Annotated in this window: 115 protein-coding genes and 2 pseudogenes (1 of these 117 cut by a window edge); 45 read left to right on the forward strand and 72 right to left on the reverse strand. The window is 64.7% G+C overall.

The features are described 5' to 3' along the window. The first annotated feature begins 471 nt into the window (after positions 1-471). The 3 genes from AC0L3S_RS20210 (at position 472) to AC0L3S_RS20220 (ending at position 3,696) form a co-directional block, all read left to right on the forward strand. Complete coding sequence (locus AC0L3S_RS20210) at positions 472-1,818, forward strand: caspase family protein (protein ID WP_473280841.1); 1,347 nt, start codon at positions 472-474, stop codon at positions 1,816-1,818. 30 nt (positions 1,819-1,848) lie between these two features. Beyond that, entirely contained in the window at positions 1,849-2,346 is a 498-nt protein-coding gene (locus AC0L3S_RS20215) for a hypothetical protein (protein ID WP_473280843.1), read from the forward strand. Positions 2,347-2,496: 150 nt separating this feature from the next. Continuing rightward, positions 2,497-3,696 carry a hypothetical protein gene (locus AC0L3S_RS20220; RefSeq protein WP_473257202.1) on the forward strand — a complete coding sequence of 400 codons (1,200 nt, stop codon included), beginning with the start codon at positions 2,497-2,499 and terminating at the stop codon, positions 3,694-3,696. Here the strand turns inward: AC0L3S_RS20220 and gmk are convergent. The 9 genes from gmk to AC0L3S_RS20265 form a co-directional block, all read right to left on the reverse strand. Further along, a complete protein-coding gene (gene gmk / locus AC0L3S_RS20225) occupies positions 3,629-4,288 on the reverse strand; it encodes a guanylate kinase (protein ID WP_473280845.1) in 660 nt (219 codons plus the stop codon). The two genes, AC0L3S_RS20220 and gmk, sit on opposite strands and share 68 nt — an antisense overlap. A 3-nt stretch (positions 4,289-4,291) precedes the next feature. Continuing rightward, entirely contained in the window at positions 4,292-5,179 is an 888-nt protein-coding gene (locus AC0L3S_RS20230; protein ID WP_473257206.1) for a YicC/YloC family endoribonuclease, read from the reverse strand. Between the two features lie 117 nt (positions 5,180-5,296). Next, on the reverse strand, positions 5,297-6,571 hold the full coding sequence (gene mltG / locus AC0L3S_RS20235; protein WP_473257208.1) for an endolytic transglycosylase MltG: 1,275 nt from the start codon (positions 6,569-6,571) through the stop codon (positions 5,297-5,299). Positions 6,572-6,696: 125 nt separating this feature from the next. Continuing rightward, on the reverse strand, positions 6,697-7,962 hold the full coding sequence (fabF, locus tag AC0L3S_RS20240; protein WP_473257213.1) for a beta-ketoacyl-ACP synthase II: 1,266 nt from the start codon (positions 7,960-7,962) through the stop codon (positions 6,697-6,699). A 108-nt stretch (positions 7,963-8,070) separates the two neighbouring features. Continuing rightward, on the reverse strand, positions 8,071-8,310 hold the full coding sequence (locus AC0L3S_RS20245) for an acyl carrier protein (RefSeq protein WP_006020277.1): 240 nt from the start codon (positions 8,308-8,310) through the stop codon (positions 8,071-8,073). Between the two features lie 308 nt (positions 8,311-8,618). Further along, positions 8,619-9,356, reverse strand: coding sequence for a 3-oxoacyl-[acyl-carrier-protein] reductase (fabG, locus tag AC0L3S_RS20250; protein WP_007592006.1), 738 nt, complete (start codon positions 9,354-9,356; stop codon positions 8,619-8,621). Positions 9,357-9,458: 102 nt separating this feature from the next. Continuing rightward, entirely contained in the window at positions 9,459-10,418 is a 960-nt protein-coding gene (gene fabD, locus AC0L3S_RS20255) for an ACP S-malonyltransferase (RefSeq protein WP_473280847.1), read from the reverse strand. Between the two features lie 187 nt (positions 10,419-10,605). After that, positions 10,606-11,631, reverse strand: a complete 1,026-nt coding sequence (locus AC0L3S_RS20260; protein WP_473280849.1) for a fatty acid desaturase family protein — start codon at positions 11,629-11,631, stop codon at positions 10,606-10,608. Positions 11,632-11,634: 3 nt separating this feature from the next. Further along, positions 11,635-12,339 (reverse strand): TetR/AcrR family transcriptional regulator C-terminal domain-containing protein, encoded by a 705-nt coding sequence (locus AC0L3S_RS20265; protein WP_473280851.1) that lies wholly within the window; start codon positions 12,337-12,339, stop codon positions 11,635-11,637. Positions 12,340-12,679: 340 nt separating this feature from the next. Between AC0L3S_RS20265 and rpsF the strand changes: the two genes are divergently transcribed. The 4 genes from rpsF to rplI all read left to right on the forward strand — a co-directional run bounded on the left by rpsF (position 12,680) and on the right by rplI (position 15,216). Beyond that, on the forward strand, positions 12,680-13,195 hold the full coding sequence (rpsF, locus tag AC0L3S_RS20270) for a 30S ribosomal protein S6 (RefSeq protein ID WP_473280853.1): 516 nt from the start codon (positions 12,680-12,682) through the stop codon (positions 13,193-13,195). Positions 13,196-13,200: 5 nt separating this feature from the next. Continuing rightward, on the forward strand, positions 13,201-13,440 hold the full coding sequence (gene rpsR, locus AC0L3S_RS20275) for a 30S ribosomal protein S18 (RefSeq protein ID WP_007592020.1): 240 nt from the start codon (positions 13,201-13,203) through the stop codon (positions 13,438-13,440). Positions 13,441-13,569: 129 nt separating this feature from the next. Beyond that, complete coding sequence (locus AC0L3S_RS20280; protein WP_007609317.1) at positions 13,570-14,547, forward strand: hypothetical protein; 978 nt, start codon at positions 13,570-13,572, stop codon at positions 14,545-14,547. Positions 14,548-14,610: 63 nt separating this feature from the next. Then, positions 14,611-15,216 carry a 50S ribosomal protein L9 gene (gene rplI / locus AC0L3S_RS20285; RefSeq protein WP_007592024.1) on the forward strand — a complete coding sequence of 202 codons (606 nt, stop codon included), beginning with the start codon at positions 14,611-14,613 and terminating at the stop codon, positions 15,214-15,216. 40 nt (positions 15,217-15,256) lie between these two features. Here rplI and AC0L3S_RS20290 read toward each other — a convergent pair. Then, positions 15,257-15,463: pseudogene (locus AC0L3S_RS20290) on the reverse strand (acyl-CoA thioesterase domain-containing protein); the annotation flags it as partial. A 61-nt stretch (positions 15,464-15,524) separates the two neighbouring features. Next, complete coding sequence (locus AC0L3S_RS20295) at positions 15,525-16,550, reverse strand: hypothetical protein (RefSeq protein ID WP_473257233.1); 1,026 nt, start codon at positions 16,548-16,550, stop codon at positions 15,525-15,527. A gap of 280 nt (positions 16,551-16,830) precedes the next feature. Between AC0L3S_RS20295 and AC0L3S_RS20300 the strand changes: the two genes are divergently transcribed. From AC0L3S_RS20300 to alr, 3 genes are all read left to right on the forward strand, one after another. Beyond that, positions 16,831-18,081, forward strand: a complete 1,251-nt coding sequence (locus tag AC0L3S_RS20300; RefSeq protein WP_473280855.1) for a class I SAM-dependent methyltransferase — start codon at positions 16,831-16,833, stop codon at positions 18,079-18,081. A 757-nt stretch (positions 18,082-18,838) separates the two neighbouring features. Continuing rightward, entirely contained in the window at positions 18,839-20,347 is a 1,509-nt protein-coding gene (locus AC0L3S_RS20305; RefSeq protein ID WP_473280857.1) for a replicative DNA helicase, read from the forward strand. A gap of 51 nt (positions 20,348-20,398) precedes the next feature. After that, positions 20,399-21,679, forward strand: a complete 1,281-nt coding sequence (gene alr, locus AC0L3S_RS20310) for an alanine racemase (protein ID WP_473280985.1) — start codon at positions 20,399-20,401, stop codon at positions 21,677-21,679. 12 nt (positions 21,680-21,691) lie between these two features. On the opposite strand, the gene AC0L3S_RS20315 is transcribed toward alr, so the two are convergent. Beyond that, positions 21,692-21,910: a hypothetical protein gene (locus AC0L3S_RS20315; RefSeq protein ID WP_473280859.1), complete on the reverse strand. Its 219-nt coding sequence runs from the start codon at positions 21,908-21,910 to the stop codon at positions 21,692-21,694. A 40-nt stretch (positions 21,911-21,950) separates the two neighbouring features. Between AC0L3S_RS20315 and AC0L3S_RS20320 the strand changes: the two genes are divergently transcribed. Then, positions 21,951-22,721, forward strand: a complete 771-nt coding sequence (locus AC0L3S_RS20320) for an exodeoxyribonuclease III (protein WP_473280861.1) — start codon at positions 21,951-21,953, stop codon at positions 22,719-22,721. 1 nt (position 22,722) lies between these two features. Here AC0L3S_RS20320 and AC0L3S_RS20325 read toward each other — a convergent pair whose 3' ends face one another. From AC0L3S_RS20325 to AC0L3S_RS20335, 3 genes are all read right to left on the reverse strand, one after another. Further along, positions 22,723-23,538, reverse strand: coding sequence for a hypothetical protein (locus tag AC0L3S_RS20325; protein ID WP_473280863.1), 816 nt, complete (start codon positions 23,536-23,538; stop codon positions 22,723-22,725). Positions 23,539-23,636: 98 nt separating this feature from the next. Beyond that, positions 23,637-24,005 (reverse strand): GFA family protein, encoded by a 369-nt coding sequence (locus AC0L3S_RS20330; RefSeq protein ID WP_473280865.1) that lies wholly within the window; start codon positions 24,003-24,005, stop codon positions 23,637-23,639. A gap of 311 nt (positions 24,006-24,316) precedes the next feature. Next, positions 24,317-25,189, reverse strand: coding sequence for a L,D-transpeptidase (locus AC0L3S_RS20335; protein ID WP_473280867.1), 873 nt, complete (start codon positions 25,187-25,189; stop codon positions 24,317-24,319). 195 nt (positions 25,190-25,384) lie between these two features. On the opposite strand from AC0L3S_RS20335, the gene AC0L3S_RS20340 reads away from it, so the two are divergent. Further along, entirely contained in the window at positions 25,385-26,110 is a 726-nt protein-coding gene (locus tag AC0L3S_RS20340) for a sulfite exporter TauE/SafE family protein (protein ID WP_473280869.1), read from the forward strand. Positions 26,111-26,121: 11 nt separating this feature from the next. Here AC0L3S_RS20340 and AC0L3S_RS20345 read toward each other — a convergent pair whose 3' ends face one another. Together AC0L3S_RS20345 and AC0L3S_RS20350 are read right to left on the reverse strand one after the other, a co-directional pair. Next, positions 26,122-28,191 carry a putative bifunctional diguanylate cyclase/phosphodiesterase gene (locus AC0L3S_RS20345; protein WP_473280871.1) on the reverse strand — a complete coding sequence of 690 codons (2,070 nt, stop codon included), beginning with the start codon at positions 28,189-28,191 and terminating at the stop codon, positions 26,122-26,124. After that, positions 28,191-29,345 (reverse strand): ABC transporter substrate-binding protein, encoded by a 1,155-nt coding sequence (locus tag AC0L3S_RS20350; protein WP_473280873.1) that lies wholly within the window; start codon positions 29,343-29,345, stop codon positions 28,191-28,193. Before AC0L3S_RS20350 ends, AC0L3S_RS20345 begins: the two co-directional genes overlap by 1 nt. A gap of 221 nt (positions 29,346-29,566) precedes the next feature. Here AC0L3S_RS20350 and radA point away from each other — a divergent pair, with 221 nt between their 5' ends. From radA to AC0L3S_RS20380, 6 genes are all read left to right on the forward strand, one after another. Beyond that, a complete protein-coding gene (gene radA, locus AC0L3S_RS20355; RefSeq protein WP_473257257.1) occupies positions 29,567-31,012 on the forward strand; it encodes a DNA repair protein RadA in 1,446 nt (481 codons plus the stop codon). 166 nt (positions 31,013-31,178) lie between these two features. Further along, on the forward strand, positions 31,179-31,808 hold the full coding sequence (locus tag AC0L3S_RS20360) for a CvpA family protein (RefSeq protein ID WP_007592055.1): 630 nt from the start codon (positions 31,179-31,181) through the stop codon (positions 31,806-31,808). 28 nt (positions 31,809-31,836) lie between these two features. After that, complete coding sequence (gene purF / locus AC0L3S_RS20365) at positions 31,837-33,342, forward strand: amidophosphoribosyltransferase (RefSeq protein ID WP_219683207.1); 1,506 nt, start codon at positions 31,837-31,839, stop codon at positions 33,340-33,342. Positions 33,343-33,505: 163 nt separating this feature from the next. Then, the gene (locus AC0L3S_RS20370; RefSeq protein WP_473253481.1) at positions 33,506-34,246 is read left to right on the forward strand and encodes an SDR family NAD(P)-dependent oxidoreductase; all 741 of its coding nucleotides are present in this window, start codon (positions 33,506-33,508) and stop codon (positions 34,244-34,246) included. 78 nt (positions 34,247-34,324) lie between these two features. Then, complete coding sequence (locus AC0L3S_RS20375; protein ID WP_473280875.1) at positions 34,325-35,473, forward strand: NHL repeat-containing protein; 1,149 nt, start codon at positions 34,325-34,327, stop codon at positions 35,471-35,473. Between the two features lie 169 nt (positions 35,474-35,642). Beyond that, positions 35,643-36,869, forward strand: coding sequence for an ABC transporter substrate-binding protein (locus tag AC0L3S_RS20380; RefSeq protein WP_007609280.1), 1,227 nt, complete (start codon positions 35,643-35,645; stop codon positions 36,867-36,869). 120 nt (positions 36,870-36,989) lie between these two features. Here the strand turns inward: AC0L3S_RS20380 and AC0L3S_RS20385 are convergent, their stop codons facing one another. The 8 genes from AC0L3S_RS20385 to AC0L3S_RS20420 all read right to left on the reverse strand — a co-directional run bounded on the left by AC0L3S_RS20385 (position 36,990) and on the right by AC0L3S_RS20420 (position 45,880). Next, positions 36,990-38,243 carry a TCR/Tet family MFS transporter gene (locus AC0L3S_RS20385; RefSeq protein WP_473280877.1) on the reverse strand — a complete coding sequence of 418 codons (1,254 nt, stop codon included), beginning with the start codon at positions 38,241-38,243 and terminating at the stop codon, positions 36,990-36,992. Beyond that, complete coding sequence (der, locus tag AC0L3S_RS20390; RefSeq protein WP_027569641.1) at positions 38,240-39,622, reverse strand: ribosome biogenesis GTPase Der; 1,383 nt, start codon at positions 39,620-39,622, stop codon at positions 38,240-38,242. The genes AC0L3S_RS20385 and der overlap by 4 nt, the downstream gene beginning before the upstream one ends. A 104-nt stretch (positions 39,623-39,726) precedes the next feature. Next, positions 39,727-40,278, reverse strand: coding sequence for a hypothetical protein (locus tag AC0L3S_RS20395; RefSeq protein WP_473280879.1), 552 nt, complete (start codon positions 40,276-40,278; stop codon positions 39,727-39,729). Between the two features lie 26 nt (positions 40,279-40,304). Further along, positions 40,305-40,958, reverse strand: a complete 654-nt coding sequence (locus AC0L3S_RS20400) for a tetratricopeptide repeat protein (RefSeq protein WP_247360562.1) — start codon at positions 40,956-40,958, stop codon at positions 40,305-40,307. 169 nt (positions 40,959-41,127) lie between these two features. Beyond that, complete coding sequence (locus AC0L3S_RS20405) at positions 41,128-42,720, reverse strand: class I adenylate-forming enzyme family protein (RefSeq protein ID WP_473280881.1); 1,593 nt, start codon at positions 42,718-42,720, stop codon at positions 41,128-41,130. A gap of 72 nt (positions 42,721-42,792) precedes the next feature. After that, positions 42,793-43,377 (reverse strand): NnrU family protein, encoded by a 585-nt coding sequence (locus AC0L3S_RS20410; protein ID WP_473280883.1) that lies wholly within the window; start codon positions 43,375-43,377, stop codon positions 42,793-42,795. Positions 43,378-43,447: 70 nt separating this feature from the next. Continuing rightward, positions 43,448-44,026 (reverse strand): hypothetical protein, encoded by a 579-nt coding sequence (locus AC0L3S_RS20415; RefSeq protein WP_473280987.1) that lies wholly within the window; start codon positions 44,024-44,026, stop codon positions 43,448-43,450. 234 nt (positions 44,027-44,260) lie between these two features. Beyond that, positions 44,261-45,880: a peptide chain release factor 3 gene (locus AC0L3S_RS20420; RefSeq protein WP_473280885.1), complete on the reverse strand. Its 1,620-nt coding sequence runs from the start codon at positions 45,878-45,880 to the stop codon at positions 44,261-44,263. A gap of 169 nt (positions 45,881-46,049) precedes the next feature. Here AC0L3S_RS20420 and sugE point away from each other — a divergent pair, with 169 nt between their 5' ends. Further along, positions 46,050-46,364, forward strand: coding sequence for a quaternary ammonium compound efflux SMR transporter SugE (gene sugE / locus AC0L3S_RS20425; RefSeq protein ID WP_204510973.1), 315 nt, complete (start codon positions 46,050-46,052; stop codon positions 46,362-46,364). Here sugE and AC0L3S_RS20430 read toward each other — a convergent pair. The 7 genes from AC0L3S_RS20430 to AC0L3S_RS20460 form a co-directional block, all read right to left on the reverse strand. Further along, on the reverse strand, positions 46,357-47,364 hold the full coding sequence (locus AC0L3S_RS20430; protein ID WP_473257276.1) for an anion permease: 1,008 nt from the start codon (positions 47,362-47,364) through the stop codon (positions 46,357-46,359). The two genes, sugE and AC0L3S_RS20430, sit on opposite strands and share 8 nt — an antisense overlap. Positions 47,365-47,379: 15 nt before the next feature. Beyond that, on the reverse strand, positions 47,380-48,024 hold the full coding sequence (locus AC0L3S_RS20435) for a DUF47 domain-containing protein (RefSeq protein ID WP_007609240.1): 645 nt from the start codon (positions 48,022-48,024) through the stop codon (positions 47,380-47,382). A gap of 158 nt (positions 48,025-48,182) precedes the next feature. Then, positions 48,183-49,151 carry a branched-chain amino acid ABC transporter permease gene (locus AC0L3S_RS20440; protein ID WP_007609238.1) on the reverse strand — a complete coding sequence of 323 codons (969 nt, stop codon included), beginning with the start codon at positions 49,149-49,151 and terminating at the stop codon, positions 48,183-48,185. 1 nt (position 49,152) lies between these two features. Beyond that, entirely contained in the window at positions 49,153-50,016 is an 864-nt protein-coding gene (locus AC0L3S_RS20445; protein ID WP_027517483.1) for a branched-chain amino acid ABC transporter permease, read from the reverse strand. Positions 50,017-50,088: 72 nt separating this feature from the next. Continuing rightward, the gene (locus tag AC0L3S_RS20450; protein ID WP_473257279.1) at positions 50,089-51,312 is read right to left on the reverse strand and encodes an ABC transporter substrate-binding protein; all 1,224 of its coding nucleotides are present in this window, start codon (positions 51,310-51,312) and stop codon (positions 50,089-50,091) included. 33 nt (positions 51,313-51,345) lie between these two features. Further along, positions 51,346-52,092, reverse strand: coding sequence for an ABC transporter ATP-binding protein (locus AC0L3S_RS20455; protein ID WP_007609233.1), 747 nt, complete (start codon positions 52,090-52,092; stop codon positions 51,346-51,348). After that, entirely contained in the window at positions 52,085-52,840 is a 756-nt protein-coding gene (locus AC0L3S_RS20460) for an ABC transporter ATP-binding protein (RefSeq protein WP_018459153.1), read from the reverse strand. The genes AC0L3S_RS20455 and AC0L3S_RS20460 overlap by 8 nt, the downstream gene beginning before the upstream one ends. Before the next feature lie 335 nt (positions 52,841-53,175). On the opposite strand from AC0L3S_RS20460, the gene AC0L3S_RS20465 reads away from it, so the two are divergent. Continuing rightward, the gene (locus AC0L3S_RS20465; protein ID WP_473280887.1) at positions 53,176-53,859 is read left to right on the forward strand and encodes a hypothetical protein; all 684 of its coding nucleotides are present in this window, start codon (positions 53,176-53,178) and stop codon (positions 53,857-53,859) included. Positions 53,860-53,899: 40 nt separating this feature from the next. On the opposite strand, the gene AC0L3S_RS20470 is transcribed toward AC0L3S_RS20465, so the two are convergent. After that, a complete protein-coding gene (locus tag AC0L3S_RS20470; protein ID WP_456764688.1) occupies positions 53,900-54,253 on the reverse strand; it encodes an ArsC family reductase in 354 nt (117 codons plus the stop codon). Positions 54,254-54,358: 105 nt separating this feature from the next. Here AC0L3S_RS20470 and AC0L3S_RS20475 point away from each other — a divergent pair, with 105 nt between their 5' ends. After that, positions 54,359-54,730 (forward strand): tRNA-binding protein, encoded by a 372-nt coding sequence (locus tag AC0L3S_RS20475; RefSeq protein WP_456764689.1) that lies wholly within the window; start codon positions 54,359-54,361, stop codon positions 54,728-54,730. An 18-nt stretch (positions 54,731-54,748) separates the two neighbouring features. On the opposite strand, the gene AC0L3S_RS20480 is transcribed toward AC0L3S_RS20475, so the two are convergent. The 9 genes from AC0L3S_RS20480 to AC0L3S_RS20520 form a co-directional block, all read right to left on the reverse strand. Further along, on the reverse strand, positions 54,749-55,453 hold the full coding sequence (locus tag AC0L3S_RS20480; protein WP_473280989.1) for a glutathione S-transferase family protein: 705 nt from the start codon (positions 55,451-55,453) through the stop codon (positions 54,749-54,751). Between the two features lie 93 nt (positions 55,454-55,546). Beyond that, the gene (locus tag AC0L3S_RS20485; RefSeq protein WP_007609210.1) at positions 55,547-55,690 is read right to left on the reverse strand and encodes a hypothetical protein; all 144 of its coding nucleotides are present in this window, start codon (positions 55,688-55,690) and stop codon (positions 55,547-55,549) included. Between the two features lie 114 nt (positions 55,691-55,804). Beyond that, a complete protein-coding gene (locus tag AC0L3S_RS20490) occupies positions 55,805-56,470 on the reverse strand; it encodes a DUF429 domain-containing protein (protein WP_473257288.1) in 666 nt (221 codons plus the stop codon). Between the two features lie 34 nt (positions 56,471-56,504). Continuing rightward, positions 56,505-56,852: a carboxymuconolactone decarboxylase family protein gene (locus tag AC0L3S_RS20495; protein ID WP_473257291.1), complete on the reverse strand. Its 348-nt coding sequence runs from the start codon at positions 56,850-56,852 to the stop codon at positions 56,505-56,507. A gap of 3 nt (positions 56,853-56,855) precedes the next feature. Beyond that, entirely contained in the window at positions 56,856-57,377 is a 522-nt protein-coding gene (locus tag AC0L3S_RS20500) for an RNA polymerase sigma factor (RefSeq protein ID WP_473280889.1), read from the reverse strand. Further along, a complete protein-coding gene (locus AC0L3S_RS20505) occupies positions 57,374-57,583 on the reverse strand; it encodes a YgaP family membrane protein (protein WP_027517471.1) in 210 nt (69 codons plus the stop codon). The genes AC0L3S_RS20500 and AC0L3S_RS20505 overlap by 4 nt, the downstream gene beginning before the upstream one ends. A gap of 99 nt (positions 57,584-57,682) precedes the next feature. Beyond that, entirely contained in the window at positions 57,683-58,867 is a 1,185-nt protein-coding gene (locus AC0L3S_RS20510) for a serine hydrolase domain-containing protein (RefSeq protein WP_473280891.1), read from the reverse strand. A gap of 75 nt (positions 58,868-58,942) precedes the next feature. Further along, the gene (locus AC0L3S_RS20515) at positions 58,943-59,635 is read right to left on the reverse strand and encodes a GNAT family N-acetyltransferase (protein WP_473280893.1); all 693 of its coding nucleotides are present in this window, start codon (positions 59,633-59,635) and stop codon (positions 58,943-58,945) included. A 4-nt stretch (positions 59,636-59,639) separates the two neighbouring features. Further along, positions 59,640-59,987 carry a Lin0512 family protein gene (locus AC0L3S_RS20520; RefSeq protein WP_106943230.1) on the reverse strand — a complete coding sequence of 116 codons (348 nt, stop codon included), beginning with the start codon at positions 59,985-59,987 and terminating at the stop codon, positions 59,640-59,642. Between the two features lie 161 nt (positions 59,988-60,148). On the opposite strand from AC0L3S_RS20520, the gene AC0L3S_RS20525 reads away from it, so the two are divergent. From AC0L3S_RS20525 to AC0L3S_RS20535, 3 genes are all read left to right on the forward strand, one after another. Next, positions 60,149-60,502, forward strand: a complete 354-nt coding sequence (locus AC0L3S_RS20525; RefSeq protein WP_473280895.1) for an MmcQ/YjbR family DNA-binding protein — start codon at positions 60,149-60,151, stop codon at positions 60,500-60,502. A 73-nt stretch (positions 60,503-60,575) separates the two neighbouring features. Beyond that, the gene (locus tag AC0L3S_RS20530) at positions 60,576-61,448 is read left to right on the forward strand and encodes a bifunctional helix-turn-helix transcriptional regulator/GNAT family N-acetyltransferase (protein WP_473257307.1); all 873 of its coding nucleotides are present in this window, start codon (positions 60,576-60,578) and stop codon (positions 61,446-61,448) included. Positions 61,449-61,505: 57 nt separating this feature from the next. Then, complete coding sequence (locus tag AC0L3S_RS20535) at positions 61,506-61,892, forward strand: ester cyclase (protein WP_473257310.1); 387 nt, start codon at positions 61,506-61,508, stop codon at positions 61,890-61,892. A gap of 22 nt (positions 61,893-61,914) precedes the next feature. On the opposite strand, the gene AC0L3S_RS20540 is transcribed toward AC0L3S_RS20535, so the two are convergent. Continuing rightward, positions 61,915-63,135: an MFS transporter gene (locus AC0L3S_RS20540; protein ID WP_473257312.1), complete on the reverse strand. Its 1,221-nt coding sequence runs from the start codon at positions 63,133-63,135 to the stop codon at positions 61,915-61,917. Positions 63,136-63,452: 317 nt separating this feature from the next. On the opposite strand from AC0L3S_RS20540, the gene AC0L3S_RS20545 reads away from it, so the two are divergent. From AC0L3S_RS20545 to AC0L3S_RS20555, 3 genes are all read left to right on the forward strand, one after another. Continuing rightward, the gene (locus AC0L3S_RS20545) at positions 63,453-63,950 is read left to right on the forward strand and encodes a peptide deformylase (protein ID WP_473280897.1); all 498 of its coding nucleotides are present in this window, start codon (positions 63,453-63,455) and stop codon (positions 63,948-63,950) included. A gap of 110 nt (positions 63,951-64,060) precedes the next feature. Then, positions 64,061-64,474 (forward strand): GFA family protein, encoded by a 414-nt coding sequence (locus tag AC0L3S_RS20550; protein WP_473280899.1) that lies wholly within the window; start codon positions 64,061-64,063, stop codon positions 64,472-64,474. Between the two features lie 25 nt (positions 64,475-64,499). Continuing rightward, entirely contained in the window at positions 64,500-64,904 is a 405-nt protein-coding gene (locus tag AC0L3S_RS20555; RefSeq protein ID WP_473280901.1) for an MAPEG family protein, read from the forward strand. Positions 64,905-64,935: 31 nt separating this feature from the next. Here AC0L3S_RS20555 and AC0L3S_RS20560 read toward each other — a convergent pair whose 3' ends face one another. Genes AC0L3S_RS20560 through AC0L3S_RS20570 form a run of 3 tightly spaced genes read right to left on the reverse strand, consistent with a single transcriptional unit; the run spans position 64,936 to position 66,815 of the window. After that, on the reverse strand, positions 64,936-65,298 hold the full coding sequence (locus tag AC0L3S_RS20560) for an ArsR/SmtB family transcription factor (protein ID WP_007609182.1): 363 nt from the start codon (positions 65,296-65,298) through the stop codon (positions 64,936-64,938). Continuing rightward, positions 65,298-65,960, reverse strand: a complete 663-nt coding sequence (locus tag AC0L3S_RS20565) for an SRPBCC family protein (protein WP_473257321.1) — start codon at positions 65,958-65,960, stop codon at positions 65,298-65,300. Before AC0L3S_RS20565 ends, AC0L3S_RS20560 begins: the two co-directional genes overlap by 1 nt. 57 nt (positions 65,961-66,017) lie before the next feature. Continuing rightward, positions 66,018-66,815, reverse strand: a complete 798-nt coding sequence (locus tag AC0L3S_RS20570; protein ID WP_473280903.1) for an AraC family transcriptional regulator — start codon at positions 66,813-66,815, stop codon at positions 66,018-66,020. 117 nt (positions 66,816-66,932) lie between these two features. Between AC0L3S_RS20570 and AC0L3S_RS20575 the strand changes: the two genes are divergently transcribed. Then, a complete protein-coding gene (locus AC0L3S_RS20575) occupies positions 66,933-68,483 on the forward strand; it encodes a carboxylesterase/lipase family protein (RefSeq protein WP_473280905.1) in 1,551 nt (516 codons plus the stop codon). 3 nt (positions 68,484-68,486) lie between these two features. Here AC0L3S_RS20575 and AC0L3S_RS20580 read toward each other — a convergent pair whose 3' ends face one another. The 8 genes from AC0L3S_RS20580 to AC0L3S_RS20615 all read right to left on the reverse strand — a co-directional run bounded on the left by AC0L3S_RS20580 (position 68,487) and on the right by AC0L3S_RS20615 (position 74,714). Continuing rightward, positions 68,487-68,933 (reverse strand): PIN domain-containing protein, encoded by a 447-nt coding sequence (locus AC0L3S_RS20580; protein WP_473280907.1) that lies wholly within the window; start codon positions 68,931-68,933, stop codon positions 68,487-68,489. Then, a complete protein-coding gene (locus AC0L3S_RS20585; protein WP_473257328.1) occupies positions 68,930-69,217 on the reverse strand; it encodes a hypothetical protein in 288 nt (95 codons plus the stop codon). The genes AC0L3S_RS20580 and AC0L3S_RS20585 overlap by 4 nt, the downstream gene beginning before the upstream one ends. Before the next feature lie 60 nt (positions 69,218-69,277). After that, entirely contained in the window at positions 69,278-70,537 is a 1,260-nt protein-coding gene (locus AC0L3S_RS20590) for a serine hydrolase domain-containing protein (RefSeq protein ID WP_473280909.1), read from the reverse strand. A 111-nt stretch (positions 70,538-70,648) separates the two neighbouring features. Beyond that, entirely contained in the window at positions 70,649-71,407 is a 759-nt protein-coding gene (locus AC0L3S_RS20595; protein ID WP_473280991.1) for an SDR family oxidoreductase, read from the reverse strand. Positions 71,408-71,574: 167 nt separating this feature from the next. Beyond that, positions 71,575-72,456: an AraC family transcriptional regulator gene (locus AC0L3S_RS20600; protein ID WP_473280911.1), complete on the reverse strand. Its 882-nt coding sequence runs from the start codon at positions 72,454-72,456 to the stop codon at positions 71,575-71,577. 238 nt (positions 72,457-72,694) lie between these two features. Next, a complete protein-coding gene (locus AC0L3S_RS20605) occupies positions 72,695-73,099 on the reverse strand; it encodes a nuclear transport factor 2 family protein (RefSeq protein ID WP_473280913.1) in 405 nt (134 codons plus the stop codon). Between the two features lies 1 nt (position 73,100). Next, positions 73,101-73,997 carry an MBL fold metallo-hydrolase gene (locus tag AC0L3S_RS20610; protein ID WP_473280915.1) on the reverse strand — a complete coding sequence of 299 codons (897 nt, stop codon included), beginning with the start codon at positions 73,995-73,997 and terminating at the stop codon, positions 73,101-73,103. 72 nt (positions 73,998-74,069) lie between these two features. Then, the gene (locus tag AC0L3S_RS20615) at positions 74,070-74,714 is read right to left on the reverse strand and encodes a DsbA family protein (RefSeq protein ID WP_473257344.1); all 645 of its coding nucleotides are present in this window, start codon (positions 74,712-74,714) and stop codon (positions 74,070-74,072) included. A 110-nt stretch (positions 74,715-74,824) separates the two neighbouring features. Between AC0L3S_RS20615 and AC0L3S_RS20620 the strand changes: the two genes are divergently transcribed. Beyond that, positions 74,825-75,724 carry a LysR family transcriptional regulator gene (locus AC0L3S_RS20620; protein WP_473280917.1) on the forward strand — a complete coding sequence of 300 codons (900 nt, stop codon included), beginning with the start codon at positions 74,825-74,827 and terminating at the stop codon, positions 75,722-75,724. 15 nt (positions 75,725-75,739) lie between these two features. On the opposite strand, the gene AC0L3S_RS20625 is transcribed toward AC0L3S_RS20620, so the two are convergent. Both AC0L3S_RS20625 and AC0L3S_RS20630 read right to left on the reverse strand, forming a co-directional pair. Beyond that, entirely contained in the window at positions 75,740-76,642 is a 903-nt protein-coding gene (locus tag AC0L3S_RS20625; protein ID WP_473257348.1) for an HNH endonuclease, read from the reverse strand. Between the two features lie 148 nt (positions 76,643-76,790). Next, the gene (locus AC0L3S_RS20630) at positions 76,791-77,687 is read right to left on the reverse strand and encodes a LysR family transcriptional regulator (protein ID WP_473280919.1); all 897 of its coding nucleotides are present in this window, start codon (positions 77,685-77,687) and stop codon (positions 76,791-76,793) included. A gap of 265 nt (positions 77,688-77,952) precedes the next feature. Between AC0L3S_RS20630 and AC0L3S_RS20635 the strand changes: the two genes are divergently transcribed. The 5 genes and pseudogenes from AC0L3S_RS20635 to AC0L3S_RS20655 all read left to right on the forward strand — a co-directional run. Next, positions 77,953-78,687, forward strand: coding sequence for an SDR family NAD(P)-dependent oxidoreductase (locus AC0L3S_RS20635; RefSeq protein ID WP_473280921.1), 735 nt, complete (start codon positions 77,953-77,955; stop codon positions 78,685-78,687). Positions 78,688-78,737: 50 nt separating this feature from the next. Continuing rightward, positions 78,738-79,490 (forward strand): SDR family NAD(P)-dependent oxidoreductase, encoded by a 753-nt coding sequence (locus tag AC0L3S_RS20640; RefSeq protein WP_473280923.1) that lies wholly within the window; start codon positions 78,738-78,740, stop codon positions 79,488-79,490. 32 nt (positions 79,491-79,522) lie between these two features. Continuing rightward, positions 79,523-80,122 carry an NADPH-dependent F420 reductase gene (locus AC0L3S_RS20645; RefSeq protein ID WP_473280925.1) on the forward strand — a complete coding sequence of 200 codons (600 nt, stop codon included), beginning with the start codon at positions 79,523-79,525 and terminating at the stop codon, positions 80,120-80,122. An 85-nt stretch (positions 80,123-80,207) separates the two neighbouring features. After that, positions 80,208-80,618, forward strand: a complete 411-nt coding sequence (locus tag AC0L3S_RS20650; RefSeq protein ID WP_473280927.1) for a nuclear transport factor 2 family protein — start codon at positions 80,208-80,210, stop codon at positions 80,616-80,618. Positions 80,619-80,701: 83 nt separating this feature from the next. Beyond that, a pseudogene (locus tag AC0L3S_RS20655) lies at positions 80,702-80,851 on the forward strand (class I SAM-dependent methyltransferase); the annotation flags it as partial. A gap of 146 nt (positions 80,852-80,997) precedes the next feature. On the opposite strand, the gene AC0L3S_RS20660 reads toward AC0L3S_RS20655, so the two are convergent. After that, positions 80,998-81,387 (reverse strand): hypothetical protein, encoded by a 390-nt coding sequence (locus AC0L3S_RS20660; protein WP_473280929.1) that lies wholly within the window; start codon positions 81,385-81,387, stop codon positions 80,998-81,000. A 17-nt stretch (positions 81,388-81,404) separates the two neighbouring features. Next, on the reverse strand, positions 81,405-83,003 hold the full coding sequence (gene guaA, locus AC0L3S_RS20665) for a glutamine-hydrolyzing GMP synthase (protein WP_473280993.1): 1,599 nt from the start codon (positions 83,001-83,003) through the stop codon (positions 81,405-81,407). 148 nt (positions 83,004-83,151) lie between these two features. On the opposite strand from guaA, the gene AC0L3S_RS20670 reads away from it, so the two are divergent. The 3 genes from AC0L3S_RS20670 to AC0L3S_RS20680 all read left to right on the forward strand — a co-directional run bounded on the left by AC0L3S_RS20670 (position 83,152) and on the right by AC0L3S_RS20680 (position 84,565). Next, positions 83,152-83,523 carry a nuclear transport factor 2 family protein gene (locus AC0L3S_RS20670; protein WP_473280931.1) on the forward strand — a complete coding sequence of 124 codons (372 nt, stop codon included), beginning with the start codon at positions 83,152-83,154 and terminating at the stop codon, positions 83,521-83,523. A 241-nt stretch (positions 83,524-83,764) separates the two neighbouring features. Then, entirely contained in the window at positions 83,765-84,097 is a 333-nt protein-coding gene (locus tag AC0L3S_RS20675) for a DHCW motif cupin fold protein (protein ID WP_219683300.1), read from the forward strand. Between the two features lie 258 nt (positions 84,098-84,355). Further along, a complete protein-coding gene (locus AC0L3S_RS20680) occupies positions 84,356-84,565 on the forward strand; it encodes a cold-shock protein (RefSeq protein ID WP_007592195.1) in 210 nt (69 codons plus the stop codon). A 207-nt stretch (positions 84,566-84,772) separates the two neighbouring features. Here AC0L3S_RS20680 and AC0L3S_RS20685 read toward each other — a convergent pair whose 3' ends face one another. Both AC0L3S_RS20685 and AC0L3S_RS20690 read right to left on the reverse strand, forming a co-directional pair. After that, positions 84,773-86,074, reverse strand: a complete 1,302-nt coding sequence (locus AC0L3S_RS20685; protein ID WP_473280933.1) for an RsmB/NOP family class I SAM-dependent RNA methyltransferase — start codon at positions 86,072-86,074, stop codon at positions 84,773-84,775. Between the two features lie 34 nt (positions 86,075-86,108). Next, positions 86,109-86,531 (reverse strand): MAPEG family protein, encoded by a 423-nt coding sequence (locus AC0L3S_RS20690; RefSeq protein ID WP_473257380.1) that lies wholly within the window; start codon positions 86,529-86,531, stop codon positions 86,109-86,111. 169 nt (positions 86,532-86,700) lie between these two features. Between AC0L3S_RS20690 and AC0L3S_RS20695 the strand changes: the two genes are divergently transcribed. Together AC0L3S_RS20695 and AC0L3S_RS20700 are read left to right on the forward strand one after the other, a co-directional pair. After that, the gene (locus AC0L3S_RS20695) at positions 86,701-87,384 is read left to right on the forward strand and encodes an acriflavin resistance protein (protein ID WP_473280935.1); all 684 of its coding nucleotides are present in this window, start codon (positions 86,701-86,703) and stop codon (positions 87,382-87,384) included. Between the two features lie 70 nt (positions 87,385-87,454). Next, a complete protein-coding gene (locus AC0L3S_RS20700; protein WP_473280938.1) occupies positions 87,455-88,330 on the forward strand; it encodes a metallophosphoesterase family protein in 876 nt (291 codons plus the stop codon). Here the strand turns inward: AC0L3S_RS20700 and AC0L3S_RS20705 are convergent. From AC0L3S_RS20705 to guaB, 3 genes are all read right to left on the reverse strand, one after another. Then, entirely contained in the window at positions 88,314-88,604 is a 291-nt protein-coding gene (locus AC0L3S_RS20705; RefSeq protein ID WP_473257384.1) for a hypothetical protein, read from the reverse strand. The genes AC0L3S_RS20700 and AC0L3S_RS20705 overlap by 17 nt on opposite strands. A 149-nt stretch (positions 88,605-88,753) precedes the next feature. Then, positions 88,754-89,776 carry an NADP-dependent oxidoreductase gene (locus AC0L3S_RS20710; protein ID WP_473280940.1) on the reverse strand — a complete coding sequence of 341 codons (1,023 nt, stop codon included), beginning with the start codon at positions 89,774-89,776 and terminating at the stop codon, positions 88,754-88,756. 192 nt (positions 89,777-89,968) lie between these two features. After that, positions 89,969-91,459: an IMP dehydrogenase gene (guaB, locus tag AC0L3S_RS20715; protein ID WP_007609139.1), complete on the reverse strand. Its 1,491-nt coding sequence runs from the start codon at positions 91,457-91,459 to the stop codon at positions 89,969-89,971. A 393-nt stretch (positions 91,460-91,852) separates the two neighbouring features. Here guaB and AC0L3S_RS20720 point away from each other — a divergent pair, with 393 nt between their 5' ends. Beyond that, positions 91,853-93,343, forward strand: coding sequence for an MFS transporter (locus AC0L3S_RS20720; RefSeq protein WP_473257388.1), 1,491 nt, complete (start codon positions 91,853-91,855; stop codon positions 93,341-93,343). Between the two features lie 21 nt (positions 93,344-93,364). On the opposite strand, the gene AC0L3S_RS20725 is transcribed toward AC0L3S_RS20720, so the two are convergent. Beyond that, complete coding sequence (locus AC0L3S_RS20725; RefSeq protein WP_473280942.1) at positions 93,365-94,051, reverse strand: RlmE family RNA methyltransferase; 687 nt, start codon at positions 94,049-94,051, stop codon at positions 93,365-93,367. Between the two features lies 1 nt (position 94,052). Continuing rightward, on the reverse strand, positions 94,053-95,120 hold the full coding sequence (locus AC0L3S_RS20730; protein WP_026233757.1) for a Ppx/GppA phosphatase family protein: 1,068 nt from the start codon (positions 95,118-95,120) through the stop codon (positions 94,053-94,055). 211 nt (positions 95,121-95,331) lie between these two features. Here AC0L3S_RS20730 and AC0L3S_RS20735 point away from each other — a divergent pair, with 211 nt between their 5' ends. After that, positions 95,332-97,701: a xanthine dehydrogenase family protein molybdopterin-binding subunit gene (locus tag AC0L3S_RS20735; protein WP_473280944.1), complete on the forward strand. Its 2,370-nt coding sequence runs from the start codon at positions 95,332-95,334 to the stop codon at positions 97,699-97,701. A 171-nt stretch (positions 97,702-97,872) separates the two neighbouring features. On the opposite strand, the gene AC0L3S_RS20740 is transcribed toward AC0L3S_RS20735, so the two are convergent. Next, a complete protein-coding gene (locus AC0L3S_RS20740) occupies positions 97,873-98,673 on the reverse strand; it encodes a hypothetical protein (RefSeq protein ID WP_473280946.1) in 801 nt (266 codons plus the stop codon). Positions 98,674-98,814: 141 nt separating this feature from the next. Between AC0L3S_RS20740 and AC0L3S_RS20745 the strand changes: the two genes are divergently transcribed. The 3 genes from AC0L3S_RS20745 to AC0L3S_RS20755 all read left to right on the forward strand — a co-directional run bounded on the left by AC0L3S_RS20745 (position 98,815) and on the right by AC0L3S_RS20755 (position 102,270). Then, positions 98,815-99,312, forward strand: coding sequence for a YaiI/YqxD family protein (locus tag AC0L3S_RS20745; RefSeq protein ID WP_007609125.1), 498 nt, complete (start codon positions 98,815-98,817; stop codon positions 99,310-99,312). 8 nt (positions 99,313-99,320) lie between these two features. Next, positions 99,321-101,126 carry an ABC-F family ATP-binding cassette domain-containing protein gene (locus AC0L3S_RS20750; protein ID WP_473257398.1) on the forward strand — a complete coding sequence of 602 codons (1,806 nt, stop codon included), beginning with the start codon at positions 99,321-99,323 and terminating at the stop codon, positions 101,124-101,126. Positions 101,127-101,190: 64 nt separating this feature from the next. Then, positions 101,191-102,270, forward strand: coding sequence for a D-TA family PLP-dependent enzyme (locus tag AC0L3S_RS20755; protein ID WP_473280948.1), 1,080 nt, complete (start codon positions 101,191-101,193; stop codon positions 102,268-102,270). On the opposite strand, the gene AC0L3S_RS20760 is transcribed toward AC0L3S_RS20755, so the two are convergent. Then, positions 102,271-103,173, reverse strand: a complete 903-nt coding sequence (locus AC0L3S_RS20760) for a LysR family transcriptional regulator (protein WP_473280950.1) — start codon at positions 103,171-103,173, stop codon at positions 102,271-102,273. A 91-nt stretch (positions 103,174-103,264) separates the two neighbouring features. Here AC0L3S_RS20760 and AC0L3S_RS20765 point away from each other — a divergent pair, with 91 nt between their 5' ends. Then, a complete protein-coding gene (locus tag AC0L3S_RS20765) occupies positions 103,265-104,482 on the forward strand; it encodes an MFS transporter (RefSeq protein WP_473280952.1) in 1,218 nt (405 codons plus the stop codon). Here AC0L3S_RS20765 and AC0L3S_RS20770 read toward each other — a convergent pair. The 5 genes from AC0L3S_RS20770 to mmsB all read right to left on the reverse strand — a co-directional run. Next, positions 104,448-105,716, reverse strand: coding sequence for a BaiN/RdsA family NAD(P)/FAD-dependent oxidoreductase (locus AC0L3S_RS20770; protein WP_473280995.1), 1,269 nt, complete (start codon positions 105,714-105,716; stop codon positions 104,448-104,450). The genes AC0L3S_RS20765 and AC0L3S_RS20770 overlap by 35 nt on opposite strands. Beyond that, complete coding sequence (locus AC0L3S_RS20775; RefSeq protein ID WP_473280954.1) at positions 105,713-106,630, reverse strand: SDR family NAD(P)-dependent oxidoreductase; 918 nt, start codon at positions 106,628-106,630, stop codon at positions 105,713-105,715. Before AC0L3S_RS20775 ends, AC0L3S_RS20770 begins: the two co-directional genes overlap by 4 nt. Positions 106,631-106,912: 282 nt before the next feature. After that, the gene (locus tag AC0L3S_RS20780) at positions 106,913-107,392 is read right to left on the reverse strand and encodes a MaoC family dehydratase (protein ID WP_473280956.1); all 480 of its coding nucleotides are present in this window, start codon (positions 107,390-107,392) and stop codon (positions 106,913-106,915) included. Continuing rightward, complete coding sequence (locus AC0L3S_RS20785) at positions 107,393-109,111, reverse strand: AMP-binding protein (protein ID WP_473280958.1); 1,719 nt, start codon at positions 109,109-109,111, stop codon at positions 107,393-107,395. Next, positions 109,111-109,585 carry the 3' portion of a 3-hydroxyisobutyrate dehydrogenase gene (mmsB, locus tag AC0L3S_RS20790; protein WP_473280960.1) on the reverse strand. Its footprint extends 416 nt past the window's final position, so only the last 475 of its 891 coding nucleotides appear in the window; its start codon lies beyond the right edge, outside the window — the gene reads right to left on this strand; the stop codon is at positions 109,111-109,113. Before mmsB ends, AC0L3S_RS20785 begins: the two co-directional genes overlap by 1 nt.

The following is a 109,585-nucleotide window of genomic DNA, read 5'->3' on the forward strand; positions in this document are numbered from 1 at the left end:
ACGAAGGACACCGTTAAAACCATCCGCGCAGGGAAGGCCGGGCGATCGGCCACCCTATCGGTCCACCCCGTGTGCACTCCCGTAGCGCACGGACCAACGGGTGCCGCCGGCGCCCGGCCTTCCCTGCGCCCTTTGGCCTCCATTGGGCGATGAACGGCAGCAAGGCTCGGGCAGAATCTGCCGCGGGAACGCGCGGCCGCGTTCGCAATCTGGATTGAGCGCCCCTTCTATTTCACCGTCGCTCTGAGGTGCCGGAGGGTAGCGGAGGCCTCGAAGGGCGACGGCGGCTGGCGGCTCAGCCGTTCATCCTTCGAGGCTCTCCACACGTCGCGTTGCGACGCATGGCTCGCGCCTCAGGATGACGGGATCGGCAGCAAGCGCTCGAGCGGCCTGCGCCGCTGCCCGCCGTCGCACCACTTTTCGCCGGCGCGCCGGACTGTTAGACTGACGCCATTATTTTGGGGAATTTTGATGCGCGCGAGAATTTTCAATCGCGTCCCGGGGCTGGCGACGCTGGTCGCAGCCCTGCTCGTCGTCGCCACGCACCCGGCATCGGCCGAGAAGCGCATCGCGCTCGTGGTCGGAAACTCCGCCTACAAGAACATTACGCCGCTCGACAATCCATCCAGGGACGCGAGCCTGATGGCGGACACGCTTGGCCTGCTCGGCTTCACCCTGGTCGGAGGCCGCGCCCAGCTCGATCTCGACAAGGGCGCGATGGACCTGGCGGTGCAGAGCTTTGGCCGGCAGGTGCAGGGCGCCGACGTCGCGCTGTTCTATTATGCCGGCCACGGCGTGCAGGTCTCGGGCGCCAACTATCTCGTGCCGGTCGGCGCCAATCCGACGCGCGAGGCCGACGTCGACTTCCAGATGACCGACGTCAACCTCGTGCTGCGCCAGATGCAGGGATCGGGCACGCGGCTCAACCTCGTAATCCTGGACGCCTGCCGCAACAACCCCTTCGGCTCGCGCGGCCTGCGCGCCTCAGATGGCGGCCTCGCGCAGATGCGCGCGCCTGAGGGCACGCTGATCTCCTACGCAACGCAACCCGGCAACGTCGCCCAGGACGGCAGCGACGGCCACAGCCCCTACACCAAGGCATTGGCCGCGACGGTCCGGACCGCGGGCCTCGACGTATTCCAGACTTTCAATCAGGTCGGCCTCGCCGTGAAGCGCGCCACCTCCGGCGCGCAGCAGCCCTGGGTGTCGTCCTCCCCGATCGACGGCACCTTCTATTTCGTAGCCCCGACGCAAACCGCGCCGCCGCAGGTCGCAGCGATGCAGCCCGATGTGCTTCCGGCGGATCGGTTGCGCGCCGATCCGGACCGCGTCCCCTTGCGCGATGCCGCCCTGCTGAGCGAACTCAGCGAGCGGCTCTACGAGCTCAATTTCGATCCTGACAGCCCCGATGGACTGACCCGCGCGATCACGAAGCTCCAGCAGCGGATTTCCATGGCGCCGACGGGCGAAGCCACCGAGGGCCTTCTGCTGCGGATGCGCAAGATGGAGGACCTGAAGCCATGGGGCTCGATCGTCTACGGGCCCGACGGCGGCAAATGGGGCATCTCCTGGAACCACGCCTCGCGGCGCGCGGCGGTAGCGGATGCGCGCGGCAATTGCGCCGGCGCCAAATGTCCCATCGAGCTGTCCTTCTATGGCAACCGCTGCGGCGCGTTCGCGATCTCCGACAAATCCTGGTCGCTGGTCCAGCGCGACAGCGTGCAGCGCGCGAAAGACGCCGCGCTTGACGAATGCGGCAAGGCTGGCAAAGCTTGCCGCATTATCGGTTCCGTCTGTGCCGACGGCTCCGGCCGCTGATACGATTTTTCATTTTTTGGATTTTTGCTCATGCGCAATGCCGTCATCCCTGCGATTGCCCTGGCCTTATTCCTGTCCGTCACCGTCGCTCCACCGTCCGCCGTTGCGCAGTCCGGCAGTGCCGGCGGCTCGATCGGCAATGACGAGAAATCGCTGTCCGGCTCGCGATCGGACCGTTCCGCCGAGCCGGCGTCCTCGGCGCGCCGCAGCAAGCCGGCCGAGGAGCCGCGCAGCTCCTCGCGACGCGGTGGTGGGGGTGGTGGCGGTGGCGGGAGTTTCGACGGCGCCTGGATGGTCGTCAGCGTCGGCTGCGGCGGCACCACGTCCGGCGCGGTCGTGGTCTCCTCAGGCAAGGTCATAGGCCAAGGCGTCACTGGTACCGTCAGCGCAAGCGGCGCGGTCAGCACGTTCGGTCAAGGCGACGGCGTGACCTTCACCGGTTCCGGCCGCCTCGCTGCCCGCAGTGGCTCCGGATCCTTCCGCCGCTCGGACGGCTGCGGCGGAACCTGGACTTCGACCAAGCAATAGCAGCGAAAAAGTCCGCTTCCGCCGCGGAACGAACGCCGCGCAGGCCCGATTCAGGCCACATCCTCTCCGGATTTGCGGCTCATTGCCACCCAAGTCTTTGACGACAAAGGGAAGGTAACGAGTTGCGTCATGCGTAATCGGGAGACCAGGATGGGCAACCGCACCGCAAAATTCTTATCCGCCCTTATGGGCAGCATCATTGTCGGCGCGCCACTTGCCGCCGTGTCGCAGAATGCAACGACGCCACCGAGCACGGCAAATGCCGCGAGCGACTGCCTCGGCTCGCCAAAGGGCGCCGCCCCGCAGGGCCAGCATTGGCATTATCGCCTCGAGCGCGCGACCAAGCGGCAGTGCTGGTATCTGCGCGCCGAAGGCGGCAAGGCCACCCAAACCGCACAGGCTGTGCCCGATACGCCTGCAGCGGATACACCCGTGCCGCAGCAGCACTCGGTCCAGGACGCGCGCGCCGAATATCTGACGCCGCAGAGCATCGCCACGGTGAAGACGCCTGCACAGGCGGGACCTGCGCCGACGCAACAAGCTGCGAGCCCCGCCGCCGACGCCAACGCGCAGCAGCCCGACGTCGCCGCGCGCTGGCCCGAGGCCTCCACGGCGTCCGCCGCGCCCACAGAGCAGCCCTCGCCTGCACCTGCCGCGGTCGCCGCGCAGCCGACCGCGAAGCCGGCGAAGTCCCCTGCTCCGATGGCTCTGGCCGCGGCAGACAGCACCGCCGACAAGCAGACCGGCTCGCTCCAGATGCTGCTGCTCGTGATCGGCGGCGCGCTGGCGCTTGCCGGCATCCTCGCCAGCGTCATCTACCGCTTCGCCGGTGGGCGCATCCGCGTTCAGGCCGCCGACCAGCGCCGCGTCAACTGGGACAATTTTGAGCCGCACGATCACGACGATGGCCGCGCGCCGTGGCTCAACGCAGCGCCCGCCGACGCGCCGGACGCTCGGCAGCCCCGCCCGGTGGATTTCGATGCCCTGCGTCCGCAGCCAGCCCAGCTCAAGACCGCGCAGCTTGCCGCGATCGATCGCGAGATTGATGTGATCGATGAGCGCGCACCGCAAGCGCACCACGATGCCGCAGAGCTCGACGATGCCGACATCTTCAACGGAGAATTCCAGATCGAGGCCGCGCCGCAGCTCGCGGCCAACGGCGTCAATGACGAAGAGCCGGCCGGTCGCGATGAAGATGCGGGAGCCGAGGACGCCATCGACATCGACGTGATCACGACGATGCTGGAACGGCTGGCGAAGGACGGGCCGCGGCTGACGGAGCCTAACCTTGAAGCTGGCCTTGCAGACCTCGCACGAACCCCACGAGGCCGGTCTGCCGCTCGCGCTTGAGGCGTTCGGCCTTCAGGATCGACTGTACCTCGGCGAAGGCCTCGTCGACGTCATGGTTGATGACGATGTAGTCGTACTCGGCCCAGTGGCTCATCTCGTGGCTGGCGCGGCTCATGCGCTTGCGGATCACCTCGTCGGAATCCTGCGCGCGCGAATGGAGCCGCTTCTCGAGATCGGCGGCCGAGGGCGGCAGGATGAACACGCTGACGACGTCGGCGCGTGCTTTCTCTCGGAGCTGCTGCGTGCCCTGCCAGTCGATGTCGAACAGCACGTCCTGCCCAGCTGACAGCGCCGCCTCAACCGGCGCACGCGGCGTGCCGTAGCTGTTGTCGAACACGGTCGCCCATTCCAGCAGCTGGTCGGCCTTCGCCATCGCCGCGAAGGTGGCCTTGTCGACGAACGAATAGTCCCTGCCGTCGACCTCGCCCGGCCGCATCGCCCGCGTGGTCGCCGACACCGACATTCGAAGGCCGGGCATGCGGTCGATCAACATGCGCGACAGCGTCGTCTTGCCCGCGCCCGACGGCGAGGACAGCACGAACATCAATCCGCGCCGCTCGACACCATCCGTTCCGTGACCGCCAATCGTCATCGATCACTCCAGATTCTGGACCTGCTCGCGGAACTGCTCGACCACGTTCTTCATGGCGAGCCCCGTATTGGTCAGCTCGATGTCGTTCGACTTCGAGCAACAGGTGTTGACCTCGCGGTGAAATTCCTGCGCCAGGAAGTCGAGCTTGCGCCCGACCGGGCCGCCCTTGCCGATCAGCTCGCGCGCCTGCGCGATGTGCGAGGCGATGCGGTCGAGCTCCTCGCGGATGTCGGCCCTGGTCGCAATCAGGATCGCTTCCTGCATCAGGCGGTCGGAATCGAAACGGTCGGAAGTGTCGAGCAGGCTCGCGATCTGTTCGGCGAGCCTGGCCTTGATCGCCTCGGGCTTGCGGCCGGGCGCGGCCTCCGCCTTCTTCGCCAACTGCTCGACCTCGTCCACGCGCTGGATCAATATCTGCCCGAGCGAGGTCCCCTCACGCTTGCGCATCTGGACGAGTTCGGCGAGCGCCTTGTCGAAGGCGTCCGCAGCGGCGGCGCGCGCGGCCTTGTCCTCTTCCTCGTCGCCCTCGGGCTCGGCGACCTCAATGACACCCTTGATGGCCAAAAGCCCGTCGACGCTCGGCGCGACCGCATCGACCTTGCCGGCGATCACAGCGGCGGCCTTGAGGACGGCGTTGAGCACGTCCTCGTTGACGCGGACGCTGGTGGCCGCATTGGCGCGCTTGACGGTCAGATTGGCGTAGACCGTGCCTCGCGAGAGCAGCTCGGCGGCGCGCTTCTTGGCATGAGCCTCGAGTTCGTCGAACCCCTGCGGCAGCCGCACCCTGAGATCAAAGCCCTTGGCATTGACCGACTTCAATTCCCATTCGAACGTATACGGCCCGCTCGCGCCGTGGCTTCGGGCAAAGCCGGTCATGGACGACAACGCCATCAGGTCAATTTCTCCAGAAGCTCGGGATTCGCGCGGCCATCAAGCCACGCGAATCTTAAGACTATTTTGCAGGAAAATGTAATCCGCAAAGTCCCGCGGGGCAGGTCTGCACCTGGCCTAGCGCTGGACCACCGGGGGCGAGGGCTGCACCGCGCCTTGCCGGGCCGGCGGCGGACCCGCGGGGCGAGCGGCCGGCGGCTTTTTCTGCTGGTTGGGGCGGGCCGGCGTGGTCGCCGTCGGCGTATCGGCGGTACCGGGCGCGGCGGCGGCGGGTGCCTGCGCGTCCTCGGCCGGCTCGACCGTGTCGTTCTGAATCTGCTTTTCCATCGCGCGCAGCTTGGCGACGTTCTTCTGGTGCGCGTCGTAGGTCTCGGTGAAGGAATGCCCGCCGGTGCCGTCGGCAACGAAATAGAGATCGCGGGTGCGGGCCGGGTTGGCGGCAGCCTCGAGCGAGGCCCGGCCGGGATTGGAGATCGGGCCCGGTGGCAGGCCCTCGATGACATAGGTGTTGTAGGGCGAGGGCTGCGTGATCTCGCTGCGCTTGATCGGACGACCGAGCGTGCCCTTGCCCCCGACGAGGCCATAGATGATCGTGGGATCGGACTGCAGCTTGATCCTCTGCTTCAGGCGATTGACGAACACCGCGGCGACGCGGCTGCGCTCGTCCGGCTTGCCGGTCTCCTTCTCCACGATCGAGGCCAGCGTCACCAATTGCTCCGGACTCTTGACCGGAATGTCCTGACTGCGGCGCTCCCAGATCTCGGTCAGCACGCGCTTGTGCGCCTGCTGCATGCGTTGGATCACCTGATCGCGCGGGGTGCCGCGCGGGAACTTGTAGGTCTCGGGCAGCAGCGTGCCTTCCCGCGGCAGCTCACGCACGCTGCCGGTGAAGATGTCGTTGTCGGAGAGCCGCGCCACGATCTGCTCGGAGGTCAGGCCCTCCGGGATCGTCACGGCATGCTGCACCACCTTGCCCTCGACGATGGTGGCAATCACGTCGCGCAAGGATGCGTTCTTCTGGAACGAGTATTCGCCGGGCTTGAGGTCCGAGCTCGCCTTCAACGCAGCGACGCTGGCAATGAACGCCCACGGATTGACGTCGGTCACGCCTTCGCGGTTCAGCGTCTCGGCGATGTCACGCTTGCCGGCGCGCTGCGGGATGTTGACGATCTTGTCTTCCTTCAGCGGTCCCGGCGCCTCGAGCACCTGTCGGCCGTAATAGTACGCGCCGCCCGCGCCGATCATCGCAATCAGCAGCAGGGTGATGATGGCGTTGCCGACGATCACGAAGGGATTGCGCGCGCGATCCGATCGCTTCGGCGGCGGCGGGACCTGCTCGGGCTCGAGCGCTGCCCGCGGGCTCCGGGGCGAAATGGGCGGCCTTTCACTCATCGAAGCAACCTGAATCCTGCCGGTTCAATCGCGACCTGACAATCGCTTGCCGAGCCAAATGCACGCGCCCGCTTCCATGACTATCGCCGAATACGGCAAAACGGTGGATTCGTCGCAACAACAAACTAGTGGACCAGACGCCGGAAGACGACCGATGCGTTGGTACCGCCAAAACCAAAAGAATTCGACAACGCGACGTTGACCTCGCGCTTCTTCGCCTGATGCGGCACCAGATCGATCGCAGTCTCGACCGACGGATTGTCCAGGTTGATGGTCGGCGGCACAACATTATCGCGAATCGCGAGAATGGCGAAGATCGCCTCGATCGCGCCGGCCGCACCCAGGAGGTGACCGGTCGACGACTTGGTCGAGGACATCGCGACCTTGGAAGCGGCATTGCCGAGCAGACGTTCAACGGCACCGAGCTCGATCTCGTCACCGAGCGGTGTCGAGGTGCCGTGCGCGTTGATGTAGTCGAGATCGGACGCGGTGAGGCCGGCGCGCTTGAGCGCCGCCGCCATGCTGCGGAAGCCGCCGTCGCCGTCGGGTGACGGCGAGGTGATGTGATAGGCATCGCCCGAAAGACCGTAGCCGATCACCTCGGCATAGATCTTCGCGCCGCGGCGCTTGGCGTGTTCGAGCTCTTCCAGGACCAGAACGCCGGCGCCCTCGCCCATGACGAAGCCGTCGCGGTCCTTGTCGTAGGGGCGCGAGGCCTTCTCGGGCGTTTCATTGAAGGCTGTCGAGAGCGCACGCGCGGCGTTGAAGCCGGCAATGCCGATGCGGCCGATCGGCGATTCCGCGCCGCCGGCAACCATGACGTCGGCATCGCCGAGCGCGATCAGGCGGGCGGCATCGCCGACCGCGTGAGCGCCGGTCGAGCAGGCCGTGACCACCGAATGGTTCGGCCCCTTCAGCCCATGCTTGATCGAGACATAGCCGGAGGCGAGATTGATCAGGCGGCCCGGAATGAAGAACGGCGAGACCCGGCGCGGCCCGCGCTCCTTCAACAGGACCGCGGTCTCGGCGATGCCGTTGAGGCCGCCGATGCCGGATCCGATCATGGTGCCGGTTGCACATTTGTCCTCTTCGGTCTCGGGGTGCCAGTTGGCATCATCGAGCGCCTGGCCGGCTGCGGCCATGCCGAAGATGATGAAGTCGTCGACCTTGCGCTGGTCCTTCGGCTCCATCCAGATATCGGGATTGAAAGTGTCGTTGGTGCCGTCGCCGCGCACGACCGTGCAGCCGATCTTGGTCTGAAGATCGGAGACATCGAAGCTCTCGATTTTGCGTGCGCCGCTTTGGCCGTCGAGGATGCGTTTCCAGGTCGGCTCGACACCGCAGCCGAGTGGCGAAACCATGCCAAGACCCGTGACGACAACCCGCCTCATATTCGAAAACTCCGCATCGAAAGATTCACGGCCAATAACAAGAAACCGGCTGACCGCTGTTGGGCGGTCCGTCCGGTTTCAATGTTGTCCCCGCGAAAATGAAGAGCCTTAGCTCTTCGCGTTCTTCTCGAGAAACTTGGTGGCGTCGCCGACGGTGAGAATCGTCTCCGCGGCGTCGTCCGGAATCTCGCAACCGAATTCCTCTTCGAACGCCATCACCAGCTCGACGGTGTCCAGACTGTCGGCGCCGAGGTCGTCGATGAAGCTCGCAGCGTCGACAACCTTCTCGGGTTCAACACCAAGGTGTTCGACCACGATCTTCTTAACCCGCTCGCCAATCTCACTCATTGCATAACCTCGTGTTGTTCCCTGTAGACCCGACCCCCCGGGACGATACGAGCCGTCGTGGTCGTTGACTGCCTTCGCTTACGAACTTTGATCTGGCCCCATCCTAACCGATGCAGGCCCGGCGAATGACGGCCAAGGCTCCGCATCGCCAATATACAGGGTTTCAAAAACCTGCAATGGCGTTCTTTGCCCATCCGTTGAAGGTCCGGTTATCATACTTCAATTGCGTTGACTACAAGCCTCATTTCGCTCCGGAAACGGCCGTTTGCCGCATTCCGCACCGCCAGGGGGCGGTGCGGAATGAAGCGTCAGATCATGGCCATGCCGCCGTTGACGTGGATGGTTTGGCCGGTGACATAGGCCGCTTCGTTCGAACTCAGGTAGACGGCGGCCGCCGCGATGTCCTCTGGCGTGCCCAGGCGATTGGCCGGAACCTTGGTCAGAATCGTTTCGCGCTGCTTGTCGTTGAGCGCATCGGTCATCGGCGTCTTGATGAAGCCGGGCGCGATGCAGTTCGCGGTGACGCCACGCTTGGCGTATTCGGCACCTAACGTCTTGATCATCCCGATCAGGCCCGCCTTCGACGCGGTATAATTGCCCTGCCCCGGGTTGCCGGTGACGCCGACAACCGAGGTGATGGCGATGATACGGCCGAAGCGCTTGCGCATCATCAATTTGGTGGCGGCGCGGGCAAGCCGGAAGGTCGAGGTCAAATTGATGTTGATGACCTCCTCCCAGTCCTCGTCACGGAGCTGCACGAAGAGATTGTCGCGGGTGATGCCGGCATTGGCGACGAGGATGTCGACCTGTCCCATCGCCGCTTCGGCGGCGGGCACCAGCGCCTCGACCTCGTCGGCCTTGGAGAGATTGCAGGGCAGCACATGGGTGCGCTCGCCGAGCTTGCCGGCAAGCTCATCCAGCACTTCCTTGCGCGTGCCTGATATCGCAACGGTGGCGCCCTGCGCGTGCAGCGCCTGCGCGATCGCGCCGCCGATGCCGCCGGTTGCGCCGGTGACGAGCGCCTTTTTGCCAGTCAAATCGAACATCGATAACTCCTCCAAGGCACGATCCGGAAAAGTGCGCAGCGGTTTTCCGAAAGGATCGTGCGTCAACTAAAGAACTCGCGCGCGACGACGAATTATCGCGCCTCAGGCCTGCTTGGCAGCGGCCAATGCATCCTTGGCGGCAGCAATGTCGTTGGGACCACCGACCGCAACGCCGACGGCACCGTCCGCAATACGCTTGACGAGGCCGGTCAGCACCTTGCCGGCACCGATCTCGAAGAAACGCGTGACGCCCTGCCCCGCCATATAGGCGACCGACTCGCGCCAGCGCACGGTACCGGTGACCTGCTCGACCAGGCGGCGGCGGATCTCGTCGGGATCGGTGATCGCGCTCGCCAGCACGTTCGACACCAACGGGGCCGCCGGCGCCTTGATCGTGACCTCGGCCAGCGCCTCCGCCATCGCGTCGGCAGCCGGCTGCATCAGCTTGCAATGGAACGGCGCGGACACCGGCAGCAACATCGCGCGCTTGGCGCCCCTGGTTTTGGCGATCTCGACGGCGCGATCGACCGCGGCCTTGTCGCCGGAGACGACCACTTGTCCGCCGCCATTGTCGTTGGCGGCCTGGCAGACCTGCCCCTGAGCGGCCTCGTCCGCCACCGCCACGGCGGCCTCGTAGTCGAGGCCGAGCAGAGCGGCCATCGCACCGACGCCGACCGGCACGGCTTTTTGCATTGCGAGACCGCGGATGCGAAGCAGCCGCGCGGTGTCGGAAATGGTCAGGCTGCCGGCCGCGGCCAGCGCCGAATATTCACCGAGCGAGTGGCCGGCGACGAAGGCCGCATCCCGCCCCACGGAAAACCCGGCTTCGGCCTCCAGCACCCGCAGGGTGGCGACGGACACGGCCATCAGGGCCGGCTGGGCGTTTTGGGTGAGCTGGAGGGTTTCAGCCGGACCATCCCAGATGGTCGCAGTCAGCTTCTCCCCTAGCGCGGCGTCGACCTCGTCGAACACGGCGCGCGCCACCGGAAAGGCATCGGCCAGGGCCTTGCCCATGCCGACCGCCTGGGAACCCTGCCCCGGAAATGTGAATGCTGCCGTCATCGGCGCTCCCTGCTTGTCGGGCGTGATCCCTGCGAGAACCGGCAGCCGATGACGCACGGCCTTAGGCCATGGTTCCGGATCATGCTCCAAAGGGGGCCGTAGACACTGTCCGGGGCCGGAATGTCAAGCCAAGATAGGAACTTCGACCAGCCTTCAACCGGCAGCCTTCAACTGGAGAGACGGGTCCCTAAAATCCGCCGGCCGTCTGGTTGGCGTCGACCTCGGACCCCGCCTGCGCGCGGCGCGCACTGTTGACCAATTGCCCCGGCCGGTCATCGCGGTTCGGCTTCGCGGTCGCAAGCCGCAGCACGGCCGCGTAACTCGGCTGCACCTCCATGCGACCCGCGTACCGGCTCTGGCTCAGCAGGCGGTGCACCTTCGGCAGATTGTAGCAGGGCACGTAGAACAGGAGATGATGTTCGAGGTGGTAGTTCACGTAATACGGCGCGATGAACAGACGCTCGAGGAAGTTGGCGTAGGTGGTGCGGGTGTTGCGCAAGGGATCGCTGCTGTCGGGCACGACCGCGTGCTCGGCGATGTTGCGGATGCGGGTGATGACCATCATCCAGGTCAGGAGCGGCACCAGCCATAGCAGCGGATAGGCCCACCATACGCCGGCCGCCGTGAGCGCTGCGAACATCGCGCCATTGACCAGAGATTGGGGCCCAAGCTTCTCCCAAAAATGCGCCGCGCGCTGTCGCAACGGCCAGTCCCTCGGCCCGAGCGTATTGAGCAACTGCGCCTTGCGCTGCTGGTAGCCGGTCTGCCCGGTGAGGTCGCGAATGAACTTGCGGCGATAGCTCAGCTTCGTGATGGGAAATGGCGCCGACAGCACGAGGTCGGGATCATCCTCCTGCTGCGTGCGCGCATGATGCTGAAGATGATAGCGCCGGTAGCTGCGCGTCTCCGCAAACAGAGGATAGGCGCAGAACCACTGGCTCAAGGTCAGATTGGTTTTCTCGTCGGCGGACAGGCAGCCATGCGCGCCGTCATGCATGAGGATCGCGAGCCCGAGCTGGCGCGAGCCGATGATAGCGACGGCGACAATATAGGTGATCGGATTGGGCCACCACGCGACCAAGGCGATTGCGGCGATGATGAGCGCCCAGGCGTGCGCGATCAGCGCGACGCCTTTCCAGGTCACGCGCCGGCGCACGTCGGCAAGCTGGTCGTCGGTCAGGAAATCGCGGGCACGCATGCGAAGCGCAGTCATGGCCTAACTCTCCTCATTCGAATGGCTTGAGGCGTCGCGCGCGTCGACGAGGCGCAGGCGCGCAGCGTCATGCTCGGATTTCGCCTGTTCGCCCAGCACGCGCAGCATCTCGGCGCATAGCGCCTCTGGCGACCGGCCCATGGCGTAACCCTCGAGGATGATTCCGATGGCGACGGCCCAGAACCGCCGCGAACTCTCATCGGGCGCGCGCAGGGAGCGCCAGCCGTGCCGCGCGACCTGGCTCGCATAGGCCCGCGCACCTTCACTGTGCAGGCGCTCGATGGTGCGCTCGACCAGCGGCGCGAGATCCTGGCGCCGCCGCGTCAGCGTCAGCGCCTCGGCGAAGAAGGTTACCGAATCGCTCGCCGTGACGGTCTCGGCCAGCGCGCGGGTATAATCCTGCGGCGTGCGCGCTTTCAGCGCCGACTGCTCGGTCGCTCGCGCCAGATACAGCAGCTCGCGGCAGGCGCATTCGACGAACAGCGCCTCCTTGGTGCGGAAGTAATAGGTGATCTGGCTCGGGAACGCGTTCGCAGCGGCTGCGATGTCGGCGATCGCTGTACCCGACAGCCCCCGCTCCCGAAACAGCGGGCTCGCGGCATCCAGCAGCAGCGAGCGCATTTTGCGACCGGCCGACCGCGTGGCGCGGGCGGCGTGCTTGGGATCGCCTGCCGCCTCGATCGGCTCGTGGGCCGGCTTTTCTGCCATTGGGTTTCGCTCCCGTTGACTTATTTGTATGATATACAAACAAACAAATCAAGCCGGTATTGTAGCCGGCGGGGGATCCACTCCGCATCGGGACCCCGCGCCGAAAACGGCGCCTGCAAGCTTGCCAAGTCGGCCGAAATCCGTATAACGCGCCCATCCGCAGACCCCGGCCGGGAGCTGAACGGACGGTCTCAGCAAATCATTCGTGATTTTGGTGTGGCAGGGCCAGTCGGCCCGTCGTCCCGTGTTTCCGCCTTCTGAGCTTAATCCCAGAGTCCTTTCCGAAGGCCTCTTAAGGGCTTGACGCCGGGCGATGCGCCAACATGAGGAAAGGACTTCCATGGCTCTCTATGAGCATGTTTTTCTCGCGCGCCAAGACGCGAGCACCCAGCAGGTCGAAGAGCTGACTGCGCAGATGACCGGCATCGTCGAGGGTCTCGGCGGCAAGGTCACCAAGACCGAGAATTGGGGCGTACGCTCCCTCACCTACCGCATGAACAAGAACCGCAAGGCGCATTTCGTGCTGCTCAACATCGACGCGCCGTCCTCGGCGATCGCCGAGATCGAGCGCCAGGAGCGCATCAGCGAAGACGTGATCCGCTATCTCAGCGTCCGCGTCGAGGAGCTCGAGGAAGGTCCGTCCGCGATGATGCGCAAGGCCGACCGTGACCGCGAGCGTGATGACCGTGGCGGCGGCTTCCGCGGCGATCGCGAAGGCGGTGGCTTCCGTGGCGACCGCGAGGGTGGTTTCCGTGGTGGCGATCGTGAAGGCGGCGGCTTCCGCGGTGACCGCGGTCCGCGCCGTCCGCGCGAAGACGTTGAAACCACCACCACCACCACGACGGATGGGGAGTAAGAACAATGGCTGAAGCTGGTGCACGCCGCCCGTTTTTCCGTCGCCGCAAGAGCTGCCCGTTCACGGGCGCGAATGCTCCGAAGATCGACTACAAGGACTCCAAGCTGCTGATGCGTTACGTCTCCGAGCGCGGCAAGATCGTGCCGAGCCGCATCACCGCGGTGTCCGCGAAGAAGCAGCGTGAGCTTGCCCGCGCCATCAAGCGCGCGCGGTTCCTGGGCCTGCTGCCCTACGTCATTCGCTAAGACGAATTCGGCCGGCGGCGACATCGCCGCCGGCCGAACGACCTAGTTTTTCATAAGGCTTCCGGGTCGTCCGGTCGCCGATGGTTGGGGCGAGATGCCTCTAACCGCTCGAAGGGAGCGGGACAGCTGATGATGGCCTTTGGACTGATAGCCCTGATCGCCGGCGCTGCGTCGGCCTTGATGTTCGCCTCGATCATTTCGGGCGCGCTGATCTCGCTCGTCCTGTTCTATCTCGCACCGCTGCCGCTGATGGTCGCTTCGATCGGCTGGGGACCGCTTTGCGCGAGCCTCGGCGGCATCGCCGCCGCGGTTGGCCTCGGCGCGCTGTTCGGCCTGCCCTACTGCATCGCCTTCGCCGTCACCGTCGCATTGCCGGCCTGGTGGCTCGGCCATCTCGTCCTGCTGAGCCGGCAGGTCGGCCCCACCGCGCCGCAGGCCGCCGCCGAGCCGCCCACCGAGCCTGCGCTCGAATGGTATCCGGTCGGCCGCATCCTGCTGTGGATCGCGGGCTTCGCCACACTGACCACGATCGCCGCGCTGCTCACGATCGGCACCGACGCCGAGACCATCACCGGCACGCTGCGCCGTGGCTTGATGCGCCTCCTCCGCGCCGCCGACCCGCAGAGCTCCGGCGAGACCGACCAATTCGTCGGCGCACTGGTGCGGATCTTGCCGGCCGGTGCCACCATCGTTGCGATGATGACGCTGACCCTCAACCTCTGGCTCAGCACCAAGGTCACGGCGACGTCGGGCCGGCTGCGGCGCCCCTGGCCGGACCTGATGACGGCGGAGCTGCCGCCGATGACGCTCGTGGCGCTCTGCATCGCGCTGGCGTTCTGCTTCACCGGCGGACTGCTTGCGATCGCGGCGCAAATTGCGACGGCTGCGCTGATGATGGGATATGCGCTGACCGGCTTTGCCGTGCTGCATACGCTGACGCTGGCGCTGAAGAGCCGCACCTTCTGGCTCGGCTCGACCTACGCCGTCGTGGTCGTGTTCGGATGGCCCGTCATCGCGATGGTGATCCTCGGCCTCGCCGATGCCGTGTTCGGCCTCCGCGAACGCTTCCTTCGTACGCGCCAGCCGCCGCCACTGCCGACCTCTTGAGTTCAAGTCCGAAAGTTCAAGTTCGAAATTCCACCTCACTCAGCACATCAAAGGAGAACGAATATGGAAGTCATTTTGCTGGAACGCGTCAACAAGCTCGGTCACATGGGCGAAGTCGTGAAGGTTCGCGACGGCTATGCCCGCAATTTCCTGCTCAAGCGCGGCAAGGCGCTGCGCGCCACCGCCGACAATCGTGCCAAGTACGACGGCATGAAGGCCGAGCTCGAGGCTCGCAACCTTGAGTCCAAGGGCGAGGCGTCCAAGGTCGCCGAGAAGATCCAGGGCAAGAACATCATCGTGATCCGTCAGGCTTCGGAAGCCGGCCAACTGTTCGGCTCGGTCAACGTGCGCGACATCGTCGTGGCGTTCGAAGCCGACGGCGTTTCACTGTCCCGCCCGCAGGTTCAGCTCGACGCGCCGATCAAGACCATCGGCAAGCACACCATCACGGTCGCCATCCATCCCGAGGTCGAGATCGAGATCAGCGTCACCGTGGCGCGCAGCCAGGACGAGGCCGAGCGCATCAACCGCGGCGAGGACATCTCGAGCCGGAACGAAGACCGGGATGCTGCGGCCGAAGCGATCGCAGCCGCCGGCGAGTTCTTCGACCCCGAAGCCCAGCAGGACGACGCCGAGCCGGCGCCGGCTGCGGAAGAGACCGAGAAGTAAGCCTCGCGCTCGTTTGCGCAGGCTGCGAAGCCCGGTCGCCTCAGGCGGCCGGGCTTTTCGTTGTGGCGGCAACGTCCTCGCCCAGCATCGCGGTCGACGCGAGCGCCGTTGCCGTATGCTTCTCGACGCCGTCGGTGACGCAGAAAACGTCGGCTGCGACCACGGAGACCTGACGCCCCGGCTTGATCACCCTCGCCCGGCAGATCAGCTTCTCGCCGGCCGCGGGCGACAACAGATTGAGCTTGTACCCAAGACATGCGAAGGCCGCGCCAGAGCGCGGCCTTCGCATGTCTATAAAATATGGTCGCTTATCGCGAAATCGGCGGCGCCGGCGGACCGGACGATTCGGCCGGCGCTGGCGGGGCCGCGGCAGTCGCGGGCGGCGCCGGCTCCTGCGACTTGGCTGGCGGTTCGGACCTCGCGGCGGGCTTGGGAGCAGCTTCTTCCGCGGCTTTGGGCGCAGTTGGCTCGGCGGGCTTCGCGGCGGATGGTGCCGCCGGCGTCACCTGCGGCACCGGATCGGGCCGCACCGCCGGAGCTTCGCTGCTGCCGCGCGGCTCCACCTTGGCGCTTTCCGGCTTGGCCTCGGCGGGCTTCTCGGACGGCTTGCTGCCTTCGGATTTGCTGCCTTCGGATTTGGCCTCGCCGGAATCCACCTTCGCAGTCTCGGGCTTTGTGTCGGGCTTGGACTCGACCTTCGGCTCGCTCTTCTTGTCGTCTGCTGTCGGCGCCGCGGCATCAACCTTCGGCGCCTCATCACTTCCCGGCTGGCCGCGCTTGCCGAGACGCTTGGCCTTGCGCCCTTCGGGTGCAGCCTGGCCCTCGGGCTTCACGCCTTCCTTCGTTCCTTCTTCGGCCGGCCGCGCGGCGCGCTTCTGACGCGCGCCCTCGGCCACGGGAGCGGCACCCTCGCCTTCCGGCTTGGCGGATTCCTGGGAACGCTGCCGGCGGCCCTGATGCTCAGGGGCCTGCACGGGATTGGTATTGGCTTCCTTGTCCTTGGCGCCGTCCTTCTTGTCCTTACCGTCCTTATGGCCGTCCTTGGCCTGGTAGCGGGTGTCGGTGGCTCCGTTGGAGACGAGATAGGAGGCAAGCACGCCGGCCATGTCGGGGCTGGTCGTGTAATGCTGACGCAGGAAGCCCGGAAGCGAGCCCGGCGCCACCGTCTTCAACAGGCCGCGCGGGCTCTTATGACATGCATTGCAGGTCTGCGCGAAAAGCTGGGATGGGGCCTTGCCGGCCTCGAGGTTCGTCGCCTGCGCGAGAACGGTATCGGTCGCGCCGAAGCCGATCAGAAGCAAGATCGTCGCGAGGCTGAGCGCTCGGCTCGACATTCCCATCATCTCCATTGAATTCCGAGAGGTGCAGCCGGCAGGCGGCGCCGCGGCGGGTCACCTTTTATCCGATTGAGCCGCGAATGGAAGCAGGCTCGGCGCGCAAGGATGTGATTAAGCGGTTTTGGAATATCCGCTTTGAACACAGCGCAATAGCAGGCCCGGAACACCTCCCTAGATTTGGATGCAAACGCATAGGAACCGCTGAGATGCCCGGACGTAGGGTGTGAAGGCCGGGTTAGTCGCATCTCTTCGGGTTCGCTCGAGAGGATGGGTGCCGATGGATCGATTGTTGCGTCAATTCCTGTCTCAATTCATCCGCCGCGGGTCGATGACGGTGACCACGGCGAAGGGCTCGAAGTTCACCGTCGGCGACGGCTCGGGCGAACCGGTCGCAGTCCGCTTCGTCACCGCGGACGCGGAGCGGAAGATCCTCGTCAATCCCGAGCTCGGGCTTGGCGAGGCCTACATGGACGGCGAGTTCGTCGTCGAGCGCGGCACCATAGCTGATGCCCTCGCGATCCTGCTCGATCAACCCGACCTATTGCCGCACTGGGCAAAACCCTGGTGGCACCTGCGCTATCTGGTGCGGCACCTGAAGCAGTTCAATCCGCGCCCGCGCTCCCGCAGCAACGTCGCACACCATTACGATCTCGACGCGAGGCTCTATTCGCTCTTCCTCGACGCCGACAAGCAATACAGCTGCGCCTATTTCGAGACGCCGGAGAGCACGCTCGACGATGCGCAGCTTGCCAAGAAACGGCACGTGGCCGCAAAGCTGCTCGTCAAGGGCGGCCAGCGCGTGCTCGACATCGGCTCGGGCTGGGGCGGACTTGGGCTCTATCTCGCCGAGATCGCAGGTGCTGACGTCACCGGCATAACGTTGTCGACCGAGCAGTTGCAGATCGCCAATGCGCGCGCAGCCGAAAAGGGCCTGACCAGATCGGCCAAATTCCTGCTTCAGGACTATCGCGACGTCGCCGGCCCGTTCGACCGCATCGTCTCGGTCGGCATGTTGGAGCATGTCGGAGCCCGCTTCTACGACATCTACTTCCAGCGTTGCGCCGAGCTGTTGGATAAGGACGGCGTCATGTTGCTGCACTCGATCGGCCGTTCGCAGGGCCCGGACTCCACCAATCCCTGGATCGCCAAATACATCTTTCCCGGCGGCTACATCCCCGCCCTCTCGGAGGTGCTGCCGGCGATCGAGCGCGCAGGCCTGCTGGTCTGCGACATCGAGATACTGCGCCTGCATTACGCCGAAACGCTGAAGGCATGGCGCGAGCGCTTCATGGCGCGACGCGAAGAAGCCGTACAGCTGTATGACGAGCGCTTCGCGCTGATGTGGGAATTTTATCTGGCAGCCAGCGAGATGACATTCCGCAAGCAGGATATGATGAACTTCCAGATCCAACTCACCCGGCGTCAGGGCGTCGTGCCGATGACGCGCAACTACATCGCCCGTGAAGAGGCCCGGCTGCGGGCTGTCGAAGCCGGCGCCACGCCGAGACTGAAGCTGGCTGGTGAATAGGTCCTAGTGGCGCAGGGTCGAAACCGGAGCGGACCGGTAAGAAGCCGTTAAGGCCAATTGTATCCGCAGTGCCTTCAGGATTTCGGGGGCGACCGGTTCCCGACGCACTTCCGGCCGCGCAGCGTGCTCCATGGCCGCGATCAGCCCCGACAGCCAAAGTCGGCTGCCTGCTTCGCTTCGCCAATTCCGGGGCTGCCGTTCTGGCCGCATCGCTTGCCTCGTTCCCTGGTGGCAGATCGGGAGACAACCCCCCGCCCGCTAACCTGTTCCGGCTGTACCCCCGAAAGAATCCGGGGAGATGTGATCTGCTTCACATAAGTCTCGTCGGCCCTGGCTTAGACCGTCGCCATGAGCAACGAGACCAAAACCTCATTCGACGTGCAGGACGACCTCCGCACCGATTACGCCCTGATCGCTACCGGCGTCGGGGCGGCTCTGGTTGCGCTGGTCTACCTCCTGCTGGTCTGAACCAAGCCGAAAGCGCCCAGCGTGCGTCATTCGCGCGCGTCTCGATATGTCGGCCCGCCGACCCCTCAGGTTCACTTCATCCGGCGTTTTCCGCGGCGACGGTAGCGGCCGCTTCCAGGCGGCGACCTGGTTCCACGAAAATCCGTCAAGCGCGGCGCGTGCTGCGGCGGGCAATCATCCACCATTTTAATGATCGGTTGATAGCGGCGAGCTTTCGCTTCCGCTTTGGTCTGAGGCGGCGCTTTATCCCGGCCCCGCATCCGCCCCAGAAAATTGCTATCGCTCGACCATGGCCCTGACTGATTCGAACGTTCTCAAACTCGCGCCCGAAGCCGGAACCCCCGCCTATCGAAGCGCGCCGCATAATATTGAAGCGGAACAGAGCCTTCTGGGCGCGATCCTGGTCAACAACGACGCGTTTTACCGCATCTCCGACTTCCTGGAGCCGAAGCATTACTTCGAGCCGCTGCACCAGACCATCTTCGAGACCGCCTCGAGCCTGATCCGGATGGGCAAGATCGCGACGCCCGTCACGCTGAAGACCTTCCTGCCCGCCGACACCGATATCGGCGGCATGACCATCGGACAATATCTGGCGCGCCTCGCCGCCGAAGCGACCACCATCATCAATGCGCAGGATTATGGGCGCACCATCTACGATCTGGCATTGCGACGCGACCTGATCGGCATCGGCGAGGACATGGTCAATGTCGCCTATGACGCCCCGGTCGACTTCGCGCCGCGGGCGCAGATCGAGGACGCCGAGCGCCGCCTGTACGAACTCGCCGAATCCGGTCGCTATGACGGTGGCTTCCAGAAATTCTCGCAGGCGCTGACGCTTGCGGTCGATCTGGCCGCGAAGGCGTTCCAGCGCGACGGAAAGCTGTCGGGCATCTCGACCGGCCTGCGCGACCTCGACAACAAGATGGGCGGGTTGCAGCACTCCGACCTCATCATCGTCGCCGGTCGCCCCGGCATGGGCAAGACGTCGCTCGCAACCAACATCGCCTACAACGTCGCCCGGGCCTACGTTCCAGAGCTCCAGGCCGACGGCACCATGAAGGCCGCCCATGGCGGCGTCATCGGCTTCTTCTCCTGCGAAATGTCGGCCGACCAGCTCGCCACGCGTATCGTGGCCGAGCGCACCGGCATCCCCTCCTCGTCGATCCGCCGCGGCGGCATCTCGGAGGCCGATTTCGAGAAGATCCGCGAGGTCTCGATCGAGCTGCAGTCGCTGCCCTTCTATGTCGACGAGACCGGCGGTCTCTCGATTGCCCAGCTTATGGCGCGCGCCCGCCGGCTGAAGCGGCAGAAGGGCCTCGACCTCATCGTCATCGACTACATCCAGCTGTTGTCGGGCTCGGGCAAGCGCAGCGAAAACCGCGTGCAGGAAATCACCGAGATCACGACCAGTCTGAAAGCGCTCGCCAAGGAACTCAGCGTGCCCGTGATTGCGCTCTCGCAGCTCTCGCGCCAGGTCGAGTCGCGCGACGACAAGCGGCCGCAGCTCTCGGACCTGCGCGAATCCGGCTCGATCGAGCAGGACGCCGACGTCGTGCTGTTCGTCTACCGCGAGGAATACTACCTCGGAAACAAGGAGCCGCGCCCGGGCACGCCCGAGCACGAAAAATGGCGACTGGACATGGATCTCGCGCATGGCAAGGCCGAAGTCATCATCGGCAAGCAGCGCCACGGCCCGACCGGCACCGTCGATCTGGCCTTCGAAGCGTCGGTCACACGGTTCGGCGACCTTGCGCCGGACAGCCAGGTGCCGGACCGCGGCGGCGGCGACTACTGAGTTCCCTGGGTTGAACCTGACCGGCCTCTTGCGTAAAACGGCGCCATGACAATGGCGTCCGACCCGAAAATGATCCCGCAATCCGGCCTTCTCTCCGCGGAGGCCAATCAGGCTGCCGCACTCGCGACCTTCGGCGGCGTGCTCACCGTCGATCTCGACGCCATCATCGCCAATTGGCGCAAGCTCGAGAAGACGGCGGTACCGGCCGAATGCTCGGCTGTGATCAAGGCGGACGCCTATGGCTGCGGCGCCGAGCAGGTCGCGCGTGCCCTGAACAAGGCCGGCTGCAAGACCTTTTTCGTCGCCACCATCGAGGAAGCGCGCAAGGTGCGCGCGGCGGTGCCGGAGCCCTCGATCTACGTGCTCGGCGGCTACTTCCAGAACACCGGCGAGCACTACGCCCAGATCAACTGCCGCCCCGTGATCGGCGATCTCAACGAACTCGCCGAATGGGACGTGTTCTGTCGCCGCACCGGCTGGACCGGTGGCGCCGCCATCCACATCGACACCGGCATGAACCGGCTCGGCCTGACGCTCGCGGAAGCGCAAGCCATCATCCCCCGCATCAACGCCGGCGATCACGGCATCACGCTGGTGATGAGCCATCTGGTTTCGGCCGAGCAGCTCAACAGCCCGGTGAACGCCAAGCAACTCGCGGCCTTTCGCGGCATCGCCAGCGAATTCTCCGGCGTGCCGGCGGCACTCGCCAATTCGTCCGGCGTCTTCCTCGGCGCGCCCTTCCAGTTCGACATGGTGCGGCCGGGCGCCGCGCTCTACGGCGTCAACCCGACGCCGGAGGCCGACAATCCGATGCAGCCGGTGGTCGATCTCAAGGCCCGCATCGTGCAGATCCGCAGTATCGAGCGCGGCGAGAGCGTCGGCTATGGCGGCACCTGGACCGCACGGCGGCCGACGAAACTCGCGATCATCGCGGTCGGTTATGCCGACGGCTATTTCCGCGCCGCAAGTTCCAACGACGGCACCCGCGGTGCCGAGGTCATCGTCGCCGGCAAGCGCTGCCCGGTCGCCGGCCGCGTTTCGATGGACCTGATCGCGATCGACATCACCGATCTGCCGCCGAACGCGGCGCGGCGCGGCCACATGGTGACGCTGCTCGGCGAGGGCATCACCGTCGACGAGCTCGCGCATCATTTCGGAACGATCGGCTACGAGGTGCTGACCAGCCTCGGCCGCCGCTACGCCCGTATTTACAAGGGCGGGAATGTGGTGGAGCCGCTGGCCAAGCCAGCTCTCGGGCAGGCAGCCGAGCAGCAGACGCCCGCTCCGCCACCGATCGAGCAGCCCGAAAGCCCGCCGCCTCTGCCGGGCTGAGCAGCTTGCCGCTTACTTCTTTTTCCTGCTGTCCAGCGCCGTCTTGCAGGTTGCGCTGAGCTTGTCGCGCTTGGCGTTGAGGCAGGCGACGATGCCGCCGCCCGGCGCAAGGCCGGCGCAGAATTTGTCATAGTCCGCCTTGCACGCGCCGCGCGGATCGGATGATTGTGCCGAGGCGACCCCGGAGAACGCAACGGCGACGGCAATAACGGCAAAGCTCAACTTGGACATTGTTTCTCCGGTAAGGGAAGGCAGGAGCCGGTAGCTCTACATGAAGATCGCGACGTTCAACATCAACAACATCAATCGCCGCCTGCCCAATCTGTTGGCATGGATGCGAACGGCGAAGCCCGATGTCGTCGCACTTCAGGAGTTGAAGGCAAGTGATGGCGAATTTCCGGCGGCCGCGATCGAAAAGGCCGGTTACGGCGCAGTGTGGTGTGGGCAGAAGACCTGGAACGGCGTCGCCATCCTGGCCCGCAATGCCGAGCCCGTTCCCACCCGCGATCGCTTGCCGGGAAAACCTGCCGATCACGAAGCCCGCTACATTGAGGCCGCGGTACGCGGTGTCATCGTCACCAGCATCTACCTGCCGAACGGCAATCCGCAGCCGGGACCGAAATTCGACTACAAGCTCGACTGGTTCGCGCGGCTCAAGCGCCACGCCAGAACCTTGATTAAGCAGGACCTGCCCGTGGTGCTCGCCGGCGACTACAACGTTGCGCCTGATGAGATCGACATCTATCCGACGCGCTCGTGGGACAAGGATGCCTTGATCCAGCCGAAGAGCCGTGCGGCCTTTGCCTCGCTGGTGGCACAAGGCTGGTGTGACGCGATCCGCGAACTGCACCCGGAAAAGCGCATCTACACCTTCTGGGATTACAAGCGAAACCGCTGGCCGCGCGATGCGGGCCTGCGGCTCGACCATCTCCTGCTCAGCCCTGCCCTCGCCTCACGCCTGGCAAAAGCCGGTGTGGACAAGAAGGTTCGCGGCGAGGAAGGCGCGAGCGATCACGCACCGGCATGGATCGTGCTGCGCTAGGTCAACGCCCGTAATAATCCTGCACCGTGTCCCACGCTGCTTTTTGCAGCAGCTCCACCGTCGGTGCGTCCAGTCCCATCGTGTAGGAATTGCCGACCGGCGATCGGCCCGTCAGCGCGGCGAACGTCACGCAGGTCGCCAGATATGTGCCCGCGGGGCTCGGGTGCCGCTTGTCCGGCGCATACAGATTGAGCTCGGGCTGCAGCTTGCGCACGCGCGCGAAGGCGAGACCTGCGGGGATGACCAGCGCATCATTGGCATTGCCTGCGATCGTGTAGGCCTCGGCCAGCGCTTCCGTCATCTCAGGCTTGTCGGCATAGGCCCATGACATGAACAGGACCGGGCGCATGCCGTGGGCGCGGACGATCTCGCTGTCCTTCTTCACGAAGGTCGCGAACGCGTCCTTCAATTGCGGATGGATCGGGCACTGGCTGCAATCCATCATCACGACGGCGTCGTACTGCCTGCCCGGCTTGTTGAAGACGACGTTGTTCTGCTCGTCGAACGAATAGGCGCCGAGGCCGCCCGGCCGCAGCAGATTGTCCATATCGTGCCAATCGAGGCCGGAGCCGCCGATCGTTGCCATGGTGTTGCGATAGGCCGCCTTGTTTTCGGGATCGGCAGCCCGCTCCATGAAGGAGAGATGCCCGGGCATGCCGTTGTTGTAGTAGAAGAAGCTGTTGCCGACGAACAGCGCGGCCTTGGGGAAATCCGGTCCTGATGTCGTGACCTTGGGCCTGGTCTGCGCCTGCGCATTGAAGCCGGCTACAACGGCCAGACACATCGCGAGCATCACTCGCGCGAAAAGACGCATCATCGGCTTCCTCCCTTGTTCTATCGGGCCGGAAACAGATCAGCTTTTCAGGAGTGCCTCAAGGGGACTGACGAGCAGCAGACATGCGCGAGAGCGCATGCTCACCACAGATTCTTGCCATCGATCATGGTCACCGGCACGGCCTCCAGATCGAATTCGTCGAACAGGCGCGCGTTGACGGCGACTCTCGGATTGTCGAAATCGGGCTTGCCGGTCGACCAGTCCGGCGACTCCGAATAGGTACCGCAGCCGCAGCTTGCGCAGAAATGGTGCTTGACCGTGCGGCTGCCCCAGAGGTAGGTCGCGACGTTCTCGGCGGGCGACAGCAGCCGAAACTGCGCCGGCGTGTAATAGGCCCACAACGCGCCGCGCTTGGCGCAGAGCGAGCAGGTGCAACGGGTCACGCTCGAGGGCACCTCCGTCACCTCGAACACCGTCTCACCGCAATGACAGCTCGCCTCGATCGGCATGACCCGCTCTCCGTTTTGTCAGGAGATGGTCGTAGCCGGACCCTGCTGCCAACATGCTGTCAGCAGCGCGCAGCCGGCCTTGGTCCACGTGCTGCGAGCACCGACTTGCCGCGCCAACTCGACAAAAAGATGAAAAACAACCCCATGCACAGTAGCCGATCGTTGGCGAATCAATGGGTTACGCATACTCCGAAACGCGGGTTTCACCGGTCGAGAGGCCTCGCCCGACACGCAATGGTGCGATGGGCCAGCAGCTGACCTCGTAGGCGACTTGCATTGCCTCCTTGTCCTCTGTGCAGGATGAGGACGCGTTACTGGGCCTCGGCGATCCTCGGTCCGGATGACGGGATCTGCGCGTGAGTTGCCGAGGACCGGTTCGACGGCGATGCCGGGTCCGGTAACCGGAAAGCGGCGTCGGCCGGCGCTCCCTGGGGTGGTCGGCGGGCAACGGTTGTCGGAAGCACGATCACTTTCGCGCCGACTTTCACGCGATCATAGAGGTCAACGACGTCCTCATTGGTCAGTCGGATACAGCCGGACGAGACCCGCTTCCCGATCGTATCGGGCTTGTTGGTGCCGTGAATTCGATATTCGGTGTCGCCCAGATACATCGCCCGAGCGCCAAGGGGGTTGCCGGGACCGCCTGCCATGAACCGCGGCAGATAAGGCTGACGCGAGACCATCTCAACAGGCGGATGCCAATCCGGCCATTCTGCCTTGCGAGCCACAGTCTGCTCACCGGACCATGTGAAACCTTCACGGCCAACACCGATGCCGTAGCGCAGTGCTTGCGCGTCGTTCAGGACGAAATAGAGGAATGTGTTCTTGGTATCGATGATCACGGTGCCGGGGGTCTGGCGGCTGGCGTAGTCAACCACCTGCCGAACGAATGCTCCGGGAACGTCGGCCGCTTTTGGCGGTTCGACCAGAGGCGCCGGGGTCGGAAGCGGAGCCGAAGCCGGCGTCGCTGCCGGAGCCGATGCATGAACCGGCGTTGCGACGTAAACCGGAGTTGACGACGCTTGAGCCTCGTGCGCGGACGACTTTCGTGCCGGTTGCAGCTTCGCCGGTCGGGACAGCAAACCGTACCCCAACGCAGCGACGGCCACGGCGCCAACCGCAACTCTCGCGGCCATCGGGATTGCGAATGTCTCCGCCTTTCCGCGTTTGGCCCGCTTCCCCATACTCGTCCCCCAAGATCACTATGCTCAAGAGAGGTACCCAGTAAGATTTAAGAAACTTCGAAGCGATTTCGCTCAGACTGGAACCGTCGGCGCCGGTTAACGCCGGCTCTCGTTCGGCAAAATAGGGTTCCCTCGCCTCGCTGATCGCCCCCGCCGCTGGCCACGTCTAAACTCTCCCGATTCGTGGAGACCGTTTTGGCTTTCCTCTTCGTCCTCATCGTCGGCCTCGTCGCAGGCACCATTTCCGGCATCGTCGGCACGGGCTCGTCGATCATGCTGATGCCGGTGCTGGTCTATGCCTACGGGCCAAAGGAGGCGGTGCCGATCATGGCGCTGGCCGCCGTCATGGCCAATCTCTCACGGATCCTGGCCTGGTGGCGCGAGGTCGATTGGCGGGCCTGCGCGGCTTATTCGGTGACAGGCATTCCGGCTGCCGTGCTCGGCGCGCGGACGCTGCTGGCGCTGCCCTCGCACGCCGTCGATCTCGCCATCGGCGTCTTCCTGATCGCGATGGTGCCGGTGCGGCACTCGCTGGCGCGGCACGATCTCAAGGCCAATCTCTGGCATCTGGCGATCGGCGGGGCCGTCATTGGTTACCTCACCGGCATCGTCGTCTCAACCGGCCCGCTCAGCGTCCCGCTGTTCCTGTTCTACGGCTTGTCCCGGGGCGCTTTCCTCGCCACCGAAGCGGCTTCTTCGCTCGGGCTCTATGCCGCGAAATCCGTGACCTTCGAACGGTTCGGCGCGCTGACTGGCGATGTGTTCGTCAAAGGCCTGATCGCTGGATCTTCGTTGATGGCGGGCGCCTTCATCGCCAAAGGCTTCGTGCTGCGTCTGAAGCCGGAGATGTTCCGCGTGGTGATGGACGCGATCATGATCGCCGCCGGCCTCTCCATGCTGTGGAATGCGGCGCAGCCGTAGCGGCGCTGCGCTCAGACCGCAAACTCGGGCGCGATCGACGGGCTATCCTCGATGACGCGGCTCTGGTGAGCCCGCCGTCCCTCGAGCCATAGCAACACGGCCTCGAGTGGCTGCGGCCGATGATAGAGAAAGCCCTGCCCGAACCTCACGCCCATCTCGCGCATGGCCTGGGCCTGCTCGGCGCGCTCGATGCCTTCCGCCACCAAAGTGAGGCCCAGCGTACCGGCGAGCGATGCAATGACGCCAACAATCGCCTTGTCTTCCGCACTATCGGGGATCTCGCTGATGAAGGCCTTGTCGATCTTGACCTTGTCCAGCGGAAACCGCCTGAGATGGGCGAGCGAGCTGTAGCCAGTGCCGAAATCGTCGAGCGCGATGGTGGCACCCAGGCGCCGCAGGCGGTGCAGCGTCTCGGATGCGCTGGCCATGTTGTTGATCAGCGATCCCTCGGTGATCTCGAGTTCCAGCAATGATGCTGCGACGTCGAAGCGCGCGCAGGTCGCCCGCAGCTCGGCGGCGAACGAATGGTCGGCGAGCTCGGACGGCGGCAGATTGATCGCGATCCGGATATGCGGCCTGCCGGCCGCAGCCAGATGTTGCAGCGCGCGGCAGGCGTCGGTGAGCACATAGCGCGTCAGCCGCGCATTGTTGCCGCTGCGCTCGATCAGCGGCAAGAATTCGCCCGGGCCGATCACGCCATGCTCCGGATGGCGCCAGCGGATCAGCGCTTCCAGGCCGACGATGTCGTGGCTTTCGAGATCGACCTGGCTTTGATACCAGACCTCGAATTGCCTCTCGTCGAAGCCTGTGGGAATGGCAAGTTCGAGCTCCCGGCGGCGGCGATAGTCGCGTTGAAGCGCTTCGTCGAGCACCGCGACCGTGCCGGGCGCCTTGCTCTTGGCATGGTAGAGCGCGATGTCGGCGAGCGCCGGCAGGTGCGAAAGCTCGGGATCTCCGGCACGGCGCACGGCAAGGCCGATACTGGCACGCGGCACCACCTGCTTGTCGTGAAGCCGGATCGGCTCGGAAATCGCATCCAGCAAGTGGCGCGAAAACTTCTGCGCGGTCTCCTCGTTGCTGACCTCGGGGCGAATGACGACGAATTCATCGCCGCCGAGCCGGGCCACCCAATCTTGCGGTTCGACCGCACCACGGAGGCGCTCGGAAATGTGCACCAGGAACTTGTCGCCGGAATCATGGCCAAAAGTGTCGTTGATGCCCTTGAAGTCGTCGAGATCGATGAAGCAGAGCGCGATCAGCGCGTCCGGCGAGCCGGCATCGTGACTCAGGGTCACGAGGTGCTCGGAGAGCGAGCGGCGATTGGGCAGCCCCGTGAGCGGATCGTGCGCGGCCATGTGCCCGAGTCGGTCGAGCGCACCCGACGTCGTGTGCTGCATGGCATTGAATGCATGGGCGAGCTGACCGAACTCGTTCGAGGATTTGACTTCCGCCGGATAGGCGCGGCCGTCCTGCTTGCTGCGCTGGATCGCGGACATCATCGCCGCCAGCGGCCTGCCGATGAAGAGGTTGGCGGAGATCCGCATGGCGATCAGGGTCGCAAACGTTGCCAACAGGCCGACGACCAGCAGCAGCACCAGCCGGCTGCCCGTGTCTGCGTAGAGCGCCGCTTGCGAATATACGATCGCGATGCGGCCGGCCTGGACTGCCATGTTGCCGTTGCTGTAGTTGATCGGACGCGAGATCTCCGCGACCGCCTGTCCCGCCGGGCGCGCCACCACGCGGGCAATCGCGATTCCGGTATCGTCGTAAACGGCCGCCGCGGCGATGCTCTCGTCGTGCATGATCTCGTTGAGCACGCTCGTGACCTGGTCGTAACGCATCTTCCAGAGCGGTTCGGCGATCAGTTCGGCGCGGCTCTCGGCGACGCGGGCAATGCGGGCGTCGAGCTGCCTGATCTGCGACCAGAAGCTCGAGGCCTCGACGCCGGCGGAGGCGAGCAATTGTACCAGCAGCAGAACAGGTACGGTGGCCCAGATCATTGCGCGGACGACCGAGCGCAAGCGCGGCGGCGCCACCTGCTGCCTGCGATCCGGACCGGTCATATCGTCACCGTTTCGCATCAGTCGGCAGCGCCTTCCACAGGGGTCAGCGACGAGATGAGCGCATCGACGGAGAAGTCGTACTGGCCGCAGTGCCCTGTTTTGGCCTTGAACCGCGCGAAATCGATCCGGTCGAAGGCGCGCGTCGTGATGAGGTCGCCGACCGCAGCGAGGTTGTCGCGCGTGATCGCGGAGGTCTTGACCTCGACGCGGGGTGATACGGCCGCGAAATCGCAGCCGTCGGCGTAATCGCGCAAGAGAACGATCGACCAGCCGCCGAGCAGGAAATGCCCGCCGTCGGTCAGGAGCAGGCGGCCCGCCTTGATCTCGCGCAGCGCATCCTCCGACCAGTTGAGGCCGACCAGCTGGATGTTCCGCCCGGGCGTGAGGCCGGCAGCGCTCACCGCGCGAAGCGCTCCCAGCGCCATCGGATCGTTTCCGGCCCATATGCCCGCAGGCCGGATCTCCTTGCGCGCGGCCCAGCTCAGATAATTCGTGGTGACATGCTCGGCCTCCGACTGCGTCCAGTTGGCGAACAGCATCCGATCCACCACGACGTCGGGCGCGGCGTCCACCGCGAGCTTGAGACCCGCGTTGCGCGCGATCGAGGCCGGCGTGATCTCGTCGCCACCGATGCCGAGAATGTGGATCTTGCCGTCCGGGCTCTGCCATTTCTCGGCACGCGCCGCGTCGATAAGGGCATTGGCCATCCGCGCGCCCGCGGTCTGAAGATCCGTCGTGATGTCGCCAAGCCAGGTCTTGAGTTTTTGGCGCGGCGGTCCAAGACGCGCCGCATCGTCGCCGATCAGCGTGTTCGAGAGCAGCAGCGTCCTGACCCCGGCGGCCTCGGCCGCCTCCATGATCGGGACGGCTGCGGATTCCTCATTCGAGAGAATTAGGAAGTCGGGCTTGTCGCTGCGTGCCACCACGCCGAACCCGAGCTCCTGCATGGTGCGGTAATTGCGCTTGCTGGTCAGCACCTCGACATGCGCGCCGAGCTTGCGGCCGGCGGCCTGCATGGTCAGCGAAACCATGTCCCAATAGACCTCGCCGGTCTTGCCCGGGTTGACGAAGACGACGTTGAGACGCTTCGCGTCGGCCGCACTAGCGCCAGGCGGCATGAGAAAGCCGCAGACGACCCCCACAGCAAGCAATATCCGCAAAAGTCCCGTCATTCGTTTCGCCATCCCGTATTGGTTCCGAAGCTGGACCCGCGTCCGCTAACATTTGGCAAAGTCCGGCCCGTTGCGGCGGCATACAGCTAACAAAGGGTGTATCCGGCGTACCGAATTGCGATATTCGAGGTGCGCCCGGACTCACTCTCTTGACCCGTCATTCCGTGCTATCAGCAAACCTGAAACCCTCGACTCGCTGTCCCCGGGCGCTCGCTGTCCTCATGGCCAAGAACACACTTTCCTTCGTCTGCCAGAACTGCGGCGCGGCCTATAACCGCTGGCAGGGCAAGTGCGAGTCCTGCGGCGAGTGGAATACGCTCGCGGAGGAGGACACGACCGGCAGCGTGCCGGTGTCGATCCGCTCCAAGCGCAAGGGGCGGACGTTCGCGCTGGAGAGCCTGTCCGGAAAAACCCAGGACGCCCCGCGCCTGTCCTCGGGCATGACCGAGCTCGACCGCGTGACCGGCGGCGGCTTTGTCCGCGGCTCGGTGCTTCTGGTCGGCGGCGATCCCGGCATCGGCAAGTCGACGCTGCTGACGCAGGCCACAAGCCTGCTCGCGCGCGCCGGGCACCGCGTCGTCTATATCTCCGGCGAAGAGGCGGTCGCGCAGGTGCGGTTGCGCGCCGAGCGGCTCGGGCTGTCGGACGCGCCGGTGCAGCTCGCAGCCGAAACGTCGGTCGAGGACATCGTCTCGACGCTGTCCGAGGGCGCGGTGCCCCGGCTGATCGTGATCGATTCGATCCAGACCATGTGGACCGACACGGTGGAATCGGCACCCGGCACCGTGACGCAGGTGCGCGCTTCGGCGCAGGCCCTGATCCGTTTTGCCAAAAGGACCGGCGCGGCCATCATCCTGGTCGGCCATGTCACCAAGGACGGCCAGATCGCAGGCCCTCGTGTGGTCGAGCACATGGTCGATGCGGTGCTGTCGTTCGAGGGCGAAGGCTCGCAGCAATTCCGCATCCTGCGTGCCGTGAAGAATCGTTTCGGGCCGACCGACGAGATCGGCGTGTTCGAGATGACCGGGCTTGGCCTGCGCGAAGTCACCAATCCCTCCGAGCTGTTTTTGTCGGAGCGCGATCTCGGCACGCCCGGCACCGCAGTCTTCGCGGGCATCGAAGGCACAAGGCCCGTTCTGGTCGAATTGCAGGCGCTGGTGGCGCCGACCTCGCTCGGCACCCCGCGACGGGCCGTGGTCGGCTGGGATCCGAGCCGGCTTTCGATGGTGCTGGCGGTGCTGGAAGCCCATTGCGGGGTCAAGCTGTCCGGCCACGACGTCTATCTGAACGTCGCCGGCGGCCTGCGCATCCACGAGCCCGCGGCTGATCTGGCCGCCGCGGCGGCGCTGGTGTCCTCCCTGGTTAATGCGCAGTTACCCACCGATGCGGTCTATTTCGGCGAGATCTCGCTGTCCGGCGTGGTGCGCCCGGTGGCGCAGACCCCGGCCCGGCTGAAAGAAGCGGCAAAACTCGGCTTTCTGCGTGCCGTGCTGCCCGAATCGGCCCGGGGCGAAGCCGGCGGCGACGCCGGCCTGTCGCTGAACGCGATCAACAGCCTGACGACGCTGGTCGCCGAGATCGCCGCGCGCGGCTCCCGGCGGGGCGACTCGAGCGCTCCGGCAGAGAAAAATGCCACACCGGCAAGATTCCGCCGTGGAGAGGGTTAGCCGGTGGTGACGTCCCCCGCCCCCGCCGCTATACAGCCGTCACAAAAGCAGCATGGGATTGCGTGGTTGCGGCCTTGCCGGGAACGTCGTCTGGCCCTCACTTAGGGCGGGCGGCCAAACACCGATTCGCTGAGCACCTTGAAGTACGAGCGGACCAGACCAGCCGATGCCAGTAACCATCCTCGACCTGATCCTGCTCGGTGTGATGCTGATTTCGGGCCTGCTCGCCATGGTTCGCGGCTTCATGCGCGAAATCCTGTCGATCGCGGCCTGGGGCACGGCGGCGATCGTCACCCTCTATTCGTTCTCGAAGCTGCTGCCGACCGCAAAGACCTATTTCAACAACGACACCGTCGCGAGCGTGGTCGTGGTCGCCGGCGTGTTCGTGGGCACCTTGGTCGTGGTCTCCGTGATCACAGTCCGGATCTCCGACATGATCCTGGATTCGCGCATCGGCGCGCTGGACCGCACCCTCGGCTTTCTGTTCGGGTTGGCGCGCGGGCTTTTGATCGTCGTGGTCGCCTTCCTGTTCTTCACCTGGCTGGTGCCCGACAAGCAGCGCCCGGATTGGGTCACAGGGGCCAAATCCCGCGTGGTGCTGCAGGGAACCGGGGATTGGCTGATGGCCCTCTTGCCTGACGACCCCGAGAACACCATCTTGAAGAGATTCAAGAAAAACAAACCAGATGAAGAGCAAACTGATTCCGAGCAGCAGCCTTCGGGCAGTGGCGACGGATACAGCAAACCGGCTCGTGACAGCCTTAAAAAGCTGATCGAGAAACCCGCGGCGCGATGATTAAGCCCTAACGAGAGGCTCGGACGAGATGCGAAATCCTGACCAGGACGCCCTACTTGATCTCGGCCCGGCCGCGCTGGAACTTCAAGACGATCTGGAGGGGGATACGCTGCGCGAGGAATGCGGCGTCTTCGGCATCTACGGCCACCCCAATGCCGCCGCCATCACGGCGCTCGGCCTCCACGCCCTTCAGCACCGTGGTCAGGAAGCAGCCGGCATCGTCTCCTATGACGGCGGTCGCTTTCATTCCGAACGCCGCCTCGGCCTCGTCGGTGACACCTTCTCCCGCCGCGAGGTGATCGACCGCCTCCCCGGCACAATGGCAGTCGGCCATGTCCGCTATTCCACCACCGGCGCCACCATCCTGCGCAACGTGCAGCCGCTGTTCGCCGAACTGAATGCCGGCGGCCTTGCTGTCGCCCACAACGGCAATCTCACCAACGGCCTGACATTGCGCCGCGAGCTCGTGAAGAGCGGCGCGATGATGCAGTCGACCACCGACACCGAAGTGATCCTGCATTTGGTCGCGCGCTCCAGGCGCAGCCGCTTCATTGAGCGCTATGTCGACGCGCTACGCGAGATCGAGGGCGCCTATGCGCTGGTCTCGCTGACCAACAAAAAGCTGGTCGGCGCGCGCGACCCGCGCGGCATCCGTCCGCTGGTGCTTGGCGATCTCGACGGCTGTCCGATCCTGACGTCCGAGACCTGCGCCCTCGACATCATCGGCGCGCGCTTCGTGCGCGACATCGAACCCGGTGAAGTCATCGTGTTCGACGAGAGCGGCCAGGACATTCACAAGCCGTTCCCACCGATTGCGCCGCGGCCCTGCATCTTCGAATACATCTACTTCTCACGTCCAGATTCCATCGTCCACGGCCGCTCCGTCTATGAGGTGCGCAAGGCTTTCGGCGCGCAGCTCGCCAAGGAGAGCCACGTGCCGGTCGACGTCGTGGTGCCGGTGCCGGATTCCGGCGTGCCCGCCGCGGTCGGCTACAGCCAGCATTCCGGCGTGCCGTTCGAGCTCGGCATCATCCGCAACCACTATGTCGGCCGCACCTTCATCCAGCCGACGCAGGCGATCCGCGAATCCGGCGTCCGCATGAAGCATTCGGCCAACCGCGCCGCGATCGAAGGCAAGCGCATCATCCTGATCGACGATTCACTGGTGCGCGGAACCACCTCGAAGAAGATCGTGCGCATGATGCGCGATGCCGGCGCCAAGGAAGTGCACTTCCGCCTTGCCTCGCCGCCGATCCTCTATCCCGACTATTACGGCATCGACCTGCCGGACCGCGGTGGTCTTCTTGCGGCGACGCATTCGCTCGAAGAGATGCGCGAGATCATCGGCGCCGACTCGCTCGCCTTCCTGTCGATCGACGGCATGTACCGCGCCATGGGCGAGCCGGGCCGCGACCCCGCCAATCCGAAATTCTCGGATCATTGCTTCACCGGGGCCTATCCGACCCACCTCACCGACCAGACCCAGACCGAGCAGCAGCCGCGGCAATTGTCGCTGCTGGCGGAGGCGAGCTGAGGCCGTCTCCCTGGCCTAGTGCGCAATTGCGCACGGGGGCCAGGACCCATTACCACAGTCCTCTCTGGTTCGAAGAAGGTGTGACAATCATCTTCCCTAGCCATAAACGTCACGGCGTATGGATCCTGGCTTTCGCCAGGACGACGCTGGATAGAACCTTTCAATGACAAATCCCCTCGCCAACCGCATCGCTCTCGTCACCGGCGCCTCGCGTGGCATCGGCTTCGCCACCGCCAAGGCGCTGGCCAAGGCCGGCGCGCATATCGTCGCCGTGGCGCGCACGCAGGGCGGGCTGGAAGAGCTCGACGACGAGATCCGCAAGGACGGCGGCACCGCCACGCTGGTGCCGCTCAACCTCACCGATTCCGACGGCATCGCGCGGCTCGGCGCCGGCCTGCACGAACGCTACGGCAAGCTCGACATCCTGGTCGGCAATGCCGGCGTGCTCGGCCCCTCCTCGCCGATCGGCCACATCGAGCTGAAGGCCTTCACCGACGTGATGGCGGTCAACGTCTCCGCGAACTTCCAGCTGATCCGCTGCATGGAGCCGCTGCTGAAGCAGTCCGACGCCGGCCGCGCTGTGTTCGTCACTTCCGGCGCGGCCAACAAGGCGACCGCCTATGTCAGCCCCTACGCCGCCTCCAAGGCGGCGCTGGAGACGCTGGCGCGCGCCTGGGCGCAGGAGACCGCGAACACCAAGCTGCGCGTCAATTTGTTCAATCCCGGCCCCGTCCGCACCCGCATGCGCGCCACGCTGATGCCGGGTGAGGATCCGGCGACGCTCGATACAGCCGAGCAGGTTGCCGAATTCATCGTGCCGATGTGCGCACCCGATTGGACCGAGACCGGCAAGTTCTACGACTACAAGACCCGCAGCCTGATGAGCTTCCGCTCGCCGGCCTGATTGACTCGACGGCCTCCCCGCGATTGACTGCCCGCGCTCAAGCGGCAGCAAGCTGCAGGCCAAAAAAGGGAGGTTGCCATGGCGCCATGGCGGAATCGCGCAGGCTCTACGCATGCGCTCGCAAATGTCTCTCGCGTCCTCTCTGTCCTGATCGCGGCCGTCGCGTTTGCGCTTCCGGGCACGGCGACCGCCGGCGATGTCCCGACCTTCGCGGTCGATGCGTCCTGGCCAAAGCCGTTGCCGAACAACTGGATCCTCGGCCAGGTCGGCGGCATCACCGTCGACTGGCAGGGCCACATCTGGGTGATCCATCGGCCGCGCTCGCTCACCGACGACGAGAAAGGCGCGAGCCTCACCCCGCCGCGTTCGAAATGCTGCGTCTCGGCACCGCCCGTGCTCGAATTCGACAGCGACGGCAATCTGCTGCGATCGTGGGGCGGCGCGGGCGAAGGCTATGAATGGGTCGGCCGCGAGCACGGCATCGAGGTCGACGAGCGCGGCTTCGTCTGGGTCGGCGGCAATGCCGACAACGACAACGCGATCCTGAAATTCACGCTCGACGGCAAGTTCGTCGCCCAGATCGGCAAGATCGCGCCGAGCCTCGGCAGCAACGTCACGGCGCAGCTCGGCAAGCCCGCCGAGACCGCGATCGACAAGGCCGCCAACGAAATCTACGTCGCCGACGGCTATGGCAACCGCCGCGTCATCGTGTTCGACGCGACCACGCTCGCCTACAAGCGGCACTGGGGCGCCTACGGCAACAAGCCCGACGACACCAAGCAGGCGGCGTACGATCCCAAGGCGCCGGTGTCCCAGCAGTTCGGCAATCCGGTCCATTGCGTGAAGCTCGCCAATGACGGGCTCGTCTACGTCTGCGACCGCATCAACAACCGCATCCAGGTCTTCAAGACAGACGGCACCTTCGTGAAGGAGTTCTTCTTCGAGAAGAACACGCTCGGCAACGGCGCCGTGTGGGACATCGCGATCTGGCCCGATCCGAAGCAGACCTGGCTGCTCAGCGCTGACGGCGAGAACAACGAGATCAGGGTCATCAGGCGAGACGACGGCAGCGTGGTCGGAAGCTTTGGGCACAGCGGCCGCAACGCCGGACAATTCCACTGGGTGCATGCCATGGCGATCGACGCCAATGGTAACGTCTATACCGCCGAGGTCGACACCGGAAAGCGCATCCAGAAATTCAAGCTGACATCGGACGCGCTGAAATAGCGTCTCGACGCATTTTGTCCAAAAGTTAACGGAGGGATGACGCTGCGACGCAGCGTCATCCGGCTTTAGGCGCATTGCCGCCGGCCGTGGGACACGGTAGAGCCATCAGCCGGAACAAGGCTCCGTTCAAGAGAGCCGTCCGCATGTTTGACAATGGAGGAAATCTTTTATGACGACGACGTTCGCGCGCCGCTCTGCGGCCCTTCTGGCCTGTGCCGCCTTCGGTTTTGCCACATCCGCCTTCGCCCAGGACAAGACCGTCAAGATCGGCGTGCTCAACGACATGTCCAGCCTCTACGCCGACATCGGCGGCCCGAACTCCGTGGTCGCGATCAAGATGGCGGTCGAGGATTCCGGCCTGCTCAAGAAGGGCTGGAAGATCGACGTCATCAGCGGCGACCATCAGAACAAGCCGGACGTCGGCGTCAACATTGCCCGTCAGTGGATCGACAACGACAAGGTCGACGCGATTGCGGACACGCCGAGCTCCGGCGTGGCGCTCGCGGTGAGCAACCTCGTCAAGGAGAAGAATGCGGTCCTGCTCAATTCGGGCGCCGCCACCGCGGACCTCACGGGTAAGGCCTGCACACCGAACACGATCTCCTATACCTACGACACCTACATGCTCGCCAACGGTACCGGCAAGGCGTTGACCAAGGCCGGCGGCGACAGCTGGTTCTTCCTCACCGCCGACTACGCGTTCGGGCATGCGTTGGAGCGCGATACCAGCGCCGTCGTCACCGCCAACGGCGGCAAGGTGCTCGGAGGCGTCAAGCATCCGCTCAACACGGCCGACTTCTCCTCCTTCCTGCTGCAGGCCCAGTCGTCGAAAGCGAAGATCGTCGGTCTCGCCAACGCCGGCGGCGACACCACCAACGCGATCAAGCAGGCCGCCGAGTTCGGCATTGTACAGGGCGGGCAGAAGCTCGCGGCACTGCTGCTGTTCATCAATGACGTGCATTCTCTGGGTCTGAAGACCGCCCAGGGGCTGACCTTCACGGAATCCTTCTACTGGGACATGAACGACCAGACCCGCGCCTGGTCGAAGCGCTTCTCGGCGCTGGCCAACAAGAATGCGATGCCCTCCATGACGCAGGCCGGCAATTACGCGATGGTGCTGCATTATCTCAAGGCGATGGACGCGCTCGGCGGCAACCCGCATGACGGTGCCAAGGTCGTCGCCAAGATGAAGGAGCTTCCGACCGACGATCCGCTGTTCGGCAAGGGTCCGCTGCGCGCGGACGGGCGTCGTCTCATCCCGGCCTATCTGTTCGAGGTGAAGAAGCCCGAAGAATCGAAGGGACCGTGGGACTACTACAAGCAGATCGCCACGATCGCGGCGGAAGACGCGGCCAAGCCGCTCAAGGACAGCGAGTGCCCGCTGGTGAAGAAGTAAGGCGTAGCGCTCAGGCAAGTTCCCAACGACGTCATGCCCGGGCTTGTCCCGGGCATCCACGTTTTGAGCCCGGACAAAGGACGTGGATCGCCGGGGACAAGCCCGGCCACGACGGACACGTCAGGCGCTCTTCGCCGCGCCCAGCGCCCGCACCGCGATCGCCACGCACGCCACCATCAGCACCGCCGCGAGCAGGAACGGCGCGCCGGGCAGCTGCCACGGCGCGCTGGCGCCGATGAAATATGAAAACGTCAGCGTGAACAGGAACGGGCCGACGAGCTGCGACACGCTCTGCACGCTCGCGGTCGCGCCCTGCAACTGGCCCTGCTGATCGGGCGCGACCAGCCGCGTCATCAGCGATTGCATGGCGGCGCCCGAAATGCCCCACAGCGACATCACGGGAATGCCGATCCAGAACAGCGGCCCGGTCGGGGCCGCGCCGAAGATCACGAAGCCGATCGCGCCACAGCACAAGCCCATCAACAAGGCGTTTCGCTCGCCGAGCACGCGCACGATCGGCCCGATCGCGAGCCCCTGCACCACCATGGCGCAGATGCCGACCATCGCCAGCGTCAACCCCACCGTTTTCGAATCCCAGCCGTAGCGATAGGTGGCATAGAGCACGAAGGTCGAGGGAAGCACGACATGCGCGACCTGCGCGATGAAGTTGACGACAGACAGCGCAGCGAGGACCGCGTTGGAACGCAGCAGGCGGAGCGCTCCGAGCGGATTGGCGCTCCTCCAGCGGAACGGCGCGCGCTTGTCCGGCGCCAGCGATTCCGGCAGGACAAAGAGCCCATAGAGCGCATTGGCGAAGCTTAAGGCCGCCGAGGCCCAGAACGGCAGGCGCGGATCGATATCGCCGAGCAGTCCGCCCAGCGCCGGGCCCAGCACGAAGCCGGCGCCGAACGCCGCGCCAATCCGGCCGAACACCGCAGCGCGCCGCTCCGGCGGCGTGATGTCGGCGATATAGGCAAAGGCGGTCGAGATGCTGGCCGAGGTGATGCCTGAGATGACGCGGCCGACGAACAACCAGACCAGCGACGGCGCCAGCGCCATCAGCACATAATCGGCCGCGAGCCCGAAATTCGACAGCAGCACCACCGGCCGCCGTCCGAACCGATCCGACAGCGCGCCGAGCACCGGCGAAAACACGAACTGCATCAGCGCCCAGGCGGTGCCGAACAGGCCGAAGATGCGGGCCGCATGCGCCGTGTCGTTGTCGACGAAGCTCTCGATCAGTTTTGGCAGGATCGGCATGATCACGCCGAGCGCGAGCATGTCGAGCAGGATGGTGACGAAGATGAAGGCGACCGCGCCGCGCCGGACCGGCGCTGCGCCCTGCGCCATCGCCTCGCCGGCCTCGTTGCTCACGACGGCCGCTTGCGCTTGTGGGCGAACGGATTGGCCTTCTCGCGCAGGGTGATACGCACCGGCGTGCCGGGCAGCTCGAAGGCCTCACGCAGCGAATTGGTGAGGTAGCGCAGATAGGACTGCGGCACCGCGTCCGCACGCGAGCAGAACAGCACGAAGCTCGGCGGGCGGGCCTTGGTCTGCGTGATGTAATTCAGCTTCAGCCGTCGTCCGGACACGGCCGGCGGCGGATTCGCCTGCACCGCCTCCTCGAACCAGCGGTTCAGCGCCGCGGTCGACACACGCCTGTTCCAAAGCGCATAGGCATCCTGGATCGCCTGCATCAATCGGTCAATGCCCTCGCCCATCAAGCCGGAGACGGCGACGATCGGCACGCCCTTGATCTGCGGCAGCAGATGATCGGCATCGCGGCGCAGGTTCGAGATCGCACCGCCACCCTTGCTCTCCATCAGGTCCCATTTGTTGACAGCGAGCACGACGGCGCGACCCTCGCGCTCGATCAGGTCGGCGATGCGAAGATCCTGCTCCTCGAAGCGGTTCTGCGCATCCATCATCATCACGACGACTTCGGCAAAGCGCACGGCGCGCAGTGCGTCGGCGACCGAGAGCTTCTCGAGCTTCTCCTCGATCCGCGAGCGCCGGCGCAGACCTGCGGTGTCGAACACGCGAAACTCGCGGCCCTTCCAGTTGATCTCGACCGCGATGGAATCGCGCGTAGTGCCGGCCTCCGGGCTCGTCAGCAGGCGCTCTTCGCCGAGCAGATGATTGATCATCGTCGACTTGCCGGCGTTGGGTCGGCCGACAATCGCGACCCGGATCGGACGCGTGGCGGCCTCTTCCTCCGTCAGCGGCTCGTCATCTTCGAACTCGTCCTCCTCCACCGGCTCCGGCATCAATGGGCGCAGAGCATCATAGAGCTCGCCCATGCCCTCGCCGTGCTCGGCCGAGATCTGGATGGGATCGCCGAGGCCGAGTGCGAAAGCCTCCATCGCGCCGGCATCGCCATGCTTGCCTTCGCTCTTGTTGGCGACCAGCAGCACCGGCTTGTTGGCCTTGCGGGCGAAATCGGCGAAGGCGCGATCGTTGGGCGTGAGGCCCATGCGGGCATCGATCACGAAGAACAGCGCGTCGGCCTGTGCGATCGCGGCCTCCGTCTGCTCCTGCATGCGAGCGGTCAGCGAGCCCTTGGCGCCCTCATCGAGGCCGGCAGTGTCGATGATCGTGAAGTCGAGATCGCCGAGCCTGGCCTCGCCCTCGCGGCGGTCGCGGGTGACACCGGGCAGATCATCGACAAGCGCGAGCTTCTGCCCGACCAGACGGTTGAACAGCGTCGACTTGCCGACATTGGGCCGGCCGATAATGGCAATCTTAAAGGACATGGGTCATTCGTGCGCTGCCGGAGCCGCGCCTGTCAATGAAATGAAGACAATTGTTTGAGCATGATCTTTTCGGAAAACCGCTTCACACTTTTCCGGATCATGCTCTAGCGCGAGAAGCTGCCGCTCGGCATCGGTGCCGGGAAGGCGCCCTGCGATTGCTGCTGGGTGGTCTGGGTCGGTTGCGCCTGCTGGACAGGCTGATCGGGCGGCGGCGCGGTGGTGCGCTTGCGCACGATCTTCTGCCTGGGTGGCGGCGTGGCTGCGGGCGGCGCGGCCTCGGGCTGGGCCTCGCCATCGACTTCGCCGGCGGGCGCCTCAGCCGGCGCAACGGCCGCGCTGGCCGGCTGCCTGGTCTTTTTCGCCTTGGCCCCCTTCGCCGGCTTGGCCGGCTCGGGCGGAGGCTCGGTGGGCAGAGCCGCGACGGCGGGTCCGTTCGGATCGGGCTGTTGCTGCGCGCCCTTGTACATATCCTTCGGAACGCCCTGCTCGAGGCCCGGCACGCCTTCCGGGAACACCGGCTTGCGGTCGCCCGGCAGCTTCTTCTTCGTATCGAGGAAGTCGAGCATGTCGCTCGGATCGAAGCTGGAGCAACCGCCCAGCACGCCCGTGAAGGCGATCAGGACGGCGGCTGCGATCAAGCGTGGCGTACGGCGCATATTGGTATCTCGTCTCAGCTCTCGGCTCAGCTCTTCGCTACGGGCGGCAGCAAGGCCTGCAGCGCCTCGGCGCGCGAGCGCAGGCCCGGCGGCGTTTCGCCGTCCTCGGCAATCGCGTCGAGCCATTTGCGGGCCGCGGTCATGTCGTTATTGCGCCAGGCCGACAGCGCCAGCATCTCGCGGGCGGTATGACGGAAGGTCGATTTGGGCGCCGTGGAGGCTTCCAGCCGCTGCTGCATGTCGGCATAGCCGGCGCTGTCGAGCAAGAGACCAGCGGCGCGGATCTTTGCCAGATCCTGCCACTCGCCGCCTACGCTGCGGTCGGCGGCGATGTCGTCATACAGCTTGGCGCCTGCCTTGGGATCGCGGGCCGCCGCCTCGGCCGCAGCACGCAGCCGCGCCAGGGTGCGATAGCCTGATGGAGCCTTGGCTGCGAGCTCGGTGAAGGCCGCCTCGGCCTCCGCATGCTTGTCCTGCTCGGACAGCTCGGCAGCCTTCTCGAAGGCAGCACCGGCCTCGGCAGCCTTCTTGGCCTCCACATACTGGTAAGCGCGCCACCCACCCACGGCGGCGACGATCAGCACCATCAGGGCGATGAACAAAATCGAATACTTGTCCCACAGCTTCTTGAGCTGTTCGCGACGTACTTCCTCGTCGACTTCGTCAAATAATTCAGACACTTATGCTAATCCCATGCCCGTCCGGGTGCGCGCGCCAAAGCGTTCGCGTCAGGAATCCCGTCCCCCACGTGGCGGCGGGGTACCCTAACGATATGGCGGTGGCAAGGCAAAGCGAGCCCGATCAAGGCGTTAACCACCCGAGACAGCCCGGCGAGACCACCTCCCCGGGTCAGTTTCCCAACAGCTCCCGCAGCTGCCGCTTCAGCACCTTGCCGTTGGCGTTGCGCGGCAAGGGCTCCGCGGTGATCACCATGGTTTCCGGGACCTTGTAGTCGGACAGCCGCTCCGCGCACCAGGCACGCAAAGCCTCGCTGTCCACCGGTGCGCGCGCCACCACCACGGCGTGAACGCGTTCGCCCAGCACCGGGCACGTCTTGGCGACGATCGCGCTCTCGACCACGGCCGGGTGGCCGGCCAGCACGGATTCGACCTCGGCCGAATAGATCTTGAGGCCGCCGCGATTGATCATGTCCTTCTGCCGGTCGAACACCCGGACAAATCCCTCCGCGTCGACCGAGCCGAGATCGCCGGAATGCCAGAACCCGCTGGTGAAACTTTCGGCCGTGGCTTTTGAATTGTTCCAGTAGCCCTTGATGACGGAGGCACTCTGGATCCAGAGCTCGCCGATTTCCCCAGATGGCAGCTCACGCCCGTCCGCGTCCATTGCCAGGATGCGTGCACCGGGACACGGCAGGCCGACGCTGTCGATATGGCTTGCCGTCAAGCTGCCCGGCATGATCGTGGACGGCGACGTTGTTTCGGTCGCGCCATAGCAATTCGCCAGCTCGAGGCCCGGAATGATGGCCTTGAGCTTCTCGATGGTGGCAACCGGCATCGGTGCGCCGCCAAAGCCGCCGATGCGCCAGCTCGACAGATCATAGCGCTCGAAATCGGGCTGGAGCAGGCAGAGATTGTACATCGCCGGCACCATCACCGTGTAGGTGACGCGCTCGCGCGCGGCGAGCTTGAGATATTCGGCGGCCTTGAACTCCGGCATGATGATCAACGCGCCGCCGCAGCAGACCATCGTCGTGATGTTGGCGACGACGCCGGTGACGTGGCCGAGCGGCACCGCCGCGATCGAACGGTCGGCCGCCGTCAATTGCAGGCAGGACACGAAGATCATCGAGGAATGGACGATGTTGCAATGGGCCAGCATCGCGCCCTTCGGCTTGCCTGTCGTGCCGGAGGTGTAGAGGATCATCGCGGTGTCCTCTTCGCTCGTCTCGACCGGCGCCGGGGCCGGCGCGTTGTCGACGAGCACCGCGAAATCCGACAGAGCCGGATCGTCGTCGACGGCGATACGGTGCATCACATCGGGCACGTCTAGTGCATCCGGTAGCCGCTCCGCGAGTGCCGCCTCGTGGATCAGGATTTTGGCGCCGCAGTCGGCGAGCACATAGGCGATTTCCGGTTTCTGCTGGCGCGTGCTGAGCAGCACCGTGACGAGCCCCTCATGCGCGGCAGCAAACAGCAGCAGCGGGAATTCGACGCGGTTGCCGAGCAGGATCGCGACGCGATCGCCGCGCTGCAATCCGAGCGTGCGAAATCCCGCCGCGATCCGCGCAGCCTGCTCCGCGGCCTGCCGCCAGCTCAGCCGGACATGGCCTGAGATCAGCGCTTCCCCGTCGGGATTGCGGGCGCAGGCGTCCGCGATCATCGCCCACAGGCTCGACGGCCGATCGCAAAATGCCGGCACGACCCGATCGCCGAAACGCGCCTCGAACCGCATCGGCGGGATCTGAGATTGCGACCAGTCCATCGGGATGCCCTTGGCTTGTTGCTCTTGTTACCTTCCGCGCATGGGCATGCGGCCCTGTCTCGTGCTGATCGGCTAGCCGCCCATCACGGGAACACCAATCACGACCGGATGGAACGCAAAAGCCAGTGCCAGATAAGCGACGATTCCGACCGCAACCGCGATCAGATCGTTGGTGACGCCGCCCACTGGAATCGGCGGACCGCCACCATCGGTGCGACGCTTCAGCGTGATGCGATCATACACCGCCCAGCCCAGGAAGGAGCCGAACAGGATGATGGAGCCGAGGTCACCATTGGCCAGAAGATGCGCCGCCGCCCACAGCTTGATGCCGGCCAGCATCGGATGCTTCAGCGTCGCATAGATGCGACCGCGCAGATAGGACGCAACCACCAGGATCACCGCGGGCAGCATCAGCGCGAGCGTGATGTGCTTCAGCGCCTTCGGCGGATACCAGACGTCGATCCAGCCGGTCGCACGGTAGTGGGCAAAGCCCCAGATGATCAACGCGAGCCCCGCGAGCGAGGCAAGCGAATAGAGGATTTTGTAGGTCCCCTCGCCCAGTCTCGCGATGGCCTGCGCGCGCGCCTCGCGTTTCGTCGTGAACACATGCGCCGTGAAAAACAGCGCAAGCCCCAGGATCATAACCAGCAGACCCACGAGATTCTCCCCTCAACCAGCGCCCAGCCCATGGCGTATCATCGATTGGCCGCCGGTCGCAACTGATGCGCTACTTGCCGATCTCGCGATTGTCGACATACCGGATCGCGATCGGCCGCCCGGCGAGGGCACCGCCAAGACCGCCGGTGAATTTCAGCGGCAGGCAGGCGTTCAACGATGAATTGATTGCATTGAGATAGGTCGTTTTCGTCTCGGCGGGCACGCCCGCGGTCGCAAAGGTCAGGCGCGGTGGGCCGATCAGGCCGCCCGATTTGTTGAAACTGAAGCGCACGGCCATCTGCATGCCCGCGCGCGCATTGTCCGATGGTGGCGACCAGCAGGTGCGCAGTTCGGCGAAGAGATCGCCGATCGTATCGAGATCGTGATCCGGCTTTTGGTATTTGGCACGATCGGCCTCCGCTGGCACGCTTTGGATCGTGAGCTGGAGGTTCTGGCCGTAGGGATAGTCGATCTCGGGAATACAGGGACCAGGCTCGAGCGGGCTGCAATAGGATGGCGTGCAGGGCCTGCCGTCGAGCACGCTGCACGGCTCATGCGAAAACGGAATCGGGTTGATTTGCCGGGGCCGCGCGTCGGCGGCGATCGTCGAGATCGCCAGCAGGAGGAAAACAAGGATGCCGCGCCACATGAAGCGAACTCGCAAGGCCACATGGGTGAACGTGGCATTGCCGTCGGCAACGTCAAGCCTGCCGCTGTTCACATGCGCGCGTCCAAGGACGGTGTCGTCGTCCGGCTTGACCGGACGACCCAGTACTCCGAGACGTTTGTGATTGAGGCGAGAGGCTGCGGCGTACTGGATGCCCCGCCTTCGCGGGGCATGACAGCGGAGGGGGAGTAGCTACAGCGCGGGCGAAGCCACACCCTACCCCTTCTTCTTCACGTCCTTGACGTTGGTGAACTCGATGCCTTCGGCCCGTTCCCTTGTGTAGCCGAGATAGAACTCGTTTCGCGCCAGATAGACGGGATCGCCGTCGACATCATCGGCGATGCTCGAGGTGTTGGCAGCGATGAAGGTATCGAGCTTCTTGCGGTCCTCCGAGGAGACCCAGCGCGCAAGCTGGAACTCGCTGACCTCGAATTCGACCGGCAGGGAATATTCCGCATCCAGCCGCGCCTTGAGCACGTCGAGCTGGAGTGCGCCGACGACGCCGACCAGCGCGGGCGCGCCGTCGCGCGGGCGGAACACCTGCACGACACCCTCTTCCGACATCTGCTGAAGCGCTTCCTTCAGCTTCTTCGCCTTCATCGCATCGGTGAGACGCACGCGGCGGACGATTTCCGGCGCGAAGCTCGGCACGCCCACGAAGTTGAAATCCTCACCATCGGTCAGCGTATCGCCGATCCGCAGCGTGCCGTGGTTGGGAATGCCGACGACGTCGCCGGCATAGGCTTCGTCCGCAACCGAACGATCCTGCGCGAAGAAGAATTGCGGGCTGGACAGCGGCATGCTCTTGCCGGTGCGCACGAGCTTCGCCTTCATGCCGCGGCTCAGCTTGCCGGAGCACAGCCGCGCAAAGGCGATGCGGTCGCGGTGGTTGGGATCCATGTTGGCCTGGATCTTGAACACGAAGGCGCTCATGCGCGGGTCGGTGGCTTCGACCTTGCGCTGGTCGCTCTCCTGCGCGCGCGGCTCCGGCGCGAACTTGCCGAGTCCTTGCAGCAGGTCGCCGACGCCGAAATTGCGAAGCGCGCTGCCGAAATAAACCGGCGTCAGATGACCCTCGCGAAACGCTTCGAGTTCGAACGGTTTTGAAGCCGCGGTGACGAGCTCGAGCTCGTCCTTGACCGCCGACACGTCGAGATTGGCATTGAGCTTGGCGAGCTCGGCGATCTCGATCTGCTGCGCCGCGCCGGTCTTGGCGCCGCCGCCTTCGAGCAGGCGCACGCCGCCATTGACGACGTCATAGGTGCCGAGGAACTCACGGCCGCGCCCGACGGGCCAGGTCATCGGCGTGGTATCGAGCGCCAGCGTCTTCTCGATCTCGTCCAGGAGCTCGAAGACGTCGCGGCTCTCGCGGTCCATCTTGTTGATGAAGGTGATGATCGGGATGTCGCGAAGACGACACACCTCGAACAGCTTTCGAGTGCGCGCCTCGATGCCCTTGGCGGCGTCGATCACCATGACGGCGGAATCGACCGCCGTGAGCGTGCGGTAGGTGTCTTCCGAAAAGTCCTCGTGGCCCGGCGTGTCCAGCAGGTTGAAAACGAGGCCCTCGAACTCGAAGGTCATGACCGAGGTCACGACCGAGATGCCGCGCTCGCGCTCGATCTTCATCCAGTCCGAACGCGTGTTGCGCCGCTCGCCCTTGGCCTTCACCTGGCCGGCCAGATTGATGGCGCCACCGAACAGCAGCAGCTTTTCGGTCAGCGTGGTCTTGCCGGCGTCCGGATGCGAGATGATGGCAAAGGTCCGCCGCCGCGACACTTCAGCGGCAAGCGAGGAACGGGCCGTCGATTCGGCTGTGATGGCGATGTCGGACATTGCGGCAGCGTTTGGCAGGGAAAATGAGCCTGATCAAGCCTCATTTGGTGATTGCAGAGCCTTCCGGCCAGCCCCATATCCGGCTTGGGATCAGGTTGGGAGGGACGGCCCTCCCTTCCCATCAGCACGCCAGTCGCGGGGACGACCCTGCCTTGAATGGAGGGTCGTCATGGCCTGGAGCATCCTGTTCGTCGCCGGTCTGCTTGAGGTCTCCTGGGCGATCGGCCTCAAATACACTGAGGGATTCACCAAGCTCGTTCCGTCGGTCCTCACGCTTGGCGCCATGGCCGGCAGCATCATCCTGCTCGGGCTCGCCCTCAAATCGCTCCCGATTGGAACCGCTTATGCAGTCTGGACCGGCATCGGCGCGGTCGGTACCGCGACACTCGGCATCATCCTGTTCGGCGAGCCGGCCACCGCGTTCCGCCTCGCCAGCATTGGGCTGATCGTCGCCGGGATCGTCGGACTGAAGCTGGTTACCTGAGGAAGATCTTGACCGCCCACCAGCTCAGCGCGGCGACGATGGCCGAGGCCGGCATCGTGATCACCCAGGCATAGACGATCGAGCTGGCGACGTTCCAGCGCACCGCCGAGAGGCGGCGTGCGGCGCCGACGCCGACGATGGCGCCGGTGATGGTGTGGGTGGTCGAGACGGGAACGCCGAGGAAGGTCGCCATGAACAGGGTCGCGGCACCGCCGGTCTCGGCGCAAAAGCCCTGCATCGGGGTCAGCTTGGTGATGCGCAGGCCCATGGTCCGAACGATGCGCCAGCCGCCCATCAGCGTCCCCATCGCCATCGCGGCCTGGCACGAGAGCACCACCCAGAAGGGGACGAAGAATTCGCCGCCGAGCTGGCCCTGCGAATAGAGCAGCACGGCGATGATGCCCATGGTCTTCTGCGCGTCGTTGCCGCCATGGCCGAGCGAATAGAGCGAGGCGGAGGCGAATTGCAGGATGCGGAAGGCGCGATCCACGGCAAAGGGCGTGGAGCGCACCGATGCCCAGGAGACGATCGCAACCAGCATCATCGCGAGCAGGAAGCCGACGAGCGGAGACAGCACGATGGCGATCACCGTTTTGGACAATCCGCTCCAGACCGCCGCCGAAAGGCCGGCTTTGGCTACGCCTGCACCAAACAAGCCGCCGATCAATGCGTGAGACGAGGACGATGGGATCCCGAGTGCCCATGTCACCAAGTTCCAGACGATGGCGCCGACGAGCGCAGCGAAAATCACCTGAGCATCCACGATCGCGGGATCGATGATGCCGGTGCCGATGGTCTGCGCGACGTGCAGCCCGAACACCATGAAGGCGACGAAATTGAAGAACGCGGCCCAGAACACCGCGTATTGCGGCCGCAGCACGCGGGTCGAGACGATGGTCGCAATCGAATTGGCGGCGTCGTGCAGGCCGTTCAGGAAGTCGAACAGCAGCGCGACGGCGATCAATCCGACCAGGACGGGAAGACCCAACGCAACATCCACGGCGTGGCCCCTGCCCTAAACTTGCTCGATGACGATGCTGTTGATCTCGTTCGCGACGTCGTCGAAACGGTCGGCGACTTTCTCGAGATGGTCGTAGATCTCCGCGCCGACGATGAAATCCATCGCGTTGCCGTCGCGATGCTTGAGGAACAGTTCCTTCAGCCCGATATCATGGAGATCGTCGACACGGCCTTCCAGCTTGCCCAGTTCTTCCGTGATCGCAGTCAGCATGGCCACGTTCTGACCGATCTTCTGCATCAGCGGCAGCGCACGGCCGACCAGATTGGCGCATTCGATCAAAAGCCCGCCGATCTCCCGCATCGGCGGTTCGAAGCTGCGGACCTCGAACAGCATCACGGCCTTGGCGGTCTGTTGCATCTGGTCGATGGCGTCGTCCATCGAGGTGATCAGGTTCTTGATGTCGCCGCGGTCGAACGGGGTGATGAAGGTACGGCGCACCGCCGTCAGCACCTCACGAGTGATGTTGTCCGCATCGTTCTCAAACTGGTTGACGCGCTGGCAATAGACCGGCGTCTCCTCGCCCCCGTTGAGCATGCTCTGGAGCGCGATCGAGCCCTGGATCACGGTCTGGGCGTGGCGGTCGAACAGGTCGAAGAACCGTTCTTCCTTGGGCAGGAAAGCGCGAAACAATCGCATCATGGGAGAGAAACTACCGGTTGGATGATGGCCCGGCCCAGGCGGGCCGTCATGAAACTGTCATAGACCATTTTCGATCCACGCGCGTGCCACCTCACGCCCGTGGAGCCGGATCATCCACCGCTTTCGCGCATCAACCCATCTTCCATTATATCAATGACTTACAGCGATCGCCGGAAGTAATGCGCGATTTCGCCGATGACGCCACGGCGGAAGGTGAGCACGCAGATCACGAAGATCGAGCCCTGGATCACGGTCACCCACTGGCCGAACCCCGCCAAATATTGCTGCATGGCGATGATCACGAAGGCACCAACCACGGGACCGAACACGGTTCCGAGTCCGCCGACCAGCGTCATCAGCACGACTTCGCCCGACATCGACCAGTGCACGTCGGTGAGCGAGGCATTCTGCGCCACGAAGACTTTCAGCGCACCGGCAAAGCCGGCCAGCGTGCCCGAGAGGACGAAAGCCAGGAATTTGTACTGATCGGTGCGGTAACCCAGCGAGATCGCGCGCGGCTCGTTCTCGCGGATCGCCTTGAGGACTTCGCCGAACGGTGAGTTGATGATGCGGAAGATCAGCAGGAAGCCGGCGAGGAAGCCGACCAGAACCACGTAGTAGAGCACGGTCGGCTTGGTCAGATCGAAGACGCCGAACATGCGTCCCTGCGGGATGCCCTGGATGCCGTCTTCACCATGGGTGAACGGCGCCTGGAGGTAGATGAAGTACAAAAGCTGCGATAGCGCCAGCGTGATCATCGAGAAATAGATGCCCTGGCGGCGGATCGAGATATAGCCCGTGATGAGCGAGAGCACGAAGGCACCGGCGACGCCGACGAGGATGCCGAGTTCGGGCGGCAGCGCCCAGACCTTCAGCGCGTGCGCGCTGCAATAGCCGGCCGTCCCTAAGAACATCGCATGGCCGAAGGACAGTAGACCGCCGTAGCCGATCAGGAGATTGAAGGCGCAGGCGAGCAGCGCGAAGCACAGCGCCTGCATCACGAAGAACGGGTAGACCCCCGTGAATGGCACCGAAGCCAGCAGCAGCGCCATCACCACGAACACGATCATCTCATCGCGGATCGAGCGCGGGGTTACCGGCAGCGTGTCGTCCGTCAAGGCTGTCATATCAGGCCGCCCTTCCCGTCAATCCCGTTGGCTTCACCAAGAGCACCAGCACCATCAGCACGAACACGACGGTGTTGGAGGCCTCGGGGTAGAAATACTTGGTCATGCCCTCGATCACACCGAGCGCAAAGCCGGTGATGATGGAGCCCATGATCGATCCCATGCCGCCGATCACGACCACCGCGAACACCACGATGATGAGGTCGGCGCCCATCAGCGGCCGCACCTGGTTGATCGGCGCCGACAGCACGCCGGCAAGCGCGGCCAGGCCGACACCCAAACCATAGGTCAGCGTGATCATGCGCGGCACGTTGACGCCGAAGGCGCGCACCAACGTGGGGTTTTCAGTCGCGGCACGCAAATAGGCGCCGAGCCGCGTCTTCTCGATCAGGAACCAGGTCGCAATACACACGATCAGCGAGAAGATGACGACCCAGCCGCGATAGATAGGCAGGAACATGAAGCCGAGATTCATGCCGCCCTTGAGCTGGTCCGGAATGGCGTAAGGCATGCCAGAGGAGCCGAAATAGTTCTGGAACACGCCCTGCACGATCAGCGCAATGCCGAAGGTCAGGAGCAGGCCGTAGAGATGGTCGAGCCCCGTCAGCCATTGCAGCATGGTCCGTTCCAGGATCATGCCGAAGATGCCGACGATGATCGGCGCGAGCAGCAACGCCCACCAGTAGTTGATGCCGCCGATGTTCAGCAGGAAGTAGGCGACGAACGCGCCCATCATGTAGAGCGCACCGTGGGCGAAATTGATGATGTTGAGCATGCCGAAGATCACGGCAAGCCCGAGACTGAGCAGCGCGTAGAACGAGCCGTTGATCAGTCCCACCAGTAGCTGAGCGTAAAGAGCCTGCATCGATCCCGCACCCGGTCCCTTCGGCGTTCCCTGAAAGTCGCCCGCAGGCCTGATGGCCTGCGGGCGGTTAGCTTACTTCTTCAACAGCGCGCACTTGCTCTCGGACAGCGGCGTGAAGGCCTGGTCGCCCGGCACCGTGCCGACCAGCTTGTAGAAGTCCCACGGTCCCTTGGACTCGGACGGCTTCTTCACCTCGAACAGATAGGCATTGTGGATGGTGCGGCCGTTGGGCTGGATCTCGCCCTTGCCGAACAGATCGTCTTCCGTCGGCATCGACTTCATCTTCTCGACGACCTTGGCGCCGTCATGCGGGTTGCCGCCGAGCGCTTCCAGTGCCTTGAAATAGTGACGCACGCCCGCATAGACGCCGGCCTGCACCATGGTGGGCGGCGCATTGTTCTTCATCTTCTCGGCGAAGCGCTTCGAGAACGCCCGGGTCTGGTCATTCATGTCCCAGTAGAAGGTCTCGGTGAAGTTGAGGCCCTGAGCGGTCTCGAGCCCGATCGCCTTGACGTCGGTGAGGAACAGCAGTAGCGCCGCGAGCTTCTGGCCGCCCTTGACGATGCCGAACTCGGCCGCCTGCTTGATCGTGTTGGTGGTGTCGCCGCCGGCATTGGCAAGGCCGATGATCTTGGCCTTGGAGGCCTGCGCCTGCAGCAGGAAGGACGAGAAGTCCGGCGTGTTCAGCGGGTGCTTGACGCCGCCGACCACCTTGCCGCCGTTGGCGGTGATGACCGCGGTGGTGTCGCGCTCCAGCGCCGCGCCGAAGGCGTAGTCGGCGGTCAGGAAGAACCAGGTGTCGCCACCGGCCTTCACCAGAGCCTGGCCGGTGGTGTGGGCCAGCATGTAGGTGTCGTAGGTCCAGTGCACCGTGTTGGGCGAGCACTGCGCGTTGGTGAGGTCCGAAGTCGCAGCACCCGAGTTGATATAGACGCCGTTCTTTTCCTTGACGACGTTGTTGACCGCGAGCGCCACGCCGGAGTTCGGTACGTCGACGATGAGGTCAACCTTGTCGACGTCGAACCATTGCCGCGCGATCGCGGTGCCGATGTCGGGCTTGTTCTGGTGATCACCAGAGATGATGTCGATCTTCCAGCCCTTCGCGGCCAGGCCGGAATCTTCAATGGCCATCTGCGCGGCGAGCGTCGAGCCCGGTCCGCCGAGATCGGCATAGAGCCCGGACTGATCGGACAGCGCGCCGATCTTGACGGTCTTGTCCTGCGCGAAGGCTGCACCGGCGGCGGTCACGGCCAGCGCCGTGCCGAGCAGAAACGACGCAATCGACTTTGTCATCATGCTACTTCCCTACGAATCTTTTTGTTGGCAGTTCTAGACACCGAGATAGGTGTGGAGCTTGTCCATGTTGGCGGCAAGCTCCGCATTGGAAAATCCGTCAATGATCTTGCCGTGCTCGACCACGTAATAGCGGTCGGCGACGGTGGATGCGAACCGGAAGTTCTGCTCGACCAGGAGGATCGTAAAACCCTCTTTCTTGAGCCGCGCAATGGTGTGGCCGATCTGCTGGATGATGACGGGCGCGAGACCCTCGGTCGGCTCGTCCAGCATCAGGAAATTCGCGCCGGTGCGCAGGATGCGCGCGATCGCGAGCATCTGCTGCTCGCCGCCGGAGAGCTTGGTCCCCTGGCTGTTGAGCCGTTCCTTCAGGTTCGGAAACAGATCGAAGATCTGCTCGAGCGGCAATCCGCCGGGACGCACCACCGGCGGCAACAGCAGGTTCTCCCGCACGTCGAGGCTGGCGAAAATTCCCCGCTCTTCCGGGCAGAACGCGATTCCCATCCGCGCGATCTTGTCCGAGGTCGTACGGATGATGTCCTGGTTGTTGAACTTCACCGAGCCGGTGCGCTTGCCGATGATGCCCATGATCGACTTCAGCGTGGTGGTCTTGCCGGCGCCGTTGCGCCCGAGCAGGGTGACGACCTCGCCCGCGTTCACGTCGAAGTTGATCCCGTGCAGGATGTGGGACTCGCCGTACCAGGCTTCCAGGTTGCGGACCTGGAGGAGGTTGCCGCCGCTCGCGGCCTTTGCGGGAGCTTCCGCCGTTGCAGTCTCAGCCATGACCGGCTCCCAGATAGGCTTCCTTGACGCGTTCGTCCTTGGTGAGCTCGCTGTAATGGCCCTGCGCGAGCACCTGCCCGCGCGTCAACACGGTGATGATGTCGGAGAGATTGGCCACGACGCTCAGATTATGCTCGACCATCAGGATGGTGTATTTCGCGGAGATGCGCTTGATCAGCGCCGCGATCTTGTCGATGTCCTCGTGGCCCATGCCGGCCATCGGCTCGTCCAGCAGCATCATCTCGGGGTCGAGCGCGAGCGTGGTTGCGATCTCCAGTGCGCGCTTGCGCCCGTAGGGCATCTCGACCGCGGGCGTATTGGAAAACTCGCTGAGGCCGACATCGTTCAACAGCTCGCGCGCGCGATCGTTGAACTGGTTGAGCACGGATTTGGAGCGCCAGAAATCGAAGGAGCTGCCGTGCTGGCGCTGAAGCGCGACGCGAACGTTTTCCAGCGCGGTGAGATGGGGAAATACCGCCGAAATCTGGAACGAGCGAACCAGCCCCAGGCGGGCCACGTCGGCGGGCGCCATCGCGGTAATGTCCTGCCCCTTGTACAGGATTTTTCCGGCAGACGGTTTGAGGAACTTGGTCAAAAGATTGAAGCACGTCGTCTTGCCGGCACCGTTCGGGCCGATCAATGCGTGAATGCTCCCACGGCGAACCTTGAGCGCAACGTCGCGGACGGCGAAGAAGCCCGCGAACTCCTTGGTCAAGCCTTCCGTTTCGAGAATGAACTCATCGGCCAAACAGTTTTCCCCCTGCCCGCACAACGCGCGTGGCTATCCTTGTTGCTTCGGCTTTCCGGAGGCCTTGGAGCCACTCCCTGAAGCCCATCCGGAACGCCGCCTCCGGGCGCGGAATATGCCGGAGGTGACGGGGGTTAGGCAAGGCGGAAAGCTGAGCAGGTCAGGCCTCCGGCCGGGAGACTTATGCTCCCTTAGTCGGACGTGTTTTGATGTCGCGCCTGCCCGGCCTCCCGGTTCGCAAAGCGCCGGTCATCAAGCCGTCGTTAACGGTCTTTCGTTCCATGCGCCAGCCTTCATGGAAAATTTTCCCGCGGCGAGGATCATGCGCGGGTTTCATGCGTCCGGAATTTCTATTCGTCGGGAATATAGTCTTGGATTTTGCAAGCGCCGCTCCTTCCGTGGTCAAGTCGATCAGGCAGCGTGATCTCCTGAACACGTGGCTGCGGCTCTATGCGCGCGAGCAGACGGCCCCGGCGATCTGGGAGTACCAGCCTGCGCGGCTCGAGGAAGAGCTCTCCGATCTGATCTACTATACGGTGGACATTTCGACGCCGACACCGCGTCTGACCATCCAGAGCGAAGGTACGCGCATCTCGCGCGCCTATGGACACACCGGCAAGGGCGCTCTGCTCGACGACTATATCGGACCGCGTCTCGCGCCCCTGGTGATGCCGGTCTATCATGAATGCGTGGCGCGCGGGCTGCCTGTCTACAGCGTTGCCGACGTCGATGACATCTACGGCCGTATCGTCGCCTATGAGCGCCTGCTGCTGCCGTTCCAGACTGACGGCGAGGTCTGTCACATCATCGCGTCGCTCAAGACCTTCTGCGAGGACGGCGGCTTCGAGATCAAGAATCTGATGCGCGGAAATGACGCGCTGCCGCGCCCGAGGTTGCGCGCGGTGATCGACCGCGACCTGTTCCACCGCACCCCCGGCCGCATCGCGCCGGCCGAGTTGGTCGAGTTCGCGGACCAGCAGGGCTCCGGTGTTCCCACCGAGATCATCGAGCTGAACTAGCGGGTCAGCGCGATTTGGCGGCGGCTTCCTTGGTCGTGACTTACTTGGTCGTGACTTCCTTGGCATAGACGTCCGGCTTGAAGCCGACCAGCAGCTTGCCGCCAACTTCAAGCACCGGTCTCTTGATCATCGATGGTTGCGCTAGCATCAACGCCTGCGCCTTTTTCTCCGAAAGGCCTTCCTTGTCGGCATCGGGCAGCTTCTTGAAGGTCGTTCCGGCGCGATTGAGCAGCGTCTCCCAACCGACCTTGTCGCTCCACTGCTTGAGCTTGTCCTTATCCACCCCCGTCGCCTTGTAGTCGTGGAACGTGTAGGCGACACCATGGGTGTCGAGCCAGGCGCGTGCCTTCTTCATGGTGTCGCAGTTCTTGATGCCGTAGATGATGTTGGGCAAAACGTTCCTCGCGCATCCGTCGTGTCGTGATCCCAAGGCGTTGTACGCAACTCCGGTTCGCGCGACAATATTGCGAACGATGCCATCTCTTGGAATGGACACTCCATGCACGTCACCCACGATCCAGGCGCGACTGCGTCGCCGACCATCGACTTCGACACTTTTCTCGCGGTCGATATCCGCGTCGGCACCATCGTCGATGCAAAGCCGTTCCCGGAGGCGCGCAAGCCGGCTTGGCGGCTGTGGATCGACTTCGGCCCCGCGATCGGCGTGCGCAAGAGCTCTGCGCAGATCACCGAGAACCATCCGCTTGAAACGCTGGTGGGCCAACAGGTTGCTGCGGTCGTGAATTTCCCGCCGCGCCAGATCGGCCCTGTTGTCTCGGAGGTGCTGACCCTCGGTTTCCCCGATGCCGACGGCAAGGTCGTTCTGGTGCAGCCAAGCAAGCCTGTGCCAAACGGCGGACGGCTGTTCTAGCCTCAAGCCGCTTCGACCTTACGGCCGCTTCGGAATGTTCAGCCCGCGCTCGACCGCCGGACGCGCCAGCCCGCGTTCGAGCCAGGCGGCGAGGGATTTGAACTGGCTGAACTCGACGAGATCGCCGGCGCCGTAGAAGCCGATGAGGTTGCGCACCCAGCCGAGCACGGAGATGTCGGCGATGGTGTAGTCGTCGTCCATGAACCATTGCCGGCCGGCAAGATGCATCTCCATCACCCCGAGCAGCCGCTTGGCCTCGCCCACGTAGCGCTCGAGCGGCCGCTTGTCCTCGAAGTCCTTGCCGGCGAATTTGTGGAAAAAGCCGACCTGGCCGAACATCGGCCCGATCCCACCCATCTGGAAATGCAGCCACTGGAGGGTCTGGTAGCGGCGCGCGGGATCCTGCGGCAGCAGCTTGTCGGTCTTCTCCGCGAGGTATTGCAGGATCGCCCCGGATTCGAACAGCGGCAGCGGCCTGCCGCCGGGACCATTGGGATCGAGGATCGCCGGGATCTTGCCGTTCGGATTGAGCGAGAGAAATTCCGGCGTCTTCTGGTCGTCCTTGCCGAAATCGACGAGATGGACCTCGTAGGGAAGCCCGATCTCTTCCAGCATGATCGAGACCTTGACGCCGTTCGGCGTCGGCAGCGAATAGAGCTGGAGCAGCTCCGGGTGCTTGGCCGGCCAGCGCTCGGTGACGGGAAAGGCGGACAGATCGGACATCAGGACCCCGGCTTCGTTCATGAGATGCCGCCTAGTTTAGGCAAGCGGACGAACGACGCAAGGTCGAGTGGTCAGATCATTTTCCCGCACAGGTCACAACGGCCGCAGCAAATGGTTGGTGGCGTGCATCACGTCGCGCTGTGCGCGTTGTTCGATGAAAAGTTGGCCGGTGACGAGCAGTGCTCCGGTGAACACGAGCGCAAGCATCGCGGTCGCGAATTGACTGGCATCCCTCATCGGACGAGCTTCTCCGTGTTCGGTTCGCACGAGGAACGCGGGCCGGCCATCGTCTGTTCCTGCAAGCTTCAAATAAATTGCAGCTTTTTCCCGATCCCTCGCACCCCGACGGCCTCAATAATTGATCTCCATCCGCAAGCCCCGCGGGTCGGTCTCCTCACCGCCGAACCGCTGCGTGCTGTCGCGCGCCGCGATCGCGCAGCCACAGGCGTCGATGAGGTCGTCGCGGCCGATGCCGGTGCCGTGCCGTTGAGTCAGCCATTTCGGCAAACGCGCGAAGCCGCGCTGCTCCAGGAGTGCGATGCGCTGCTCGCGGCCCTCCGCCGATGTCTTCTTTGCAAGCCGGGCCCGCCCAGCCAGATTCCAAAAAATCAATTCCGGATGCGCTTCGCCGATGGTCGCCTGCCGCGTCGGCGTCATGATCTCGTCGACGTCCCTGATCTTGTCCCTGATGTTCCAGAGCTGCGCCGACACGCCCCTGCCCTTGCCCTCGCACTCCCAGTAGTGGCGATTGGCTGCCGCCATATCGGAGAACGTCCAGAGATCGCGGCGTGCGCCGAGAAACACGGCGGGACCGACCAGCTCGCGTGCGCGCAAATCACAGATGCGGTATCCGCTCCATTTCAATCCGATCGGCATGTCGATCATCGCGCGCGCATGCGGCAGCGCGAGCAGCCGCGCGAGACCCGGCGAATAATCGAAGCCGTGATCGCCGCGCTCGTCGATCCAGGCGGCGACCCAGCCGGAGCGAAATCCGTCAAGGCCGAGATAGTTTGGCAAATTCCTGATCCCTGACGGACATCCGCCCGCTCCCCTATCGCAGTTCCTCGCCCCGGTGCCGCTCGAACAGGCGCTGCGCCAGCAACGCGTGGCCGAGCGTGCCGCCGGCGCGAACCGCCGCCGCAATCAGCGCGGCTTCCGCGATTTCTTCGCGCGTTACACCGGCTTTCGCCGCTTGCGCCGTGTGCACGTCGACGCAATAGGCGCACTGCGTGGTGAGCGCGACGGCGAGCGAGATCAGCTCGCGATATTTTGGCGGGATCAATCCATCCTTGCGCTCGACGGCGTGGTTGAACGCAAGGAACGCGTTGGCCTCGACCGGCGCGAGCGCCACGAAGGCCGGGATGGATTTCAGATCGTCAGGGCTTTGATAACAGGCCATGGCTCACCTCGTCAGATATTCGCGCATCAGGGCGCGGGCGCGATGCAAGCGGGCCTTCACGGCCTGCCGGGTCACACCGAGTGCGACGGCGATTTCCTCGATGGTCATTTCCTTGACGTCGCGCATCAGCGCGACATCGCGGTAGTGCGGCGGCAGTGCCTCGAAGGCCGCCGCGACGTCGAGCCGCAAATCGGCTTCAGGACGCGACAGCAGCAGCGCCTCCGCCTCTCCGTCGTCGATCGCCGACGCGAGGCCTGCCTTGCGGGCGAGCCGCAGGCATTCGCGGCGGACCACACTGAACAGCCAGGCCGAAAACGCCAGCCACGAGCGGATCGTGCCGACATGGCGAAACAGGATCCATAGCGCCTCCTGCGTCGCATCCTCGGCATCCGCCGAGCTGCGACAGGTGGCGCGGGCATAGCGGCGGATGTTCGGCTGCGCCGTCTCGAGCAGAGACGCGATCGCCTGGGGATCGCCGAGGCGCGCGGCCTCGAACAGGTCCGGCGAGATCACGGTGGCGCTCACGACACGCCTCCCCTTCCGATGCCGGCCATCGCACACATCGGACAATAGCCGACGAGGCCGGTCAGCGCGAAGCCGGCGCCGCCGAGCGCAACCAGCCAAGCCGCGGCGCCGGTAAGATATACGAATGCCGCGACGGCCACCGCGACGCCCAAGGCGATCCGCACGGCCTGATGCAGGCCCCCGATGTTCTTCCTGTAAAATGCCATCACATCCTCCGACATAAGCCGAAGCAAAATGCCTCGACCGTCAAGAGAGGGCGCGACGACTAGAAAGGATTCGCGGCAACATGCAGTTTTTTTTCGCGATCAGCCTCCGACGGCCTGATAGGCCAGCCGCTTGAATTCGAAGAAGAACGGATTCCAGAAGCCCATGTAGCGCTGCGTCATCAGCACACCGGCGGTATTGGCCTGCGGGCAGATCCACCAATGGGTGCCGGCAAGGCCGCCCCACTGGAATTCGCCGGTCGAATTCGGAGGATCGAACGGCATCGGCGCGAAGGTGACGGCGCCGCCGAGGCCAAAACCCTTGCCGGGGATCGGGCCGAGATTGGCGAAGCGGATGTTCTCGCCGGCGGGCAGCTGGTTCGTCATCATCAGCCGCAGCGTCTCCGGCTTCAGCAGCGCATCCGAGCCCGGGAGCAGCGCGCGGACCAGAGCAAGCATGTCGGGCAAGGTCGAGACCAGTCCGCCGCCGCCCGACAGCCGCGGGAATTGCCGCCGATAGGCCTGCGGATAAGGCAGGTCGTCGGCCCGGGCGAGGCCGGGCTTCATGGGATCGAGCACATCCGTGCCGTTGTAGAGCGCGACCAGCCTGCCCTGCTGCGCGTCCGGCACGTGGAAGCCGGTGTCGGTCATGCCGAGCGGCTCGAAGATGCGCGCCTTGAGGACGGCGTCGAGCGGCTTGCCGGAGACGACCTCCACGACACGCCCGAGCACGTCGGTCGCCACCGAATATTCCCAGGACGCGCCGGGATGAAAGGACAGCGGCAGATCGGCGAGCTGGTCGATCATGTCGGTCAGCGGCGTCAACGGATTGAGAACGCGCGCCTCGTTATAGCCTTTGAACAGCACCGTACCGGGATCGAAGATGCCGTAGCTGAGGCCGGAGGTATGGGTCAGAAGCTGCCGGATCGTGATCGGGCTTTTCGCCGGCTCGACGTCGGCAAGGCTCAAAGCGCCCGGCTTCAGAACCTTGCGATTGCCGAGTTGCGGCAGGAATTTCTCGACAACGTCCTCGAGCCCGATGCGGCCTTCCTCGACCAGCAGCATGATCGCGCAGGTGACGAAGATCTTGGTGTTGGAAAACGCGCGAAAAATGTGATCGGGCCGCAGCGCGGTGCTCGCCTCGCGATCCGCAAAACCGACGCACTGCTGATCGACGACCTGGCGGCCCCGCAGCACCGCCCAGGATGCACCGGGAATGATCTCCTGATCGACGTAACGCTGCATTGCCGTCCGCGTGGCGGAAAAATCAGGTGTTCTGGCGTCCATGTGCTTCCCCCAATGATGGTTGGGATCGATATAGCGTGAATTCGCCGGATGAGAAGCCTGACCGGACGGCGCGGCTCATTCCTGCTTCATGAACGCAGTGACGTGCAGGCTGCGCCGAATCCGCATTCCCTGCCGCTGGTACAGCGCGATGGCCGATGAGTTGCTCGAGAACACGTGCAGGAACGGAATTTCGCCGCGCGCCTCGATCTGGCGTGCGACCGCCGCCAGCAGCGCCTGCGCGTAGCCCCGCCCGCGATGGTCGGGGTGGACGCAGACGGCCGTCATCTCGACGAAATTTCCCGGCTTCATGCGCTCGCCGGCCATCGCGACCAATTCGCCGCCGGCACGGATGCCGAGGAACGTCCCGAGTTCGTGGGTGCGCCGCGCGAATGGACCGGGCTTGGTCAACTCCGTCAGAGCCATCATGGCGGGAACGTCGGCCACCCCCAGCCGAACGATCTCGGCATCGCGAAGCGGGCTGTCGGCCGGAGAGCCGATCATCTGCTCGCAGGGTCCGGCCACCACGACCTTGAACCCGGCGGGAACGTCGACGGCCTCCGGTGTGAACAGTGCGGCGACCTGCGCGCCCGACAGGAGATCACGGAGCGCAGCAAAGCTCGCCTCGGACATGTCGACCATGTCGGCAAAGGGCGTTACGTCCACCGGGTAGCGCAATGCTCGCGGGCCACCTTCGGCCAGATGTTTGTGGCTGGTCGTCAGCGCGCTCCAGATCGGGCGATCCAGCAGCGTCTCGTCACGGTCGGACACCGGCCTAGTCCTTATCGAAGCTGACGATGACGGCGGCATTGGCGATGAGGATGGGGTCGTTGCCCTGTTCGGGGGCCGACGGAATCTCCAGCCCGCCCTTCACCGCGTTGACGGTGACAGTGCCGTAAGGCAACTCCTTCGCGACCGCGTCCTTGTCGACGGCTTCGGGATTCGGCACCGCGATCGTGACGTCCACGAACATGTCGTTCGCAGTCTTGTCGATCATCCGGAAGAAGCCGAGGCTCGAATGCCTGATGGCATCAGAGACGGCACGCTTCGCCGCCTTGGTGGCGTCCCTGCCATGGACGTCGACGCCCATGCCCATCTCGGTGATACAGCGAACGCGAGCCATGTTCTTATTCCTGTGACTGATTGAATGGTGGGGAGTGTGGGGATTCGGACGGCACGATACAAGTGGGGTCGTCCCCTCTTATCCCGGACGCGGCGCGGCACGCCGTGGCGCTCCATCGTTGCGGCGTTGCAAGCCGCGTGCGCTGTGCTATCGCTCAAGCGATGACTCCCAGAACTTTCGAAACCCGCTGCCTGCGCCTGCCCGCCGTCACCAAGGTGGTGCAGTGGGAGGGCACCTCGGTGTTCAAGGTCGGCGGCAAGATGTTCGCACTCGGCGGCGGCTTTGCCGCGCGCTCCGGCGGCTACATGTTCAAAGTCTCGAACATGGCTTATGCCATGCTGATCGAGCACGGCCTTGCGCGGCCGGCGCCGTATCTGGCGCGCGCCAAATGGGTGCAGCTCGTCGGCAACAACGCGCTGCCGGACGCCGAGCTCACGGCCTATCTGGCGCAGGCGCACGCGATGGTCGCGGCAAAACTCACGCGGAAATCCCGCAAGGCGCTGGGCCTGGATTGAAGCGCAGTTCGCCGGTGAAGCGAAAGCCTGCGCTGATTGACATCGACGATATGCCTGACTAAAGTCAGACATCATGCTCGACCCTGTTCCACGCGTCCGCCGCTTCAATCGCGCCGTCACGTCCGCTGTCGGCGCCCTCGACACGTCATTCCTGGGACGCGGGCGGCCGCTGGGGGCAGCGCGCGTGCTCAACGCGATCGGGCACGGACGTTCGGACGTGGCCGAGATTCGCGACTATCTCGGCCTCGATTCCGGCCTGATGAGCCGCCTGCTGCGCAGCCTCGAGGACGAAGGGCTGGTCGAGACCAATGCGCATGAGGACGATGCGCGCCGCCGCGTCGCGACGTTGACACGTGCGGGCCGGCGAGAGTTCGCGGCCTATGAGGCGCTGTCGAACACGCAGGCCGAGGGCTTCCTCGCCCAGCACTCGCAACGCGAGGCGCTGCTGGCGGCGATGGATTTGATTGCTTCCGCATTGACGCGCGACCGCGTCACGCTGGATGAGATGGATCCGCGGAGCGAACAGGCCCGTTATTGCCTCGGCGAATATTATGGCGAGCTCGGCCGCCGCTTCAAGCAGGGGTTCGACGTCTCGCTGTCGCGCGATCCTGACGCCAAGGACATGCGCCGCCCGCGCGGCACGTTCATCGTCGCGATCTCGGACACGCTGCCGATTGGCTGCGTCGGGCTGAAGGGCACGGATCACGGCTATGCCGAGATCAAGCGGCTGTGGGTCGCACCGGCGGCGCGCGGATTGCGGCTCGGCCGGCGCCTGATGGACGCGACCGAGGATGCCGCGCGCGGGCTCGGCATCAAGCTGCTGCGGCTCGATACCAACAGCGCCCTGGCGGAGGCCGGCCAGCTCTACCGACGCAGCGGCTGGAGCGAGATCCCCCGCTTCAATGACGACCCCTACCCGGACCTCTTCTTCGAAAAACGTCTGTGAGCGCGGGCGCCGATCGCCCCGTTGCCGCGTTATGGCCGGAGCCGCAGGAGCAACGCCATGACCAGGTCCGACCTCGCCGACATCTACCGCGACTACATCGCCTGCCTGAACCGGCAGGATTGGCCCGCGCTCGGACAGTTCGTTCACGATGACGTCGCCCACAATGCGCGACAGTTCGGACTGTCCGGCTATCGTGCCATGCTGGAGCAGGATTTTCGCTCAATTCCGGATTTGCATTTCAACATCGAGCTGCTGGTCTGCGATCCGCCCCACATTGCCTCCCGGCTGAAGTTCGACTGCACGCCGGCTGGAACGTTTCTGGGGCTGGATGTGAACGGCAGGCGCGTATCCTTCTGCGAAAACGTATTCTATCAATTTCACGACCGAAAAATACGGCACGTGTGGTCCATCATCGACAAGCCCGCGATCGAGGCGCAGCTCTAGCGCTGCGCCTCGATGAACCTGCTTACGCCGCCGCCGGCGCCAACTCCGCTCGCGGCTTCGGGAACGGCCTGAAATTCATCGCCATCAGGAAGGCCCCGAGGCCCATCGCCCAGGAGGCGATATAGAGCCAGGCGTAGCTCGAGAACGCATCGTAGATCAGGCCGCCGGCGAGCGGGCCCGTGGCCATGCCGAGACTGCCCGCCATGGCGGTGCCGCCGATCACCGTGCCCATCATCTTGAGCGGAAAGTTTTCGCGGATCAGCACGGCGTAGAGCGGCATGGTGCCGGCATAGATGAAGCCGAAGACGGCCCCGACCGCATAGAATGTCGTGAGCTGGTGCGCGAAGACATAACCGAGTGCGCCGAACGCCTGCAACAGCAGGCCCGAGACGAGCACGCGCTTGGCGCCGAAGCGGTCACCCATCAGACCGAAGGCGATGCGCCCGCCGAGGCCGGCAAAACCCTCGATGCTGTAGATCGTCACCGCCGCGACCAGCGGGATGCCGCAGCTCACGGCATAAGAGACGGTGTGAATGATCGGGCCGGAATGGGTGGCGCAGCAGAAGAAATTGGTCGCGAGCAGGATCAGGAATTGCGGCGAGCGCAATGCCTCTCCCATCGACATCTCACCTTGCACGGCGCCCTCGCCCGCAGGCGCGGCCAAGGCGTGTGCGAGCGCCGGCGGGCGGCGCACCAGGAATGAGACCGGGATCATGATGGCGCCGACCACCAGCGCCACGATCTGCATCGAGGTGCGCCAGTCATGTCCGGAGACGAGCCAGGCCGCGAGCGGCGCCATCGTCATCGGCGCCATGCCCATGCCGGCCGACACCAGCGAGACCGCGAGGCTGCGATGGGTGTCGAACCAGCCGGTCACGGTCGCCATCATCGGCGCGAAGATCGCGGCACAGGACGCCCCGACCAGAAGGCCGAAGACGAACTGAAACGCAAGCAGCGAAGTGGCGTGGCTCGCCGCGAACAGGCTCACGGTCAGCACCGTCGATCCCGTCAGCACCACCAGCCGCGGCCCGAACCGGTCCGTCAGCGTCCCCCAGGCCATGCTGGTGCAGGCCATCGCCAGAAAGCCGATCGTCATCGCGCTGGAGATGCCGGTCACGGACCAGCCGGTATCCTTTGCGATCGGCTGCAGGAACACCGGCAGCGAAAACATGCCGCCGATGGCGACGCAGCCGAGCAAGCCGCCCGCGGCGACGATCACCCAGCGATAGGAGGAAGAGTTCATTTTTGGTCTCCCGTCAGGTCTGTCTGGGTGGAAGACGAATGGGAACATGGTGGGCCGACAGGCCGACGCAAGTTTTTGCGGCACGCATTTGTGACCTGCCAAACAAAAAAAGCGAAAACAACCCCATGCACAGTAGCCGGGCGCTTTGGGATCAAGGACTTACAGCGCAGCTCTTTGCAGTGCGAAGAAAGACTCGCCGTTTGACTCGTCGGGCAAAACACCTGCATCATGGCATCATCCCGCCGCTCTTGATCGTCTTCCCTTGCGCAGCCGACTAGCCGTCTCCTCGCCCGCAAGGGTTCCGGCCAGGAGCCTGCATGACCATTCGCCCGATCGTCCGCTATCCCGACCGCCGCCTCACGTTGCCGGCCCACCCCGTCACCGCGTTCGACAATGCGCTTCGCGAGCTCGCAACGGATCTGCTCGAGACCATGCGCGCCGCGCCCGGCATCGGCATCACGGCTCCGCATATCGGCGTGCCCTTGCGCGTCGTCGTGCTCGAGCTCGACGCCAAGGAAGGTGCGCAGACCTATGTCAATCCGGAGATCGAATGGGCCTCACCCGAGATGATCCTGCATCGCGAAGGCAGCGTCTCGATGCCCGGCGTCAACGACGACATCCAGCGCCACGCCCGCGTGCGGATCAACTATCAGGATCTCGACGGCGAGATGCACACTGAAGAATCGGAAGCCTTGCGTGCCGTCTGCCACCAGCACGAGATCGACCAGCTCGATGGGATGTTCTGGATCCAGCGGCTGTCGCGGCTGAAGCGGGAGCGGCTGGTGAAAAAGTTCGACAAGATGTCGCGCGGGTGAGCGTGCCGGCGAAGATCGGACTCGTGTGAAATCGCGCCGGCTGTTCGATGTGGAGAAGTCAAACGAGCCTGATATGATTGGAACGGTCGGCCCCGTCGGGAGGGAGACGAATGACATATTCAGGTCGTTGCGCCTGCGGCGCGGTTTGTTACACCATTGCGTCCGCGCCGATCCGCGGCTTCCAATGCCAGTGCAGCGACTGTCAGCGCGACACCGGCAGCGGCCACAGCTCCATCTTCGTGTTCGCGCGCAGCGCAGTCTCGGTGACAGGCGAGGTGCGCGAAATCGAGCGCACTGCCGACAGCGGCGCAGTCAAGCGCAAGGGATTCTGTCCGAGCTGCGGCTCGCCGATCTACAACAAGCCGGACGAGAAGCCGGAGTTCATCGGCATCCATGTCGGCACGCTGGACGATGCCAGCACGTTCAAACCGTCCGTCGTGCTGTTCTGCTCGCGCGGATATGCCTGGGACCACCTCGATCCCGAGATTCCCAAACTCCCGGAATGGCACCCGGGATCGCGCTGATTTCTTGCAGCTTGGGGGACAGCCAATGGCGATGAGCTTCGAGCTATCGATGCTGGCCGCCGCGATCGTCTGGGGCTTCGTACAGCTTGTCGCCGCCGCGCAAGCCGCGAACCTGCAGTACGGCCTCAGATGGGCTGCGAGCCCGCGCGACACCGAGATGCCGCCGCTCAAGGCCATCCCCGGCCGGCTCAACCGAAATTTCCGCAACTACATGGAGACGTTTCCATTCTTTGCCGCCGCGATCCTCATCTCTCACTCCGCAGGCGTTCACAACGAGCTGACTTATTGGGGATCGATCGCCTATCTTGGCGGACGCATCGCCTACACCGCGCTTTACCTATCCGGCATACCGCTCGTCCGCTCGCTGTTCTGGAATATCGCCAGCTTTGGTATGCTTGCTGTTTTGGCGGCGCCTTTCGTGCCTCACTGAAGCGGCGCGATGCGACTTTGCCGCGACGCCATCACGCCCGCTTCCCGCTCCGCTTGGTCATTGGCGCGTTGCGACGCTCGCGTTTGCCGCGTGCGATTTCCGTCGCCAGGGCGTCCAGCTTCGGCTCCCAGAAATTGCGGAACTGGCCGACCCATGCATCCACCGCTTGGAGCCCCGCAGCATCGACCGAATAGAGCCGTCGTTGCGCCTCCGCCCGAACGGTCGCGAAGCCGCTCTCGCGCAGCACCTTGAGGTGCTGCGACACGGCTGCCTGCGTGATCCCGAACTCCGCTCCGATCACTTCGACGACCTCACCGGACGCCATCTCGCCGGGCGCAAGCAGCTCGAGGATGCGACGGCGGACAGGGTCGGCGAGGACCTCGAAGATTTGCATCAGCTTCCTGTGCCCGGATGCGCCACGTCGGGCGGCGTCTCGCCGCGATAGAAAGCGATGGTGCGGTCCGACCGCTGTTTCGCGGAGGCAGGATCCACGCCGCTTGCGACATGCGCTGCGCGCCAATACTCGCCGCTACTCGTCATGAATTCCTTGCCCGCGGGAGAGCCCATCCACGCCTCGGCCGTCTCATGGTCGACCGATGCCCCGGTCGCAACATATCGCTCCAGCCCCGCAATGGCGAGATCCCAACCGATCCCGACTGCCCCTGGACCGAACTGATTCCAATGATCCTCGATCATCGCGGTGTGCTCAAGCGTCAGCCGCGCCTGGCTTCGTTCTGTCGTCAGCTTGACGTCGATCCAGCTCATCGCGCCGCCGAATTCCCACGTCGCCGCAAAATGGGTCGGCGGCGTACATGCCGTGATGGTCCCGCCTGCATTCCCCTTGAGCTGGTACTTTCCGCCGAGCCGGAGATCTCCCTCGACCGGCAAGAACCAGCGCGGAATGCGTTGCTCGCTGGTCACTGCGTCCCAGAGATCGTCGACGCTGGTCTCGTAAAGCCGCGTCAGTGTCACCGCACTGGCCGCTTTCCCGTCCTTCTCGAAATTCCTCACCGAACGCGTAACCAGCCCCAATACCCTGACCACGTCGATCTCCATAGCACTTGCTCCCTGTCGTTTCGTGCAAGGATGAATATCGATCTATACTAATATAAGTCAACTCTTATATTCTGGCGAGATGCCGCTCAGATATTTGCCCGGCGGTTTCCCGAGCGCCTTCTTGAACATGGTGATGAAGGCCGCGACGGAGTCATAACCGAGATCGGCGGACACCTGCTGCACGCTCGCGCCGGAGGTCAGCTCGCGCAAGGCGACGATCAGGTGCAATTGCTGGCGCCAGCGCCCGAAGCTTAAGCCCGTCTCGCGGACAACGAGACGCGCGAGGCTGCTCTCGCTCAGCGCGACGCGAGCGGCCCATTCGGCCAGCGTCCTGCGATCGGAAGGGTTTTTTGCCAGCGCCGCGGCAATCTTCTTCAACCGCGGCTCGGGCGAGAGCGGCAGATGAAGCTGCTGAACCGGCATGCGGGGAAGCTCGCGCAGAAGGACGCTCGCCAGAAGGTTCACCCTCGCCTTGTCATCCGCGATCTGATCAGACAATTCGACGATCACTTCACGCAGCAGCGGGGAGATCGAGAGCGTGCAGCATCGATTCGGCAGGTCCACGGCGTCAGGCTCGATATAGACGAAGAACAGCCGGGCATTTTCTGTCGCGAGGTTGCTGTGCTGCAGGCCCCCGGGCACCCAAACCGCGCAATGCGGCGGCACCATCCACAGGCCGGTGGGAACGCGGCACGTCACGGCGCCTCCCAGCGCAAAGACAAGTTGCCCCTTGCGGTGCCTGTGATCGGGCACCTCGCCCTTGGTCCCGATCACGTCAACGCGCACCGCGATAACGGGTGCGGAGACATCATCGACGTCGAGATCAGGCCATGGAAAACGGAGCGGCTGCCGCATGCTTGCCGGTTTTTAGCAATCGATTGGCAGAATATCTAAATCGAGCGGAAAGGAATGTCGATAGGCTGCTGTCTCCCGGCGGTGGTCGGGCACGCTCTGCGATCAGGAGAAACGACCATGCATGGTTTCACCAGTGCGACAGCAGCCGAGCTGGAACGCGGGGTCCGCACGCAAGCAGGCTCCGTGCGTGGCGGCCCGCGCGATGCAAGCGGCGTGATCGCGTTCAAAGGCATTCCGTATGCCGCGCCACCGGTCGGGCCTCTGCGTTGGTGCGCACCGCAGCCGCCGACGCCCTGGGAGGGCGTGCGCGATGCGCGCTTGTTCGGCGCGGGCTGTCTGTCGGCGCTCGAAAACGACCAGCGGCCGGGACCGCGCGACGAGGATTGCCTCTATCTCAACGTCTGGACCGCGGCGAAGCGCGCGGATGAGAAGCGGCCCGTGATGGCGTGGATTCACGGCGGCGGCTTTCAGTTCGGCTCCTCGGCCAATCCTGCAACCGATGGCAACGCGCTAGCAGTGAAAGGTGTCGTCGTCGTCAGCTTCAACTACCGCCTCGGCATCCTCGGCTTCTTGGCTCATCCCGAGCTCGATGCGGGGGCGCCGTCAGGCAATTACGGCCTGCAGGATCAACTGGCGGCGCTGCGCTGGGTCAAGGCCAACATCGCCGGCTTTGGCGGCGACCCCGGCAACGTCACCCTGTTCGGCGAATCCGCCGGCGCCATGGCCATCGGCATCTTGATGGCCTCGCCGCTCGCGCACGGACTGTTTCACAAGGCCATTGGACAGAGCGGCGCGTTCTGGGACGGCAAGCACGGCCCACTCCAGGGCTTTGAAGAAGCCCGCGCGCGTGGTCTGGCTTTTGCCCGGCAGCAGGGCAACGGGTCGGTCGCAGCTTTGCGCAGCATGCCGGCCGATCGGTTGAATGCAGCCGCGCCATGGAGTTTCAGGACCAGCCCGGTCGTGACGGCCTTCTCGCCGAGCATCGATGGTCATGTCGTGCCTGACGTGCCCGCGCGGCGCTTCCTGCGCGGCGAACAGATGCACATCCCGCTGCTGGCGGGCTGGAATGCCACCGAGGAATTTCCTTTCCGTTCGCAGTCACTTCCCGATCAATCGGCGCAAGCCTTTGTCGCCGCGGCCGAGGCGATGTTCGGCAGGGAGCGCATGGCCGATTTCGTGAAGGTCTACCCCGCCGCAACCGACGCGGAGGCCAAGGCGTCCGCGTCCGCGCTCACCGGCGGCATCGTGGTCGGCGAGCAATGCTGGCAGTGGCTGCGTCTGCATCGGCGCGGGGGACGCGCGCCGGTCTACGGCTATCACTTCAGCCATACCTCGCACTACACGCCGATCGCCTCGCATGTCACCGAAATCCCGTTCGTGTTCGGCACACTGACACCGCAACAGGTGATCGGCAGCTCGGCACCGCCGGCCGAAGAGGACCGCGCGCTGGCGCGGACCATGATGGCCTATTGGGTGAATTTCGCAGCGCATGGCGATCCCAACGGATCAGGCCTGCCACCCTGGCCCGCCTATGACGAAGCAGACGTCGTGCATATCCTGGGCACACCGATCGAAGCCCGCCCCAATCCGCAAGCCGCCCGCTTCCGCTTCCTCGCCAGTTTCAGACGGGACGGCATTTTGCCGATGCGCTGGCGGGAGCTGCCGTAAGGCTCAGGCCGGTTTCGCGTCACTATCCGCATAGGCGCGCATGAGGTTCGGCGTCGACCATGTCGCGACACCGGTTCCGGCGAAGTCGCGGTCTGTCGTCCAAACGTCAGCCTCGACGCTCCAGGCCAGCGCCAGCACATGCGCGTCGCGCTCGGACCCATTGCGGCTTGCCACGGCGTCGCGAAGCGTCTCTTCGCATCGGGCGAGCATAGGCTCCAATGCGGCTACCGGAACGATCGTGAGCAGCTCAGCCAACGCGTCCAGCAGCTCGATCAGCTCCGGGCGCCGCAGTCCAAGCGCGATACGGCGACGCGCTTCCTGGACAACGCGGTCCGTCGTCACCAGGATCGCCATTTCAGCAGCCTTCAGGAGCGCGCCGGAGCTTCGGCCTCGAACGGCGGCAATCAGAATGGCTGCGTCAATGACGATCGTGGTTGACGGTCGTCTCATGCCTTCGACTTGGCCGTGAGCTTCTTCACGGCCGAGACCGACCAATCGACCGGATCGACGTCACCGAATTCAGCCAGCGCTGCGTTGTCCGCGGCCACGTCGCGTCCCTTCGCGAACCGCTCGGCCCGCGCCAGAACCGCCGCGAGCTTGCCTGAATCGACTGCCTTGAGGGGGATGAGCAGCCCTACGGTCCGCTCACCCGATTTGACAGGCGTCGGGCCGGGCAACGCACCGATGGCCTCGCCTGAAATCTTTTGCAAATCGCGGATGCTGATGTGCGCCATAGGGGCTTACATACACCCATATGTAATGCTTCGCAAGATGATCGACAGGCACCCGCGCCCTCACTCGCCCGCCATCAGCTCCTTCGCCAACGCCATGTAGGCCGGCAGCGTCATGGGGTCGTTGGCGGCATTGCCCGCTGCGGGGTGCGAGGCGTAGCGCGCGATCACCATCTCGGCCTTGGGATCGATATAGATGCCCTGGCCGTGAACGCCGCGCGCCATATAGGCGCCGTGGGCGTTGTGCGTGACCCACCATTGATTGCGATAGGACGCACCGGGGAGCGTGGTGTAACCGGCGGGCTTGAATTTTTCGGGATCGCCGCCACGCGCGATGTCCTCGACAACAGATGAAGGCACGATCTGCCGGCCGTTGAAGCGGCCGTGATTGCGCATGATCTCGCCGAAGCGGGCGAGATCGCGCAAGGTGGTGGAGAGGCCGCCGCCGCCGCTTTCGGTGCCGACGCGATCGACGTGGTAATGCGCGTCTTCCTCCGCGCCCATCGGCTGCCAGATGCGCTCGGAGAGCAGATCGGACAAGTTCATGCCGCTGACGCGCCGGATGATCCAGGCCAGCACGTCTGTGTTGACGGTCTTGTAGGCAAAGGTCTTGCCGTGCTCGCCCTGCTTCTTCTGCGCCATCAGAAACTCGAAGATGGTGGTCGCACCGTCATAGTCGGGTGGAATCGGCGCCATGCCGTTGGCGCGCCGCAGTCCCCACACATGCGAGTTCTTGTCGGTGTAGACTTCGGTGTATTCGAGCCCCGTGGTCATATCCATGACCTCGTGCATGCGCGCATCGCCGAACGCGCTCGCCTTCAGCTCCGGCACATAGTCCGTGACGGGCGCCTGCGGGTCGATCTTGTCCTCGGCGACCAGAATGCCGGCGAGCACGCCCGTGAACGACTTCGTCACCGACATCGCGATATGCGGCTTGTGCGGCTTCAACGCGCCGAAATAGCGCTCATAGATCAGCTTGCCCCGATGCAGCACGGCGATGCCGTCGGTGTAGGTCTCCTCTAGCATCTTCGCGAAGGTCATGGGCCGGCCGTCCATCGTGGTCGAGGCCGACGCGCCGATGTCATGGTCTTGCCGCGGCAGCACCGACGCAGGCCCCGCCCCGCGCCAGACATTCACGGTCGGCACCAGCTGGCGGATGTTGCTCCAGGCCCAGCGCAGCTCGGGGAAGCTGCGGAACGAACCATCCTGGAAGCTGATGGTGCGGTCGGGGGAAGGCGGGAAGCCCTTCATCCAACCGAGTGTTTCGGGATCGGTTTCGGCGGCGGTCGCGGGCGACTGACTCGGGGCGGTGGCGGCGGACATCAATATTGAACTCCGGAAGCGAACGACGGGGTCTCGTATCATGGAGATACGTGGCGAACATCCAATGTTTGCGCCGAGGTGACCGTCGCCGCGCGCTTGGCGGGTTCGTCGTCACGTCAGGCGGACCGACATGCCACCGTCAACCGTCATGGGGCTGCCCGTCATGAACGATGCCCGGTCGCTCAGGAGAAAAACGGCCGCCTGCGCGATCTCCTTGGGACTGGCCATCCGCTTCATCGGGTGAAGCCCGGCGATGAAATTCAGGGCGTCTGGATTGCCCTCGCCTGCCGCCGGGGTGATGGTTCCTCCAGGCAGAAGCGCGTTGACGCGAATGCCTTCGGCCGCATGCTCGGCGCCCAGTGATTGAGCCAGGCCGATCAGTCCTGCCTTCGAGGCTGCGTACGCCGCCATTCCCGGCATGCCCCCGTTGCTGAAGCCAACGAAGGACGAGGTGAAAACGATCGAACCTCCGCCCTGCTTGCGCAGCGCCGGGATCTGCGCCTTCGCGCTGAGGAACGCCGAGGTGAGATTCACCGCAAGCACATCGGTCCAGTTTTCGACGCTCATCTCGGGGACCGGCATCATGTCGCCGAGGATGCCGGCATTGTCGAAAGCGCCGTCAAGTTTTCCGAAGGTCGTGACGGCGTGCGCGACAAGGCGGGCTGCATAGCCCTTGTCCCGAACGTCGCCCGCGAGAAAAGTCGCGCGCCCTCCGGCGCTCTTGATGCTTGCAACAACGGCCTGCAGCTCGGCGGGGCGACGCGCCCCGAGCACCACATTGGCGCCTTCGGACGCGAACAACGACGCTGCGGCAGCACCGATACCGCTGCTGGCGCCGGTTATGATGATCGTCTTGTTTGCAAGTTCCACCGTGAGACTCTCCTGATGTCGAAAAGGAGCCGAACAAGACATCAGGCACCGGCGAGCGGCCACCCGTTTCCCGAGGTGAACGCGGGATCACATCGTGGCGGTATTGATCCGCCAATGGCGGCCTGCCGGTTTCCGTGATCGGAAGCGACAGGCGCCGTCAGCGGACGCTACTTCAGCGGCAAGAAAACGTCCGCGACGGTCTCGTGCTCCGGCACCTCGGGGAAGAAGCTCAGCCGCTGGCAATAGACCGGGAAGTCGCGGGCTTCCTCGCCGCTGGCCGGAAGCCAGTCACGATAAAGAAAGAGCGCGGCAGGCTCCAGATTGTCGGTGTAGCCGACGACGCGCAGCACCGCGCAGCGTCCGCCGGGGATCTCGCCGGTCTTGATCGCTTCGCCGTTCGCCGCGATCGGCTGGTCGGTCCCGACACAAAGGTCGATGCTGTATTCGTCCTGCTGCGCCGGACGCCCCTCGGAATGCCAAACAGTGAAGGTGGGATTTGTCCTGGGGTGCAGGCCGGCGGCCCTGCGCCACGCGATGAACCGCCGGATCGTGTCACCAAGTGTCTCAGGGCTTCCCCGATGCTCCATGATCGCGACCGGCGTAGGGGGCACATCGCGGATCGTCACGTCGTCGGTGGTAAACGTTTTCTGCATGAGCTTGCTCCTGGCGTTGTCGAGAGGCCCTAAGGCCGCAAGCCACGGCTCCCAGTCGGGAGACTTCCGGAACGACGACGGCGATTGCCCGAACCGTTGCCGAAAGGCGCGGGCGAAGGCATCCGGTGCGTCGTAACCGGCATCCATCGCAATCTCCGTGACATCAAGGGCGTCCATGTAGGCCAGTTGATGCGAAGCGCGCTTCATGCGGGCCAGCTGGACATAGCGATGCACTGATAACCCGAAGGTTGCCGAGAACTGCCGGTGGAAATGATATTTTGAGAAAGCCGCAACAGCACTCACCGTGTCCAGATCCAGATCATCGTCGAGATGCCGATCGATATGATCCAGCACCCGTCGCATCCGGTCCTGATAGTTCTGCAGCGCCGCCTTCATCGTCCCTCCTCCGTGGCGGCTCCATCTAGTCGCTGACGGCCATGACACGCTCGACCGATCTTGCGGTTTGGCACGGATTCCGTCGACCCTATTTTTAGCGTGATGGGCGCCTGCGCAAGGATCAAGACGGCGGCAACGGACGTGGCGAACTTCATCAAGATCTGGCCGCCGTCAAAACGGAAAAAGGGAGCCCGCATGTCGCGGGCTCCCTTCTCGTACATTCCGACGTAGCCGGCTGTCAGTGGCCAGCAGTCTCCAGCGCCTTCTGCACCATCGCGGTGTCGACATATTGCGTCATCCCGGCGATCTTGCCGTCCTTCACCAGATAGAGATGCGCGAAATTGGCGCGCATGGATTTGCCCGTCGCCTTGTAGGTCCCGGAGTAGACGCCGAAGGCGGCGACGCGATCGCCGTCTTCCAGATAGGTGTGAACGTCGGCACGATAGCCGGTCCATTCGGTGGCGAGACGTCGGAACACGCCTGATATAATCGCGTCGGGTCCGACATAAGTGCCCGCATAAGGAAACCCTTCCGCTTCGGTCCATGCGGCATCGGGAGCGAGAGCGGCCAGCAAGTTGCGGCCGTTCTCTTCCGACGACGATCCCTCATAGGTGGCGCGGATCAGGTCGAGGTTCGCCCCCATCTCAGCCCCACTTCATCTCGCCGGTGGCGACCTTGGCGCCGATGTCGAGCGCAACGCCCATGCCGAGGCCGGGGAAGCGCGCTTCCATCGCCGCCTTGAGCGCGGCGGAATCCTTGGCCTTGGCCAGCTCTTGGTCGAAGGCCTTAAGGTAGGTGATGGTGTGCTCGACACCGGACAGATCGGTCTTTGCATCTACCGACAGATGGCCGGGGACGACGATCGCCGGCTTGCGCGCCGCGATCTTTTCGAGATTGGCGATCCAGGCGGCACGCTGCTCCCTGGTCGGCGTGTCGGCGATCCAGACATGGACGCCGGAGAAGATCAGCATGCCGCCGAACACCGCGTTGAGCGAGGGAACGAACAGATAGCGCCGGTTGACCAGGCCGTCCGCGCTGACGATCTCGATGGTCCCGCCGTCCACGCTGAGCGTCTTGCCGTCAAACGCCTCGGGGATGACCACATCGGCGAGCACCTGCGGGCCGTTCGCCTTGAGTTGCGGCCCCCAAACGGCAAGCTTCTTTTCGACGCTGGCGTTAATGGCCGCCACAGTTGCGGGCGCCGCGAGCACGCGGGCCTCCGGGAACGCCGCCTTGATGGCGCCGAGGCTGAAATAGTAATCCGGGTCCGACTGGCTGATATAGATGGTGGTGAGCTTCTTGCCGGTTGCCTTGATGGCGTCTGCGACAGCCTTGCCATCTGACAGCGTGAAGCCGCCATCGATCAGCACGGCTTCGCTCGGCCCGGACACCAGAACGGGAGCCCGGAAGAAGCCGTTCGGTCCTGCGGGAAAATGCTTCCAGGCGAGCCCGCCGGCGGCATGGCCGAGGCCTGCGGGTGCGAAGATGGCGGCAGCGCCTGCGGCGAGAGTGGTTTTCATGATGGTTCTCCTTGTCGGCATGCTGGTCTCCTGGTGCTGGTCTGGGATCGCGAAATGAAAGCTGGATGGTCCGGTCTGTGTTGATCGCTGCGCTCAGGCCGCCTTCAGTCCGTCGACAAGGACGTCGAGGCTGCCGAACAGCGCGCTTGCTTGCACGAGGCGGCGATCATGGCGCGTCCCGACGATGAGGGCCGGGACGCCGTTGGCGCCGAACCGGCGCATCTCGGCACGCGCAGCCTCGAGGCGCGCGCGATACGCGGCGATCAACGCGGCGTCGGGCGTTGCCAGACGCGCGGCAACCTGCGGCAAGTTCATCGCGCGCAGTACGTCCGACAGCACGGACATGTCCGTGCTGTCGCGGCCTCCGACATAGCGGACGAGTTGGAAGGCCTTCAGCGCCGCGAACTCCCGATCGGGTGCCGTGAGCGCAACAGCCGTGAGCGCCAGTGTTGCCGGGCCGGAATCGAACAGGCGCGTGCGGTCGCCCAGCACATCGCGGCGATAGGCTTCGCTGAAAGGCTGGCCGCTCAAGCGCGAAATCCGCTGGTCGTTGGTCCAGGCATAAGCGGCAAAGCCGTCGTCCATCGGACGGGCGCCCTCGCCGGCGAACAGGCCTGTCGGCGCAAGTTGGACCGCGAAATCTGGTCGGGCCACGAGCTGTTCGAGCAGCGCGGCGGCGCCGTAGCACCAGCCGCAGAGCGGATCGAACAGGTAGGTGACATGAATGGGCGCGGACATGGCGATCTCCTTGAAATGCAATGTGGCACGCGCGCATTGGTAGATAAATATCAACAAAATATACAGAATGTATGGTATTGGCTGACAATAGATCTGACCGGACGAACCAAATGAACCTGAACCGACTGGCCTATTTCGCAGCCGTCGTGGACACCGGATCCTTCACGCGGGCCGCCGAGCGGCTCGGCATCACCAAGGCCGTGGTGAGCCAGCAGGTGGCGCAGCTGGAGCGCGATCTCGGCACCAGTCTTCTGGTGCGCACAACGCGCCGGGTCCATCCGACCGAGGCGGGCCGCATGTTTCATGCGCGCTGCGTCATGATCTTGCGCGAAGCGGAGGATGCCTTCGACGAGCTCGCGCAGGCGGCCGCCGCGCCGACCGGCACATTGCGGATCACGGCGCCGAACGACTACGGCACCGCCGTCGTGGTCGCCGTCGTCACGGCCTACGCGGCACGCTATCCCAACTGCCGCGTGGAGTTGACGCTCGAAGATCAGACGGTCGACCTCGCCTCAGGCCAGATCGACATGGCGATCCGCGTCGGATGGCTGGTCGATTCCAGCCTGCAGGCGCGCAAGATAGGCGCGTTCCGGCAAATTCTGGTCGGCGCTCCCGCGTTTGCGGATCGGATCGCCGCCGCGCGCGATCCCGACGATCTCGTGGCGCTGCCGTTCATCGCCAACATGGCGCTGCGCGAGCCGCTGCTATGGCAGTTCTCGCGCGGCGATCTCGATCGACGCGCCGTGCGGCTGCAAGCGAGCATTGCGATCGACACGACGCCGGGGGTGCTCGCAGCGGTGCTCGCCGGCGGGGGCCTTTCGGTGCTGCCGGATTTCCTGGTGGCCGACGATCTCGCGGCCGGGCGCCTCATTCACATCCTTCCGCAATGGCAACTGCCATCCGGCGGCATCCACACGGTCTACCCGGCGGCTCGATTCCGCCCACCCAAGGTGACGGCGTTCGTGGAGATGCTGATCGCGGCTCAGCGACGGGCGGGTTCGGTCGAATGAGCCGCACGGCTTTGCTTACTGTTTGAAACAATGCTCGCGGTGCCACTTCAAGAAATGCGGATGTGGCCGATCCGACGCCCGGCGCGGCGCAAGCGCACGCCCCGTCTTGTTGATGATCGATTGCACTCCCCCCAGATCATTTGTCTGGCGCGAGATCAATATCTCCAAATCATCCGCGAAGCTGATGAGACCACGATCGAACATCCAATGTGCGGTGCCCGAAAGAGCAACCCCGTTGCTGATGATGTCCGGCCCGTTTGCCTCGACGGGTCGTATGTGAGCCGCCGCGACCTCCGCGCGCCCCATTCCATTGATGAGCTTGAGGCCGGTGACGGCGCAACGCTCGTCGTAGGCGCGGAGGACGACCCGGCGAAACACTCGATCGCGCAGAATTCTCGAAATCGTCACGCTAACACGGTCGCGCTGCTGCTCAATCGCGAATGGCACCTGAGGCTGGTCGTTAAGCTCGAGCAATGGGAGGTCGCCGTCGCGCCGCGGCAGCAGCGGCGCGTTCTCCGCGAAACCAAGCTCGCATATTCTGCTGAAATCGTCGGAAGAGATTGGGCGGACTGCGGACTGAGCGCGTCCTGAAATCCGTCCCTGCTCGTTAAGGACGCCGCGCTCTACTGGACCTGTCGGTCCATTGAATGGGACTGGATTGGCAAAATCGAGATAGCTTCCGGGTTCAATCAAAGCGAGAAACATCCCGGAAGTACCGGGATCGGGAACAACCTGCTGAACCCGAGCGATTGCAAAGTAACCGCGCGTTTCAGCAACCTTGCTCGGTTCGTAATATACTATCCAATCGCCGATGCAGGCTTCAACGCGATGAAGATATTGACTGGGAAATTGGTACTGCTCAGCGGGGCTGTCATCGTAGATCGAGTCCAATCGATGGATGAATACCCCAAATCCCATGATCTAAGCGGCGCTGCCTCTCCAGGAAACAACACCCAGCAACGCTGGTTCAATAGCAGTCACAACCCTACTCCCACTCGATTGTTCTGAAGCACGATAACGCATTGATCTGTCGAGGCCAACCTTTACGCCCGTGACTTGCCGCCCGTCAGTCGCGCGCCACCGACAGCCCCGCGAGAAGCGGCGCGTACGCGGCGAGCCTGCCGGATACGAACTCGGTGAAGAGCCGCACGCGCTTGGTCTTGCGCGTCTCTCCCTGTGTGAGGAGCCAAACCGTTCCGTACATGTGCAGGTCGGTGCCCGGCACTCGCACCAGCAGCGGGTCGGCATCGCCGACGAAGCACGGCAGTGTCGTGATCCCGAGCCCTTGTCGGACAGCAGCGATCTGCGCCCCGGCGTCCGAGGTCCTGAATGGAACGCCGGTAGTGCGAACCTCACCCGCGCTGGCCCAGTCCGGGATGCCGTGAATGCTGATCACAATCCAGCGGATCGGATCAGGCGCGCCGGCACGCCACGCGGCCAGTCTATCGCGCGACATGTAGACGCCGCCGAACAGCTCCGGTCCCTTCACGCCGTGAAGATTTTGCGGCAGGGTTTTGCGGTCGTAGACGACGCGGATCGCGACGTCGGCCTCCCGGTTGGTCAGGTTTGCAAGCTCGCCGAACGACAGGATATCCATCTCGATGTCGGGATGCAGACGCGCGAAATCGGCGAAATCAGGCATGAGCAAATGTGTCACCAGCGGCGGCGCCAGCGTCACCCGCAAAAGCCCGCGCACGCCCTGGTCGCGCCCGAAGACGCGCGTCTCCAGCTGGTGCGACGAGGCTTCCATCTGGTCCGCGAATTCGAGGACCTCCTCGCCCGCAGCCGTCAGGCGGTAGCCCGAAGGCAGCTTTTCGAACATCTGAACCCCGAGGCGTTCCTCGAGCTGGGCGATGCGTCGCAGCACGGTCGCGTGGTTCACACCGAGGCGCTCGGCGGCCGCCCGCACCGAGCCTCCGCGCGCAACGGCTAGAAAGTAGCGAACGTCATCCCAGTCGATCATGGTGCAATCCCGCACCGCGCGGTGCGCCTTTCAAGTCCCATCCAACGCCTCGTACCGCAGTACGGGCGATCATCATAGCCGGTTCCGGCCAGCAGGGCCCATTCCGAACGGCGGACACCGCTCGTCGCGGCTGGCGTCGCTCGTCCGGCCGGATCGATTTCGCACCACCGATGTGCGCGCTTCCGCACTCAACGCCTGACGCCGCCGGACCTATCTCGGGGTCGTCGGGGGCAGATGCTGTCCCGACACCACGACAGGAGAAATCATGGGAAAGCTCGACGGCAAGGTTGCGGTCATCACGGGTGGCGCGACCGGCATCGGCCGCGCCGCGGCAAAGCGCTTCATCGAGGACGGCGCTTTCGTCTTCATCTTCGGCCGCCGACAGCAAGCGCTCGACGCGGCTGTCACCGCGCTTGGGCCCAATGCCCGCGCGGTGAAGGGCTCGGTCTCGGATGAGGCCGACCTCGACCAGCTCTACGGGGCGGTGAAGGCCGAGCGCGGAACCCTCGACATCGTCTTCGCCAATGCGGGAGCGGGAAGCCAGCTTGCGCTCGGCAAGATCACTGCCGCGCACATCGACGAAACCTTCGACACCAATGTGAAGGGTACGATCTTCACGGTGCAAAAGGCGCTGCCGCTGATGCGCCAGGGCGGTTCGATCATCCTGACCGGATCGAGCGCCGGCACCACGGGAGCCCCGGCCATGAGCGCGTACAGCGCGAGCAAGGCGGCCGTGCGCAACCTCGCGCGGACCTGGGCGGAGGACCTGAAGGGTAGCGGCATCCGCGTCAACGTGCTGTCGCCCGGGGCGACTGCGACCGAACTCGCGAAGGAAGCGTTGGGCGAGGAAGGTCAGAAGGTGTTCGCCGCGATGACCCCGCTGCAGCGCATGGCCGATCCCTCGGAGATCGGGGCCGTGGCCGCCTTTCTCGCCTCATCGGACAGCAGCTTCATGACCGCCAGCGAAGTCGCCGTCGACGGCGGCCTGGCGCAACTCTGACCCCGGCGCGGTCCCGCGCCTGGCCCACACACAACGAAAGAGAAAACATCATGAAAAAACTCGAAGGCAAGATCGCCATCATCACCGGCGGAAGCAGCGGCATTGGGCTGGCCACAGCCAAGCGTTTCGTGGACGAAGGTGCGCATGTCGTGATCACCGGACGACGCGAGAAAGAGCTGAAGGACGCCGCAGCCTTCATCGAGAGAAACGTGACGACGGTCATCGGCGACGTGTCGCGCCTGGACGATCTCGACCGTCTCTACGCCGTCGTGAAAGAGAAACACGGTCACATCGACATTCTCTTTGCGAACGCGGGCGCGGGAACGATCGCACCGCTCGCGATGGCTACCGAGGCCCATTTTGACCAGACCTTCGACGTCAACGTGAAGGGGCTGTTCTTCACCGTGCAGAAGGCCCTCCCCCTCTTTAGGGACGGCGGTTCGATCATCTTGAACTCTTCGGTGTCGAACGTGAAGGGGCTGCCGGGGTTCAGCGTCTACGCCGCGAGCAAGGCGGCGGTGCGCAGCTTCTCGCGCGCTTGGACGCTGGAGCTGAAGGACCGCAAAATCCGCGTGAATACGATGAGCCCCGGACCAACCGAGACCCCTGCCCTGGAAACAACGACGGGCTTGACGGCCGAGCAAGCCAAGCAAGCCGCCGCCGGATTTGCTTCACAGGTCCCGATGGGTCGCAGGGGCAAGCCGGAGGAAATCGCGGCTGCCGTCACCTTCCTCGCCTCCGATGAAAGTTCTTACATCACCGGCGTGGATCTCGCCGTCGATGGCGGCATGGCGCAGGTCTGACCGCGCCATCGACAGAAGATCGGAGAAACATCATGAGCTACGCAATTATCGGCTTCGGCCATATCGGCCAGGCCCTGGCCAGGGCGTTTGCCCGCAATGGCATCGAAGTATCCGTTGCAACCACGCGCGACCCGGAAAGCTTTGCATCCGCCGCGGCCGCGATCGGACCCACGATCATTCCCAAAAGACTGGCGGACGCCGTCAAGGCGGACATCATCTTTTTGGCGGTCCGTTTCGAGTCGCACCAGGATGTCGCGAAGGCGCTGCCCACGTGGCAGGGCAAGACCATCGTCGATGTGACCAATGCCTACGGCGTGCCGCCTGAGAAACTCGGAGGACAACCTTCGTCCAAGGCCCTCGCGCAAGCCTTCACCGGCGGTCGACTGGTCAAGGGCTTCAACCATTTGGGTGCTGCCGTGCTTGGCCAGGATCCGGCCGTCCATGGCGGCAGGAGAGTCGTGTTCCTGGCGAGCGACGATGACGCTGCCGCAGCGGAGATTGCCGCGCTTGCGGAAAAGCTCGGCTTCGCGCCGGTCAAGCTCGGCGGGCTTTCGGAAGGCGGGCTGCTGGTGCAGGCGCGCGGAAACAGCTGGGGCCAGCTGATCTTCAAGGATCTGGTCAAGTTCGACTGACGAACACGACGTCCCCACCCTTGGGGATACGACACACGGGATCGGATCGCGCGCGATCCGATCCGAGCGAGATGGAGAAATTCCCATGAGTATCGAGAAGAACATCCAGACCGTGAAAGACTTCTTCGCCGCGATCGGCCGTGGCGACAGCGAGGCTCTGCTGGCGCTGATCACTGAGGACATCGAGTGGATCATCCCCGGGGAGGACTGGCCGCTGGCCGGAACGCATCGCGGGCACGACGGGGTGACGGATCTGGTGGAGACGGCATCCAAGTCGATCGAAACGTCCACCGAACCCCGGGAGTTCGTCGCGCAAGGAGACCGGGTCCTGATCGTCGGCTTCGCGACGGGAAAGATCAAAGCCACGAGCAAGACGTTTAGGGACGACTGGATCTTCGCCATCACGGTTCGCAACGGCAAACTGACGAACATCCGGGAGTACGTCGACACGCAAGCACTGGCGCAAGCCGCGCGCGCGTCGAATGCCCAAGCCTAAAGGAGATCCAGATGTACGACCAATCCAAGCTGTCCGAGTTGATCCGGTTCGCACGCATCCATGCGGGCTCCACCGTCATCGACGTTCGCAAGGAGGTGGAGGCGGCCGGCTTCGTGCTGGACGCGGAAAGCACCCTGCTCGCGAACAAGGACGATCCGCACACGATCAAGGTGTTCGATCCCGCGATCAAGGGCAAGACCGATCACTTCGCCTATCGGTTCGTGAAGCCGTGAGAGAGATCGTAGGGCGGACTATAGAAGCGTAACCCGCCATCTTGCGCGCGACTCGGCGAGAGAGGGCGGATGACGCCTTGCGGCTAATCCGCCCTACGCATCCGCCGCGGGTCAATTGCAGGTCTTGAGCTTTCGGTGCAGCCGGATCACTTTTTCGGCGTGCCGGCAGATGGCAGCTCTGCCGACCCGCCGATTTTGTTCGCGACCACGTAGACGTCGACGCCGCTCATCGAGCATTCCTCGCTCGATGCCTGGTTTTTCGTGATGACCTCGATCGTCTTGCCATCCTCGGTGTGAAACGTGATGTCGTAAACTTGCTGGTAGAGGTCTTTACCGATCTTTTCGGACGCGAGACGAACGGCCTTGGTCTGCGCCTCGATCACCGATGGGATTTCAATCAGGCCGGCGTTCTTGAGGTGCACGAGGGCCATGTTCGTGGGCCAACTCGCGCAGTCCGGAGACTTCGCCAGAGCCGCCGCAGCTGGCATGGCAAATATTGCGGCCATCACCACTTTCAAGGCGGCGCGCATCAGCATGCCTCGGTCTCTAAAAACTACTCCCACTCAATCGTCCCCGGCGGCTTGCTCGTCACATCATAAACCACCCTATTCACGCCCTTGACCTCGTTGATGATGCGCGTGGCGGTCTCGCCGAGAAACTTCATGTCGAACTGGTAGAAGTCCGCGGTCATTCCGTCGGTGGAGGTCACCGCACGCAAGCCCACCACAAAGTCGTAGGTGCGACCGTCGCCCATGACGCCCACCGTCTTCACCGGGAGCAGCACGGCGAATGCCTGCCAGATGTCGTCGTAGAGGCCGTGCTTCCTGATCTGGTCGATGTAGACCGCGTCGGCCTTGCGCAGGATGTCGAGCTTCTCTCGTGTGATGTCGCCGGGGCAGCGGATGGCGAGGCCGGGGCCCGGGAACGGGTGGCGACCGACGAAGATTTCGGGCAGGCCGAGCTCGCGGCCGAGCTTGCGCACCTCATCCTTGAACAGCTCGCGCAGCGGCTCGACGAGCTTCATGTTCATGCGCTCGGGGAGACCGCCGACATTGTGGTGCGACTTGATCGTCACCGAGGGGCCGCCGGTGAAGGAGACGCTCTCGATCACGTCGGGATAGAGTGTGCCTTGCGCGAGGAAGTCGGCGCCGCCGATCTTCTTGGCCTCGGCCTCGAACACCTCGATGAAGAGGCGGCCGATGGTCTTGCGCTTGGTTTCGGGGTCGGTGACGCCTTCGAGCTCGCCCAAGAACTGCTTGGAGGCATCCACATGCACGAGCGGGATGTTGTAGTGGTGGCGGAACAGGTCGACCACCGTCTTGGCTTCATCGAGACGGAGCATGCCGTGATCGACGAACACGCAGGTGAGCTGCTCGCCGATCGCTTCGTGGATCAGCACGGCCGCGACCGCGGAATCGACTCCGCCGGAGAGGCCGCAGAGCACCCTGCCCTTGCCGACCTGGGCGCGGATCTTGGCGATCTCCTCCTCGCGGAAGGCGCGCATGGTCCAGTCGCCGGAGAGGCCCGCGATCTTGCGCACGAAATTGCGGATCAGTTTGGCGCCGTCGGGCGTGTGCACCACTTCGGGGTGGAACATCAGGCCGTAATATTTACGCGTCTCGTCCTGGATGATCGCGAAGGGCGCGTTCGGCGACGTGCCGGCCACCGAGAAGCCCGGCGGCATCTTGGTGATGCGATCGCCATGGCTCATCCAGACCTGATGTTTGCCACCGAGAGACCAAGTGTCCTCGAACAGCTTGCTCGGCGCCTTCACCTCGACATCGGCGCGGCCGAATTCGCGGTGATGGCCGCCCTCGACCGTGCCGCCGAGCTGCTCCGCCATGGCCATCTGGCCGTAGCAGATGCCCATCACCGGCACGCCGGAATCGAAGATCGCTTGCGGGGCGCGGGGCGAGCCCGCCTCGTGCACCGATTCAGGGCCGCCGGAGAGAATCACCGCCTTCGGCTTCATCTCGTTGAAGGCCTGTTCGGCCTTGTTGAACGGGACGATTTCGCAATAGACGCCGTCCTCGCGCACGCGACGCGCAATGAGCTGCGTCACCTGGCTGCCGAAGTCGACGATGAGAATCTTGTCGTGCGCCGAGGCCACTGAGGGCGTCGACGCGGAGCGGTCGGTCTGTGCTGCTGTCATGGCAAGCAAATACGCGACCGCGCCCCTGCCCGCAACCGCGCGGGCCGCGCGCCCACATTCTTCTTTGGGCATGGACAAATCGATATAGGTCAGTATTATTGACCCAATATGGCCCATCAATCATTAAGAGCCGATCAGGGAGAACGCCATGCCACAGCACCATCAGCCATCAACGCTTGCCGAGCTCGGCCGCACCTGGATCGAGGCTTGGAACGCCCGCGATCTCGAACGCGTGCTCACGCTCTATGCCGACGACGTCGTGATGACATCGGACCGCATCCCCGTGTTGGGCTTCGATGAAAGCGGCACCGTGCGCGGCAAGGATTCGTTGCGCGCCTATTGGGGCAAGGCGCTCGCCCTGTTGCCGAACCTGCATTTCTCGCTGATCGAATTGTTCGTCAGCCCTGATAGCATGGTGGTGCTCTACGAGAACGAGCGCGGCAAGCGCATCTGCGAATATCTGCGGGTAAATGCGGCCGGAAAGATCATGCAGGGGTCGGCGAATCATCCGGCGCATTAAGCGGTGCCAACTACCCACCACTGTCATTCCCCGCGAAGGCGGGGAATCCAGTACGCCGCGGCTTCTCCGTATCACAGCGCGGCCTCTGGAATACTGGATCGCCCGCCTTCGCGGGCGATGACAGCGAGAGTTAGGCGCGAGCATGCCCCAAGCGCTTCAGTGCGGGCGCAGCAATGACGGAGACTGTGGCGGGCGCATACGCTAACAACACCGCCGCCGGCACCGAGACAGGACCCTCCCCATGAAGCTCCCCACCTCCCCCTTCACCGTCACCGACTGGAGCAAGGTCGAGCCGACCATCCATCCCGGCGAGACCGGGCAAGCGCAGTGGCGCACGCTCAATATCGGCGATCTCCGGGTGCGGATGGTCGAGTATACGCCGGGGTATCTCGCCGATCATTGGTGCGACCGCGGCCACGTGCTCTACGTGCTGCAGGGCGAGCTTGACAGCGAGCTGCGCGACGGCCGCAAGTTCAAGCTCACGGCGGGGATGAGCTACCAGGTCTCGGATTTCGGCGATGCCGCGCACCGGTCCTCGACGGCGACGGGGGCGACGCTGTTTATCGTCGATTGAGCGCCCCGGAAGGGTTAATTTGCACCGCAAAATAGCAAAATTCGGCGACATCCCGAGCGGCGGGTGGTGCCTTGAAGTGGCCCCAAAATCTCGCTATATTGTGATCATCGATACTTGGCCGAACGACTGGGCCGCTTCGCTTCGTTGCTGACGGGCGCGCACGCTTCAGATGATTTCTCCAACATCGACTGATCAGGATTATGGGCGCAATAGTGCGTACCGGTCCGCGTGTTAACTTCTTAAGCAAAGGAAATCCCCATGGCTATGGGCACCGTGAAGTGGTTCAACAATCAAAAGGGTTTTGGTTTCATTCAGCCGGATGACGGCGACAAGGACGTGTTCGTGCACATCAGCGCTGTCGAGCGCGCTGGCCTCTCGACCCTCAACGAAGGTCAGAAGGTCTCGTTCGACATCGTCGCCGATCGTCGCAGCGGCAAGTCCTCGGCCGACAATCTCCGCGTCGGCTAAAGCCCGCGCACCGTTCTGACCACGGACGTACCGGCAGAACGCAGACTTAGAAAACCCCGCGACCGGGTTCCGGTTCGCGGGGTTTTTGTTTGGGATCCCGTCATTCCGGGGCTCGCGAAGCGAGAGCCCGGAATCCATTCGGCCGCGGAGACTGCCGAGCGATGGATTCCGGGCTCGCCCTGCGGGCGCCCCGGAATGACCGTGAGATCAACCCGCCTTCTTCAAGACCGAGACGAAGAACCCGTCCGTCTCCGTCCGCCGCGGCGTCATCAGCCAGCCTTCCGGCGATTGCAGCGCGGCTTGCGCAAACTCCTCCGCCTTGTCCCAGAGCACGCTCGCGGTCTGCTCGGGCGGCACCACCGCGAATTCGGGATGGCGGGAGGTGAACGCCCTCACCTGCTCCCCGTTCTCCTCTGAGAGCACCGAGCAGGTGATGTAGGCGATGCGGCCGCCGGCCTTGACCAGCGGAACCGCGCGCTCGAGCACCTCGGTCTGGTCCCGCAAGCGAATCTCCAGCGCGCCGGGGCGCATGCGCCATTTGGCATCGGGGTTGCGGCGCCAGGTTCCGGTTCCCGTGCAGGGCGCATCGATCACGACGAGGTCGGCGGTGGCGCTGATCTCGGCCAGCGGATCGGCCTCACCCTTGGGCGTGCGCACGTCGGCATTGTGGACGCCGGCGCGCGACAGTCGTTCGTGAATGGGCGCAAGTTGCCGCTTGTCGCTGTCGGTGGCGATCAGCCGGCCCTTGCCCTGCATCATCGCGGCGAGCGCCAGCGTCTTGCCGCCGGCTCCCGCACAGAGATCGATCACCTGCTCGCCGGGTTTTGCCGCGGTCAGGGCAGCTGCAAGCTGCGACCCCTCATCCTGCACTTCAATGGCACCCTTGATGAAATCCTCTTCGGCCTGGATGCCGGGGTTGCGCGCATCGGCCGAAAGCTCGATGCGCAGCCCGGTTGTGGACCACTGCGTCGGTTTCGCATGAAGATGAGCAAGCGCCCCCAGCACCTTGTCGCGATTGGATTTTAGCGTGTTGACGCGCAGGTCGAGCGGCGCCCGGCTCGCCATCGCGGCCGCCTCCGCGACGCGCTCGTCGCCGAACGCCTTTGCCAGATACGGATCCAGCCATTCCGGATAGTCGCCGGCGATCGCAGCCGGGGCACCTTGAAGCGACCGCGAGGCGAGCGCGGCCTGCTCGGCCTCGGTCAAGGGCGCCGGAGCAAAGCGGCTGCCGTCGAACAGCGCGGCCATGGTCGCGATATCCATGTTGCGTTCGAGGCGAAGCATGCCGATCAGCCGAGCACGCGCGGTGTCGGAATCCATCAGGTAGGCGCTCGAGGCATAGCGGCGCAGCACGTCCCAGACGAGGCCGGCAATGGCGGCGCGGTCGCCGGAGCCGGCGAAGCGGTGCGCGGTGCCCCACTCCTTCAGCGCCTTGGCCGCGGGCACGCGGTCTTTCTCGATGGTGTCGATCAGTTCGATGGCTGCGGACAGCCGGGCAGCGGGAGTCATTTGAATCTTTCAGATCAGGATCGGCGAGTAGCGCCTAGATCAGCAACAGCATTTTCAACGCGAAGTAGATCCACATCGCGAGCAGGACAAGCACGCCGGCGAGCCAGATCGTGGAGCGGCGGCCAAGATTGTTTGAGGAGACGAAGATTCCGGCATGGACGAAGCGCGTCACCACGAACACCCAGGACATCAGCACGATGAACAGATCGGCATGGCGCAACGGGAGCGCCAGCGCGATCAGGGCGTAGAACAGCACCGGCAGCTCGAACTGGTTGCGGTAGCAATTGGCGATTTGTGTGGCGCCCTTGGGCCAGTTGGGCTCGCCGAGCGCAACGTCGCGGCTCTTGGTCTCGCCGGAGACGAGCGCGCGCCGGCGTCCCATCGCCATGGCGATCAGGAGCGCGAAGGTGAGACCGACCTGCACGAAGACCGGCAGCAAAACCATTTGAATGGACATCGGAATTTCCCGGGATTTTCCTATCCGGCGGAAGGCACAGCTAGCGTCCCTTAGCGGTCACCGCTGGTCCTGACAATCAACGAGTTGAACCGGCGTTCCCGATGAGGCGACCAACTGCCGACAGTTAAAGCGATTTTGGCCCCTCGGGGGCGCAAGGCGAGAGACCGCCATGAACACCCTCTTCAGCCAGTTCGCCAGCCTGAGCGGCGCGTTGACCGAGTCGGCCGACGGCCAGTTCGGCATCCTGATGTCGGCGCTGGCAGGCATCGCGACGGCGCTCGCGGTGGCGCTGGCGATGACGGTCTACTTCCGCATGAGCTATCGGACCTGGCGCGATGTCCTCAGGCATGGCCTCGCTGCGCTCGCCGCCCTCGCTCTGTTCGCTTTTGCCGCCTACGACATGCGCCATGCCGCGCTGGCCTATCTCGGCCTCAATCCGTCAAAACCCGCGGTCGAGTTCGAGATCCGCATGCCCAAGGAGACCTTGGCGGCGGCGTCCGACACCCAGATTGAGCTGCATACCGACCGAAACCAGACGCTGGCACTGGTCGAGGGCGTGCGGGAGCTCGGTGATGGCCGCTCCGTGCTTCGCGGCGCGGTGGTGCTCAACCACCGCACTGCGGACCGCGTGCTGGTCGTGAACCTGCCAGGCAAGGGCACCTTCGAATTTCGCCTCCGCCTGCCCGCCGAGCCGCATCGCTCCGAGCAGTTCGGTCCTCAGTTCGGTCCTCAATTCGGTCCTCAATTCGGTCCTCAATTCGGTCCTTGGCACCTCGCCGACCGCATCGCCTCGCCGTTGACAAGCGCGGTCGCGCCGCAGGACGCCTACACAATCCGCTATCGCGTGCTTTAAACTTTGTTCGATCGCTGACCGCGGACGCGCCGTCATCGTTCCGACGTCGGGCGTGGCCTATGATCGATCCATGCCCGAATTTCGCCTGACGCAGATCTCCGACACCCATCTTGGCCGGCGCTTCCCCGGCCTGATCGCCAACTTCCAGGCGCTCAGCGAGCATATCGACACCGATAGGCCCGATCTCGTCGTCAACACCGGCGACGTCTCGTTCGACGGGCCGACCAGCCGCGACGATGTCGAATTCGCCAAGCGCCTGCACGATGCCCTGCCCGTCGCCTGCCGCTACATCCCCGGCAATCACGACATTGGCGACAATCCGACCGCGGTTGGCCCCGCGCCGAAGCCGCCGGTCGCGGAAGCGCATCGTCAGCAATTCCGCGAGATCATCGGCGAGGACCATTGGTCGTTCGAGGCCGCGGGCTGGTGCTTCATCGGCCTCAACTCGCTGGTGATGAATTCAGGGCTCGCCTTCGAGGCCGAGCAGTTCGACTGGCTTGCCTCGGAAGTTTCGCGCACGAACGGCAAGCCGATCGCGCTGTTCGTGCACAAGCCGGTGTTTCTCAACGGGCCCGACGACCCCGAGATGCCGGAGACGTCGATCCGCTACGTGCCGCAGCCGGCCCGCGCGCGACTGATCGAGATGTTTTCCAATGTCGACGTGCGCCTCATCGCCAGCGGTCACGTGCACCAGCGGCGCGACTTCACCTGGTGCCACACCCGCCACGTCTGGGCGCCGTCAGCCGGCTTCAAGATCAACGATGCGCGCCAGGACCGGATCGCGATCAAGGAGGTCGGCCTTGTGGAGTACCGCTTCCAGCCCGACGGCTTCGAGGTTCGCCACGTCAGGGCCGCCGGCCAGGTCGACATCGATATCGAGGAGCTGCTCGCCCAGATGGACGGCGAGCATTGGCGCTTCCCATGGCTGCTCAAGCGACGCTTTTGAGATCCTGCTGGATCGCTGCAAGCAAGGACTGCAGCGCGTCGCTGTTCACCGGCTTGGCCCCGGTGTTGGCGGGCTGAACATTGGCAGGCCGCGCGGCTTTGACCGGACGCTTGGGGAATGGCGGCGCGGGCATCGCGGATTGCGGGAACGCGCCAGCGTCCTCGGTGTGAACGAACTTGCCATGGATAACGTCGTCGCGACGGCCCATGACAAACATCGTCGCCCAATAACCGGCGGCCAGCAGGATTACGCAGAAAACAACAAGCTCTAACATCATCGCACCTGAAATATGCGCAATGATTCAATGCCTTCGCGAGCGCGTCAATGAACCGACGGTCACACCTGCGGCTTTTACGGGCGGGTGTGGCCGATCGGTCACTCTTTGTTAACCATACCGGCTCCCGAGGGGCCGAGAACGGCGGATCAAGCCCTATCCGGCCCGACCCGCACCAGCTGCTTGCCGAAATTGGCCCCCTTCAGAAGCCCCATGAAGGCGTCGGGCGCGCTCTCCAGGCCCTCAGTGACGAACTCCTTGTACTTGACCTTACCCTCGCGGACCCAGCCGGACATGTCGCGCAGGAAGTCACCATGGCGGGAGGCGAAGTCGGAGACGATGAAGCCGCGGAAGGTCAGCCGCTTGGTCAGGGTCGCGCGCATCATGCTGGCGGCCCATTTCGGCGGCTTCGCTTCAGTGTCGTTGTAGTGGGCGATGAGGCCGCAGACGGGTACGCGCGCAAACGCATTGAGCAGCGGGAAGACCGCCTCGAACACGGCGCCGCCGACATTCTCGAAATAGACATCGATGCCTTTTGGGCAGGCCTCCTTCAGCTTCGCCGCAAGATCGGGATCGCGGTGATCGATGCAGGCATCGAAGCCGAGCTCCTTCACGACGTAATCGCATTTGTCCTTGCCGCCGGCGATTCCAACCGCGCGTGCGCCCTTGATTTTCGCGATCTGTCCCACGGCCGAACCGACCGCACCGGAGGCACCGGCGACGACGACGGTCTCGCCCGCTTGCGGCTTGCCGATATCGAGCAGGCCCGTGTAGGCGGTCATGCCGGGCATGCCCAGCACGCCGACGGCCGTCGAGATCGGCGCGAGCTTCGGGTCGATCTTGTTCAGCCCCTTGCCGTCGGAGATCGCGTGCGTCTGCCAGCCCGCGCGCGAGAGCACGATGTCGCCCTTGGCGAAGTTCGGATTGTTGGAGGCTGCGACCTCGCAGACCGTACCGGCTTCCATCACGCCGCCGACGGGCACCGGGGTCGCGTAGGACGGACCGTCGCTCATGCGCCCGCGCATATAGGGATCGAGCGAGAGCCAGATCGTGCGCAGCAGGACTTCGCCTGCCGCAGGCGTAGGAACCGCGAATTCCTCGATGCGGAAATCGGACGGCTTTGGCTCCCCGACGGGACGCGCGGCGAGAACGATGCGTTTGCCTTGGGACATGATGGCTTCCTCCTGATTGCTTTGTCGCAATCATTTAGGAGGTGGGTGGGAATGAAGCAAACCCAACAGGCGCTGTCATGCCCAGCGATGGCGGGGCATCCAGTACTCCGAGACGGTCTTAATAGAGCCGAGAAGCCGCAGCGTACTGGATGCCCCGGTCGAGCCGGGGCATGACAGCGGAATGTGGAGCGCCTAACCCCCGCCCGGATAGTTCGGCGCCTCGCGCGTGATGGTGACGTCGTGGACGTGGCTTTCGCGCAGGCCCGCGCCCGTGATGCGGACGAACTGGGCCTTGTCGTGCAGGTCCTTCATGTCCTTTGCACCGACATAGCCCATCGCGGCGCGCAGGCCGCCGGCGAGCTGGTGCATGACGTTGCCGACCGGGCCCTTGTAAGGCACCTGGCCCTCGATGCCTTCGGGCACGAGCTTGAGCGTGTCCTTGATGTCCTGCTGGAAGTAGCGGTCGGCCGAGCCGCGGGCCATCGCGCCGACCGAACCCATGCCGCGATAGGCCTTGTAAGAGCGGCCCTGCCACAAGAACACTTCGCCTGGCGTCTCGTCGGTGCCGGCGAGCAGCGAGCCGACCATCGCGATGTCGGCACCGGCAGCGAGCGCCTTGGCGAGGTCGCCGGAGAACTTGATACCGCCGTCGGCGATGACGGGGATGTCGGACTTCTTCGCCGCCTCGACCGCATCCATGATCGCGGTGAGCTGGGGAACGCCGACGCCGGCGACGATGCGCGTGGTGCAGATCGAGCCCGGGCCGATGCCGACCTTGATGCAGTCCGCGCCTGCATCGATCAGCGCCTGCGCACCCTCGGAGGTCGCGACGTTGCCGGCAACGACCTGCACGGAATTGGACAGGCGCTTGATGCGGTTGACCGCATGGAGCACGTGACGGGAATGGCCGTGCGCGGTGTCGACCACGACGAGATCGACGCCGGCGTCGATCAGCCGCTCGGTACGCTCGAAGCCGCTGTCACCGACCGTGGTGGCGGCGGCGACGCGGAGGCGGCCCTGCGCGTCCTTGCAGGCCAGCGGATGGGCGACCGCCTTCTCCATGTCCTTCACGGTGACCAGACCGACGCAGCGATACTGCTCGTCGACCACGAGCAGTTTCTCGATGCGGTGCTGATGCAGCATCCGCCGCGCCTCGTCCTGGCTGACATTCTCGCGCACCGTAACGAGACCTTCATGCGTCATCAGTTCGGAGATTTTTTGCTGGCGGTCGGTGGCGAAGCGGACGTCGCGGTTGGTGAGGATGCCGACCAGCTTGCCCGGCGTGGACTTGCCCGCACCGGTGACGACGGGAATGCCGGAGATGCCGTGATCGCTCATCAGCTTGAGCGCGTCGTCCAGCGTGGCGTCGGGGCTGATGGTGAGCGGGTTCACCACCATGCCCGACTCGTAGCGCTTGACCTGCCGCACCTGGGCGGCCTGCCCTTCGGGATCGAAATTGCGGTGGATGACGCCGATGCCGCCGGCCTGCGCCATGGCGATCGCCATGCGGGCTTCGGTGACCGTGTCCATGGCGGAGGCCATGATCGGGATGTTGAGCGGAATGGCGCGGGTGACGCGAGAGCGGATGTCGACCTCGCCCGGCATGACGTCCGACAGGCCCGGCTTCAGCAGCACGTCGTCGAATGTGAGGGCTTCGCGAATGCCTTGTTGCACCGTGGCCATGTGCCAACTCCTTCCGCGGCCCTGCCGCAAATAGCTATGGATGAGCGCCGCCCTCGGCGTACCTTGCGGCAACGCCGGAGAATCGGAGCCCATCGGTGGGGTTGACGCGGGTCGATAGCACGGGCGGGCGACGAATCAAAGCAATTCGGACCGCCGGCCAGCCATGCACAGGCTTTTTGGGCAAATTCAGCGGGGGATAGCCTCGCGGTGCCTCCTACTGGTGAACGGCGTCCCCCCGTGCCGGCCGATCATCGTGATCTCCGGTGAAGGGCGCACCCACCCGGGGTCACCCAGGATTTAGGTGCCATGCGTCGATCCGCAATGGTCGCGGCCCGGTGGCGGTGATAAGCCGCAATCCGCGCCCTTCCTTCCGATGTCCATTACCAATCCGTCATGGTCGACAAGCAACGCATCATTCCGCTGATCGTGGCCACTGCTCTCTTCATGGAGAACATGGACTCGACGGTGATCGCCACGTCGCTGCCCGCGATCGCGGCCGACATCGGCACCAGCCCATTGACGCTCAAGCTCGCGATCACGTCCTATCTGCTGTCGCTTGCGGTATTCATCCCGGCTAGCGGCTGGACCGCCGACCGGTTCGGCGCGCGCATGGTGTTTGCGATTGCCGTCGGCGTTTTCATGGTCGGCTCGGTAGGCTGCGCGCTCTCGTCATCGGTCACCGATTTCGTATTCGCGCGCATCCTGCAAGGCATGGGCGGGGCGATGATGACGCCGGTCGGGCGCCTCGTGCTGTTGCGGTCGGTCGACAAGAGCGCGCTGGTCAATGCCATGGCGTGGGTGACGGTTCCTGCCCTGATCGGCCCCGTGATCGGGCCGCCGCTCGGCGGCTTCATCACGACTTACGCGTCGTGGCACTGGATCTTCTTGATCAACATCCCGATCGGGCTGCTCGGCATCTTCATGGCCTTGCGCTTCATCGATCCCATCAAGAGCGAGGAACGAGAGCCGTTCGACCTCTACGGCATGGTGCTCGCGGGCCTCGGGCTCGCCGGCATCGCCTTCGGGCTGTCGGTTGCCGGACTCAATCTGCTGCCATGGAGCACGGTTGCCGCCCTGGTCGTCGGCGGATCGATCTCGATGACGCTGTATGTCCTTCACGCGCGGCGAACGGGGTCACCGGTGCTGGACTTCACGCTGTTGAGGCTGCCGACGCTGCGCGCGGCCGTTCTCGGCGGATTCATGTTCCGCCTCGGCATCGGCGCGCTGCCGTTCCTGTTGCCGCTCTTGATGCAGATCGGCTTCGGCCTCTCGCCGTTCAAGTCCGGCCTCGTCACGTTTGGCTCCTCGCTCGGCGCCATGGGCATGAAGGCGCTCGCCGCGCGCATCATCCGCGCCTTCGGCTTCCGCAACCTGATGACGATGAACGCGATCATCAGTGCAGTTTTCCTCGCCGCCTGTGCGCTCTTCACCGTGACGACGCCGCTGCTGATCATCATGATCATTCTGGTGGTTGGCGGCTTCTTCCGCTCACTCGAGTTCACCGCGATCAACACGGTGGCCTATGCCGAGGTCGAGCAGGCGCAGATGAGCCGCGCCACCACGCTCGTCAGCGTCAACCAGCAGCTCGCCGTCTCGGCCGGCGTCGCCGTCGGCGCCGCCTCCGTGGAGACGACGATGTGGCTCAGCCACGCCAGCGAGCTCAACGCCAGCGTGTTCGCGCCGGCCTTCCTCGTGGTCGCCTTGACCTCGGCGGCGTCGAGCTGGTTCTTCTGGCAGATGCCCGCCGATGCCGGCCACGAAGTCTCCGGCCGCAAGGCCGTGGAGATCGCAAGCCGCAAGGGTGCCGGCAAGGGCGCGGCCAAGGCGGCCGTCAAGGCCGCAACCGAGGATACGCAGGACGTGCGGGATCAGCGGCTGGGGTAGCCTCTCTTCTCGTCGTTGTTGCTATTCCGTCGCTCCGCCCCGAAATCCCGTCGCCAGCACATAGCGCTCCGAGGAATCCGCACGGCTCGCGGCCGGCTTGACGTGACGCACCGTGGCGAAATCGCGCTTGAGCTGGGTGAGCAGCTCGGCGTCGGCGCCGCTCTGGAACGCCTTGGCCAGGAAGGTCCCGCCCGGCTTCAGCACATCGCAGGCAAACGCGGCGGCGGTCTCGATCAGGCCGACGATGCGAAGCTGGTCGGTCTTGCGATGACCGGTGGTGTTGGCAGCCATGTCGGACATTACGATGTCGGCGCCGCCGTCGAGCATGGCCTTGAGCTTGTCCGGCGCGTCATTGTCCATGAAGTCGAGCTGTGCGAACTCGACGCCGGCAATCTCGGGGATTTCCAGCAGGTCGATCGCAATGACCTTGCCCTTGCCGTCGACCGAGCCAACGCGCTTGGCGGCGATCTGGCTCCAGCCACCCGGCGCAGCGCCGAGATCGACCACCGCCATGCCGTGCTTGAGCAGCCGGTATTTGTCGTCGATCTCCAGCAGCTTGAAGGCGGCGCGCGAGCGATAGCCCAGCGCCTTCGCCTTCACCACGTAGGGGTCGTTGAGCTGCCGCTCCAGCCACAGCTTCGACGACAATTTGCGCTTGCCGTGGGTCTTGACCTGGACGTGCAAGCGGCCGGTGGTGTCCTTGGCCATCTCACCAGCTCCTGAGCGCGCCGTCTTCGCGCATCATCTCGACCAGCATGCCTTCGCGCAAGCCCCGGTCCGCGACGCGCAGGCGTGGCAGCGGAAAGGCGCGGCGGATCGCGTCGAGGATGGCGCAGCCGGCCAGCACGAGATCAGCACGCTCGACGCTGATGCAGCTGTTCGCGGCGCGCTCCTCGTAGCTCATGCCGAGCAGCTTGTTGATGGTCGCGGTGACGTCGGTATCGTTCATCCAGACGCTGTCGATGCGGCGGCGATCGTAGCGCGCGAGATTGAGATGGATGCCCGCGAGCGTCGTCACGGTGCCTGACGTGCCGAGCAGATGCATATCAGTGAGATCGCCGCCATGCTGTTCGGCGAACGGCGCGATGTGATGGGCGACCTCGCGCTCCATCGCGGCGTAGATCTCGGGCGTCACGTCGCGGCCCCCGAACTGCTCGGCCAGCGTGACCACACCGAACGGAATCGACATCCAGGCTTTGATGCGCGGCTCCGGATTTGCGGCGTCGCGTTCGATTCGCACCAGCTCGGTCGAGCCGCCACCGATGTCGAACAGGATCGCGCCGCGTCCCCTGGGATCGACCAGCGGCGAGCAGCCGAGCACGGCGAGCGCCGCCTCGGTCTCTCGGTCGATCACCTCGAGCTCGATCCCGGTCTCGGCAGCGACGCGGCTGCGAAAGCCCTCTGCGTTCGAGGCGGCGCGGCAGGCTTCGGTGGCGATCAGCCGCAGCCGCCGCGCTTTGCGCAGGTTGATCTTGTCGCGGCAGATGCCGAGCGCCACGATGGCGCGCTCGATCGCAGCCTCGCTGATGCACCCGGTTGCCGAGACGCCCTCGCCCAGCCGGATGATGCGCGAGAAGGAATCGACCACGCGAAAGCCGTCGTGGGTCGGACAGGCGATCAGGAGCCTGCAATTGTTGGTGCCGAGGTCGAGCGCCGCGTAGACACCGGTTCCCGGCGCTTGCGCGCCGACGGCCGGTTCAGTGGCGAACGCCGCCGCCATCGACCCCAGCTCACCGTGCGGCGCAAGGCCGTCGCGGAGCCGCGTGTGGTCATTCATACAAACTGTCTTTCCGCGGCCGATTGGGCCGATCTGGAATTGCTTTTTCGCCTGAAACATTAGCAGCGCGCCAATCCTGCGCAACAACGCATCACATGGGACCATGCCCATTCGTGCGTTGTCGTGAACGGGCCGGTGGGTTATTTTTGAGGGGTCCGGTCCCCCAGGCGCCCCCCAAACCGCGCATTTGCCGGCTTTTCAGGTCAATTCCATGCAAGAACACACCAAATCCTCCACGCTCGAAAACGCTATTGCACTGCAAAAATATGGTGTCGGGCAGCCGGTCCGCCGCAAGGAGGACGATACCCTGGTGCGCGGCAAGGGCCGCTACACCGACGATTTCAACCTGCCGGGCCAGGCCCATGCCGTGATCGTCCGCTCGACCCATGCCCACGGCGTCATTCGCGGCATCAACATCGACGCCGCCAGGGCGATGCCGGGCGTGCTGGGGGTGTGGACCGGCAAAGACCTCGATGCGGCCGGCTACGGCCCCTTCACCTGCGGCCTGCCGCTGAAGAGCCGTGACGGCTCACCCCTGCTCCAGACCAACCGCCAGCCGCTCGCAACCGACAAGGTCCGCTTCGTCGGCGATCCCGTCGCCTTCGTGGTGGCGGAGACGCTGGCCCAGGCGCGCGACGCGGCCGAGGCGGTCGAGCTCGATATCGAGCCACTGCCGGCGGTGACCGATCCCGAGGAGGCCGCAAAACCCGGCGCGCCGCAGCTCTACGACCACATCCCGAACAATGTCGCGCTCGACTACCACTATGGCGACATCGAGAAGGTCAATGCGGCCTTCGCCAGCGCCGCTCACGTGACCAAGGTCGACATCGAGAACACCCGCGTCGCCGTGGTCTCGATGGAGCCGCGCGTCGGCCTTGCCTCCTACGACAAGAAGACCGAGCGCTACACCATCCAGATGCCGACGCAGGGCGTCGCCGGCAACCGCGCCAACCTCGCCAAGAACCTGAAGGTGCCGAACGAGAAGGTGCGCATCCTCACCGCCAATGTGGGCGGCTCCTTCGGCATGAAGAACGTCAACTATCCCGAGTACATGTGCATCCTGTACGCGGCCAAGGAACTGGGACGGCCGGTGAAATGGCTCGACGAACGCTCGACCAGCTTCTTGTCCGACAGCCACGGCCGTGCGCAGAAGATTCACGCGGAGCTCGCGCTGGACGCCGAGGGGCATTTCCTCGCCGCCAAGCTATGGGGCTACGGCAATCTCGGTGCCTACATCACCGGGGTCGCGCCCAGTCCGCTCTCGCTCAATACCAGCAAGAACTTTTCCAGCGTCTATCGCACACCGCTGATGGCCGTCGACATCAAGACGGTGCTGACCAACACCACGCTGATGGGCGCCTATCGCGGCGCCGGCCGGCCCGAGGCCAACTACTACATGGAGCGGCTGATCGACCGCGCCGCCGACGAGATGGGCATCAACCGCCTGACGATGCGCAAGCGCAACTTCATCAAGCAGAACCAGATGCCGTTCGCCGCGTCCTCCGGCGTCACCTACGACAGCGGCGACTTCCAGGCTGTCTTCAACAAGGCGCTCGAAATCTCCGACCACGAGAATTTTGCCAAGCGCAAGAAGGAGAGCAAGAAGTCCGGCAAGTTGCGCGGCATCGCCGTCGGCTCCTATCTGGAGGTGACCGCACCTCCCGGCGTCGAGCTCGGCAAGATCGTGTTCGATCCCGATGGCTCCGTGCAGCTCATCACCGGTACGCTCGACTACGGTCAGGGCCACGCGTCCGCATTCGCGCAGGTGCTCTGCCAGCAGCTCGGCGTCCCCTTCGACAGCGTCAAGCTGGTGCAGGGTGACAGCGACATCGTGCACACCGGCAATGGCACCGGCGGCTCGCGCTCGATCACCGCGACCGGCATGGCGATCGTGGGCGCCGCCAAGCTCGTGATCGAAAAGGGCAAGCGCGCCGCCGCGCACATGCTGGAGGCATCCGAAGCCGACATTGAATTCGAGGGCGGCAGCTTTACGATCGCCGGCACCGACCGCAGCATCGACATCATGGAGCTCGCCAAGCGCCTGCACGACGGCAAGACGCCGGAAGGCGTGCCCGACAGCCTCGACGTCGATCACACCAGCGAACCGGTGCCCTCGGCCTTCCCGAACGGCTGCCATGTCGCCGAGGTCGAGATCGACCCTGAGACCGGCGTCGTGCAGATCGTGCGCTACAGCGCGGTCAACGATTTCGGCACGGTGATCAATCCGCTGCTGGTCGCGGGCCAGCTCCATGGCGGCGTCGTCCAGGGCATCGGCCAGGCGCTGATGGAGCACGTCCGCTACGACGAAAGCGGCCAGCCGATCACGGGCTCGCTGATGGACTACGCTCTGCCGCGCGCCGAGGACGTTCCGAACATGACGATCGGCGACCACCCGGTGCCGGCCACGACCAATCCGCTCGGCAGCAAGGGCTGCGGCGAAGCCGGCTGCGCCGGCAGCCTGTCGACCGTCGTGAACGCGGTGATCGACGCGCTCTCCGACTACGGCATCAAGCACATCGACATGCCGCTGACCCCGGAGCGTGTGTGGCGCGCGATCCAGGATGCGAAGAGCGCGGCGTAAAGCTGCCCTTCTGCCCTCCACACGCACACTGTCATCGCCCGGCTCGACCGGGCGATCCAGTACTCCGAGGCAGCAGTGATTCACGGAGAAGCCCCGGCGTACTGGATGCCCCGCCTTCGCGGGGCATGACACCGAGCTTGGAGCGGTGTACTTGCCTCTCTCCGCCCGCGCCTACGCCGCCGCCTGCTCGCGCGGCTGGTAGATCGCGGTGTGCTGGCAGTGCGCCAGCGGCGTCGTGCCGTTGGCGACCACCAGCGCGTCGAGCTCGACGAAGCGGTGGCCCTTCTTCTCGTAATTCGCGGTGACTTTTGCCCGCGCGGTGATCTCGTCACCGGCGCGTGCGGCCGACAGCAATTGCATGCGGCTGCCGACATGGATCCAGGGGCCGAGGATCGTGTTGTCCACCAGCACGCGGTTCATCACGCGCTGAATCAGTCCGGGGTGGCCGAGCCCCTCGCCCGCGAAGATCTGATCGGCCTCACGGATGTCGGCGAGATAGTCGGCCGCTTCCTGCCCGGCCCAGCGGCGCGGCGTCGTGCCGAACCATTTACCGGTGTCGAATGTTGCCGGGCTCACCGGTTTGCGCTCGGCAACCGCGGGGACATCAACGTAGTCGCTCAACGACACTGCAGTCGCAGTCGCCGGCAACGACGCCGTCCCCGTCGCGCAGAGCTCGGTGCGGCTGAACACCTCGATGGTGAGCAGGCCGTTGTGTTCGGTCGCATCGACATCGGCGATCTCGCCGTCATAGACCGGCTTGATGAAACGCGCCTCGATCAGCCCGCGCGACAGGAAATCGCGACCCCAGCGCGCCACCGGCACATGCATCATGTAGGCGAAGACGTCGACGCCGGGGACCAGCCCGCCGGAAAAGCCGAAGCGGCGCGCCACATTGTCGTCATGCATCTTGTTTTCGGACTGCTTGGCCGTGTTGTAGGCCTCGACGCGATAGGTTTCGAGCCGGTTCGGCATGGCTTGGCTTTCCCCAAATTCTTGTTGTTTCGGGCCGATCGTAGGCCCTGAGGAACCGGGGTCAATCCCCTCGCCTTTGCGGCCCGAATGGGGTACCACGCGGCTGCTGCGAAACCGCTTCGCAAGCCCCATCTACGGACAATGACGAACCCTCAAAACACCACCCGCATCTATGTCGACGCCGACGCCTGTCCGGTGAAGGACGAGATCTATCGCGTCGCCGGAAGGCACGGCCTGCCCGTGAGCGTGGTCGCGGGCAACTTCATCCGCGTGCCCCAGGATCCGCTGATCGAGCGGGTCGCCGCGGGTGCCGGCATGGACGCGGCCGATGACTGGATCGCGGAACGCGCCGGGCCCGGCGATATCGTCATTACCTCGGATATTCCACTCGCGAGCCGCTGCGTGAAGGCCGGCGCCGATGTGATTGCATCCAACGGCAAGGCGTTCACCGAGGAATCGATCGGGATGACGCTAGCGGTCCGCAACCTGATGACCGATTTGCGCTCGGCCGGCGAAGTCACCGGCGGTCCGAAATCGTATTCACCGCGCGACCGCTCGACGTTTCTGTCGACGCTCGACCAGACCATCCGCCGCATCCAGCGCCGCCGCGCCGATCAGGCCGCAACAAGACAGGACTGAGACACCGCATGGCGCCACCGCTGATTCAACTGCGCGATATCAAGCTGACCTTTGGCGGCACACCGCTCCTGGCGGGCGTCGAACTGTCGGTTTCGACCGGCGAGCGCGTCTGCCTGATCGGCCGCAACGGTTCCGGCAAATCGACGCTGCTCAAGATCGCCGCCGGCCTGGTCGAACCGGATGGCGGCAGCCGTTTCGTGCAGCCCGGCGCCACCATTCGCTACCTGCCGCAGGAGCCGGATTTTTCCGGTTTCTCCACCACGCTGGCCTATGTCGAGGCCGGCCTCAATGCCGGCGACGACCATTATCAGGCGCGCTATCTGGTCGAGCAGCTCGGTCTCAGCGGCGAAGAAGATCCGGCACATGTCTCCGGCGGCGAAGCGCGCCGTGCCGCGCTGGCGCGCGTGCTGGCGCCCTCGCCCGATATCCTGTTGCTGGACGAGCCGACCAACCATCTGGATCTTCCGACCATCGAATGGTTGGAGAGCGAACTGGAAAGCCGCCGCTGCGCGCTGGTGATCATCAGCCACGATCGGCGCTTCCTCGGCAATCTCTCGCGCAGCACCGCCTGGCTCGACCGCGGTCAGATCCGGCAGATCGACCGCGGCTTCAGCGCCTTCGAGGCCTGGCGCGACGAGGTGCTCGCGGAGGAAGAGCGCGACCAGCACAAGCTTGACCGCAAGATCGTCAACGAGGAGCACTGGTTGCGTTACGGCGTCTCGGGCCGCCGCAAGCGCAACGTCAAGCGGCTCGGCAATCTCCACGCACTGCGCGACCAGCGCCGCACGCATCGCGGCGCGACGGGCAACGCCAACCTCGCGGCTGCCGAAGCCGACAAATCCGGCAAGCTCGTCATTGAGGCCAAGAATATCAGCCGGTCCTATGGCGAGCGAAAGATCGTCGACGGCTTCTCGATCCGCGTCCAGCGCGGCGACCGCATCGGCATCGTCGGCCCGAACGGCGCCGGCAAGACCACGTTGATCGAGATGCTGACCGGCGGCAGCGCACCGGACAGCGGCAGCATACGGCTCGGTGCCAACATCGAGATGGCGACGCTCGACCAGCATCGGGAAAGTCTCGATCCCAAGACGACGCTGGCCGAGGCGCTCACCGGCGGCCGCGGCGACCATGTCATGGTCGGCGGCAAGCCGAAGCATGTCGTCAGCTACATGAAAGACTTCCTGTTCGCCCAGGAACAGATGCGCACGCCGCTGGAGGTGCTGTCGGGCGGCGAGCGCGGCCGGCTGATGCTGGCGCGCGCGCTGGCGAAGCCCTCCAACCTCCTGGTGCTGGACGAGCCGACCAACGACCTCGACCTCGAGACCCTCGACGTCCTCGAGGAAATGCTCAGCGACTACGAGGGCACCGTGATCCTGATCAGCCACGATCGCGATTTTCTCGACCGCGTGGTGACGTCCGTGATCGTGCCCGAGGGCAACGGACGCTGGCTCGAATATGCCGGCGGTTATACCGACATGCTGGCCCAGCGCGGCGCCGACGTGAAGCGCGCGACAGCGAAGGCCGTCGAAGAGACGAGAGAACAGCGATCAGCCGCGCCTTCCGGCGTCGCGAGACGACGGCTGACCTTCAACGAGCAACACGCGCTGGAGACGCTGCCCAAGACCATCGCCAAGCTGCAGGCCGAGATCGCCAAGCAGCAGCGCTTCCTTGACGACCCCGATCTCTTCCGCAAGGATCGCAAGCGCTTCGACCAGGCCTCCGACGCTCTGACGAAGGCGCAAAAGGAGCTGGCCGAGGCCGAAGACAAATGGCTGGAGCTAGAAGTGCGGCGCGAAGAGATTGAACAGGCCTAGCGTGCATTTCGCAAAAGTGGGCACCGCTTTTGCAAACGGAATGCGCGCCAACTCAGAGACTTCCATGACAACGACCCTTGCCGCCAAGATCGCCCGTGAGTACGGCACCCCCTGTGCCGTCATCGACATGGACAAGGTCGAGCGCAACATCGCCCGGATTCAGAAGGCCTGCGATGACTCCGGGATCGCCAACCGTCCCCACATCAAGACGCACAAGAACCCGACGATCGCCAAGATGCAGATCGCGGCCGGCGCGAAGGGCATCACCTGCCAGAAGCTCGGTGAAGCCGAGATCATGGTCAATGCCGGGATCGACGACATCCTGATCAGCTACAATCTGCTCGGCGAAGAGAAGATGGCGCGCTTAGGGGCGCTGCAGGCGAAGGCCAACATGACGGTCGCCGCCGACAATTCGACCGTCGTTGCCGGCCTGCCCAAGGCCGCCGCGGCCTCGGGCCGACCGCTGTCGGTCGTGGTCGAATGCGATACCGGCCGCAAGCGCGCCGGCGTCGAGACGCCCGTCGAGGCAATCGCGTTAGCGCGCGAAATCGCCGCGTCCCAAGGGCTCGAGTTCGCCGGCTTCATGATGTATCCGACCGAGACTGGCTGGGCGGACGCGCAAAAATTCTATGACGAAGCTCTGGCTGGCGTGCGCGCGCACGGGCTGGATGCAAAAATCGTCTCGACCGGCGGAACGCCGAACCTGAAGAATATCGGTAAGCTCAAGGGCGGCACCGAGCACCGCTTCGGCACCTACATCTACAACGACCGCATGCAGGTCGCCGCCGGCTCCGCCACCTGGGACGACTGCGCGCTGCACATCTATTCGACCGTGGTGAGCCGCGCTGCACCTGAGCGCGGCATTCTGGACGCCGGCTCTAAGACGCTGACGACCGACACCGGCGGCCTCGACGGCCACGGCCTCATCCTGGAGCACCCCGAAGCGAAGATCGCACGCTTCGCCGAAGAGCACGGCTTCCTCGACCTCTCCCGCAGCAACACCCGGCCCAATGTCGGCGACGTGGTCCGCATCGTGCCTAATCACGTCTGCGTCGTCGTCAACATGATGGACGAAGTCGTGATGGTGCGCGGCGAGGAGATCATCGGCACGCTGCCGGTGGCGGCACGGGGGAAGCTGCGGTAGCTAGCCCCCGACCAGCGCCTGGAGTTCCCGGACCAGACCATCGCGGAAGAGTTTGATCGGCCGCTCCAGCCGACCGGCCGGGGCGCGATGCACCACCCATGCGCGGACGGCGGGTTTGAAGTCGCGCGCAGCGACCGGCTTGAGCCTGTCGCGAAATGCGCTGCGTTTCAGGGCGATCGGGGTGACCAGCCCGACGCCGAGGCCGCGCGACACCAGCGACAGGCGAAGCTCGCTGTCCAGCGCCTCGACGGCGATGTTGAACGGCAGATGCGAGGCATCGAATTTTCGTTTCAGCGTATCGCGAAATCCACAGCCATCCTGGTTGATCACCCACGACAGTTGGGACAGCCGTTCCATGTCGACGGTCCGCGGGATCTTCATCTCACGAGCGACGACGAAGACGACGGGCTGCGCGCCGAGATCGTCGGCCGCGAGATCGGCGGGCGGCACTGCACCGTCGGGGAGACAGATCGCGGCTGCATCGAGCTCGTTGCGGCAGACACGCTCGAGCTGGTTCGGCGACCAACCGGAGACCACCCGCACCGCCAGCGCGGGAAATTCGGCGCGCACCGCATCGAGTGGTGCGGTCAGGCCTGCCTCCGAGAGAAACGGCGTCAGGCCGAGCCTGAACTCGCCGCGGACCATTCCGTCGTTGGCGACGCCCGACTTGAGGTCGTCCAGCATCCTGAGCAGGCGCCTGCCCTGCTCGTAGGCCTCATGGCCCGCCGCCGTCGGCTTCAGGGGCTTCGAGAGCCGGTCCAGAAGCTGCGCCCCCAGCATCTCCTCGAGATTCTGGATACGTCGGGTCACGCCGGGCTGGGTGAGATTGAGACGCGCCGAAGCTGCGACGACCGATCCGGTCTCGACCACGGCGACGAAAGCAACAAGGTCATGGGTATTCATAACAAACTCGCATATTAATTATAGGCTTATTTGAATTGTAGCATATTGATGTCCCCGCTTAAAGGGTCCCGCGCCACAGCTGCGAGGTCCCATGACTGTCTCCGAAACCACCAGGCCTGCGTCCCGAAACCAGCTCGCCGAGCGGTCGCTGATCTGGCTCGGCGCAATCACGGCCGGTGTTGTCGTCACCAATTTGTTCGCGCCGCAGATCCTGCTCGGCCTGATCGGCCGGTCAATGTCGATGCCCGCGTGGCAGGCGGGCCTGATCAGCACGCTGACCTTGCTCGGCTACGCACTCGGCCTGCTGCTGCTCGTGCCCCTGGTCGATCTGGTCGAGAACCGGCTTGTCATCCTCCGAACGCTCGGCTGCGCGATCCTCGCCGCTCTCGCGACGGCGCTCGCGCCGACGCCCTCGCTCCTGTTGCTCGCCACTTTCATCCTCGGCGCCTGCTGCGCGGCGATCCAGATGATGGTTCCGCTGGTCGCATCGATGGTGGCGCCGGATCGCCGCGGCCAAGCCATCGGCGAGGTGATGGGCGGATTGATGATCGGCATCCTGTTGTCGCGACCTGCGGCGAGCCTGATCGCTGATCTCTGGAGCTGGCGCGCCTACTACGCCGTCTCGGCCGCTATGATGGCCCTGCTTGCCTGCACACTCGCCCGTTATCTTCCAACCCTTCAACCGACGGCACGTGCGAGCTACACCGACTTGCTGCTGTCCTTTCCAAGACTACTGCGCGAAGAGCCCGTGCTACGCGTGCGGGCCTGGACCGCATCGCTTGTCATGGCCTCCTTCACGGCGTTCTGGTCGGCGGTGGCGCTGCGGCTGCCGGAGGCGCCGTTCGAGCTCGACGCCAAGGGAGTTGCCGCTTTCGCACTGATCGGCGTAGCGTGCGCCGCGGCGACACCGATGGCCGGCCGCTGGGGCGACAAGGGCCGGGCGCGGCCGATGTTCTTTGCCGCACATCTGCTCATCATCGGCTCGCTCGCGCTCTGCGCTTGGGCGGGCATGCTGGACTCCCAGATCACCAGTCTGCTGGTCCTGAGCCTCGGCACGGTCCTGCTTGACGTCGGCATCACCACCGACCAGACGCTGGGCCGCCGCGCCATCAACCTGTTGCGCCCCGAGGCCCGCGGTCGCATGAACGGCCTGTTCGTCGCGCTGTTCTTCATTGGCGGTGGCATCGGCGCGGCGGCGGCATCGCTGGCCTGGAGTTTTGGCGGCTGGACGATGGTCTGCGCAGTCGCCGCAAGCTTCGGCGTGCTCGGCCTCCTCACGGATCTCGCAACCCGGACCGGGACATCCTGATGGGATGGTCAGGGCGCAAGTGGGCGAGCCGTCGCAACACGCCCCTGGCCGCCGCAGCCCCCGTCGCGAACGAGGCCTGGAGCAAATAGCCACCCGTCGGTGCCTCCCAGTCCAGCATCTCACCGGCTGCAAACACGCCCGGCAGCTTGCGGATCATGAAGTCCGAGTCGAGTTCATCGAAGGAAATCCCGCCGGCGCTGGAGATCGCGCGCGCGATTGGCGCGACGCCCGTGAGCTTGATTGGCACCGCGTTGATGAGCTCGGCCAATCGTTCAGCCGACATTGCCGACAACGATTGGCGAGCACCGATGGCGGCTTCCTGCAACAGCCCGACCGCAACGGGCGGCAGCTGCGCAGCCTTGCGCAGGAAGTTGGAGAACGATTGCTTGCCGCGCGAAGCGGACAGGCGCTTGACGAGTTCGCCATGATCGATATCCGGCCGCAAACCGACCTGCAGGACCGCTTCGCCGTTCGCCGCGATCGCCTCGCGCAGTTCGGCCGACAACGCATAGATCGCCCCGCCCTCGATCCCGCCGCTTGTGATCATCGCCTCGCCGCGCGCACGGTGCGGGCCGAAGGACAGCGTGATGCCCTTGAGCGGTTGGCCTTCGAAGCGCGCGCGGAAGATTTCGGACCATGCCACGGTGAAGCCGGAGTTCGCTGGCCGCAGCGGCGAGATCGCAACGCCTTTGTCGGCCAGGATCGTCGTCCAGCCGCCATCGGAGCCTAGTCGCGGCCAGCTGGCGCCGCCGAGTGCCAGCACTGTCGCATCCGCGGCGATGGTGGCGCCGCCGCCCAGTGTGTCAAAGACCAGTCGTCCGTCCCCGTCCCAGCCCATCCAGCGCTGGCGAAACGCAAAGCGCACGCCCGCGGCATCGAGCCGTCGTAGCCAGGCCCGCAGCAGGGGTGAGGCCTTGAACGCCTTCGGAAACACACGCCCGCTGGAGCCGACAAAGGTCGGCTCGCCCAGCGCCTCGCTCCACGCGCGCAGCGCGTCAGGCGGGAACGCTTCGATCGCCGCTTGCAACCTCTGCGCCGCCTCACGGTAGCGTGTGATGAACTGCGGCAGCGGTTCGCTGTGGGTGAGATTGAGCCCGCCGCGGCCGGCCATCAGGAATTTGCGGCCCGCGGACGGCATCGCGTCGTAGACGGTGACGCGAGCACCGGCTCGCGCGAGCACCTCTGCCGCCATCAGCCCGGCAGGGCCGTCGCCAATGACGGCGACGGCTGTCAGAGTTTTACCCCGGCACGCGCAGCGGCCTGCGCCACGTATTTCTGCGTCTGCTCGAAAGCCCCCTGCAGCGCCTTCGCCTTCGACATGTCGCTGATCTCGGCGAAATGCTCCGCGACCGCGTCCGGCGTCCACTCGGACTCCGGCAGGTTGATGCCTTCGCTCTCGACAATCTTGATCACCGCGAAGGAACCGGCGCCGGCGCCCATGATGGTACGGGTCGGCGCGTCCTCGCTCAGCATGTACTCGACCGCGGGCGTGATCGCGTTCGGCTTCATCAACTGCAGCGCCTGCGGCGGCAGCAGCTCTTCCGTCATGCGGGTTGCCGCCGTCGGCGAGATGATGTTGACGCGGATGTCGGTCTTGCGGCCCTCTTCCGCCAGCACGTTCATCAGGCCAACCATGCCGGATTTGGCCGCACCGTAATTGGCCTGGCCGAAATTACCGTAGAGGCCGGAGGACGACGTCGTCAGCACGATGCGGCCATAGTTGCGATCGCGCATGCCGACCCAGGCCGCCTTGCAGCAATAAAAGGTGCCGACGAGGTGCACGTCGAGCACCTTCTGGAAATCGGCCGCTTCCATCTTGCCAAACGACTTGTCGCGCAAAATGCCGGCATTGGCACACAAGAGGTCCACGCTGCCCCACTCCTTGGTGGCGCGCTCGACCATCGCCGTGACCTGCTCGAAATTGGAGACGTCGGCGCCATCTGCCATGGCGGTGCCGCCCGCTTTACGGATCTCCTCGACCACGGCTTCCGCCGGCGACAGCGAGCCGCCGCTGCCGTCGCGCGCGCCGCCGAAATCGTTGACCACGACCTTGGCGCCGCGGCTCGCCAATCCCAGCGCATGCGCCTTACCGAGACCATTGCCCGCGCCGGTGACGATGGCGACGCGTCCGTCGAACCTGATTGCCATGAGTGCAGTTCCTGCTTCTTCTTCCTTCTCCCCTTGTGGGGGAAGGTGGCATAGGCGGCCAACGGCCGCCGTTCCTGGTTAAAACGCCAACGCGTAGCGTTGGCTACGGCGCCGGATGAGGGGTCTCTCACAACGGATGTGCTCGCGGAGAGAGACCCCTCACCCGCCTCGCGTTCCGCGAGGCACCCTCTCCCACAAGGGGAGAGGGGTCGAGCGCACCGATTTGGACAACTTTTGAGCAGCGTTGGGGAGCCGGGTCAAGCCCGGCAAAAACTGTTAGCGTCAGGCGAAATAGATCAACCCGAGCCAGTCTGCGACCAGCGCGGGCTTGTCCTCGCCTTCGATCTCCACAGTGACGTTGGTGCGGGACTGCAATTCATTAGGCTTGCGCAGCTTGGCTTCCGCCAGCACGAAACGGCCGCGAACGCGCTTGCCCGAGCGCACCGGCGAGATGAAGCGCAGCTTGTCGAAACCGTAATTGACCCCCATCGTGGTGCCCGCGATGACGGGCATCACCTCGTAGGACATGATCGACAGCAGCGACATCGTCAGGAATCCGTGTGCGATCGTGGCGCCGAACGCCGTCTCCTTCTTCGCACGCTCCGGATCGACATGGATGAACTGATGATCTTCGATCACGTCGGCATAGGTGTCGATGCGGGGCTGATCGACCAGGTGCCACGACGACACCCCGATCTCCTTGCCGACCATGGCCTGATAGGCCTCCAGCGCAATCGGCGGCTTCTTCCAGATTTCGTTCACTTAAGTCTCGCTCCGTGTTTTCGACAGCTCCGGAAAATCCTCTTCGCGGAATTCCCGGCCGCGCAGGGGATCGTTGCGATCGTCGTCGCGCTCGAGACGTCTGAGCTGAACGCGGCGGATCTTTCCCGAGATCGTCTTCGGCAGCTCCGTGACGATTTCGAGGCGGCGGATGCGCTTGAACGGCGCAAGACGCGTGTGGAGGTGCTTGAAGATGGAGAGCGCGGTTTCCGGCGAGCGCTCCGCGCCGGATGTCAGCAGCACAAACGCCTTGGGAATCGCGAGCCGGATCGGATCCGGGCTTGGCACGACGGCGGCTTCCGCGACGAGCTCGTGCTCGAGCAACACGCTCTCGAGCTCGAACGGGCTGATGCGATAGTCGGAGGATTTGAACACGTCGTCGGACCGGCCGACGAAGGTGAGATAGCCATCGTCGTCTTCGAACACGACGTCGCCGCTGCGATAGAGTTCGCCTTCGGCGCCGGATAGTCCGCCGTCGTCGCCCTGATAGCCCTGCATTAGGCCGGCGGGGCGGTTTTCGCCGAGCACCAGAGCCACCTCGCCCTCCTTGGCCGGATGACCATCGGCGTCGCTGACTTGCACGCGATAGCCCGGCAGCGGCCGGCCCATCGAGCCGATCTTGATCTTTTGCCCCGGCGAGTTGCCGGCGAGCGCCGTCGTTTCCGTCTGCCCGTAACCATCGCGGATGGTGAGGCCCCAGGCGGCCTGCACCTGGTCGATCACCTCAGGATTGAGCGGCTCGCCGGCGCCGCAGACCTCGCGCAAGGCCACCTTGAACGACGCCAAATTCTCCTGGATGAACAGCCGCCACACCGTCGGCGGCGCGCACAGCGTGGTGACGCCGCAGCGGCCGATGGTGGCAAGCAGGCCCTTGGCATCGAAGCGCGGCTGGTTGACCACGAACACGGTCGCGCCCGCATTCCACGGCGCGAAGAAGCAGCTCCAGGCGTGCTTGGCCCAGCCGGGCGAAGAGATGTTGAGATGGACGTCACCCGGCTTTAGCCCGATCCAGTACATGGTCGAGAGATGGCCGACGGGATAACTGCGCTGGCTGTGCCGCACCAACTTTGGCTTTGCCGTAGTGCCCGAGGTGAAATAGAGCAGCATCGGATCGTCGGCGTTGGTCGGACCGTCGGCTGCAAAGCTCTCCGACGCCATTGCCGCCTCATCATAGGAAAGCCAGCCATCGGAGGCCTCGCCCACGACGATGCGGACGATATTGTCGGCGCCAAGGCTTGCGAACTTCGCAACCTGGTCCTGCGCTGCCACCACCGCCTTCGCCTTGCCGCGATCGAGCCGGTCGCGCAGCTCGTCGGCGGTGAGCAGCGTTGTCGCGGGAATCACGACGACGCCGAGCTTGATCGCGGCCAGCATCGTCTCCCACAGCGGAACGACATTGCCGAGCAGCAGCAGGAGATGGTCGCCGCGCTTGAGGCCCTGCGCGCGGAGGAAGTTCGCGACCTGGTTGGAGCGGCGCGACAACGCCCCGAACGAGAGCTTGGTCTGCCGGTCCTGCGCGGCATCGACGATCCAGAGCGCAGGACGATCCTTGCTGTCCGCATTCGCCGCCAGCTCGGCGTCGAACCAGTCGAGCGCCCAGTTGAACGGAACCGGATCGGGCCAGCGGAAGTCCTTGACCGCTGTCTCGTAGTCCGTGCGGTTATGAAGCAGAAACGCGCGCGCTTCCTGAAATGTCGTCATCAAGCTTTCCCGGCCAGCCCCCTAACGTGCTTGATAATTCCGGAAAAATCCACCCCGCCCTGGCCGGCTGCGTCGAATGACTGATAGATCTCCTGCGCATGTTTGCCGAGCGGCGTTGCCGCGCCCGCGGCCTTGGCGGCGTCCTGCGCCAGCGTCAGATCCTTCACCATCAGCGCCGAGGCAAAACCCGGCTTGTAATCGTTGTTGGCAGGCGAGGTCGGCACTGGCCCGGGCACCGGGCAATAGGTCGTCAGCGACCAGCACTGGCCCGACGAGGTCGAAGCGACGTCGAACAGCGCCTGGTGCGAGAGCCCGAGCTTCTCGGCCAACGCAAACGCCTCGCTCACCGCGATCATGGAAATGCCGAGGATCATGTTGTTGCAGATTTTTGCCGCCTGGCCCGCGCCGGCACCGCCGCAATGCACGATCTTCTTGCCCATGTTCTCCAGCACGGGCTTTGCCGCTGCGAACGCG

Source organism: Bradyrhizobium sp. Ken01 (assembly GCF_055807355.1).

What these genes read in the sequence shown, in the direction of transcription:
- AC0L3S_RS20420 (WP_473280885.1), bottom strand. Translation starts at nt 45,880, where the DNA reads ATGTCCGACATCGCCATCACAGCCGAATCGACGGCCCGTTCCTCGCTT.
- AC0L3S_RS20280 (WP_007609317.1), top strand. Translation starts at nt 13,570, where the DNA reads ATGATGGCCTTTGGACTGATAGCCCTGATCGCCGGCGCTGCGTCGGCC.
- AC0L3S_RS20705 (WP_473257384.1), bottom strand. Translation starts at nt 88,604, where the DNA reads ATGTTAGAGCTTGTTGTTTTCTGCGTAATCCTGCTGGCCGCCGGTTAT.
- guaB (WP_007609139.1), bottom strand. Translation starts at nt 91,459, where the DNA reads ATGGCCACGGTGCAACAAGGCATTCGCGAAGCCCTCACATTCGACGAC.
- AC0L3S_RS20395 (WP_473280879.1), bottom strand. Translation starts at nt 40,278, where the DNA reads ATGCGCCGTACGCCACGCTTGATCGCAGCCGCCGTCCTGATCGCCTTC.
- AC0L3S_RS20530 (WP_473257307.1), top strand. Translation starts at nt 60,576, where the DNA reads ATGCTCGACCCTGTTCCACGCGTCCGCCGCTTCAATCGCGCCGTCACG.
- guaA (WP_473280993.1), bottom strand. Translation starts at nt 83,003, where the DNA reads ATGACAGCAGCACAGACCGACCGCTCCGCGTCGACGCCCTCAGTGGCC.
- AC0L3S_RS20585 (WP_473257328.1), bottom strand. Translation starts at nt 69,217, where the DNA reads ATGGCGCACATCAGCATCCGCGATTTGCAAAAGATTTCAGGCGAGGCC.
- AC0L3S_RS20345 (WP_473280871.1), bottom strand. Translation starts at nt 28,191, where the DNA reads ATGCGAAACGGTGACGATATGACCGGTCCGGATCGCAGGCAGCAGGTG.
- AC0L3S_RS20295 (WP_473257233.1), bottom strand. Translation starts at nt 16,550, where the DNA reads ATGTCGAGCCGAGCGCTCAGCCTCGCGACGATCTTGCTTCTGATCGGC.
- AC0L3S_RS20360 (WP_007592055.1), top strand. Translation starts at nt 31,179, where the DNA reads ATGCCAGTAACCATCCTCGACCTGATCCTGCTCGGTGTGATGCTGATT.
- AC0L3S_RS20750 (WP_473257398.1), top strand. Translation starts at nt 99,321, where the DNA reads ATGGCGCCACCGCTGATTCAACTGCGCGATATCAAGCTGACCTTTGGC.
- AC0L3S_RS20670 (WP_473280931.1), top strand. Translation starts at nt 83,152, where the DNA reads ATGCCACAGCACCATCAGCCATCAACGCTTGCCGAGCTCGGCCGCACC.
- AC0L3S_RS20600 (WP_473280911.1), bottom strand. Translation starts at nt 72,456, where the DNA reads ATGAAGGCGGCGCTGCAGAACTATCAGGACCGGATGCGACGGGTGCTG.
- AC0L3S_RS20210 (WP_473280841.1), top strand. Translation starts at nt 472, where the DNA reads ATGCGCGCGAGAATTTTCAATCGCGTCCCGGGGCTGGCGACGCTGGTC.
- AC0L3S_RS20440 (WP_007609238.1), bottom strand. Translation starts at nt 49,151, where the DNA reads ATGACAGCCTTGACGGACGACACGCTGCCGGTAACCCCGCGCTCGATC.
- AC0L3S_RS20605 (WP_473280913.1), bottom strand. Translation starts at nt 73,099, where the DNA reads ATGGGGGCGAACCTCGACCTGATCCGCGCCACCTATGAGGGATCGTCG.
- AC0L3S_RS20305 (WP_473280857.1), top strand. Translation starts at nt 18,839, where the DNA reads ATGGCCCTGACTGATTCGAACGTTCTCAAACTCGCGCCCGAAGCCGGA.
- AC0L3S_RS20260 (WP_473280849.1), bottom strand. Translation starts at nt 11,631, where the DNA reads ATGACTGCGCTTCGCATGCGTGCCCGCGATTTCCTGACCGACGACCAG.
- fabF (WP_473257213.1), bottom strand. Translation starts at nt 7,962, where the DNA reads ATGAGGCGGGTTGTCGTCACGGGTCTTGGCATGGTTTCGCCACTCGGC.
- AC0L3S_RS20650 (WP_473280927.1), top strand. Translation starts at nt 80,208, where the DNA reads ATGAGTATCGAGAAGAACATCCAGACCGTGAAAGACTTCTTCGCCGCG.
- AC0L3S_RS20695 (WP_473280935.1), top strand. Translation starts at nt 86,701, where the DNA reads ATGAACACCCTCTTCAGCCAGTTCGCCAGCCTGAGCGGCGCGTTGACC.
- AC0L3S_RS20465 (WP_473280887.1), top strand. Translation starts at nt 53,176, where the DNA reads ATGCGTCCGGAATTTCTATTCGTCGGGAATATAGTCTTGGATTTTGCA.
- AC0L3S_RS20640 (WP_473280923.1), top strand. Translation starts at nt 78,738, where the DNA reads ATGAAAAAACTCGAAGGCAAGATCGCCATCATCACCGGCGGAAGCAGC.
- AC0L3S_RS20480 (WP_473280989.1), bottom strand. Translation starts at nt 55,453, where the DNA reads ATGTCCGATCTGTCCGCCTTTCCCGTCACCGAGCGCTGGCCGGCCAAG.
- AC0L3S_RS20300 (WP_473280855.1), top strand. Translation starts at nt 16,831, where the DNA reads ATGGATCGATTGTTGCGTCAATTCCTGTCTCAATTCATCCGCCGCGGG.
- AC0L3S_RS20740 (WP_473280946.1), bottom strand. Translation starts at nt 98,673, where the DNA reads ATGCCGAACCGGCTCGAAACCTATCGCGTCGAGGCCTACAACACGGCC.
- AC0L3S_RS20720 (WP_473257388.1), top strand. Translation starts at nt 91,853, where the DNA reads ATGGTCGACAAGCAACGCATCATTCCGCTGATCGTGGCCACTGCTCTC.
- AC0L3S_RS20350 (WP_473280873.1), bottom strand. Translation starts at nt 29,345, where the DNA reads ATGACGGGACTTTTGCGGATATTGCTTGCTGTGGGGGTCGTCTGCGGC.
- gmk (WP_473280845.1), bottom strand. Translation starts at nt 4,288, where the DNA reads ATGACGATTGGCGGTCACGGAACGGATGGTGTCGAGCGGCGCGGATTG.
- AC0L3S_RS20505 (WP_027517471.1), bottom strand. Translation starts at nt 57,583, where the DNA reads ATGGCATTTTACAGGAAGAACATCGGGGGCCTGCATCAGGCCGTGCGG.
- rpsR (WP_007592020.1), top strand. Translation starts at nt 13,201, where the DNA reads ATGGCTGAAGCTGGTGCACGCCGCCCGTTTTTCCGTCGCCGCAAGAGC.
- AC0L3S_RS20615 (WP_473257344.1), bottom strand. Translation starts at nt 74,714, where the DNA reads ATGTCCGCGCCCATTCATGTCACCTACCTGTTCGATCCGCTCTGCGGC.
- AC0L3S_RS20435 (WP_007609240.1), bottom strand. Translation starts at nt 48,024, where the DNA reads ATGATGCGATTGTTTCGCGCTTTCCTGCCCAAGGAAGAACGGTTCTTC.
- AC0L3S_RS20765 (WP_473280952.1), top strand. Translation starts at nt 103,265, where the DNA reads ATGACTGTCTCCGAAACCACCAGGCCTGCGTCCCGAAACCAGCTCGCC.
- AC0L3S_RS20710 (WP_473280940.1), bottom strand. Translation starts at nt 89,776, where the DNA reads ATGTCCCAAGGCAAACGCATCGTTCTCGCCGCGCGTCCCGTCGGGGAG.
- AC0L3S_RS20215 (WP_473280843.1), top strand. Translation starts at nt 1,849, where the DNA reads ATGCGCAATGCCGTCATCCCTGCGATTGCCCTGGCCTTATTCCTGTCC.
- AC0L3S_RS20635 (WP_473280921.1), top strand. Translation starts at nt 77,953, where the DNA reads ATGGGAAAGCTCGACGGCAAGGTTGCGGTCATCACGGGTGGCGCGACC.
- AC0L3S_RS20220 (WP_473257202.1), top strand. Translation starts at nt 2,497, where the DNA reads ATGGGCAACCGCACCGCAAAATTCTTATCCGCCCTTATGGGCAGCATC.
- AC0L3S_RS20700 (WP_473280938.1), top strand. Translation starts at nt 87,455, where the DNA reads ATGCCCGAATTTCGCCTGACGCAGATCTCCGACACCCATCTTGGCCGG.
- AC0L3S_RS20380 (WP_007609280.1), top strand. Translation starts at nt 35,643, where the DNA reads ATGACGACGACGTTCGCGCGCCGCTCTGCGGCCCTTCTGGCCTGTGCC.
- AC0L3S_RS20685 (WP_473280933.1), bottom strand. Translation starts at nt 86,074, where the DNA reads ATGACTCCCGCTGCCCGGCTGTCCGCAGCCATCGAACTGATCGACACC.
- AC0L3S_RS20510 (WP_473280891.1), bottom strand. Translation starts at nt 58,867, where the DNA reads ATGGACGCCAGAACACCTGATTTTTCCGCCACGCGGACGGCAATGCAG.
- AC0L3S_RS20590 (WP_473280909.1), bottom strand. Translation starts at nt 70,537, where the DNA reads ATGTCCGCCGCCACCGCCCCGAGTCAGTCGCCCGCGACCGCCGCCGAA.
- AC0L3S_RS20690 (WP_473257380.1), bottom strand. Translation starts at nt 86,531, where the DNA reads ATGTCCATTCAAATGGTTTTGCTGCCGGTCTTCGTGCAGGTCGGTCTC.
- AC0L3S_RS20620 (WP_473280917.1), top strand. Translation starts at nt 74,825, where the DNA reads ATGAACCTGAACCGACTGGCCTATTTCGCAGCCGTCGTGGACACCGGA.
- AC0L3S_RS20335 (WP_473280867.1), bottom strand. Translation starts at nt 25,189, where the DNA reads ATGGGGAAGCGGGCCAAACGCGGAAAGGCGGAGACATTCGCAATCCCG.
- AC0L3S_RS20485 (WP_007609210.1), bottom strand. Translation starts at nt 55,690, where the DNA reads ATGAGGGATGCCAGTCAATTCGCGACCGCGATGCTTGCGCTCGTGTTC.
- AC0L3S_RS20540 (WP_473257312.1), bottom strand. Translation starts at nt 63,135, where the DNA reads ATGAACTCTTCCTCCTATCGCTGGGTGATCGTCGCCGCGGGCGGCTTG.
- sugE (WP_204510973.1), top strand. Translation starts at nt 46,050, where the DNA reads ATGGCCTGGAGCATCCTGTTCGTCGCCGGTCTGCTTGAGGTCTCCTGG.
- AC0L3S_RS20730 (WP_026233757.1), bottom strand. Translation starts at nt 95,120, where the DNA reads ATGAATGACCACACGCGGCTCCGCGACGGCCTTGCGCCGCACGGTGAG.
- fabD (WP_473280847.1), bottom strand. Translation starts at nt 10,418, where the DNA reads ATGACGGCAGCATTCACATTTCCGGGGCAGGGTTCCCAGGCGGTCGGC.
- AC0L3S_RS20245 (WP_006020277.1), bottom strand. Translation starts at nt 8,310, where the DNA reads ATGAGTGAGATTGGCGAGCGGGTTAAGAAGATCGTGGTCGAACACCTT.
- AC0L3S_RS20555 (WP_473280901.1), top strand. Translation starts at nt 64,500, where the DNA reads ATGGCGATGAGCTTCGAGCTATCGATGCTGGCCGCCGCGATCGTCTGG.
- AC0L3S_RS20320 (WP_473280861.1), top strand. Translation starts at nt 21,951, where the DNA reads ATGAAGATCGCGACGTTCAACATCAACAACATCAATCGCCGCCTGCCC.
- rplI (WP_007592024.1), top strand. Translation starts at nt 14,611, where the DNA reads ATGGAAGTCATTTTGCTGGAACGCGTCAACAAGCTCGGTCACATGGGC.
- radA (WP_473257257.1), top strand. Translation starts at nt 29,567, where the DNA reads ATGGCCAAGAACACACTTTCCTTCGTCTGCCAGAACTGCGGCGCGGCC.
- AC0L3S_RS20475 (WP_456764689.1), top strand. Translation starts at nt 54,359, where the DNA reads ATGCACGTCACCCACGATCCAGGCGCGACTGCGTCGCCGACCATCGAC.
- AC0L3S_RS20495 (WP_473257291.1), bottom strand. Translation starts at nt 56,852, where the DNA reads ATGGCCTGTTATCAAAGCCCTGACGATCTGAAATCCATCCCGGCCTTC.
- AC0L3S_RS20630 (WP_473280919.1), bottom strand. Translation starts at nt 77,687, where the DNA reads ATGATCGACTGGGATGACGTTCGCTACTTTCTAGCCGTTGCGCGCGGA.
- AC0L3S_RS20575 (WP_473280905.1), top strand. Translation starts at nt 66,933, where the DNA reads ATGCATGGTTTCACCAGTGCGACAGCAGCCGAGCTGGAACGCGGGGTC.
- fabG (WP_007592006.1), bottom strand. Translation starts at nt 9,356, where the DNA reads ATGTTCGATTTGACTGGCAAAAAGGCGCTCGTCACCGGCGCAACCGGC.
- mltG (WP_473257208.1), bottom strand. Translation starts at nt 6,571, where the DNA reads ATGAGTGAAAGGCCGCCCATTTCGCCCCGGAGCCCGCGGGCAGCGCTC.
- AC0L3S_RS20230 (WP_473257206.1), bottom strand. Translation starts at nt 5,179, where the DNA reads ATGGCGTTGTCGTCCATGACCGGCTTTGCCCGAAGCCACGGCGCGAGC.
- AC0L3S_RS20265 (WP_473280851.1), bottom strand. Translation starts at nt 12,339, where the DNA reads ATGGCAGAAAAGCCGGCCCACGAGCCGATCGAGGCGGCAGGCGATCCC.
- AC0L3S_RS20450 (WP_473257279.1), bottom strand. Translation starts at nt 51,312, where the DNA reads ATGATGACAAAGTCGATTGCGTCGTTTCTGCTCGGCACGGCGCTGGCC.
- AC0L3S_RS20535 (WP_473257310.1), top strand. Translation starts at nt 61,506, where the DNA reads ATGACCAGGTCCGACCTCGCCGACATCTACCGCGACTACATCGCCTGC.
- AC0L3S_RS20745 (WP_007609125.1), top strand. Translation starts at nt 98,815, where the DNA reads ATGACGAACCCTCAAAACACCACCCGCATCTATGTCGACGCCGACGCC.
- der (WP_027569641.1), bottom strand. Translation starts at nt 39,622, where the DNA reads ATGTCCTTTAAGATTGCCATTATCGGCCGGCCCAATGTCGGCAAGTCG.
- AC0L3S_RS20760 (WP_473280950.1), bottom strand. Translation starts at nt 103,173, where the DNA reads ATGAATACCCATGACCTTGTTGCTTTCGTCGCCGTGGTCGAGACCGGA.
- AC0L3S_RS20645 (WP_473280925.1), top strand. Translation starts at nt 79,523, where the DNA reads ATGAGCTACGCAATTATCGGCTTCGGCCATATCGGCCAGGCCCTGGCC.
- AC0L3S_RS20785 (WP_473280958.1), bottom strand. Translation starts at nt 109,111, where the DNA reads ATGACGACATTTCAGGAAGCGCGCGCGTTTCTGCTTCATAACCGCACG.
- AC0L3S_RS20735 (WP_473280944.1), top strand. Translation starts at nt 95,332, where the DNA reads ATGCAAGAACACACCAAATCCTCCACGCTCGAAAACGCTATTGCACTG.
- alr (WP_473280985.1), top strand. Translation starts at nt 20,399, where the DNA reads ATGGCGTCCGACCCGAAAATGATCCCGCAATCCGGCCTTCTCTCCGCG.
- AC0L3S_RS20525 (WP_473280895.1), top strand. Translation starts at nt 60,149, where the DNA reads ATGACTCCCAGAACTTTCGAAACCCGCTGCCTGCGCCTGCCCGCCGTC.
- AC0L3S_RS20375 (WP_473280875.1), top strand. Translation starts at nt 34,325, where the DNA reads ATGGCGCCATGGCGGAATCGCGCAGGCTCTACGCATGCGCTCGCAAAT.
- AC0L3S_RS20725 (WP_473280942.1), bottom strand. Translation starts at nt 94,051, where the DNA reads ATGGCCAAGGACACCACCGGCCGCTTGCACGTCCAGGTCAAGACCCAC.
- AC0L3S_RS20560 (WP_007609182.1), bottom strand. Translation starts at nt 65,298, where the DNA reads ATGCAAATCTTCGAGGTCCTCGCCGACCCTGTCCGCCGTCGCATCCTC.
- rpsF (WP_473280853.1), top strand. Translation starts at nt 12,680, where the DNA reads ATGGCTCTCTATGAGCATGTTTTTCTCGCGCGCCAAGACGCGAGCACC.
- AC0L3S_RS20755 (WP_473280948.1), top strand. Translation starts at nt 101,191, where the DNA reads ATGACAACGACCCTTGCCGCCAAGATCGCCCGTGAGTACGGCACCCCC.
- AC0L3S_RS20675 (WP_219683300.1), top strand. Translation starts at nt 83,765, where the DNA reads ATGAAGCTCCCCACCTCCCCCTTCACCGTCACCGACTGGAGCAAGGTC.
- AC0L3S_RS20570 (WP_473280903.1), bottom strand. Translation starts at nt 66,815, where the DNA reads ATGCGGCAGCCGCTCCGTTTTCCATGGCCTGATCTCGACGTCGATGAT.
- AC0L3S_RS20610 (WP_473280915.1), bottom strand. Translation starts at nt 73,997, where the DNA reads ATGCCGACAAGGAGAACCATCATGAAAACCACTCTCGCCGCAGGCGCT.
- AC0L3S_RS20370 (WP_473253481.1), top strand. Translation starts at nt 33,506, where the DNA reads ATGACAAATCCCCTCGCCAACCGCATCGCTCTCGTCACCGGCGCCTCG.
- AC0L3S_RS20680 (WP_007592195.1), top strand. Translation starts at nt 84,356, where the DNA reads ATGGCTATGGGCACCGTGAAGTGGTTCAACAATCAAAAGGGTTTTGGT.
- AC0L3S_RS20520 (WP_106943230.1), bottom strand. Translation starts at nt 59,987, where the DNA reads ATGGCTCGCGTTCGCTGTATCACCGAGATGGGCATGGGCGTCGACGTC.
- AC0L3S_RS20775 (WP_473280954.1), bottom strand. Translation starts at nt 106,630, where the DNA reads ATGGCAATCAGGTTCGACGGACGCGTCGCCATCGTCACCGGCGCGGGC.
- AC0L3S_RS20415 (WP_473280987.1), bottom strand. Translation starts at nt 44,026, where the DNA reads ATGTGGCGCGGCATCCTTGTTTTCCTCCTGCTGGCGATCTCGACGATC.
- purF (WP_219683207.1), top strand. Translation starts at nt 31,837, where the DNA reads ATGCGAAATCCTGACCAGGACGCCCTACTTGATCTCGGCCCGGCCGCG.
- AC0L3S_RS20330 (WP_473280865.1), bottom strand. Translation starts at nt 24,005, where the DNA reads ATGCCGATCGAGGCGAGCTGTCATTGCGGTGAGACGGTGTTCGAGGTG.
- AC0L3S_RS20550 (WP_473280899.1), top strand. Translation starts at nt 64,061, where the DNA reads ATGACATATTCAGGTCGTTGCGCCTGCGGCGCGGTTTGTTACACCATT.
- AC0L3S_RS20455 (WP_007609233.1), bottom strand. Translation starts at nt 52,092, where the DNA reads ATGGCTGAGACTGCAACGGCGGAAGCTCCCGCAAAGGCCGCGAGCGGC.
- AC0L3S_RS20565 (WP_473257321.1), bottom strand. Translation starts at nt 65,960, where the DNA reads ATGGAGATCGACGTGGTCAGGGTATTGGGGCTGGTTACGCGTTCGGTG.
- AC0L3S_RS20405 (WP_473280881.1), bottom strand. Translation starts at nt 42,720, where the DNA reads ATGGACTGGTCGCAATCTCAGATCCCGCCGATGCGGTTCGAGGCGCGT.
- AC0L3S_RS20660 (WP_473280929.1), bottom strand. Translation starts at nt 81,387, where the DNA reads ATGCTGATGCGCGCCGCCTTGAAAGTGGTGATGGCCGCAATATTTGCC.
- AC0L3S_RS20325 (WP_473280863.1), bottom strand. Translation starts at nt 23,538, where the DNA reads ATGATGCGTCTTTTCGCGCGAGTGATGCTCGCGATGTGTCTGGCCGTT.
- AC0L3S_RS20625 (WP_473257348.1), bottom strand. Translation starts at nt 76,642, where the DNA reads ATGGGATTTGGGGTATTCATCCATCGATTGGACTCGATCTACGATGAC.
- AC0L3S_RS20580 (WP_473280907.1), bottom strand. Translation starts at nt 68,933, where the DNA reads ATGAGACGACCGTCAACCACGATCGTCATTGACGCAGCCATTCTGATT.
- AC0L3S_RS20445 (WP_027517483.1), bottom strand. Translation starts at nt 50,016, where the DNA reads ATGCAGGCTCTTTACGCTCAGCTACTGGTGGGACTGATCAACGGCTCG.
- AC0L3S_RS20545 (WP_473280897.1), top strand. Translation starts at nt 63,453, where the DNA reads ATGACCATTCGCCCGATCGTCCGCTATCCCGACCGCCGCCTCACGTTG.
- AC0L3S_RS20315 (WP_473280859.1), bottom strand. Translation starts at nt 21,910, where the DNA reads ATGTCCAAGTTGAGCTTTGCCGTTATTGCCGTCGCCGTTGCGTTCTCC.